The following is a 93,058-nucleotide window of genomic DNA, read 5'->3' as shown; positions in this document are numbered from 1 at the left end:
CCTATTGTATCACAAACGGGTGGGATGTCAAAGCAATTTCTGTGCAGCGGCTCCTTCTGCTTTATACATCGTAAAAAGGCAGACCGGGAAGATCTGCGGATTTTCCCGGTCTGCAAATAAAATAATAATTCTGCTGAAAATAGCCAGAGCGTAAGCGGAGACCATATCCAATCGTTGGCCTGCACTCGGCAGCTGGTCACAGCTTTTTGAACCCCTCCGGTTCATCTGCGGCGGCGCGGCGCTCCATCAGATAGGTGTCCAGCCAGCGGCCATGGCAGTCCCGCGCAATGCGCTCCCGGCGTCCTACCAGCCGGAAGCCGCACTTGGCGTGCAGGGCACGGCTGGCGGCGTTATCCTGTAAAACGGTGGATTGCAGCGTCCAGTACCCGGCCTTTTCGGCGGCGGCGCACAGGGCGCTCAACAGCCGGAAGCCCAGCCCGTGCCCCCGAAACTGCTCACCTACATAAATGCTCACCTCGGCCACGCCCCGGTAGCACCAGCGGGGGTCTATCCGGTGCAGGGCGCACCACCCTGCCAGAACTCCGCCGGAAAGAATGACCAGACGGCACGCCTTTGTGTGGGAAGCGTCCCACGCGGTATAGGGCGGGCATTCGGTCTGGAAGGTGGCGTATTCCGTAGCGATGCCCTCAACATAGATTCTGGAGACCGCGCCCCAGTCCTCCGGCGTCATAGGCCGGATGATGATCTTATCCATACTTTCATCCTCGGCGGGCCGAAAAAATGCCCACATTCTCTTTCCACTCCCGGATAGGTTTCAGTATAGCAGAATTTGTCGGGCGGTACAAGAAGCGGACTGCACAGAAATTGCTTTGACATCCCACCCGTTTGTGATACAATAGGGGAACAAGAATACGGAGCGGGGCAGTGCAGGGGCGTGCTGTCTCCCATGGAGGATGTATGAAGAAAACTGTACAGGTGCTGCTGTGTATGGTATGGCTTGTGCTTTGCGCGGCGCTGCCTGCCTTTGGCGCAGAGAGCGCACCCCATGTCACCGCAGAAACTACGATGGCACAGCTGCGCGCGAACCCGGCGATCCAAGGAACCGGCTATTATACATATTGCCGCGAGATGACGCCGCTGATGGTGGCACGCTGGAAAAACAAGACCCTGCACGATTATTTTGGCGACACCGACCGGGAATCCGGCATTGCTGCGCTAAACCTTATCATTGATAACTATAATAAGGGCGTCAAGGTCACCTATCAGGTCTACACCCCGGAGGAGATCGAACAAAATTCCAGTCTGGGTTGTGTGCAGCTGTTTTATTACCCGGCAGAGACGCCCAACGCCAAAACGGCTATCGTGATCCCCGGCAACGCCCTGACCATAACCTCAGAGATGGGCGAGGGCGGCTCCACCGCCTACGAGCTGCATAAACTGGGCTATGCTGTGTTTGTGCTGCGCTACCGCACCTTCTTGGATCTGGGCAACAACGCCCCGCTTCAGGATCTGGCACGGGCGGTGCAGCTGGTGACGAGCCTTGACGAGGAGCTTTCCATCCAGACGCAGAACTATGCGCTGGTAGGCTACTCCTCCGGTGGTCAGCTTGCGGGTGTGTTTGCGAACAAGGAGCGCGGCTACGGTCATTACGGCGTTGCAAGACCCGGCGCATTGCTGCTGGGTTATTCAGTTGTGAACTTTTCAGAGGTAAAGATCGCGTATCAGGCGTTTATGGATACCGGCAACTATGGGTGGCACTATTACTGCTCCAGTGTGGCAGATCTTATCACGGATGATTATCCGCCGGTATTTTTCTGGTACGGGAAGGATGACAAGGTGCTGCCTTGGATGATCAATCAGGTGCAGGGCCCAGCGCTGCAAGCAGCGCTGGAAGCTCATAAGGTGCCTTATGTTGTAAAGGTGTTTGAGTCTGCACCCCATTGCATCGGGGTAGGCGATAACACTGATGCCGAGGGCTGGCTGACGGAAGCTGTAGCTTTCTGGGAGCAGCAGACCGCTGCTTGACTATAAATAAAAAGGAGTAGAGCATGATGGATCAGAATACTTGTTTTGCATACCTGAACATGGAGCTGCCGGACGACATCCGCCGCCTGAAGGAGGCGGGCTACTACGATGCCGCCATTGCGCGCATCGATGCCTGTCTGGCTGAGGACTGGACTGCCAGCCAGAACCAGCCCCTGCACCCGCAGGGTGCGCTGCCGGTAAACCCCACTCCTCACGGCGTGGATGCGTGGCGGCAGGGTCTGCTGGCGCACCGGGAGATTTTGCGCCGTCTGCCGCGAGACTACACTCTCACCGCCGAGCAGCTGCTGAACCAGCTGCAAGCCACCCTGCGGGACTTTACCGCCGAGGAGTTCGCCGCGCTGGATGCTGCCGGTCAGATGGACTGGCGCTTTGTGGAGGGGAAGAAGCGCTATATCTACCGCGCCGCCGAAACGCTGGTGGCTACCCATCCCGACCTTGCCGCCCGTCAGCTGGACCCGCCCGTCCCGGAGCGCAGCTGGGATCGTTTTGAGCCCCAGCACGACCAGATGGTGCGCACCGGTGCAGTCAGCGCAGACATTACCCTGCGCACCAGCATCGGCATGACGGACGAGACCTTTGCCCATGCCCTTGCTGCCGCAAAGGCTGAGGGCAGAAACACCGTGCACGTCAAGGTGTGGCTGCCGCTGCCTGCTGCCTGCCCGGCACAGAGCAATATCACGCTGGACAGCTTTACCGCCCAGCCCACTTATATTGCGCCGGAAACCGCACCCCAGCGCACCGCGTACTGGGAGGCAGACCTTGCCGAGAACTGCCGCTTTGGGGCACAGTACAGCTACCGCAGCACTGCACACTACGCTGCCCCGCTGGAAATGCAGGCCGACCCGGTGCAGCCGGATTTTGACACCGCCGAGCAGCTGCCCCACATCGCCTTTACCCCCTATATGAAGGCACTGGCTGCGCAGCTGACCGAGGGCATCACCGACCCCGTGCAGAAGGCAAAGCGCATTTATGATTTTGTCACCCTGAACGTGCACTACCACTTCCAGCCCATGTATTTTGTGCACGAGAACATCACCGATAACTGCGCCCGCAGCCGCCGGGGCGATTGCGGCGTGATGGCCGCTACCTTTATCACCCTTTGCCGCATTGCAGGCATCCCGGCAAAGTGGCAGAGCGGCATGGTGGCACGGCCGGAGACAGCCGGCTGCCACGACTGGGCAATGTTCTACATCGCGCCCAAGGGCTGGATGTACGCCGATTGCTCTGCCGGTGCGTCTATGGCGCGTGCGGGCAACGAGAAGATGCGCCTGCACTACTTCGGCAATCTGGACACCGACCGCATGGTAGCTAACAGCGATATCTGCGCGCCCTTCGACCCGCCCATGTGTTCCTTCCGCGCCGACCCCTGTGATAATCAGGTAGGCGAGATAGAGGTAGACGGCGTGGGTCTGTACGGCCAGCAGGTGGAGACTACACACGAAATCGTAAAGCATCAGGAAGTATAAGCACATCCGGGTCTGCCATTACCGCAAGACCCGGATTTTTGAGTTAAAGGAGAATGTCTATGGGATTTTTGGCAGGACTGTATACGCTTTTGCTGGTGGCCATCTGCCTGTTGCAGGCGCTTTTGCTGTACCGCACCGGCAAGCCCGCCGCCCGGCAGGATGACGAAGCTCTGAAAGAGTGGCTGCGCCAGCAGTTGGAAGCACAGGCGCGGGTGTTGGAAGAAAAGCAGGCGCAGCAGGCACAGCAGAATCTGGCCGCGATGGCGCACATCAGCGACACCCTGCAAACCGCAGTGCAGGGCATGAGCAGTACCCTGACGGCAGGGCAGAACACCCAGCAGCAGACCATGGAGCAGCGCTTGCAGGGACTGGAAGCCTCCAATGTCCGCAAGCTGGAGGAGATGCGCAAAGCGCTGGCAGACGGCCTTGCCGCCATGCAGGCACAGAATGCCCAGAAACTGGATGAGATCCGCCATACTGTGGACGAGCAATTACAGGACGCGCTGCAAAAGCGGGTAACCGAAAGCTTTAAGGCGGTCAACGACCAGCTGGAGCAGGTGTACAAGGGCTTGGGCGAGATGCAGAGCCTTGCCGCCGATGTGGGCGGGCTGAAGCAGGTGCTTTCCGGCGTTAAGACCCGCGGCATTCTGGGCGAGATCCAGCTGGGCGCGATTCTGGAAGAGATCCTTGCACCGGAGCAGTACGACACCAACGTGGCCACCATCCCCGGCAGCACCCAGCGGGTGGAGTACGCCATCCGTATGCCCGGTGTGGACGGCAACAGTGTCTGGCTACCCATCGACTCCAAATTCCCCGGCGATACCTATGCCCACCTGCAGGATGCGCAGGCTTCCGGCGATGCACAGGCAGTGGAAAACGCCCGCCACGCGCTGGAACTGGTGCTGCGCAGCGAGGCAAAGGACATCCGGGAAAAATATGTGGAGCCGCCCTATACCACAGCCTTCGGCATCCTGTTTCTGCCCTTTGAGGGGCTGTACGCCGAGGTGGTGAACGCCGGGCTGTTGGAAGTTTTGCAGCGGGATTATCAGGTGAACGTGGCCGGCCCCAGCACCATGGCAGCATTGCTCAACAGCCTGCAAATGGGCTTCAAGACCCTTGCCATCCAGAAGCGCTCCGGCGAGGTGTGGCAGCTGCTGGGTGCGGTCAAGACCGAGTTTGATAAGTTCGGGCAGGGACTTTCCAAGATGCAGCAGCGCCTGCGCCAGACCGATGAAGAGCTGGATAACCTCATCGGGGTGCGCAGCCGTGCCATCAGCCGCAAGCTGCGTGCGGTGCAGACGCTGGACGAGAACACCGCCGCCACCCTGCTGGAGCTGGACACCGAGCCGGGCAGACCAGTAACGGCACGTCTGCCGGAGAGCGGGGAAGAGCTTTGATGCGCAGAAGCTCCCCGCATTATCCCTTGCGAAATTTCTGACGATGTGCTACAATAGGAATTGTTCTCAGAAATATTTGCCAATTTACGGCACAAGATAAACCCAAAAGGAGTCTGAACGGTATGAGCATGAAAAAAATCAGTGAAGCCATCCTTGGTGTGGGCGTGGACGATACCACCATCGACCTGTTCGAGAGCCAGTATCCGGTGCCCACCGGGGTCAGCTATAATTCCTATGTCATTCTGGACGAAAAGACCACCATTCTGGACACGGTGGACGCCCGCGCTACCGAGCCTTGGCTGGAAAACCTTGCCGAGGCACTGGGCGGCTGCAAGCCCGCCTATCTGGTGGTTTCCCACATGGAGCCGGACCACGGTGCTAACGTGGCAAAGCTGGCAGCACTTTACCCGGAAATGCAGGTGGTTGGCAACGCCAAGACCTTCCAGTATATGGAGCAGTTCTTTGGCGCAGATGCCATTGCCCCGGAGCGCCGCGTGGTGGTGAAAGATGGCGAGAGCCTGAGCCTTGGCACCCACACCCTCACCTTTGTGTTTGCTCCCATGGTGCACTGGCCGGAGGTCATGGTCAGCTATGAGAGCAGCGAAAAGGTACTGTTCTCCGCCGATGGCTTTGGCCGCTTTGGCGCGGTGGCAAAGTTTGACGAAAATGCCGACTGGGCCAGCGAGGCCCGCCGCTACTACCTGAACATTGTGGGCAAGTACGGCCCGCAGGTGCAGGCGCTGCTTAAAAAGGCCGCTGCACTGGATATCAAGACTATCTGCCCGCTGCACGGCCCGGTGCTCACCGGCGATCTGGGCAAGTACCTGAACTACTACGATCTCTGGTCCAGCTATAAGGCAGAGGAGCCGGAAAAGATTCTGGTGGCCAGCGCTTCCATCCACGGCCACACCCGCGCCGCCGCCCACACCATGGCTGAAAAGCTGCGCGCACAGGGCGCAAAGGTGGTGGAGATGGATCTGACCCGTACCGATGTGTCCTACGCTGTCACCGAGGCTTTCCGCTGCGGTAAGATCGTGCTGGCCTGTGCCACCTATGATGGTTTCCTCTTCCCGCCGATGGAAAACCTGCTGACCCACCTCAAAACCAAGAACTTCCAGAACCGCACCGTTGGCCTGATGGAAAACGGCACTTGGGCACCCATGGCTGCAAAGCTTATGCGTGCAGAGTTGGAGAGCATGAAAAATATCACCCTCTGCGAGAACGTGGTCACCATCCGCTCTGCCGCCAACGCCGCTGCCGAGGCACAGATGGACGCCCTTGCCGCAGAACTCGTGGCAAAGTAACACGATATAAAATCAGTTAAACGCAAACACTCCCGGACTTTCCATAAAAAGCCCGGGAGTGTTTTTTGTTCCATTATCTGCTAGATTATGAGCGGAAAACACAAAATTTTACGTCATTTTTTGAAATGGACACAAACAAAAAAGCGGCAAAACGAACAGATTTTGAACGTTTCACCGCCATATTCTGGAGCAGGATACGGGACTCGAACCCGCCGCCTACTGCTTGGGAAGCAGTCGCTCTACCGGATGAGCTAACCCTGCAAGTGCTCCATTATTGTAACAAAGCAGGGCAGGAATGTCAAGGCTTTTCCGCACGAAATTTGCGGTCAACTCATTTTGGCCCATGTCAGGTCCAGCACCGGGAAAAACGGGTCGAATACCAAGTCGCGCACGCCGTTTGCCAGCAGCAGACGCTTCTGCTGTGCCATCAGGGGCACCACGGTGCAGCTTTCCAGCAGCTGCTGCTCGCACTGCGCCAGCAGGGCACAGCGGGCTTTGCCGGTCTGTTGGGCGCTCAGTGCCAGCCGGTCAGCGTATACAGGATCAGCGTAGCCGGTCAGGCTGCCGCCCTCAGCGGTGAATTGCTGCAACATCTGGTACACGCTGCCGCCCTCTGCACGGATGGGCGCAAGGGCAATGGTGTATTTCCCGGCGGCAATGCGGGCGTCAAACTCGTCCTGTTCTACCTCTTCCACCGAGAAGAACAGGGAGCACTCCTTTTGCCATGCGCTGTTGATCTGGTCGGCCAGTTCGCCCAGCCCGGCGTTCTTGGGCAGCAGCAGGGTCACACCGGAAAAATCTGAGGTGGCCATGCCCTGCCGCGCAGCCAGATACAAAGCCTTAGGTTCAGAGATGGTGGGCAGGGGGTCACCGGCAGCATCGCGGTAGTCCAGCCCGTCTACGGTCAGCCCCTCCGGTACAAGTCCCTTTGCGGCGGCATACAGGCCGCCGGAGGGCACGGTGGCGTTTTCCCGGGCAATACCGGCCAACGCCTGCCGCAGCTGCTGGTTCTGGAACACTGAGCCCTCCGCCGTGTTGAAGAGCAGCGCCCATGTGGTGTCGGAATAGCTTACCGTCTGTAAGCTGGTGGCTTCGCCGCTCTCGTCCAGCGCTGCCGAGCATTTGTCGTCGGCAATAAGCTGGGCTGCACTTTTGCCGCTGCCGCTGGTGTCCTGCACCAGACGCAGACTGCCGACCAGCGGGCTTTCCACGGTGCGGCGTAAAAACAGACCGTTTGTTGTCCAGTTATACAGGTAAAAGCTGCCGCTTGCAAGCGTAGTCTTGGCGGTCAGCCCGTAGGTGCCCCGGGTGCTCTCAAAAAAAGCCTCGTCGCAGGGGGCTGCACCGGGCAATGCCAGCTTTGCTAAGAAGTTATCGTCCCGCTCGCTCAGCCGGAACACCAACGTCAGTGCCCCATTGGCCGAAACGCCCAGACTGCTTTCGTCCGCCAGTCCCGCTTGCACGGCGGCGCTGTTCTGGATGGCTGAAAACTCCACTGCGTAGGGCGAGGCGGTATCGGCACGGAAAATGCGCCGGAACGCAAACACAAAATCCTCGGCGGTAATGTCGTACTCTGTGGCGGCACCCTTGGCGGCTGCGTAGGTCAGGCCGTCCTTCAGGGTAAAGGTGTAGGTCAGCCCGTCTGAGGAGACTGTCCACTTCTCACAGAGCCCCGGCACAAGCTCGCCGTTCGGATCCTTGCGCACCAGTGTGCCGTACAGGTTTTCGCAGGCGATGACGTCCGATGCACCGGAAGCCACCTGCGGGTCCAGATTTGCGGGGATGCTGTCCACGAACCATGTAAAGCTGGCAGAGTTTGTGGAGCTGCCGCAGCCGGTCAGGGCAAAAAGAAACGCAGCAGCCAGCACCGCTGCGGTAAAACGTAACCATCGTTTCAAAAAGAATAACCTCATTCCGTTCATCTTCGCGCAGAAACGGCAAAAAACGCTCTGCAACGACAAGTGTAGCAGAAAGTAGCAGAAAAAACAATTGCCTTTTTGTGAATTTACCGGGCTTTTTGAAGCAGAGTGTGCGGTTTTCCGTTGCCAATTGGGCGCAAATGGACTATAATGGTACAGCAAAGTGATCCCCGCGCTGCCCGTGCGGCGCGGTGTTATACCATGATCCTATTAGAGGAGGAACTGTTTTTATGCAGAAAGATCAGCAGAAGCTTGCCCAGCTTATTCAGGGCAAAAAGGTCGCCTTTATCGGCGCGGGCGTCAGCCACAAGACCCTTATTAAGGAGTTTGTGGAGCTGGGCGCTCATGTGACCCTGTGCGACCAGAAAAAGAGCGTGGAGGACTTTGGCGATTACGCCGCCACAATCCGGGAGCTGGGCATCGACCTGAGCCTTGGCGAAAACTATCTGGACGGCTTCAAGGGACAGGATATCATCATGCGCACACCGGGCTTTGTGGGTTATTTTGAAAAGCCCCTGCAGGATGCCATGGCCGCCGGCACTATGGTCACCAGTGAGGTGGAACTGTTCTTCGATTTCTGCCCCTGCGAGATCGTGGCCGTGACTGGCTCGGACGGCAAGACCACCACCACAACCCTTATCTCCAAGTTCTACGAGGCCGCAGGCCGCAAGGTGCATCTGGGTGGCAACATCGGCGCAGCGCTGCTGCCCATGCTGCCGGAGGTATCCCCGGAGGATGTGGCTGTGGTGGAGCTTTCCAGCTTCCAGCTGATCAGCATGCACGCCAGCCCCAACATTGCGGTGGTCACCAACGTGACCCCGAACCATCTGGATCACCACAAGGATATGCAGGAATACATTGATGCCAAGCGCAATATCCTGCTGTACCAGAAGCAGCCCTGCCGCGCCGTGCTGGGCTATGAAAACGAGATCAGCCGCTCCATGCAGGCAGACTGCAAGGGCAAGCAGGTGTGGTTCACCCGCCTGCACGATACCGACAACGGTGCCTTCCTGCGCAAGGATGGCATGCTCTGCATGGCCGAGGATGGCGTTGTGACCCCCTTCCTTGCCCAGAAGGATGTCAAGCTGCGCGGTCTGCACAACATCGAGAACCTGCTGGCTGCTGCCGCTGCCGTGTGGGGCGAGGTGCCCGTAGAGGCTATCCGTCAGGTGGGCAGCACCTTCACCGGCGTGGAGCACCGCATCGAGCCGGTGCGTACTCTGGACGGCGTGCTGTACTATAACGATTCCATCGGCACCAGCCCCACCCGCACCATTGCCGGTCTGCGCAGCTTTGACCGGAAGGTCATCCTCATCGCGGGCGGCTACGATAAGCACATCCCCTACGAGCCGCTGGCACCGGAGATCATCGCCCATGTCAAGGATCTGGTGCTGATGGGTGCTACCGGCCCCCGCATCGAGCAGGCTGTACGGGAGTGCTCCGGCTTTGACGAGGCCGCTCTGCCTATTCAGCACGCAGACAATATGCAGCACGCCGTAGAGCTGGCGCGCGCCGCCGCAAAGCCCGGGGATATCATCATCCTGTCTCCGGCAAGTGCATCTTTTGACCTGTACCCCAACTTTGAGGTGCGCGGCCGCGAGTTCAAAAAGATCGTCAACGCGCTCAAGTGATCGCACAGGTAAAGGATGCAAAGCGCCGTACCCGGTTCGCGAATGCCTGCCGGGGTCTGCCGGTGCTGGACGCTCTGCTGCCGCTGGACTGCGCGCTCTTTCGCAAAAGTCAGCCGTGGCGGTTCTACGCGGGCCCCACGCTGGCACTGGAACTTTCCGGCAGCACGGCATGGCTGGCCGGGCACGCAAACCCCGCAGAACTGGCAGGCTTTTTGTCCTTCTGCGGGTGCGAGAGCGCCATTCTGGACGAGACTGTCTGCCCGCCGCCGGACGGCTGGCACAAGGCGGAAACGCTGACCGTGTTCGGGTTGCCGCAGGGTAAGCCGCTGCCCCTGCCCGCCGTGGACGAGGCTTTGTGGGCGCAGCTGTCCCTCTGCCGGGAAGCTTCTGCCGCCCGGGTGGCAGCGGCGCTTTATCCCGCAGACCTCACCCGGCAGGCTGACTTTTATTCAGAGCTGTGTACAAAGCGCACCCGGGGCAGGGCAGTGGCATGGACGCTGGAGCAGGGGAGTACAGTCGTTTGCACCGTGGGCGCTTATGCCCTGTGCAATGGGCAAGCCTACATGGCCTGCGGGCAGACCGCAGAGCCGCTGCGGGGCAAGGGCATCGGCGGGCGGCTCATTGTGGAAATGGCAAACAGCCTTGCCGCCGAAGGTCTGCGCCTGGTGTTCCTCTGCGCGCCGGAGCGGGTGCGGTTTTATACCCGCCTCGGCTTTGCAAAGCTGGCCGAGTACGCCCGCTATGTGTCCGAGAAATGACAAAGCTTTTGCACAAAGAACCAAAAAATAACAGGAAGGAACTATCACGTTATAATGTCGATTCTGAACCACTTTTTTGATTATAAGCCCGAGGTGCTGGCGCTGGACGAAAAGGCCATGGAGCTGTGCCAGCCCTATTTCCACCAGATGGAGGAGATCCGGGATTTCAACCAGCTGAAAATGCTCAAGGCCTTTGCCGATACCCAGATGTCCTCCACCGATATGCTGGGCACCACCGGCTACGGCCTGTGGGATACCGGCCGCGCTAAGTTGGAGCAGATCTTTGCACAGGTCATGGGCGCAGAGGATGCACTGGTGCGCAGCCAGTTCCAGAGCGGCACCCACACGCTGGCGGTGGCGCTGTTCGGCTTGCTGCGGGCAGGGGACACCCTGCTGGCTGCAACCGGCCGCCCCTACGATACGCTGGAGGGCGTCATCGGCCTGGACGGCAAGGGCAAGGGTACCGGCACTCTGATGGACTACGGCGTAAACTACGACGAAGCCCCCCTCAAGGCCGACTTCACCCCGGACTACGACCTGATCGCCCAGAAAGCCCCCGGTGCAAAGGTGTGCCATATCCAGCGCAGCCGCGGCTATTTACAGCGCAACGCCTTTGATCTGGACACCATCCGCAAAATTGCGGATACCGCCCGCGCCGCAAACCCGGAGATCATCATCTTTGTGGATAACTGCTACGGCGAGTTCACCCAGACGCAGGAGCCCTGTCAGGTGGGCGCGGATATTGCAGTAGGCAGCCTGATCAAAAACCCCGGCGGCGGCATTGCTCCCACCGGCGGCTACATCGTGGGCCGCAAGGATCTGGTGGAACTGTGCGCTTACCGCCTGAACGCCCCCGGCCTTGGCAAGGAGCTGGGCTGCACGCTGGAGACCCCCCGGGATATGTATCTGGGCTTCTACTACGCTCCCGGCGTGGTGTGCGAGGCCATCAAGACCGCTATCTACGCCCAGTGTATGCTGGAGCTGCTTGGCAAAAAGCCCATTCCGCGCTACTGCGAGGATCACAACGATATCGTTACTTGCTTTGATGCCGGTACGGCAGAAGCGCTCATTGGCTTCTGTCAGGGCATTCAGGCTGCCAGCCCCGTGGACAGCTACGCCGCCCCGGAACCCAGCCCGGAGCCGGGTTATACCGATGAGGTGGTCATGGCCAGCGGCAGCTTTACGCAGGGCAGTACCATCGAGCTTTCCTGCGACGGCCCTCTGCGCGCCCCCTACACCTGTTATCTGCAGGGCGGCTTGAACTTTGCCGCCAGCCGCGCCGGTGTGCTGCTGGCTGTCCAGAAAGCATACTTTCAGGAATAATGATCGCCCTGCGGGCAAATAACACGCAAACAAAAAGGAGCTATCGCACAACACGCTACGATAGCTCCTTTTTTCCCTCTATACACAAAGTAACACACAAATAAACGCTTATACGGCACGGGCCTGCACCACGGGGATCGGCTCGATCAAGGCCGGGTGCATCCCCTCACGGTAGTCCAGATCTCCCTGATCCAGACCGCGCAGCAGCACCTCTGCGGTAGCAATGTTGGTAGCAATGGGTACGCTGTGCATATCGCACAGGCGCAGCAGATTCTGCTCGGTCAGGCTGGCGGCATCGGCCTTCAGCGGGTCGCGGAAGAACAGCACCAAATCCACCTCATCGCAGGCAACGCGGGAGGTGATCTGCTGTACACCGCCCAGCTTACCGGAGAGATAGCAGTGCACCGGCAGGCCAGTGGTCTGCGCAAGCATCCGTCCGGTGGTACCGGTGGCGATAACATTATTGCGGGAAAGGATGGCACTGTAAGCGGTACAGAATTGCAGAGCCAGTTCTTTGCGGGAATCATGGGCAAGAATTGCGATCGTCATAAGATGCTCTCTCCTTTACTTATTTTTACATAGTACCAGTTATGATGTACGAATTTTGAAATCCTGTGAAACGGAAGTGAAATCGATATCAAATCTTACACTATAGTTTTACCGCACAGAAAACGCTCTGTCAAGAGAAAATTTTGCTTTTTTTACCTATAAAAACATAAAAGTACTACTTTTACATTGTGAGAAACGGCGAATTCTTGGATACATACCACCATCCAAGAGAATTCATTTTCTGAGAAAAGTGAAATATTTTTCACTTTTCTCACTTGAATCGAAATACAGTCCATCCCGATAAAACAAAAATACAGGCCAAAGCAGCTTACATCGGCCTGTACAGGAAATTTTTTTCAGCTATCAAAAGCTTGCGGTGCAGCATAAGAGCGGCAGTTCTTCTGCATAAAAATATTTGCTTATAAAACGCAAAATTGCAGATTTCGCCTATCTCTAGGCTCTTCCTATGAAAAAAGGCCTCAGGAATGCCCGCAGACATTTCTGAAGCCTTTTGTTATCTGAGAAACGATTTAAACGCGATGGTTGGAGGGCAGGGGAAATCAGCGGATCTGCCCGTCACCGTGGATGACGTATTTGTAGCTGCAAAGCTCCTCCAGTCCCATGGGACCCCGGGCATGCAGCTTCTGGGTAGAAATGCCCATCTCGCAGCCCAGACCAAACTCGCCGCCATCCGTAAAGCGGGTGGAGCAGTTCACATACACGGCGGCGCTGTCCACCGCAGCGGTGAACCGGTCGGCGTCTGCCAGCGTCTGGGTCAGGATAGCCTCGCTGTGGCCGGTGGAGTGCTGCGCAATGTGGGCAATGGCCTCATCTACACTGTCCACCACCTTGACGGCAAGGATGTAGTCCAGAAACTCGGTGTCAAAGTCCGCAGGGCCGGCAGGCGTGCCGGGAATGATGGCGGCGGCGCGTGCGTCCAGCCGCAGTTCTACCGGCAGCTTGCCCGCAGCCACGCGGTCGGGGCCAAGACGCTGTGCGAGCTTGGGCAGAAACTCCTGCGCAATAGCAGAATGCACCAGACACACCTCCTCGGCGTTGCACACGCTGGGGCGGCTGGCCTTGGCGTTTTCAATAATGTCCAGCGCCTTGGCCTGATCGGCGGTATCGTCCACAAAAATGTGGCAGATGCCGGTACCGGTCTGGATGCAGGGTACCTTGGCGTTCTCCACACAGGCGCGGATCAGCCCTGCGCCGCCCCGGGGAATCAGCAGATCCACATAGCCTACGGCGGTCATCAGGGCGTTGGCAGAGGCGTGGGTGGTGTCCTCGATCAGGCAGACCGCGTTTTCCGGCAGGCTGTTCTCCCGCAGTCCCTGCCGCAGCGCCTGTACAATGGCGTTGGCGCTGCGCCATGCCTCCTTGCCGCAGCGCAGGATGCAGGCGTTGCCGCTCTTGATGGCAAGGGCGGCGGCATCGCTGGTCACGTTGGGACGGCTCTCATAGATGATAGCAATCACACCCATGGGCACGGCGGTCTTTTCAATCACCAGCCCGTTGGGACGCTCCACCCGCTTCAGCACCCGGCCCACCGGGTCGGGCAGGGCGGCAACCTCTTCAATGCCCTTTGCCATGGCGCGGATGCGTTCCTCGGTCAGGGCAAGACGGTCCAGCATCACCTCGCTGATATGTCCCTTTGCGGCGGCCATGTCGTCGGCGTTGGCGGCAAGAATGGCCGTCATGCTTGCGGGGCTGCACAGCTGCGTAGCCATACTGTGCAGTGCCTGTGCGCGGGCTGCGCCGTCAGCCAGTGCCAACGCAGCCTTTGCCCCGCGGGCGGCTTCCAGAATTTCCTGTGTGGTCATAGCTCAAACCTCCTGTGTGGACAGTGCGGGCTGCTTATGCCCGGCAAAGCGGGTGCCGATGGGCTTGCCCGCAGCGATATCATACAGCAGCTCCGGGTGTGCGCCGTTGGCAATCACCATATCTGCGCCGCTGCCAGTCACCATGCGGGCAGCCCGCAGCTTGGTGGCCATGCCGCCGGTGCCCAGTGCCGAGCCGGCACCGTCTGCCAGTGCCATCACCTCCGGGGTGATCTCCTCCACCAGTGGGATGAGCGCCGCATCCGGGTGGGTGTGGGGGTTGGCGGTGTACAGGCCGTCAATGTCGCTCAGCAGCACCAGCAAGTCGGCCTTGCAGCAACAGGCCACAATAGCGGCCAGCGTGTCGTTGTCGCCAATGGAGGTGATCTCATCGGTGGCAACACTGTCGTTTTCATTGATGATGGGCAGTGCACCCAGCTCCAGCAGACGGGTCAGGGTGTTCTGGATGTTCACCCGGCGCTCGGTGTGCTCCACGTCCACGCCGGTAAGCAAGATCTGCGCTACCGTGTGATCGTAGGCACTGAACAGCCGGTCGTAGGTGTACATCAGCTCGCACTGCCCCACGGCAGCGCAGGCCTGCTTGGTGGTGGTATCCTTTGGGCGTGCAGGCAGCGAAAGCTTGCCCACGCCCATGCCGATAGCGCCGGAGGACACCAGAATGACCTCGTGTCCCTCGTTCTTTAAATCGCTCAATACCTTGACCAGTTCCTCTGCATGGCGGATGTTCAGCCGCCCGGTGGGGTATGCCAATGTGGAGGTGCCTACTTTCACAACGATGCGCATGATTCCATTAACCCTTTCCCATTTCCTTTGTTTTGTCGTAAGCGGCCAGCACGGCATCCATCACCGCACCGCGCAGCCCATGTTCTTCCAGTACCCGCACGCCCTGAATGGTGCTGCCGCCGGGGCTGCACACAGCGTCCTTCAGCGCACCGGGGTGCTTGCCGCTTTCCAGCACCAGCTTTGCGCTGCCCAGCACCATCTGTGCGGCGTACTCCTGTGCCTTTGCCCGGGGCAGACCGCAGGCCACGCCGCCGTCGGCCAGCGCTTCAATAAACTGGTACACCCATGCCGGGCCGCAGCCGGAAACACAGCTGGCGGCATCGATCATGCCCTCGGCCACGGCGTCCAGCCGCCCGGCAGGGGCCATCAGCTGACAGAATGCGCTCTCCTCCTCGGCGGTCACGTTGACGGAGCAATACTGGATCATGCCTTCGCCCACCGATGCCGGGGTGTTGGGCATGATACGGATGACAGGGTAGTCGCCGCCCGCCATCTCCTGAATGCGTGCCACCGGCAGGCCGGCAGCCATGGTGCACAGCACGAACCGATTGCTGCGCTCGGCAAGGATGAACCGCAGCGGCTCCAGCATGGCTTCCATCATCTGGGGCTTCACCGCCAGAAAGATCAAATCGCAGTCACCGGCGACCTCGGCGTTGGTAGCCGTTTGGCAGCCCAGTTCTGCGGCCAGCGCCTCGGCCTTGGCAGCCGTGCGGTTAGCCAGAAATACATTCTCAGGCTCGGTAGCCTTGCACACGGCGCGGGCAATAGCCCCGCCCATGTTTCCACAGCCTAAAAACCCAATGGTTTTCATCATAATAATAACCCTCCCTCGGCAGGTATGCACTGCATAAAATTCTGCTTCTTATTCATTCTAAGCAACCGCTGGGAGAAAATCAAGACTTTTGTCTTATTTTGGGCGGATATAATGTAAAAACAGCACTTTCGCGGCGGGCAGTGCACACACAAACTTCATAAAAGGTAAGAATCTTTACTTGAAATAAGGTCACATTTTGCGGTAAAATAAATCATGGGGTATCATTCACGGAAACGGCAGCGGCGACTGCCGGGAAAGGATGGGTTTTTGTGTCACAAACGACAAAACGGGCACTGGAGGCATCTTTGAAGAAGCTGCTGCTGGAAAAGCCCCTGAACAAGATCACGATCAACGATATCACCGAGGACTGCGGGGTGAACCGCATGACCTTTTATTACCATTTCAAGGACATCTATGATCTGGTGGACTGGATCTTAGCGGAGGATGCCGCCAAGGCAATGGAAGGCCGCCGGGGCTTTGGTACATGGAGCGAAGCCTATCTGGACGTCCTGCACCAGCTGCAGGATAACAAGACCCTTGTGCTTAACGTTTACCGCTCGGTGGGCAGGGAACAGGTGGAGCAGTACCTTTATAGATTGCTGGACCCCATCCTGAAGGACTTTGCAGACCGCGAATGCCACGATATCACCGTACAGGATGCAGACAAACAGTTTGTTGTCGATTTTTACAAGTATGCACTGGTGGGCATGACGCTGGAATGGACCCGCCGGGATATGAAGAACGACCCCAAGCAGATGGTGGAGCGCGTAAGCACCATGATCCACGGGGATTTCCGCCGTGCACTGTGCCGCCTGAGCACCGGCAGCCTGAAAATAGAGGAATGAAGCGTTTTTTGTCCGTGCGGCTTCAATAAAATTTTATCAAATAGTACGCCGTGATGGGTTTTCCATCACGGCGTATTTTCTGTTTATGGCACAAAAACACGCAAAGTAGTAAGATGTGGTCAAGCAAAATAAGAATTTCCAAAGGAATCATTTCGGGAGGAAAAGTTATGAATACATCTCTTGAGAATCTGACCCACAAGATGCAGCGTGCTGCACTTGGTAAAATAGTGGACGTGGCGCTTTCCCGCGCCGAGCAAGACCGTGAAAAAACAATGTGCCAGCTGGTAGATGCTGCAAAGCAGTTCTACGGCAGCGGCTTCAGCGACGAGACCTACGAGAACGCCAAAAAGGTGCTGACCGACCCCGACAGCAAGTGGACGAAACTCATCAACTGCGTGCTGGACCAGACCGACCCCCATGTGGCGCGTACTACCGCACTGAATCTGGGCTACGAAGCCTTCTTCCGCGGCACTAAGATGATTCGCGAGAACCGCGTCAAATACCAGTGCAACATCCCCTGGCTGATTTTGTTCGACCCCACCTCTGCCTGCAATATGCACTGCGTGGGCTGCTGGGCAGGCGAGTACGGCAACAAGAACAACCTCAGCTTTGAGGATATGGACAAAATCGTCACGCAGGGCAAGGAACTGGGCGTTTACCTGTATATGCTGACCGGCGGCGAGCCGCTGGTGCGCAAGAAGGACGTGCTCAAACTGGCCGAAAAGCACAACGATGTGCAGTTTGCCATCTACACCAACTCCACCCTCATCGACGAGCCCTTCTGTGAAGAGGTGCGGCGTCTGGGCAATATCGCCTTTATGCTGTCCATCGAGGGCACCCCGGAGACCAACGACGCCCGCCGCGGCGAAGGCCACTATGCCGCTGTGATGCACGCCATGGATCTGCTCAAGAAGTACGGCATTATCTTTGGCACCTCCATCTGCTACACCCGCCAGAACATCGACGCCGTCACCAATGACGAGTTCATGCGTTTCCTGTGCGAGAAGGGTGCACACTTCGGCTTCTACTTCCACTATATGCCTGTTGGCAACGAGGCCGCCCCGGAGTTGATGCCCACCCCGGAGCAGCGCAAGTATATGATCGACCGTATCCGCTATCTGCGCTCTTCTGCGTGCGATATCCCGTTCTACCCCATGGACTTCCAGAACGACGGCGAGTTCGTGGGCGGCTGCATCGCCGGCGGCCGCAACTACTTCCACATCAACTCTGCCGGTGATGCTGAGCCCTGTGTGTTCATCCACTACTCCAACGCTAACATCCACGACCAGTCTATTCTGGAGATTCTGCACAGCCCGCTGTTCATGGCTTACCACAACGGCCAGCCCTTTAACAAGAACCATCTGCGTCCCTGCCCGATGCTGGAAAACCCCGAGCTGCTGGAAAAGATGGTGCATGAGACCGGTGCTCACAGCACCGACCTGCAGTCTCCGGAAAGTGTCGAGCACCTGTGTGAGAAATGCAAGGCTTACGCCGCCGACTGGCAGCCCACCGCCGATGAGATCTGGTCTCACCATAAGATCCGCGAGAGCCGGTACGAGAACTATAAGGACTGGAAACCCTCTCAGCCGCTGGATTGAGCTGAAATCTGAATCAAAGCAATAAACGACCCCCGCCCTGTGTTCCTGACTGGAACATAAGGCGGGGGTCTTGCTGTGCATGTTGGCGGCTATTTATTTCTTATCGCTTTCTTTAATTGCCTTTAGAATACAAATTCCCATAGCTAAAACAGGAAACAGCACTCTGAGAGCTAAAAACCCTTGTGGGTCTCCAAAATCGATGTTTGCGTCTGCAAATAGCCCAACGAACCATGCCGCTAAAGTAGAAATGATCGCGATTGTGTAAGTCATTTGTCAAACCTTCGTGAATTATTTCTCGGTTGTGTTTTTGCCCCGTACAAGCATACCGGCAATTGTGATTAAAAGACCTGCGGCTCCACCAACAAAAGCAAAAATATTACTTATAGATAAGGCAATCCCAGCCAGAATAACGGCGATACCCAATAACATCATTTTAATACCCATTAAATCGTTCTCCTTTATATACGTTCTTATAATACGGCATGGCTAAAAAATGCCCCGCATCGGAAGTGTTCTGATGCGGGGCAGGGAAGGTTTACTGGTTCTCAGCAGGTTGCGATGCAGCGGGCTGTGCGGCTGCATCGTCTGCGGGGTCGCCGAACTGGTCGTGATAGCTGTTCAGCAGGGTCAGCTCCTGATGGCGCTGCAAGCCGTGAATGACCAGCTTTTTGATAACATCGTAGATGACAGCAAACAGCGGCACACCCACAATCATGCCCACAAAGCCCCACAGGCCGCCAAACAGCAGGATGGCGAACAGTACCCAGAAGCTGGAAAGGCCGGTGGTGTTGCCCAGAATTTTGGGTCCGATGATGTTGCCGTCCAGCTGCTGCAAAACCAGCACGAACAACACGAACCACAGCGCCTTGATGGGGCTCTGGATGAGGATGAGCAGGGTGGCGGGGATGGCACCGATGAAGGGGCCGAAGAAAGGGATCACGTTGGTCACACCGATGATCACCGATACCAGCAGCGCACTGGGGAACTTGAAGATCAGACAGCCGATATAGCACAGCACGCCGATGATGGCAGAGTCCATGATCTTGCCGTTGATGAAACCGCCGAACATTTTGTCCGCGTACTTCACTTCCTCGGTGATCAGCTGCGCCCAGCGGGGGCGGACGATGCTGTGCAGCACCAGCTTGCCCTGCTGCACGAACCGCTTGCGGCTGGCCAGCATATACACGGCCACGATGATGCCGATGATCAGGTTTTTGGCCACCGTCACCACGTTCAGCACACCAATGGCTGCGCCGCTCAGGATGTTCTGCATGGAGGGCAGCAGGGTGTTCTTGAGCCATGTGTTCCATGTGTCCAGATTGGTGTTCAGAGCAGCGTAGGCTGAATTGAGCAACTCCGTGATCTGTTCGTTCTTTTCAATAAACTCCAGATGGTTTGCCCAGTTCATGAACTTTGTAATGTTGGCCTGCGCGGTGTAGTACAGGGTAGTCACGCTGGTAATCAGCTGCGGTACGATCATCATGACCAGTGCATACACCAGCAAAAGCCCGAACAGGATGGTAAGCGCCACGGACAGCGCGTTGATCAGACCATTCATCTTTTCCGGGATGAACCGGCGCAGAAAGCTCTCGATGCTGTTGCACACCGGCTTGAGCAGGTAGGCAATGACGGCACCGTAGATAAAGGGCATCAGGATGCCGGTCAGGGTAGAGATAGCTGAGCCGAAGCCGTCAAAGCGGTAAATAAGGAAAAAGAAGATGATGCTCAGTGCAATGGCACCAAACCCTGCGAGCATCCCATAGAGATACGGTTTGATATGCGGCTTTTTGTCCATCATGACAAACTCCATTCCTGCTGCGGGCAGCGGGAATACCCACAGCGCTTATTAAATTTTGTTGCTTCTGCGCCAGATGTGCAGCTTTTCAGCCTCGCGGATCAGCTCCTCACGGAAGTCCGGATGTGCCACGCTGATCAGAGCCTCGGCCTTTTCCCAAGAGGTCAAGCCCTTCAGGTTCACGCAGCCATACTCGGTGCACAGATAGTGCACGTTGGCGCGGGTGTCGGTAACGATGCTGCCATTCTCCAGCGTGGGACGGATACGGCTTTCCAGCTGGCCGGTCTTTTTATTAAAGAAGGTGGAGGACAGGCAGATAAAGCTCTTGCCACCCTTGGAAAGGTATGCGCCCAGCACGAAGTCCAACTGACCGCCTGCGCCGGAAATGTGCTTCACACCGGCGCTCTCGGCGTTCACCTGACCAAACAGGTCGATATCCACGGCATTATTGATGGAAATAAAGTTGTCCAGTGCGGAAATGCTGCGGATGTCGTTAGTGTAGTCCACCGGGGCAGACATGCACTCCGGGTTATCGTTCAGGTAATCGTACATCTTCTGGGTGCCGGCACCAAAGGCGTAGACCTGACGGCCCTTGTCCAGCTGCTTGCGGCTGCCGTTGATCTTGCCGGCCTTGGCAATATCCACAAAGGCATCCACATACATCTCGGTGTGCACGCCCAGATCCTTCAGATCGCTCTGTGCGATCAGCCCGCCGATGGCGTTAGGCATACCGCCGATGCCCAGCTGCAGGCAGGCACCGTTGGGAATCTGCGGCACGATGAGGTTGGCTACCTTCAGGTCAACCTCAGTGGCGGCACCAGCAGCTGCCATCTGGCCGATGGGGGGATTTGCGCCCTCCACGATGCCGCTTACCTGAGAAACGTGTACGCAGTTCTCCATGCCGCCAAGGCAGCGCGATGCCGCCAAGGCAGCGCGGCATATTGGTGTTGACCTCCACGATGATCTTCTTGGCCTTTTCGCACACAGCACCCAGATGCGAAGCGCTGGGACCGAAGTTGAAGTAGCCGTGCTCGTCCATGGGGGTCACCTGAAATACTGCCACATCCACGGGGTCGCTGCTCTCGCGGTAGTAGCGGGGCAGCTCAGAGTAGCGGATGGGGGAGTAGAAGGCGAAACCCTGCGCAATGGCCTTGCGCTCAATGCCGCCCATGTGCCAGCTGTTCCAGGTCATGTGGGCAGCGGGGTCGTCGATCTGGAAGATCTCCGGCACCCACATCAGGATGCCGCCCCGGAAGTTGACCCCTTCCAACTCCGGCAGGCGTTTTGCCAGCTCGGCGTCCACGGCCACAGGGGTGTTCACAGCCCAGCCGTAATCCACCCAGTCGCCGCTTTTGACCAGAGCGGCAGCCTGCGCAGCAGTCATAAGCTTCTGTGCGTACAGTTCCTTGCAATCCATTATAAACCATCCTCTCTTAAAATACATAAAAGAATTGTAAACAATTCTGTGCGGACAAATTATGCGGCTGTTTTACGCCTGTTTTGCGGAATGCACACCGTTTTGCCACATCTGTATGGTAACCTTATAAACAAGGCAGCAGTGCGTGCTCCGCTCTACGCAGAACAGCTCAACTTAGTTATAACATTAACAAAGTGTAGAATCAATAGTTTTGGCTAAAAAACAGCCAGTATAGCATAATGAACAGTTTTTAAGGCTTTCTGTGGGGATTGTTTGGTACGCAAAAAACAAAAAAGTTGAGAAAAAGACTTGATAAAATTTTGACGATGTGCTTTACTAATAGCGTGGGAAGCAACTGCGGAGCAGTGCGGGATGATTCGTTTAAAATTTAACGATAAAACGCACCACAGCAGTTACAGGTTGCACCCAAGGCTGGAAAGTGCTATCATGGCAGAACCACATCGCGCTTAGCAATTACAGCGCACAAGGAGGACACTGACCGATGGCAACAGCAGTTTATCCCGGGTCGTTCGATCCGGTCACCAAGGGACATCTTGATATCATCAAGCGCGCAGCAAAGATCAACGACCACCTCATCGTGGCGGTGCTGATCAACAGCGCCAAGCATCCGCTGTTCACAGTGGAAGAGCGGGTGGCTATGCTGCAGGAATGCTGCAAGAACATCCCCAACGTGACCGTGGAAAGTTTCGACGGCCTGACCGTGGAGTTCGCAAAAAAACGTCACGCATCCGTAATGGTGCGGGGGCTGCGGGCGGTAACGGACTTTGAAAACGAGATCCAGCTTGCGCAGACCAACCACGCACTGATGCCCGGCATCGAGACCATGTTCCTTGCCACCAGCATCAAATGGAGTTATCTTTCCTCCACCATCGTAAAGGAAGCAGCGTACTACGGCAGTGACATCAGCAAGTTCGTCACACCCAATGTGGAAAAAGCCGTCAGCGAAAAATACGCACAGCTCCGGGAGAGGGAAGAAATCTGATACCGCAAAAATGCCGCAGGGCGTTTTGATAAATGGGTAACCGATAAGTAACACACATACACAATTCAGGAGGCTATTCACATGAAAAAGATCGTTATCGCATCTGCATGCCGCACCGCTATCGGCAAGTTCGGTGGCACTCTGGCCAACGTTCCCGCTGTTGAGCTGGGCTCCATCGTCATCAAGGAGGCTCTGAACCGTGCAAACGTCAAGCCCGAGCAGGTCGATCATGTTTACATGGGCTGCGTCATTCAGGCTGGTCTGGGCCAGAACGTCGCTCGTCAGGCTGCCCTGAAGGCTGGCCTGCCCATCGAGACCCCCGCCGTCACCGTCAACGTGGTCTGCGGCTCCGGTCTGAACTGCGTGAACATGGCTGCTCAGATGATCGAGGCAGGCGATGCTGATATCGTTGTTGCAGGCGGCATGGAGAACATGGATATGGCTCCCTTCGCACTGCAGAAGGCTCGCTACGGCTACCGCATGGGCGCTCCCATGGGCAAGAGCGAGATCGTGGATACCATGGTCAACGATGCACTGTGGGATGCCTGCGGCTTCAACAAGCACATGGGCATGACCGCTGAGAACGTCTGCACCAACGAGACCTACCAGAAGAAGTACGGCTACAGCCCCATCACCCGCGAGATGCTGGACGAGTTTTCATACAACAGCCAGCTGAAGGCTGACAAGGCCATCAAGGACGGCGCCTTCAAGGACGAGATCGTTCCTGTTGTCATCAAGGGCAAGAAGGGCGACACCGTGTTCGATACCGATGAGGGCCCCCGTCTGAGCGCTCCCGAGGTTCTGGCAAAGCTGAAGCCCGCCTTCACCAAAGACGGCATCGTCACCGCTGGTAACTCTTTCGCCATCAACGACGGCGCTGCTGCTCTGGTCGTCATGAGCGAGGAGAAGGCTAAGGAGCTGGGCGTGAAGCCTCTGGCAACTTGGGTCGCCGGTGCTCTGGCAGGCGTTGAGCCCGAGGTCATGGGTCTGGGCCCCATCGCTGCTACCAAGAAGGTCATGGCCAAGACCGGCATGACCGTTGCCGATATGGATCTGGTCGAGGCCAACGAGGCATTCGCAGCACAGTCCATCGCTGTCGGCGAGGCTCTGGGCTTCGATAAGGACAAGCTGAACGTCAACGGCGGCGCAATCGCTCTGGGTCACCCGGTCGGCGCTTCCGGCGCTCGTATCCTGGTCACCCTGCTGTACGCTATGAAGCATCGTGGTGCTCACAAGGGTCTGGCTACCCTGTGCATCGGCGGCGGCATGGGCTGCGCTACCATCGTTGAGATGGACTAAGCACTTTTTCTCTGAATCCTGATTGAACCACAGACCCGGAGCGCCGGAGGGAACCGGAGAGCCCTCCCGCGTTCCGGGGGCTGTTTTGAAAAAACTGAACTGTATGAAATGGAGGTTTTCACAATGGCATTTGTAAAAACCGAGGTGCAGGGCGCTGTTGAGATCATTACCATCGACCGTCCCAAGGCACTGAACGCTCTGAACCCCGAGGTTCTGGCTGACCTGAAGGCTGCTTTTGAGGCAGTCGATCAGGAGACTGTCCGCTGCATCGTTCTGACCGGCGAAGGCGACAAGAGCTTTGTTGCCGGTGCCGATATCGGCTCCATGAGCACCATGACCAAGGCAGAAGGCGAGGCCTTCGGCAAGTTGGGCAATGACGTGTTCCTGATGATCGAGCATTTCCCCATCCCCGTCATCGCAGCTGTCAACGGCTTTGCACTGGGCGGCGGCAACGAGCTGGCTATGAGCTGCGATTTCCGCATCTGCTCTGACAACGCTGTGTTCGGTCAGCCGGAAGTCGGTCTGGGCATCACCCCGGGCTTTGGCGGCACCCAGCGTCTGGCTCGTCTGGTCGGCATGGGCATGGCAAAGCAGCTGGTCTACTCTGCGCTGAACATCAAGGCTGACGAGGCTTACCGCATCGGTCTGGTCAACGCCGTGTATCCGCAGGCTGAGCTGATGGAGAATGTCCTGAAGATGGCCGGCAAGATCGCAAAGAATGCTCCCATTGCTGTGCGCAACTGCAAGAAGGCAATGAACGACGGCATCAGCCTGCCCATCGAGAAGGCTGTTGAGGTCGAGGAGAAGCTGTTCGGCGATTGCTTCGAGACCCACGATCAGCAGGAGGGCATGGCTTGCTTCCTGTCCCGTGAGAAACCGAAGCCCAAGGCAGTGTTTACCAACAACTAATCCATTACATAATTTTTGATATTAAAGGAGAGATTTCCTATGAAGATCGGTGTTATCGGCGCTGGCACTATGGGTCAGGGCATCGCAAAGGCATTTGCACAGGTTGAGGGCAACACCGTTGCTCTGTGCGACATCAAGCAGGAGTGGGCCGAGAATGGTCTGGCAAAGATCAAGAAGGGCTACGAGAAGCTGGTCGCTAAGGGAAAGATGACCCAGGAGAAGGCTGACGCGATCGTCGCCGCCATCACCCCGGGCCTGAAGGAAGATCTGTGCGCAGACTGCGATCTGGTCGTTGAGGCTGCTTTCGAGGATATGAAGGTCAAGCAGACCACCTTCGGCGAGCTGGATAAGATCTGCAAGCCCGAGTGCGTCTTTGCTTCCAACACTTCTTCTCTGTCCATCACCGAGATCGGCAAGGGCCTGACCCGTCCCCTGATCGGTATGCACTTCTTCAACCCCGCAGACCGCATGAAGCTGATCGAGGTCATCGCCGGCTGCAACACCCCCGCTGAGACCGTTGAGAAGATCAAGGAGATCGCCGTTGCCATCGGCAAGAGCCCCGTTCAGGTCAACGAGGCTGCCGGCTTTGTGGTCAACCGCATCCTGATCCCCATGATCAACGAGGCTGCCTTCATTAAGATGGAGGGCGTTTCCGATATCGCTGGCATCGACACCGCTATGAAGCTGGGCGCTAACCACCCCATGGGACCCTTGGAACTGGGCGACTTTATCGGTCTGGACATCTGCCTGGCCATCATGGACGTGCTGTACAACGAGACCGGCGACAGCAAGTACCGTGCCTGCCCGCTGATCCGCAAGATGGTGCGCGGCGGCAATCTGGGCTGCAAGACCGGTAAGGGCTTCTACGTTTACAACGCAGACCGCACCAAGACCCCTGTTGACCAGCTGTAAGTTCTGATAAACATTTCTCCCGGCTGCGGGGAAAGCGGTCGGGAGGAATTTGTTTGCACCGGGCTATTCCGGTAAATGAAAAAAGACCTGTTAGGAGGATATAGCGATGGATTTTACTCTGTCCAAGCAGCAGCAGATGGTGCAGAAAATGTACCGCGAGTTTGCTGAGAACGAAGTCAAGCCTCTGGCAAAGAAGGTTGACGCAGAGGAATACTTCCCCAAGGAGACCGTCGAAAAGATGGGCAAGCTGGGCATGATGGGCATCTATTTCCCGACTGAGGTCGGCGGTGCAGGCGGCGATGTGCTGTCCTACGTCATGGCCGTGGAGGAGCTGAGCAAGGTCTGCGGCACCACCGGTGTCATCGTCTCTGCTCACACCAGCCTGTGCGCTGCTCCCATTTACGAGAACGGCACCCCCGAGCAGAAGGCTAAGTACCTGCCGAAGCTGTGCAGCGGCGAGTGGCTGGGTGCTTTCGGCCTGACCGAGCCGGGCGCTGGTACCGATGCGCAGGGTCAGCAGACCATTGCCAAGGAAGATGGCGATTACTGGGTGCTGAACGGCTCCAAGATCTTCATCACCAACGCCGGCTTTGCTGATGTGTTCATCGTCATCGCCGTTACCGATAACGTGCTGGATAAGCGCGGCCGTCCCACCAAGCTCTGCTCCGCCTTCATCGTGGAGCGCACCGACCCGGGCTTCTCTGTTGGTAAGGCAGAGGACAAGATGGGTATCCGCGGTTCTTCTACCTGCGAGCTGATCTTTGAGGATTGCCGTATCCCGAAGGATCGTATGCTGGGCGTGCGCGGCAAGGGCTTCCAGCTGGCTATGGCTACGCTGGACGGCGGCCGTATCGGCATCGCTTCTCAGGCTCTGGGCATTGCCGAGGGTGCTCTGGAGGAGACCATTGCTTACGTCAAGGAGCGTAAGCAGTTCGGCCGTGCTATTGCTGCTTTCCAGAACACCCAGTTCGAGCTGGCTGAGATGAAGGCTCGTGTTGAGGCTGCTAAGTATCTGGTTTATGCTGCCGCTCTAAAGAAGCAGCAGGCTATGGATGGCGCAAAGGTTCGTTACAGCGTTGAGGCTGCACAGGCTAAGCTGATCGCAGCCCGCACTGCAAGCGATGTGACCCGCCGCTGCCTGCAGCTGTTCGGTGGTTACGGCTACACCCGTGACTACCCCATCGAGCGCATGATGCGTGATGCCAAGATCACTGAGATCTACGAGGGCACCAGCGAAGTGCAGATGATGGTCATTTCCGGCGCGCTGCTGAAGTAAGGGAGGCAAGAGTTACAATGAAAGCAATTGTTTGTGTAAAGCAGGTTCCTGATACCTCCGGCAAGGTGTCCGTCAAGCCCGATGGCACTTTGGATCGTGCATCCATGGCAACCATCACCAACCCCGATGACCTGAATGCTCTGGAGGCCGCCCTGAAGCTGAAGGACGCCACCGGCTGCGAGGTCGTTGTTGTCACCATGGGTCCCCCGCCGGCAGAGGGCATGCTGCGTGAGCTGCTGGCCCGCGGCGCTGATAAGGCTGTTCTGGTTTCCGGCCGTGAGTTCGGCGGTTCCGATACCTTTGCAACCAGCCAGATCTTGGCTGCTGCCGTCAACAAGATCGGCGTTGGCCCCGAGGACGTTGTGTTCTGCGGCCGTCAGGCAATCGATGGCGATACCGCACAGGTCGGCCCCCAGATCGCTGAAAAGCTGCATCTGCCGCAGGTCACCTACGTTGCCGACATCCAGAAGGACGGCAACACCCTGACCGTGAAGCGTATGCTGGAGGACGGCTACATGATGGTCAAGGTGCAGACTCCCTGCCTGCTGACCTGCATCAAGGAGCTGAACGACCCCCGCTACATGAGCGTGAACGGCATCTTTACCTGCTACGACAAGCCCATGGAAGTGTTCGACTACAACGCACTGAAGGACGATCCGCTGATCGAGGTGGACACCATTGGCCTGAAGGGTTCTCCGACGAACGTCTTTAAGTCCTTCACTCCTCCGCAGAAGGGCGCAGGCACCATGCTGCAGGGCAACGATGTTGCTGCCCAGCTGGCTGGCATCCTGGCCAAGAAGCACCTGATCTGATGAAAGGAGCATAGGATTACAATGGCTGATTTTAACGAATACAAGGGCGTATGGGTCTTTTGCGAGCAGCGCCAGGGCGCACTGATGTCCACTGACTTCGAGCTGGTTAGCGAGGCCCGTAAGCTGGCCGACGAGCTGGGCTGCGAAGTCACCGGCCTATTGCTGGGCGACAACGTTGAGGGCATTGCCAAGGAACTGGGCGGCTACGGTGCCGACAAGGTTCTGGTCTGCGACAGCCCCCTGCTGAAGGATTACACCACCGATGCATACGCTAAGGTCGTGTGCGATATGGTCAACGAGTACAAGCCTGAGGTGCTGCTGATCGGCGCTACCAACATTGGCCGCGACCTCGGCCCCCGCTGCGCAGCCCGTCTGCACACCGGCCTGACCGCCGATGCTACCCATCTGGATATCGATACTGCAAAGTACATCGACTTCCTGAAGGAGAGCTCCACCATCGACCTGTCCAAGCAGAAGTTCGATATGGAAGACCGCAACCTGAAGATGACCCGTCCCGCATTCGGCGGCCATCTGATGGCTACCATCATCTGCCCCCGCTTCCGTCCCCAGATGTCCACCGTGCGTCCCGGTGTTATGAAGAAGGCTCCCTTCGATCAGGCCAAGGCTGATGCCTGCCAGATCGTCAAGCCCGCCTTCAGCCTGACCGCTGAGGACATCAAGACCGAAGTGCTGAGCGTGGAGAAGGCCGCTGAGAAGCTGGTCGACCTGATCGGCGCAGACGTCATCGTCTCCGTGGGTCGTGGCATCAGCAAGGATGTCAACAAGGGCATCGAGCTGGCAGAGCAGCTGGCAGCCGCTCTGGGCGGCGGCGTTGTGGGTGCTTCCCGTGCCGTCACCGATGCAGGCTGGATGACCGCTGACCATCAGGTCGGTCAGACCGGCAAGACCGTGCACCCCAAGATCTATGTGGCTCTGGGCATTTCCGGTGCCATCCAGCACACCGCCGGTATGCAGGATTCTGAGTGCATCATCGCTGTCAACAAGAACGAGGGCGCTCCCATCTTCGGTGTTGCTGACTACGGCATCGTGGGCGACCTGTTCAAGGTCGTGCCTGAGCTGATCAAGCAGATCGAGGCAGCAAAGGCTGCTCTGTGATCGCCTGTTCCTGAGCATCATTCAATAGCATAGCCTGAATTGTGAGAGGTCGTTGCACATTTTTGTGCAGCGGCCTCTTTTTGTGCTTTTTAATGATGGAGCTGTTGTGCCGGACACTGCACAGCAGCTCCAATTTGCTTTCCATGGGAAAGGAGCGGAAAAGGGAATAGAACGAAGCGGCACAAAAGCGTACACAAAGCTTTGATATACAAATAAATGTATATAAATACTATAATATGCAAACTGGAGCGCACCAGAACGTCCCCAAAAGTGTGCAAGGCCTGTTGCACTCGGCTGATTTTGAGGAGAAGCGCAACACAACTGTAACGTTTTCGGATTATTTGTTACACTTGAGTTGCGATAAAAGGGCGGGATTTTTTAAAAAAATCTGTATTTTTTCTTCAAAACAGCCTCTGAACCTCTTGACGTCTGTATGGTTTTGTGATACTCTTGTGACACAAGAGTTGCAGATGTGATACGACAGAGTTGCAAATGCGTTGCAACATCCAACATCACACTGCATAATGCAACAGACCGGAGGCAATCTTATGAAGCGTGCAATGAGTACCGTAAAGAATATCGCAGCGACAGTGATGACGCTGGCTGTGGTTTTTGGCTTTGCAGACTTCAAGCCCGTCACCGCAAACGCTGCACAGGCTGCCGTTCCTGCTACCGCATCTGTGGAAGAAGAAAACTCTTACTTTGAGGAAGACGCCTACCAGCGCAGCTTCCTGACTCTGGTCAATAACGAGCGCGCACAGGCCGGTCTGGCTCCCGTTGCTCTGGGCGACAGCAGCCACAACGCTGCTGCAATGGAGCGTGCCGAGGAGCTGGCAGTTTCTTACTCCTACGTTCGTCCCAACGGTCAGCGCGATTTCACCGTTCTGGCAGAGAACGGCATCAGCGATGTCTCTATCGGCGAGAACTACATGGCCGGCTGCTCCACCCCCGATGCCGCAATGGATCAGTGGATGGCTACCGATTTTACCCGCGAGCGTATCCTGAACGCCGATGCTACTACTGTGAGCGTTGGCCACTACGAAGGCGGCGTCTACAATAACTACTGGGTGCTGATCTTCTCTTACCCCGAAAATTCCCACACTGAAAATTACCGTCAGGAAGTTTTGGATCTGGTCAATGCTCAGCGTGCAAAGTACGGTCTGACCGCTCTGGAAATGGGCAATGACGACCTGACCGCCGCCGCACAGACCCGCGCCGAGGAGATCGCCGTTGTGAACTCCCACGTCCGTCCCGATGGCTCCAAGTGCTTCACCGTCCTGAAGGACTACGGTGTCACCGATACCCCCACTGGCGAGAATGCCGCATGGGGCAGCGTCTCTCCTGAAGAGGTCGTCAATGCATGGATGAACTCCGAAGGCCATCGCGCTAACATCCTGAACCCTGAGGCTCGCAAGATGAGTGTTGGCTACTACTATAACAGCAACAGCACTTGGGGTCATCAGTGGATCCAGATCTTTACCAAGTGATCAACTGCTTTCTTCTTATAAAAAGACTGGCGGGGCCGCAAGGCTTCGTCAGTCTTTTTATTTGTGCCTGTTTGTGTTATACTTGTTTTGAATTATTATCAGGAGGATCTAACGTGGAGGATTACCGCACCGTCCGGGGCACGGCCACCGGCGAATACGAAGAGAAAAAAAGCCGCTTTATCGCGCAGCTCTCCTTTGCCGACAGCGAGGAAGCCGCCGTTGCCTTTCTGGAGCAGGTGCGGGCAGCCAACCGCACCGCGCGGCACAACGTTTACGCCTACCGCCTGCGGGCGGGCAACCGCGAGCGCTATTCCGATGACGGCGAGCCGGCCAAGACCGCCGGTACGCCCGCGCTGGAAGTGCTGCAGCACAGCGGCCTGACAGACTTGATCGTGGTGGTCACCCGCTACTTTGGCGGGGTGCTGCTGGGCACCGGCGGCTTGGTGCGCGCTTACACTACCGCCACTGCCCGTGCGCTGGAAAACGCCGAGGTGGTCACGGTGCGCAGCGTGGTGGAGCTGCAGGTCACCGTGGACTACGCCCTCTACGAGCGTGCATCTCTGCTCATTGACGCCGCCGGGGCAAAACAGGCACCGCCGGAGTTTGCAGACCGTGTCACCCTGCGCTGGCAGATGCCGGAGCACACCGAAGCGCCGTTGCTGGAGCAGCTGCGAGAACTGACCCGGGGCAGCGCTCAGGTAACGGTGTCTGACCCGTTCTACGCACCATTTTAAAAAACAAAGTCTTTTTTGCAAACCGACACCGAACTTCCCCCTTCGACACTGCCGATGTGCTACAATTGCTGCAGCGCAGCAATTGGGATCGGCTGCGTGCAGAGGGGAGGGGAAAAGCCCGAAAAATAAAAGGAGGATCTGTATGGATGTGCGCCGGAGAACCGAAGAGATCGAGCACCTCACCTTTGCGCCTTGGGCGACCTTCAGCGATGCAAGCCGCGGCAGAGTCGTGCCGGAGCCGCAGGACCCGCTGCGCCCGGTGTTTCAGCGGGACCGCGACCGGGTGCTGCACTGCAAGGCCTTCCGGCGTCTCAAGCAGAAAACGCAGGTGTTCCTCTCGCCGGAGGGCGACCTGTACCGCACCCGGCTGACCCATACGCTGGAGGTCTCGCAGATCGCCCGCACCATCGCCCGGGGCCTGCGCCTGAACGAGGATCTGACCGAGGCCATCAGCCTTGCGCATGATCTGGGACACACCCCCTTTGGCCACGCAGGCGAAAAGGCACTGAACGACCTTTGCCCGGATGGCTTCCACCATTATATGCAGAGCCTGCGTGTAGTGGACCGGCTGGAAAAGGACGGCGAGGGGCTTAACCTGACGTGGGAGGTGCGCAACGGCATTGTCACCCACACCAAGGGCACATGGGCAGCTACCCCGGAAGGGCGCATCGTGCGCTTGGCAGATCAGATCGCCTTTGTCAACCACGATATCGAGGACGCCGTGCGCGCCGGTGTGCTGGACGCTGCCACCCTGCCCAAGGACTGCACAGCGGTGCTGGGGCAGACCAAATCCGCCCGCATCACCACCATGATCAACAGCATCCTCACCCACAGCGAGGGGGATGTCCGCATGGGCACGGAGGAATACGAGGCGTTTCTCGCCCTGCGGGATTTCATGTACGCTACCGTGTATGTGGACAAAAACGCCAAGCGCGAGGAGCAAAAGGTGGACAAGCTTATCGCGGAGCTGTACGAGTACTACCTGACCCATGTGGACCGGATGTCCAACTTTTATGTACAGCTGGCCTATCAGGAGGGGAGGGAGCGTGCCGTCACAGACTACATCAGCGGTATGAGCGATGAGTTTGCCATCCGCACCTTTGAAGAACTGTTCGTGCCCCAAAAATGGCACGTCCTTTAAAACTGGAGAGGTCGTTTAAATCAACATGATCCCACACGAATACATCGAGGAGCTTACCCGCCGCACCGACATCGTGGAGCTGGTGGGCAGCTATGTGCAGCTCAAGCGCAAGGGACGTCTGTACGGCGGTCTGTGCCCCTTTCACAGCGAAAAAACGCCGTCCTTCTATGTGTACCCGGACACCCAAAGCTTTTACTGCTTCGGCTGTCAGGCAGCCGGAGATGCCATCAGCTTTGTCAAAAAGATCAACAACATCAGCAGCGGCGAAGCTATCAAGATGCTGGCTTCCCGCGCCGGTATGCCGGAGCCGCAGGAGGACGACAAGACCGGACGCCTGCGCAGCCGGGTGCTTTCTATGAACAAGGAGGCGGCCCGCTTTTTCCACGCCTGCCTGAACTCTACCGTGGAGGAGGCGCGGCAGGCGCGCGCCTACTGGCGGCGGCGCGGGCTGGACGATAAGACCATCGTCCGGTTCGGGCTGGGCTATGCCCCCAACGACGGGCAGGCACTGTACCAGTACCTGCGGGATAAGGGCTACAACCAGCAGGAGCTGGACGCCAGCGGTCTGTTCAAGCGTAGTCCCTCCGGCCGCATCTACTGCCTGTTCTGGAAGCGCGTCATGACCCCCATCTTTGACCTGCGCGGCAATATCATTGCCTTTGGCGGGCGCGTGATGGACGACTCCAAGCCCAAATACGTCAACAGCCCGGAAACGCTGGTCTACCACAAATCCGAGACGGTGTTTGCCATGCAGATCGCCAAGCGCAGCGCCTCCCGGCGGTTCGTGCTGTGCGAGGGCTACATGGACGTCATCAGTATGCAGCAGGCGGGCATTGATACCGCCGTCTGCGCCTGCGGCACCGCGCTGACCCCCGGGCAGGTGCGCATCATCAGCGAATATGCCGACGAGGTCATTCTGAGCTATGATTCGGATGAGGCCGGTCAGAAGGCGACCCTGCGCTCGCTGGAGCTGTTCCGCAACAGCCCGGTAAAGGTGGGCGTTTTGCAGATCCCCGGTGCAAAGGACCCGGACGAGTATATCAAAAAATATGGCCCGGAGCGCTTTCAGGCGCTTCTGGATGGGGTGGGCAACGCGCTGGACTTCCGGCTCAAGCGCCTGCGGGATCAGTATGATCTCTCGCAGGACGCGCAGCGTCTGCAATATATAAAGGATGCTGTGGAGATGCTGGCCGAGCGCTCCAACCCCACCGAGCAGGAGGTGTACGCCGGACGGCTGGCAGAGGAAACTAATATTTCCAAAACCGCTATTCTGGCGCAGCTGGGCACCGCAGCAAAGCGGGCGGGCGGCAAGTATCGCCGGGAGAAAAACCGCGAGCTGCTGCGCTCCGGCGAGATGAATCAGATCAAGGTACCATACAGCGCAGGCGGCAGTCAGGCGCTGGGCATTGCCAGTGCCCAGCAGCGGCTGCTGGCAGCCATCCTGCGGGAGCCGCGCTATCTGGAACTGGCCAAACAGCAGCTGACGGCGGAGCAATTCATCCAGCCGCAGCAGAAGGAATTATACGAAGCAATGCTCAATTGCAGCCGGGAGGGCGTGGAGCTCAGCCTGACGGCACTGCGGGCATTTGCAAGCGAAGAAGCATTGAATGAACTGAGCCGACTTGCGGCACAATACAGCGATGTGAACTGCACCCCGGAGGATATCCATCTGTATCTGGACAGGATCGCCCGGGGGATGCCGGTCGCAAGCAAAGCTGCTGCAATGTCCGGCGATGAGATCACACAGTATCTTCAGTCGATGCGCGAAAAAAAGCAGGGGACGCTGCCCGAACAAGACTGATCCCTGTTTTCCCTCCGGCTGGAGCTGGAGAGAAAAGGAGCAGGAATCATGCAGAAATTGTCGCAAACGGAAGAACTTGCCCGCAGCCTTGCCGCAAAGGCTCGCCGTCACACCCTGACCCCGGAGCAGATCAGCCGCGCCATGGAGGAAGCGGATTTCGATGTTGCACAGCTGGATGAACTCTACGCTGCGCTGGAACAGCGGGGCGTTCATCTGGCAGAGGAGGAGCCTGCCGAGCTGCCTGTGCTGGATGATGTCCAGATCGGCAGGCTGGAAAATGAGCTTTCCTCGGAGGGTGTGGCGCTGGATGACCCGGTCAAGACCTATTTAAAGGAGATCGGCCGGGTGCCGCTGCTGACCGCTGGGCAGGAGATGGCGCTGGCAAAGGCCGCCCGGGCAGGGGATGCAGATGCCCGCCGCGCTTTGAGCGAGGCAAATCTGCGGCTGGTGGTATCGGTAGCCAAGCGCTACGCCGGGCGGGGACTGCCTTTTTTGGACCTGATTCAAGAGGGCAACCTCGGCCTGATGAAGGCGGCGGAAAAGTTTGAGCCGGAGCGGGGTTTCAAGTTCTCCACCTACGCAACGTGGTGGATCCGCCAGTCCATTACCCGCGCCATTGCGGATCAGGGACGCACCATCCGCATCCCGGTGCATCTGGTGGAGAGCATCAACCGGGTCAAGAAAACAGCAGGCGACCTGTTGCACAAAAACGGGCGGGAACCCACCGTGGAGGAGATCGCCGCCGCACTGGATATGGAACCGGACAAGGTGCGGGAGCTGCTGCAACTGTCGCAGGAGCCCATCAGTCTGGAAACGCCGGTGGGGGAGGAAGAGGACGCTCATCTGGAGGACTTTATTCAGGACGAGGATGCCGGTGTCCCGGTAGACGAAGCCGGGCGTCAGCTGCTGCGGCGGGAGCTGCTGCACGTCCTCAAAAGCCTGACACCCAGGGAGGAGCGGGTCATCACTCTGCGCTTTGGTCTGGAGGATGGCCGTGCCCGCACGCTGGAAGAACTGGGCAAGGAGTTCAATGTGACCCGGGAGCGGGTGCGGCAAATTGAAGCAAAGGCGCTGCGCAAGCTACGCCACCCCAGCCGCGCAAAGCTGCTGCGGGATTATCTGGACGAATGAGCATTCTATATGGATAGGACAAGACTGCCGCACGGCATTTTGTGCGGCGGTCTCTTTTTTTGCAGCAGGAAAGTGCAAAAGTCACACTTCCGGGCACAAGAGTAAAGATAGACAAATTGCACAAGGGGTTTATGAACAGGAACGTGCAAAATAAAAAAATCAAGTACTTGGAAGATAAACGGATACACGCTGCCGGGTGTGCGAAAACAAAACGAAAATTAAATTTATTTCAGCAAAAAACTGAAAAATGGCTTGACAACAGGACTTTTTGGGTGTATACTGCGTTAGTATCACATAATGGACTAGTGCGCCAAAAAAGGAACAGCGATGGCTGCCGCTTGAGGGGGTGCCCCGAAAAGTTTGTGCAAAACGCCGGAACGTTCCGCAGGACGCGGGTCGAATTATGTGTGTCTGCTCAAATTTGACCCGTGTATACGACATCCCGTAGAATATAAAAGTAAGGAGTGGTTGATTTTATGATGAAAGTCAAGCCCGTTAAGCTCGGCAAAACCGAGCGCATGAGCTTCTCCCACATCGACGAAGTCATCAGTATGCCGAACCTGATCGAGGTGCAGAAGAACTCGTATCAGTGGTTTCTGGATGAAGGCCTGAAGGAGGTCTTTCACGATATCGGCACCATTGAGGACTACACCGGCAATCTGGCACTGAGCTTTGTGGACTTCCGGCTGGATAAGGAGCCGAAGTACAGCATCAAGGAGTGCAAGGAGCGCGACGTTACCTATGCAGCCCCCCTGCGCGTCACCGCCCGTCTGCTGAACAAGGAGACCGGCGAGGTGAAGGATCAGGAGATCTTCATGGGCGACTTCCCCCTGATGACCGACGCAGGCACCTTTGTCATCAACGGTGCTGAGCGTGCGATCGTCAGCCAGCTGGTCCGCTCTCCCGGTGTGTTCTACGGCCATGCTAAGGATAAAGTCGGCAACGACCTGTATAGCGCCACCATGAACCCCAACCGCGGTGCATGGCTGGAGTACGAGACCGATGCCGCCAACGTGTTCTATGTCCGTATCGACAAGAACCGTAAGCTGCCCGTCACGGTGCTGTGCCGTGCGCTGGGTCTGTCCACCAACGAGGATATCCTGAACTACTTCGGCGAGGACGAGCGCATTCTGGCTACGCTGGAAAAGGATACCACCAAGAACCGCGAGGAAGGTCTGCTGGAAGTCTACCGCAAGCTGCGCCCCGGCGAGCCTCCCACGGTGGAGTCCGCTACCAGCCAGATCGATATGCTGTTCTTCGATCCGCGCCGGTACGACCTGTCCCGTTTCGGCCGCTATAAGATGAATAAAAAGCTGTCTCTGGCACGCCGCATCATGAACTATGTGGCAGCAGAGAACGTGGTGGATCCCTTCACCGGCGAGATCCTCGTCGAGGCTGACAAGAAGATCGACCGCAAGCTGGCTGAGCAGATCGATGCCGCCGGCGTGGATCTGGTGGTGCTGAAGATCGATGATCCCATGAAGGATAAGCCCCACAAGGTCAAGGTCATCACCAACGGCTGCGTGGACGCACAGGCCATCATCGACAACTACTACCCCGCATTCAAGGGTGTGGATGTCAAGGAGTGCGGCATCAACGAGCGCTGCAACCTCAAGGAACTGCGCAAGATCCTTGATAACGCTTCCAGCGCCGAGGAGGTCATGGAGAGTCTGAAGAAGGATCACGACCTGCTCATCGGCCGTACCGTCACCATCGACGACATCCTGTCTTCCATCAACTATCTGAACGATCTGGGCTACGGCATCGGCACCACCGATGATATCGACCATCTGGGCAACCGCCGTATCCGCAGCGTGGGCGAGCTGCTGCAGAACCAGTTCCGCATCGGCTTCTCCCGTATGGAGCGTGTCATCCGTGAGCGCATGACCCTGCAGAGCCAGGATCAGAGCGTTATCACTCCGCAGGCACTGATCAACATCCGTCCTGTGGTGGCAGCTATCAAGGAGTTCTTCGGCTCCTCTCCGCTGTCTCAGTTCATGGATCAGAACAACCCTCTGGCTGAGCTGACCCACAAGCGCCGTCTGTCTGCTCTGGGCCCTGGCGGTCTGAGCCGTGACCGCGCAGGCTTCGAAGTCCGCGACGTTCATTACAGCCACTATGGCCGTATGTGCCCCATCGAGACCCCTGAAGGCCCCAACATCGGTCTGATCTCCTATCTGGCATCCTACGCCAAGATTAACGAGTACGGCTTCGTGGAGGCTCCCTACCGCAAGGTCAAGAAGATCTACGACGAGAACAACAACCTCATCGAGCAGGTCGTCACCGACGAGGTGGAGTATATGACCGCCGATGTGGAGGACGAGTACGTTGTGGCACAGGCCAACGAGCCGCTGGACGAAGGCAAGCACTTCATCCGTCCCCGTGTGTCTGCCCGCCGCCGCGACGAGATCTTGGAAATCGACGCAGAGAAGGTCGATTACATGGACGTTTCTCCGCGTATGATGGTTTCTGTTGCTACCGCCTGCATTCCCTTCCTGGAGAACGACGACTGTAACCGTGCTCTGATGGGTTCTAACATGCAGCGTCAGGCAGTGCCTCTGATGGTCACCCAGCAGCCCATCGTTGCTACCGGTATGGAGTACAAGGCTGCTACCGACTCCGGCACCGCTGTGCTGGCTAAGAGCAACGGCATTGTGGAGAAGGTCGATGCCGACCACATTGTCGTGCGCAACGAGCAGGGCGCTCTGGAGGATTACTCTCTGATCAAGTTTGCCCGCTCCAACGCAGGCACCTGCATCAACCAGCGCCCCATCGTGGAAGTGGGCGAGAACGTCACCGCCGGTCAGGTGCTGGCCGATGGCCCCGCAATGCGCAACGGTGAGATCTCTCTGGGTAAGAACGCCCTGATCGGCTTCATGACCTGGGAGGGCTACAACTACGAGGACGCCGTTCTGCTGAACGAGAAGATCGTGCGTGAGGACGTGTACACCTCCATCCACATCGAGGAGTACGAGACCGAGAGCCGCGATACCAAGCTGGGACCCGAGGAGATCACCCGCGACATCCCCAACGTTTCTGAAGATGCCCTGAAGGATCTGGACGAGCGCGGCATCATCCGCATCGGTGCCGAGGTCAAGAGCGGCGACATTCTGGTTGGTAAGGTCACCCCGAAGGGCGAGACCGAGCTGACCGCTGAGGAGCGCCTGCTGCGCGCCATCTTCGGCGAGAAGGCCCGCGAGGTGCGCGACACCTCTCTGCGTGTGCCCCACGGCGCATACGGCATCATTGTGGATGTCAAGGTCTTTACCCCGGAGAACAGCGATGAGCTGCAGCCCGGTGTGCGCGAGGTCGTCCGCTGCTATATCGCCCAGAAGCGTAAGATCAGCGTCGGCGATAAGATGGCAGGCCGTCACGGTAACAAGGGTGTCGTTTCCCGCATCCTGCCGCAGGAGGATATGCCCTACCTGCCCGACGGCACTCCGCTGGACATCGTGCTGAACCCGCTGGGCGTGCCTTCCCGTATGAACATCGGTCAGGTGCTGGAAGTCAACCTCGGCTACGCTGCCAAGGCCTGCGGCATCAAGGTCATGACCCCCGTCTTTGACTCTGCTCGTGAGAACGACATCGGCGATACCTTTGATACCGCCCGCGAGATGTGGCACGGCGAGAATGCTCCCGCATATCCCACCAAGCTCCCCAAGATCATGGGCGAGAAGGGTCACATCATTGACTTCTCCAAGATCGAGCTGGATCGTGACGGCAAGACCACCGTTTACGATGGCCGTACCGGTGAAAAGTTCGATAACCGCGTTACCGTTGGTTATATGTACTACCTCAAGCTGCATCACCTGGTCGATGATAAGATCCACGCCCGCTCTACCGGCCCCTACTCTCTGGTTACCCAGCAGCCTCTGGGCGGCAAGGCTCAGTTTGGCGGCCAGCGCTTCGGCGAGATGGAGGTCTGGGCACTGGAGGCTTACGGTGCTGCTTACACCCTGCAGGAGATCCTGACTGTCAAGTCCGATGACGTGGAGGGCCGTGTCAAGACCTACGAAGCCATCGTCAAGGGCGAGCCCATCCCGCAGCCCGGCATCCCCGAGTCCTTCCGCGTTATGCTGAAGGAACTGCAGTCTCTGGGTCTGGACGTGATCGTGCAGGACAAGGACGGCAACGAGATCGACATGCGCCAGAACTTCGATGACGAAGAGACCGGCTTTGATATGCGTGATGTTGCCGGCACCGAGACTGTGGTGCAGGAGAGCGAACTGACCGATTATAACATCAAGGACGCCGATGCAGGTTTCGATGATCCTTCTGTGCTGGAGGATGATAACTCCGGTGCTGAGGCTCCGGCTGCTTCTGACGAAGTAGATTTCTGATCTGGATACTGAACACAGCCTTTGCCCCTTGGCCGCGTGCTGCGGCAGGGGAGAAGTGCTTGTGATCCTGCAACAGAAAAGCCGCCTGTATCATCGAGACAACTAGAGATTAAGAAAGGGTTCGTTTCATGGAAAACAACGTTTTCGATTCCATTAAAATCGGCCTTGCCTCCCCGGAGCAGATCCGCGCTTGGAGCTACGGCGAGGTCAAAAAGCCCGAAACCATCAACTACCGCACCCTGAAGCCGGAGCGTGACGGCCTGTACTGCGAGCGCATTTTTGGACCTACCAAGGACTGGGAGTGCCACTGCGGCAAGTACAAGCGTATCCGTTACAAGGGCAAGGTGTGTGATCGCTGCGGCGTCGAGGTCACCAAGGCCAAGGTTCGCCGTGAGCGTATGGGTCACATCGAGCTGGCCGCTCCTGTGAGCCACATCTGGTACTTCAAGGGCATCCCCAGCCGCATCGGCCTGATGCTGGACATCAGCCCCCGCCTGCTGGAAAAGGTGCTGTACTTTGCAAGCTATATCGTCACCGATCCCGGTCTGACCCCGCTGGACAAGAAGCAGCTGCTGACCGAGAAGGAATACCGCGAAATGCGCGATCGCTACGGCGACGAGTTCGAGGCTGCTATGGGCGCCGAGGCTGTCCAGACCCTGCTGAAGGAGATCGATCTGGATCAGCTGAGCGCTGAGCTGACCGCCGAGGTAGAAAAGTCCTCCGGCCAGAAGCGTGTGCGTATCCTCAAGCGTCTGGAAGTTGTCGAGGCTTTCCGCATCTCCGGCAACCGCCCCGAGTGGATGGTCATGGATGTGCTGCCTGTGCTGCCGCCTGACCTGCGCCCCATGGTCCAGCTGGATGGCGGCCGCTTTGCCACCTCCGATCTGAACGACCTGTACCGCCGCGTCATCAACCGCAACAACCGTCTGCGCCGTCTGCTGGAGCTGGGCGCTCCCGACATCATCGTGCGCAACGAGAAGCGTATGCTGCAGGAGGCTGTGGACAGCCTGATCGACAACGGCCGCCGCGGCCGTCCGGTCACCGGCCCCAACAACCGCGCACTGAAGAGCCTTTCTGATCTGCTGAAGGGCAAGCAGGGCCGTTTCCGTCAGAACTTGCTGGGCAAGCGTGTTGACTACTCCGGCCGTTCCGTTATCGTTGTCGGCCCTGAGCTGAAGATGGATCAGTGCGGTCTGCCTAAGGAAATGGCTCTGGAGCTGTTCAAACCCTTTGTCATGAAGGATCTGGTGGAGAAGGGCATTGCCAACAACATCAAGTCCGCCCGTAAGATGGTCGAACGCGCAAAGCCCGAAGTCTGGGACAGCCTTGAGACCGTCATCAAGGGTCATCCCGTGCTGCTGAACCGTGCACCTACCCTGCACCGTTTGGGCATTCAGGCCTTCAACCCCGTGCTGGTGGAAGGCCGTGCCGTCAAGCTGCACCCGCTGGCCTGTACCGCATTCAACGCCGACTTCGACGGCGACCAGATGGCAGTCCATCTGCCCCTGAGCGAGGATGCCTGCCGTGAGGCCAAGATGCTGATGTTGGCTTCCGGCAACCTGCTGAAGCCCTCTGACGGCGCACCTGTTACCGTGCCTACGCAGGATATGATTCTGGGCAGCTACTACCTGACCACCGTCCGCGAGAACGACGAGGGCGCAGGCAAGGTGTTCCGTGATGAGAACGAGGTTCTGATGGCTTACGCCGAGCACGTCATCACCCTGCACGCACCCATCAAGGTGCGCCGCACCATGACCATTGACGGTGTGGAGCGCACCGGTCTGGTGGATGCCACCGCCGGCCGCATCATCTTTAACAATCCTATTCCCCAGAATCTGGGCTATGTGGATCGTACTGATCCCGAGCACTGGCTGGAGTATGAGGTCAGCTTCCGCGTGACCAAAAAGACCCTGCCTGAGATCATCTCCCGCTGCATGACCCGCAACGGCACCCGCAAGTGTGCTAAGATGCTGGATGCCATCAAGGCACAGGGCTATAAGTACTCCACCCTGTCCGCAATCTCCGTGGCTGTGTGCGATGCTGTGATCCCGCCCCAGAAGCAGGAACTGATCGCTGAGGCTGACAAGGAGATCGCCAAGGTCGGCAAGCTGTTCAACCGTGGTCTGATTTCGGATAACGAGCGTTACAACAAGACCATCGATATCTGGCAGAAGACCACCGATAAGGTCTCTAAGGCTCTGGCAGACAACCTGCCCAAGGACAACGAGATCTATATGATGGCAGACTCCGGTGCTCGTGGTTCTATGAACCAGATCAAGCAGCTGGCTGGTATGCGCGGCCTGCTGGCAAACACCGCCGGTCACACCATCGAGATGCCCATTCGTGCAAACTACCGCGAAGGTCTGAATATTCTGGAATATTTCGTTTCTGCCCGTGGTGCTCGTAAGGGTCTGGCCGATACCGCTCTGCGTACCGCCGACTCCGGTTACCTGACCCGCCGCATGGTCGATGTTTCTCAGGACGTCATCGTCCGCGAGATCGACTGCGGCACTACCGATGGCCTGTGGGTCTCTGAGATCCACGAGGGCAAGGAGAAGATCGAGAGCTTCCGCGAGCGTTTGATCGGCCGTTTTGCCGTGGGCGATGTGGTCAACCCCATCACCGGCAAGGTCATCGTGCCCGAGGGCAAGATGATCGACCTGTACGATGCCAACGAGATCGAGGCAGCCGGCATCACCCGCCTGAAGATCCGCAGCCTGCTGACCTGCCGTGCAAAGACCGGTGTCTGCGCACGCTGCTACGGCTCCGATATGGCCAACGGCGAGCCGGTTCGTCTGGGCGAGTCTGTCGGTGTTATCGCCGCAGAGTCCATCGGCGAGCCCGGTACTCAGCTGACCATGCGTACCTTCCATACCGGCGGTATCGCATCTGCCGAAGATATTACACAGGGTCTGCCCCGTGTTGAGGAGCTGTTCGAGAGCCGCCGTCCCAAGAGCATGGCTATCATGAGTGAGATCTCCGGTGTGGTCTCTCAGGACGACACCAAGAAGAACGTGGTCATCAAGGTCACCGGCAAGGACGAGAACGGTGCAGAGGAAGTCAAGAGCTACTCCATCCCGTTCACCCAGCATGCCCGCGTGATGCCCGGCGACCGTGTGGAGAAGGGCGACATCATCACCCGTGAGGGCGTGCTGTACCCGCAGGATATTCTGGCCATCAAGGGTCTGGAGGACGTGCAGAACTACCTGATCAACGAGGTCCAGAAGGTCTACCGTCTGCAGGGCGTTGAGATCAACGATAAGCATATCGAAGTCATCGTCCGTCAGATGTGCCGCAAGGTGCGCGTGACCGACTCCGGCTCCTCCAACCTGATCGGCGGTGCTCTGGCAAGCCGTCTGGAGGTGGAGAACATCAATGCCGAACTGCAGAAGCGCATTGATGCAGGCGAAGAGGGCCTGAAGCTGGTGGAGTACCAGCAGGTGCTGCTGGGCATCACCAAGGCTGCTCTGGCTAACGACTCCTTCCTGTCCGCTGCATCCTTCCAGGAGACCACCCGCGTGCTGACCGAGGCCGCCATCAAGGGCAAGGTCGACCCGCTGTCCGGTCTGAAGGAGAACGTCATCATCGGTAAGCTGATCCCCGCCGGTACCGGTCTGCCGGAGGTGCGTGAGGATCTGAAGAACCGTGAGGCTGAGCGCGACGCCGAGATCGCAGCCGAGCTGGCTGCCTCCGCACAGTAAGCGCAGCATCCGTCAGGATCTGATCCGTTAAACAAAACCGCTCCGTGGGCGAAAGCCTACGGGGCGGTTTTTGCGTGCAAAAGCGGCACAGCAGGGGAGGGGAAAGGCATATTTTCTGCCGAAAACTGCCCAAAAGAAAAAATCTGGAATAAATACAAAAAAATTTGCAAAAACTGTTGACATCCGGCTGCAAAGCGGGTATTATATAACTGTTGCGCGTCCCTCATGGGGATAGTGCGGCAAAAAAGTCGGAAAATGCTTCCGATGTTCATCATTAAGAAAGGAGAAACAAAATGCCTACTTTTAACCAGCTTGTACGCAAAGGCCGTGAGGTCCTGACTACCAAGAGCACCGCTCCCGCTCTGCAGAAGACTTATAACTCTCAGAAGAAGCAGTACTCTGATCTGAGCAGCCCCCAGAAGCGTGGTGTCTGCACTGCAGTTCGTACCATGACCCCCAAGAAGCCTAACTCTGCTCTGCGTAAGGTTGCTCGTGTCCGCCTCACGAATGGTATCGAGGTCACCTCTTACATTCCCGGTATCGGCCATAACCTGCAGGAGCACTCCGTCGTGCTGATCCGTGGCGGCCGTGTTAAGGACCTGCCCGGTGTGCGTTACCACATCATCCGTGGTACCCTGGATACTCAGGGTGTGGCAGGCCGTAATCAGGCCCGCTCCAAGTACGGCGCAAAGCGTCCTAAGGCCGGTGCTGCAAAGAAGTAATTGAGGACAACCGCCATAAACGGCTTTCCTTTATATAAATAACAAGTCCGCTTAAAAGCGGAGGGTAACGGTTTATGTAAGGTCAGCTCTTTGTGACACAACGGGAGTTTTATTACTTTCGAGTACCGATGATATCATTCTGTGAAGGAGGGAAGAAAGATGCCTAGAAGAGGTAACATTGCTAAGCGCGATGTCTTAGCTGATCCTATTTACAATTCCAAGATGGTCACCCGTCTGGTCAACAGCGTCATGCTGGATGGCAAGAAGGGCGTCGCTCAGAAGATCGTTTACGAAGCTTTCTCCATGATTCAGGAAAAGACCGGCAACGATCCTCTGGAGACTTTCGAGAAGGCGATGGAGAACATCATGCCCAGCCTCGAGTGCAAGACCCGCCGTGTTGGTGGCGCTAACTACCAGGTTCCCCTGGAGGTCAGCCCCGCTCGCCGCGAGACTCTGGGTCTGCGCTGGCTGACTGCCTACAGCCGCACCCGTGGTGAGAAGACCATGGCACAGCGTCTGGCTGCTGAGATCATGGATGCTGCCAACAACACTGGTAACGCCGTGAAGAAGCGTGAGGACACTCACAAGATGGCAGAAGCTAACAAGGCTTTCGCACATTTCCGTTATTGATCTGTTCTGTAGGAGGTTAATTTCATGGCTACACCCAGAGAAGTTTCTCTTCAGATGACGAGAAATATCGGCATTATGGCTCATATCGATGCCGGCAAGACGACCACTACCGAGCGTATCCTGTACTACACCGGTATCAACCATAAGATCGGTGAGGTCCACGATGGCGGTGCCACCATGGACTGGATGGTTCAGGAGCAGGAGCGTGGTATCACCATCACTTCCGCTGCTACCACCTGCTACTGGTCTCACTCCGAGACCCAGAAGGATCCGGTTGCGTTCAAGAAGAATCGTCACCGCATCAACATTATCGACACTCCGGGCCACGTGGACTTCACTGTTGAGGTTCAGCGTTCTCTGCGTGTTCTGGACGGTTCTGTGACCGTTCTGGCCGCAAAGGGTGGTGTCGAGCCTCAGTCTGAGACCGTTTGGCGTCAGGCTGATGAATACAAAGTCCCCCGTATGGTGTACGTCAACAAGATGGATACCATGGGTGCTGACTTCTTCCGCTGCATCAAGATGCTGCATGATCGTCTGCACGCCAACGGCGTGGCCATCCAGCTGCCGATCGGTCAGGAGGATACCTTCCGTGGTATCGTTGACCTGGTCGATATGAACGCTGAGGTCTACTACGATGACATGGGCAACGATATGCGTACCGAGCCCATTCCCGAGGATATGCGTGAGCAGGCTGAGGAGTATCACAACATCCTGATCGAGGCTGTTGCTGAGAACGACGAAGAGCTCATGGAAAAGTACCTTGAGGGCGAGGAAATCACCCGTGCCGAGCTGAAGGCTGCGATCCGCAAGGAGACCATCGCTAACACGCTGGTTCCCGTTGTCTGCGGTTCTTCCTACAAGAACCGCGGTGTGCAGAAGCTGCTGGACGCTATCGTTGACTATATGCCCGCTCCTACCGATGTCCCTGACATCAAGGGCGTGAATCCCGAGACTGAGGAAGAGGAGACCCGTCCGTCTTCTGACGACGCTCCCTTCGCAGCTCTGGCTTTCAAGATCGCTACCGACCCGTTTGTTGGTAAGTTGGCATACTTCCGTGTGTACTCCGGTAAGGTTGAGGCAGGTACTACTGTTTACAACTCCGTGAAGGACAGCAAGGAGCGTATGGGCCGCATCCTGCAGATGCACTCCAATCACCGCAAGGATATCGACTGCTGCTACGCAGGTGATATCGCTGCTGTTGTTGGTCTGAAGAACACCACCACTGGTGATACTCTGTGTGATGAGAATCATCCCATCATTCTGGAGTCCATGAAGTTCCCTGAGCCCGTTATCCGCGTTGCTATTGAGCCTAAGACCAAGGCTGGTAACGAGAAGATGGGCATCGCGCTGGCAAAGCTGGCCGAAGAGGATCCGACCTTCAAGACCTACACCGATGAAGAGACCGGCCAGACCATCATTGCTGGTATGGGCGAGCTGCATCTGGAGATCATCGTTGACCGTCTGCTGCGTGAGTTTAAGGTCGAGGCAAACGTGGGTGCTCCCCAGGTTGCTTACCGTGAGACTATCCGCAAGGAGGCCAACCAGGAGACCAAGTACGCACGTCAGTCCGGTGGTAAGGGCCAGTACGGTCACGTTAAGATCAAGATCGAGCCCAACGAGCCCGGTAAGGGTTACGAGTTCGTCAACGCCATCGTTGGCGGCGCTATCCCGAAGGAATACATCCCTGCTATCGACAACGGTATTCAGGGTGCTATGAAGTCCGGCGTTCTGGCAGGCTATCCTGTTGTTGATGTCAAGGTCACCCTGTGGGATGGTTCTTATCATGAGGTCGACTCCTCTGAAATGGCCTTCTCCATCGCTGGTTCTATGGCATTCAAGGATGCTATGCGCAAGGCTGATCCCATCATCACCGAGCCCATCATGAAGGTTGCTGTTATCGTTCCCGATGAGTATCTGGGCGATGTTATCGGTGACCTGAACGCCCGCCGTGGTCAGATCCAGGGCATGGAGGCTATGGCCGGTACCCAGCGTGTCAACGCATTTGTGCCTCTGGCTCAGATGTTCGGCTACGCTACCGACCTGCGTTCCAAGACTCAGGGTCGTGGCCAGTATGTTATGGAGCCCTCTCACTACGAGCCGGTTCCCAAGAACATTGCTGACCAGATCATTGCTGGCCGTACCAAGGGCTAAGCGCTGTAAAGCATAAGAATTTTGCCGGGGTAGTGTAACTCCGGCAAAATTTCCTGTAAAAGCACTTGATTTTACAGGGCAAATTTAGTAGAATAGCCTTGCAGTGCAATGTCTGCATTTTGCAGGGTTGTTGTAACCAATATCAAAACCTAAATTAAGGGAGGATATTCCAATGGCTGAAAAGGCAAAGTTCGACCGTTCTAAGCCGCATGTTAACATCGGCACCATCGGTCACGTTGACCACGGCAAGACCACTCTGACCGCTGCTATCACCAAGTACCTGGCTCTGAAGGGTGATGCAGAGTTCATGGACTACGCTAACATCGATAAGGCTCCTGAGGAGCGTGCTCGTGGTATCACGATCAACTCCGCTCACGTTGAGTACCAGACCGAGAAGCGCCACTACGCTCACGTTGACTGCCCGGGCCATGCTGACTACGTTAAGAACATGATCACCGGTGCTGCTCAGATGGACGGCGCTATTCTGGTCGTTGCTGCTACCGATGGTCCCATGCCCCAGACCCGTGAGCACATCCTGCTGGCTCGTCAGGTCGGCGTGCCCTATATCGTTGTGTTCATGAACAAGTGCGATATGGTCGACGACGAAGAGCTGCTGGATCTGGTCGAGATGGAGATCCGTGAGCTGCTGACCGAGTATGACTTCCCGGGCGACGACACCCCGATCATTCGTGGTTCCGCTCTGAAGGCTCTGGAGGCTCCCAACGATCCCGAGGATCCTGCTTACGCTTGCATCAAGGAGCTGATGGATGCTGTTGACTCCTACATCCCCAACCCGGATCGTGAGGAGGATAAGCCCTTCCTGATGCCCATCGAGGATGTCATGACCATTTCTGGCCGTGGTACCGTTGCTACCGGTCGTGTTGAGCGTGGTATCGCCAAGGTTGGCGACGCTATGGAGATCGTCGGCATCAAGCCCGATCGTCTGAACACCACCATCACCGGTCTGGAGATGTTCCGTAAGTCTCTGGACTTCGCTGAGGCTGGCGATAACATCGGCGCTCTGCTGCGTGGTGTTGATCGTACCCAGATCGAGCGTGGCCAGGTTCTGGCTAAGCCCGGCACTGTGCACCCCCACAACGTCTTTGAGGCTCAGGTCTACGTCCTGACCAAGGACGAAGGCGGCCGTCACACTCCCTTCTTCTCCAACTATCGTCCTCAGTTCTACTTCCGTACCACTGACGTGACCGGCATCATCACCCTGCCCGAAGGCACCGAGATGTGCATGCCCGGCGATAACGTCATGATGCACGTTGAGCTGCTGACCCCCGTTGCTATGGAAGAGGGCCTGCGTTTCGCTATCCGTGAGGGTGGCCGTACCGTTGGTTCCGGCGTTGTTGGCAAGATCATTGAGTGATTTTGTCCTTGAATGTAAGTTCCAAGGCTAACTAGCAATTTATAAAGACCTTCCCGTTCCGGAGAGCGGGAAGGTCTTTTTGTTTGTTTATGGCAGTTACAAACGGCTTTGTTTCACAGCTCCTTTACCGGGTCAGGGTGTTATAGCAGTCTGCAAAGGCCTGCAGAAAGCCGGTCACTTCCTCCTTTGTGGTAAGGTGGCTCAGGCTGATGCGCCAAGAGGAAAGGGCGTTGCGCCGATCCTGACTGACCGCCAGCACTGCCCGGGAGGGCAGTCCGTCGGACGAACAGGCAGATTTGACCGAGACGCACACCCCGCGTGCGTCCAGCTCCCGCTGGAATACGGTGCCCTTTACGCCCTGCACACTCAGGTTTAAGATATGCGGCACAGCGTTTGCCGGGCTGTTGATGCGCACTTTTGGATAGCGGGAAAGTTCTGCACGCAGTCGATCGTTCAGACTGCGGACGGTTGCGGCGCGGACGGGAAGTTCCGCAGTAGCCTTTTCCAAGGCCAGCGCCAGCGAGCAGGCAAGGGCTACGGTAGGTGTGCCGCTGCGGTAGGGGGTAGTGCTCTCTCCACCATGAATGAGGGGCGGCAGTGCCAGTCCCAGCCGTTTTACCAGTACACCGATGCCGTTGAGCCCGTAAAACTTATGGGCTGTCAGGCTCATGGTGTCCACGCCCTCAAACTGTACGGGAATTTTCCCCACAGCCTGCGTGGCGTCCACATGGAAACGACAGTTGGGATACGCCTTTAAAAGCTCTGCAATTTCCGCAATGGGCTGCACCACGCCCAGTTCGCTGTCCACGGCAGTCACAGCCACCAGCACAGTGTCCGGGCGCAGCCGGTTTTTCAGGTCTGCAAGGTCTACCGTGCCGTCCGAACAGATGTCCAGCAGCTCCACCTCGTACCCCTGCTTTTGCAGGGCTTCCAGACTGCCGCTGACGGACGAATGCTCCAGCGGAGTAGAGAGGATGTGCCTGCCTGCCGCACGCCCCAGCGCCGCCAGCCCCTTTACAGCAAGGTTGTTGGCTTCGCTTGCGCCGGAGGTGTAGATGATGCCCGCAGGCGGTGCGCCCAGACAGCGGGCGATGCTGCGGGTCGCCTCGTTTATAGCGGCTTTCGCGGCAGTACCTGCCTGATGGTGGGCGTTGGCGTTGCCCGGGTAACGCCGCTCCGCTTCGCAGAAGCATTGCAGCACCGCCTCGTCCACGGGGGTGTTGGCAGAGTAATCCAGATAGAGCATAGAGCCTCCTGTAATATCAACATATTATGATAGTAGGAAATAAGAACAGGCTCTATTATAGGCCATTCCGTTCCAAAGCGCAACCCCCGCAGCCCGAAGCGCGGTGCAACGGGCAAGAAAAAGCTGTCAACACCTTGCTGGAAAGCCCAAAATCTGCTATACTTATCAAAAAGGCTGCGGCGCCGCTGCTGCCTTGCCGGAGCGGTTCCGGTTGTTGGAAGGAACACAAAAAGAAGGGGAGGAGCACAATGTTTAAGTGTGAGCGACTGCATAGCGGTTTCTTTCCCATTTTTGTGTGGAGGTCTTGTTCCTGAAATTCAGAGGCACTGCTGTTTCAACGGCAATGCCTCTTTTTTTGGGAATAACAGTACAGGAGGTTTTCTATGAGCGAAAAGATCGATTACTCCAAGGGCGTATATGACGCCAAAAAGCTGGGCACCGGCCGGATGTTCATTCTGGGTGTGCAGCACATGTTTGCCATGTTCGGTGCAACGGTTCTGGTGCCGCTGCTCACCGGCCTGAGCGTTTCCACCACTCTGCTGTGTGCCGGTCTGGGCACCCTGCTGTTCCACCTTATCACCAAAAAGAAGGTGCCTGCATTCCTCGGCTCCTCCTTTGCGTATCTGGGCGGCTTTTCCATCGTGGCTCCCATGCTGGCTGATGCCAATGGCAACTTGACCGTTGCCAACACCAAGATGCTGCCCTATGCCTGCGCTGCCGTTGCATTCTCGGGTCTGGTCTATCTGGTGGCCAGCCTGCTGATCTCCACTTTTGGCATCCGCCGCATCATGAAGTTCTTCCCGCCGGTGGTTACCGGCCCCATCATCATCTCCATCGGCCTGATCCTTGCCCCCTCTGCCATCACCAACTGCCAGTCCAACTGGCTGCTGGCCTTTGTGGCGCTGGGCACTGTCATCGTGTGCAACATTTGGGGCAAGGGTATGGTCAAGATCCTGCCCATTCTCATTGGTGTGCTGGTCTCCTACGCTGTGGCACTGGTCACCGGCGCAGTGGACTTCCAGAAGATCTCCGAGGCCGCTTGGCTGGGCATCCCTCTGCACAAGGAGGCTATGGGCCTGTTTGCCATTGACGGCAGCCCGGAGTTCATCAGCGCGCTGTTCACCATCATCCCCATCGCACTGGCTACCATGATGGAGCACGTCGGCGATATCGCCGCCATCAGCGCCACCGTCGGCCACAACTATATCAACGACCCCGGCCTGAACCGCACCCTGATGGGCGATGGTCTGGCCACCACCATGGCTGGTCTGCTGGGCGGCCCCGCCAACACCACCTACGGCGAGAACACCGGCGTGCTGGCGCTGAGCAAGATCTACGACCCGCTGGTCATCCGCATTGCAGCTGTGCTGGCCATCATCCTGAGCTTCAGCCCCAAGTTTGAGGCCGTCATCAACACCATTCCCACCGGCATCATCGGCGGTATCAGCTTTGTGCTGTACGGCATGATCTCTGCCATCGGCGTGCGCAACGTGGTGGAGAACCGCGTGGACTTCACCAACAGCCGCAACCTGATTGTTGCCGCCGTCATTCTGGTGTGTGCACTGGGTTTCAACTCTGTGGGCGGCGTTGGCTTTACCGTTGGCAGCGTCACCATCAACCTGTCCGGTCTGGCTGTGGCTGCTATCGCAGGCATTCTGCTCAACGCCATCCTGCCCGGCAACGACTACGAATTTGACGCCACTGCCGGTACCGATGCTGCTACCAGCGGCAACCTGCAGGTCTGATTCCGGTAATGCGCCCAGTTTTCTGCAGTGGAATTTGGGCATTCTGCCAGATTTTAATAAATAGGAATAATTCTTAAAAATACACTTGACTAACTAGGAATTATTCGCTATAATAGAGCCATGGAAAGGGAAGTGCACAAAGCACAAAACTTCTTTCCATGGCTCTTTCTATACCCGGCAGCGCGGCTGCCCCGCATAGAAACAACAGGCGGGTGGTTCCGTCCTGTATCATTTTTAACAGATCGAATGGAGGTAAATTCTTATGAAGAAATACGTTTGCACCGTTTGTGGTTATATCGCTGAGGGTGAGATCCCCGCTCAGTGCCCCGTTTGCAAGGCTCCCGCTTCCGCTTTTGTGGAAAAGACCGGTAACACCTACGTCACCGAGCATGTTGTTGGCATCGGCAAGGCAGAGGGCGTGCCGCAGGAGATCGTGGATGGTCTGCGCGCTAACTTTGAGGGCGAGTGCAGCGAGGTCGGCATGTACCTGGCTATGGCTCGCGTGGCAGAGCGTGAGGGCTACCCCGAAATCGCCGAGGCCTACAAGCGTTATGCTTACGAAGAAGCTGACCACGCATCCCGCTTTGCAGAGCTGCTGGGCGAGGTCGTGACCGACAGCACCAAGAAGAACCTGATGATGCGTGCCGAGGCCGAGTGCGGTGCTTGTGCCGGTAAGATGGATCTGGCCAAGAAGGCTAAGGCTCTGAATCTGGACGCCATCCACGACACTGTCCATGAGATGGCAAAGGACGAAGCTCGTCACGGCCGTGGCTTCGAGGGCCTGCTGAAGCGCTACTTCAACACCGAAGTCTGATAAGGGTTCCCCGGTTATCTATGCTGCCCGCTGCAAGGACATTCTGCCCTGCAGCGGGCTTTTTGTGTTTCAATCGTGGTGACGACTTCTTTCGTAAAAATGAGATCTTAAAGATGCGCAAAGCGAACGCGGCGCGCATTCAAAATCGTACTGCTACAAAAAAGGCAGCTGCGCAGAATACGCGCAGCTGCCTTTTTTGCATTTGTGGTGCTGATACCCTTACTGGATGCCGGTAACAGGATAATCCTGTGCTTCCACGGCCTTCTTCAGCACCTCATCGTCCACTTCAGCGTTCAGGGTAACGATGGCGGTACCGGCTTCATGGCTGACAACAGCCTCGTCCACCTGCGGCAGAGCCTCCAAAGCCTTCTTGACGCGGGCTTCACAGTGAGGGCACATCATACCTTCTACGGTCAGGGTCTTTTTCATAACGATCTTCTCCTTGTAAGTTGTATCTTCCTCCGCTGCGGGCTGCACAAGGGCAGCAGGCAGGGCAGGGACGTGTTTGGGCGGGTGGTCACGCTTTGCGCTGTGCAGGTCAAACAGGTTCAGCCGCAAGGCGTTGCTCACCACGCAGAAGCTGGAAAGGCTCATGGCAGCTGCGCCGAACATGGGGTTCAGCGTCAGCCCCAAGGGAATGAACACACCGGCTGCCAGCGGGATGCCGATGATGTTGTAGATAAATGCCCAGAACAGGTTTTCGTGGATGTTGCGCAGGGCAGCACGGCTCAGCCGGATGGCGGCGGGCACGTCCGACAGCTTGGAGTTCATCAGTACCACGTCCGCAGCGTCAATGGCTACATCCGTGCCTGCACCGATGGCAATGCCGGTGTCAGCGCGGGTCAGGGCAGGGGCATCGTTGATGCCGTCGCCCACCATAGCCACCTTGCCGTACTTCTGCAGCTGCCGGATAACAGCCTCCTTGCCCTCCGGCAGCACCCCGGCGATCACCTTGTCCACCCCGGCCTGTCGGCCAATGGCCTCGGCGGTGCGCTGATTATCGCCGGTCAGCATCACAACCCGGATACCCATATTCCGCAGCTCCCGGATGGCCTGCGGGCTGTCCTCCTTGATGGTATCTGCCACTGCGATAACGCCCAGCAAACGACCTGCGCCGCCAAAGAAGAGGGGCGTTTTACCCTGAGCGGCCAGTGCGGCAGCCTCAGTTTGCAGCACAGCGGGGATAGAGACCTTTGTGCCAATAAAAGCAGCGTTGCCGCCAAAGATCTCCTTGCCTTCCAGCGTGGCGGCAAGGCCGTTGCCTGGCAGGGCAGTAAAATCGGTAACAGAGGGCAGCTCCAGCTGCTTTTCCTCCGCATAGGCCAGCACTGCCCGCGCCAGCGGGTGCTCGCTGCGACCCTCCAGCGCGGCGGCCAGCGTGAGCAGCTCGGTCTCGGTCACGTCCGCAGCGGGCAGAAGGTCGGTGACAGTGGGCTCGCCGCAGGTGATGGTGCCGGTCTTGTCCAGCGCTACGATGCGGGTGCGCCCGGCTTCTTCCAGCGCCGCAGCGGTCTTGAACAGGATGCCGTTCTTCGCGCCTAAACCGTTGCCAACCATAATAGCCACCGGCGTTGCCAGACCCAGCGCACAGGGGCAGCTGATGACCAGCACCGAGATGCCCCGTGCCAGCGCGTAGCCCACATCCCGCCCCAGCAGCAGCCAGACAAGGGTAGTGACCACTGCAATGCTGATGACCGCAGGCACGAAAAAGCCGGATACGGTATCTGCGATCTTTGCAATGGGGGCTTTGGTGGCAGCGGCATCGCTGACCATGCGGATGATCTGCGCCAGTGTGGTGTCCTCGCCCACGCGGGTGGCGCGGCACTGCAAATAACCGGACTGGTTGGTGGTGGCGGCGCTTACCTTATCGCCCGTGGCCTTGTCCACCGGGATGCTTTCGCCGGTCAGGGCGCTCTCGTTCACGGCACTGCTGCCTTCCAGCACAATGCCGTCCACCGGGATGTTCTCGCCCGGACGCACCACAAAGATGTCCTCTTTCTGCACCTGTTCAATGGGCACGGTCACCTCAGCACCGTCCCGCAGCAGGGTGGCGGTTTTGGGGGCAAGCTTCATCAGGCTCTTGAGTGCATCGGTGGTCTTGCCCTTGGAGCGTGCCTCCAGCATTTTGCCCACCGTGATGAGGGTCAAAATCATGGCGGCAGACTCAAAATAGAACTCCATCATGTAGTGCATGACTAGTTCTTCGTTGCCGTGCAGCTGCGCATCAGTCATGGCAAACAGGGCGTAGGTGCTCCACACAAAGCTTGCCATCGAGCCCATAGCCACCAGCGTATCCATGTTAGGGGAGCGGTGCACCAGCCCTTTGAAGCCGTTGATGAAAAACTTCTGGTTGATCACCATCACGATGCCCGCCAGCAGCAGCTGTACCAGCCCCATGGCGATGTGGTTGCCGTCAAACCAGCGGGGCAGCGGCCAGCCCCACATCATGTGCCCCATGGAAAAGTACATCAGTACCAGCAAAAAGCCCAGCGAGGCGATAAGCCGCCGTTTCAGCTTGGGTGTTTCGTGGTCGGCAAGCGCGTCCAGCTCTGCGCTGGTACTGGCCGCTGCGGCAGCCTTTTTGGGGCTTGCACCGTAACCGGCCTGCTCTACGGCACGGATAATGGCGGAATCTTCTGCTGTGCCTTCTACGCCCATAGAGTTTGTCAGCAGGCTTACCGAACAACCGGTGACGCCCGGCACACTCTTTACGGCCTTTTCTACCCGAGCAGAGCAGGCCGCGCAGCTCATGCCGGTAACATTGAATTGTTCCATTGCTTTTTCTCCTTGTGGTCAGTCTGCCCGGCGGGCGGTCATTTCATCAGCTTGGGCAGCAGCCGGAGCAGTTCTTCCAGCTTTTCGTTGCTGCCGGCACGCAGGTCGTCCGCCACACAGCTGCCGATATGCTGCGCCAGCAATTCCCGGGAAAAGCTGTTCAGCGCCGCATTGGCTGCAGCCACCTGTACCAGAATATCCACGCAGTAGGCGTCCTTTTCCAGCATTCCGCGGATGCCCCGCACCTGCCCTTCAATGCGGTTCAGCCGGTTGAGCAGGGCTTTGTATTCCTCTTGGCTGCGCTCTTTGTGACGGCAGCAGCAGGGGACAGTGGTATCTGACGCAGTGTCTGCTTCCGGCGTATCAACGCAGCAGCAACAGTGCTTTTTGGTCTCTTCCATACGGGAAACACTCCTTTCATAAACCCCCGTGGGGTATATTTTCTTGCAACAGCAGTATAGCACATAATATCCGACAATTCAAGTAGGAAATCAAGAATAAATGGTGCTGCAAACAAAAAATGGTTCAGAAACGCCGCAGGTGTTTCTGAACCATAAATTTAAAAGTAAAATACCGCTGAACATGGCCAGAGCGCACGCGGAGGCCATTCAAAACCGTTGCACATAAGAAAACGAGGGAAGCCCTGCAGGCTTTCCCTCGTTAAAAATACTTACTTTACTTCCAGAATGCGCGGTGCAAACAGGCTCCACATCTTGCCCCACCAGTACCAGTCGTGGGAGACGTCACCGCCCCAGATCTCCAGATGTGCGGGCATACCCTGATCCTTCAGCAGATCAGCCAATGCCTGTGTGTCATCCAGTGCATCGCCCTCGTAGGCACCCTGACCGGCACAGAGGATCAGGCAGTTCTCTTCTGCCTTGGTCAATGCCAGCTTGTTGGCAATGCCGTTCTCCTGCAGATAGGCAAGGGGAGAGCAGCGCAGCACCATGTCATCACTGTCGGTGCCCCAGAAGCGGGTCAGGTCGTAGATGCCGCCCATGCCCACAGCACCGGCAAACAGGGTGGGACGACGCAGGCGGCAGTGGACGGCGTGGTAAGCGCCCAAGTCCACTCCGGCAGTCCAGATCCGGGTGCCCTTTTTGGCGTTGTTCAGGGTCAGAATGCGGGGAGCCAGCTCAGCGGTCAGGTAGACGAAATACTTCTCCTGCAGCTCGGCACGGCGGCGCTGGGGCAGATCACCGTTCAAAAGGCCCTCGCCGTCCACGGCATCCGCGCAGAACAGCTGCACCTTGCCCTCGTTCAGCAGCTGGGCAATGGCATCGGGCATCCCATTATTCTCCCAGTCGTAAAAACGGCCGCCGCGGGCGGGCAGTGCCAGCACCGGCACACCGGCATGGCCGTACACCTTAAACTCCATCTCACGGCCAAGAACCGTGCTCCACTCTTTGTAATAGGTACCCTGGATCATAAATCAAGCACTCCTTATTTTATCATTCACCGGCCCGGGCACAGTCGCTGCGCACCGGTACCGGATTTGGAAGCTATAATCAGATAAACTGGTTGCGCTGCGGGTCGTAATCGTAGCCCACAGCGTGCAGCTTTGTGCACAGACCGGCCTTGTCGGCCTCCAGATCTTCGCACAGCGCATCGAGATCCTTATACTGATCCCGCAGTTTCAGGTTCACCACGCTCAGCAGCATGATGGGATCAACAGGCAAAGACATTTTATTCCTCTCCTTGCGGCAAATAAAAAAGCCGGCCACTCGACAAAGTGACCGGCCACATACACCAAATTAGACAGCGCGGGTAACTTTGCCAGCGCGCAGGCAACGGGAGCATGCGTAGACATACTTGGGAGAGCCCTCCACGACCGCCTTGACACGACGGACATTCGGCTTCCAGGTACGGTTGGAACGGCGATGAGAGTGAGAGACCTTGATACCAAAGGTAACACCCTTGCCGCAGCATTCACACTTAGCCATGGTAATTGCACCTCCTACAGTGAAGTATGGAATCAAAATAATCAGCTTGACTATTTTACCAGAGATACAAAGAAAAAGCAAGTCTTTTTTTAAATTTCTTGCAGCTTTTTGCATTCCCGGTTCTGTGGGGCTTGTGCAGGGCACAAAAAAATAGTATTATAAAGGAAGAAATTCGTTTTGACAGGAGATTTACATGACCGCACAGGCAATTATCATCCGCGCACTGGTGGCGCTGGTGGCCATTCCGTTCCATGAGGCTGGCCATGCGCTGGCAGCATGGCTGCTGGGCGATGCCACCGCCAAACGTGAAGGGCGTCTTTCGCTGAACCCCTTTGCCCACTTTGACCTGCTGGGCACGCTGTGCATGGTGTTTGCGGGCGTGGGCTGGGCAAAGCCTGTGTCCACCAACCCCCGCAACTTCAAAAACCCTAAGTGGGGTATGGCGCTCACTGCACTGGCCGGCCCTGTGGCAAACCTTGTGCTGGCCTACCTTGGCATGGTGGCGTGGAAGGTGATGTACTACTGGGCACCGGTCAATAACGCTACCATTTACATTGCCATGTTTTTGCGGTATCTGGTGCTGATGAACGTGAGCCTTGCGGTGTTCAACCTCATTCCCGTGCCGCCGCTGGACGGCAGCCGCATTCTGCTGGTGGTACTGCCGCAGCGCATCTACTTTGGCCTGATGCGGTACGAAAAATATATTATGATCGTCATGCTGGCAGCGGTGTGGGGCGGCTTTCTGGATGTGCCGTTGTATTACCTGAACAACGTGGTGTGGTCGCTTTTGGGTATGGGCACCGGGTATATTGATAAGATCGCCTACACCGTTTATGCAAGCAGCCTTGGGGCGGTGATCTGAGTGGCAGAGGAATTGACCTTCCATCTGGAAGATTTTGACGGCCCGCTGGAATTATTGCTGGCGCTGGTGGCCAAACATAAAATGGACTTGCATAATATCCCTATTTTGCAACTCATCGACCAGTACACCCGCACCGTGGAGCAAGCCGACCCCGACCCCGAGACTGCCAGCGCCTTCATTGAGATGGCGGCGCATCTGGTGGAGATGAAAAGCTTTCTGTTGCTGCCCCGCAGCGAAGAGGGCGAGCGCATGAAGCAGGAACTCACCGGTCAGCTGATCGAGTACGACCAGTGCCGCCGCATGGCGGCTTTGCTGCGCGCAAAAGGAGAAGCCGCCCCGGTGTTCGTGCGCCGTCCTATGGAGATGGAGCTGGACAACACCTACGCGCTGCACCATGCCCCGCAGATGCTTGCGGACTACTGGCAGGCGCTGGCGGGACGCACCAAGACCCGCCGTGTGCCCACCCAGCAGCAGTTTGAGCCGCTGGTCACCGCGCCTATGGTGTCGGTCACCAGCCGGGTGGTGTATATCCTGCGCCGGATGCTGGGCGGTACCGTGGCAAAGATGGAACAGCTGTTTTCCCGCAGCCAGAGCCGCAGCACCAACGTAGCTACCTTTCTGGCGCTGCTGGAGCTGGTGCGCGGCGGACGCATCGCGCTGGACGACAGGGGAGAGTTGACCATGCGCCGTACCCGCCCGGAACGCAATAAGGAGAACCCATGAACCAGAAACAAACCCTTGCCGCCGTGGAGGCTATGCTTTTTGCCTGCGGCGACCCCATAGCTGCCGATAAGCTGGCACAGGCGGTGCAGCTGCCGCAGTCTACCGTAGAGACCGCGCTGGAAGCCCTGCACACCCGCTACCAGCGGGAGGACAGCGGTCTGTGCCTACTGCATCTCAATACCCGGTGGCAACTTGCCACCAAGACCCAGTGGGCGGACTGTGTACGCCGCGTGCTGGACAGCCGCCGCGCTGTGCCGCTTGGCCCTGCGGCTATGGAGACCTTGACCGTCATCGCCTACAACCAGCCGGTGTCCCGCGCCTTTATCGAGCAGGTGCGCGGCGTGGACTCCTCCTCCAGCGTGTCCGGCCTGCTGGAAAAAGGTCTGATCGAGGAAGCCGGTCGTCTGGACCTGCCGGGTCGTCCGGTCAGCTTCCGCACCACCGATACCTTTTTGCGCGTGTTTGGCCTGTCCAGTCTGGCAGACCTGCCGCCGGTGCACAGCGATGCACCGGCAGATGATCCGACCGAAAGTGAGGGCTGATCCATGGTCATGGTTCTTTCCGCAGTGGGCGCTTGTCTGCTGTTCGTCCTCAAGGTGGTGGGCATCCTGCTGCTGATCATTCTGGTGCTGGCGGCGCTGTTGCTGCTGTGCCCCTTCTGCGCGGATGTCTGCTGGCAAAACGATACGCTCACCGTAAAAGCCGGGGCACTGGGCATCACTTTTCCGGTGTTCCAATACCCAAAGCCGGAACCGCCCGCCCAGCCGGAGGAGTCCAAGGGCTTTACCGGCAGACTGAAAGCAAAATTCCGTGCATGGCGTGCAGAGCGCAAGCGCAAAAAAGCTGAAAAAAAGGCTGCGCAGCCCGCAAAGCCCAAAGCGGAAAAGCCGCCCCGCCAAAAGGCAAAGCTCACGCTGGATGTGATCTGCACCATGCTGCGGGGCGTGGGTACGCTGCTACGGGCAGTGTTTGGCGCCATCCGCTTTACAAAGATCTCGGTCTGTTTTGGCGTGCGCGGGGACGACCCCGCTGCAGCTGCCCGCAATTACGGCAAGCTGCAGGCGTGGCTTTACCCGACCCTTGGCATGCTGGACCACTTTTTCTTTCTGGAATTTGACCAGCTGCGCGTTCTGCCGGACTTCGGCAGCGCCCAGCCTACTGTGCAGGACAAGGTGTCCTTCCGGGTCAGCGCACAGGCGCTGTTCATCGTCATTGCCGCCGTGCGGGTGCTGTACGAGTTCTGGCGCAAAAAAGTATTGGACATCTTTATATAAAGTGTGGTACACTAAATCTATATCAGAATGCTTTCCGGCGGGCGAACGTCTGTACGGATGAATAAAGGAGAGTTGTTTTATGGCAGAGCATCCTATTCAGGGTCTGATGAACGTTACAATGGAAAAGATTCACCAGATGGTGGACTCCAACACCATTATCGGCAAACCCATCACCACCGAGGACGGCATCACCATTCTGCCGGTGTCCAAGGTGAGCTTTGGTTTCGCCTCCGGCGGTACCGATTTTAACGGCAAGAATGCTGCCAACAAGGATCTGTTCGGCGGCGGCTCCGGTGCCGGTGTCAACATCCAGCCGGTGGCATTTCTGGTCATCAAGGATGGCTGTGTGCGCACCATCCAGCTGTCGGATAGCTCCAACAGCATCGATCGAGCCCTGACCATGCTGCCCGAGCTGGTGGAAAAACTCACCGCTCTGGTCAAAAAGGACGGCAAGACCCCCGCAGAGGAGCCCAAGGCAGAGTAACCCTTTATAGCAACCTAACCGCAGCCGCAGACCTTTTGGCCTGCGGTTTATATAGCCGCGCACCGTGCCCCGCAAAGCAGGGAAGCGGTGCGCGTTTTGAGCGCCGTGAGGCGCACAAGGAGTAATATTATGGCAGAAGAACGTATTCAGAAGATCATGGCCGAGCAGGGTCTGTGCTCCCGCCGCGCCGCCGAGCAGATCATTGCCGAGGGCCGCGTCAAGGTGAACGGCCACCCGGTCAAGGTGGGCGACAAGATGGACCCCAACCGTGACGTGCTCCATGTGGATGACGAGCGCATCTACATCCAGAAGAACCAGCAGCTGTATTATCTGGCGCTGTACAAGCCCCGTGGCTATGTAACCACCGCTAGCGACGAGTTAGGCCGCAAGACCGTGATGGACTTGGTCAGCGACATCCCCGCCCGCCTGTACCCGGTGGGGCGTCTGGATAAGGACAGCGAGGGTCTGCTGCTGATGACCAACGACGGTGCCTTTGCACAGGCCGTTACCCATCCATCCGGCGGCATCTCCAAGCTGTACCGCGTTACCGTGCAGCCCCGCGCCGATGAAGCCACCATCCTCAAGCTGAGCAGCGGCGTCGTGCTGGACGACGGCACCAAGACCATGCCCTGTGCTATCAACGTGGTCACTGATGAGCCCGGCCGCACCGTGATGGAAATGACCCTGAAAGAGGGTAAGAACCGCGAGATTCGCCGGATGTGCGAGAGCGTGGGTCTTGAGGTGGTGCGCCTGAAGCGCAACGCAGAAGGCGTGGTAAAGCTGGGCATGCTCAAGCCCGGCACCTACCGCGAACTGACTAAGGCCGAGGTGAACGGTCTGCGCGCCGCAGCGGTCAAGGGCCGTGCACAGACCCGCTCTGCTGTCCAGCAGTCCAAGGCTGCCGAGCGCCGTCCCCGCGGCCCTGTGGGCAAAAACGCACCCCGGAAGCAGAAGTAAGGAGTTATCGAATCATGGAACGAGAAACTCTGAAATCCCGTCTGGGCTTTATTCTGCTTTCCGCAGGCTGTGCCATCGGCATCGGCAACGTATGGAAGTTCCCGTATATTGCCGGTCAGGGCGGCGGCGGTGCTTTTGTGCTGTTCTACCTGATCTTTCTGGTCATTCTGGGTCTGCCCATCATGACCATGGAGTTTGCCGTGGGGCGCGCCTCCCGCAAAAGCCCGGTGCGGGCGTATCAGGCGCTGGAAAAGCCGGGACAGAAGTGGCACATCCACGGCTACTTTACCCTCATCGGCTGCTACCTGCTGATGATGTTCTACACCACCGTAGCAGGCTGGATGCTGCACTATTTCTACATGACCGCCACCGGTAAGCTGGCAGGGCTGAACGCCGAGCAGGTGGCCGGTAAGTTTACCGAAATGCTGGCCAGCCCCGCCACCATGACCTTCTGGATGGTATTTGTGGTGGTAGTGAGCATTCTGGTGTGCGCCAAGGGTCTGCAAAGTGGTCTGGAGCGCGTGACTAAGGGCATGATGATCGCCCTGCTTCTCATTATGGTGGTGCTGGCTGTCAACAGCCTGTTCATGCCCGGGGCAAAAGAGGGTCTTTCCTTCTTCCTTGTGCCGGATTTTGCCCGGATGCAGGAGGTGGGCGTGGTCAACACACTGGTCTCCGCCATGAATCAGGCCTTCTTCACCCTGAGCCTTGGCATCGGAGCCATGTCCATTTTTGGTAGCTATATCGGCAAGGAACACTCTCTACTGGGCGAGTCTGTCCGCATCGTGGTGCTGGATACCTTCGTAGCTATTACCGCCGGTCTGATCATCTTCCCGGCTTGTTTTACCTACCATGTGGACCAGACCAGCGGCCCCAGCCTGATCTTTATCACCCTGCCCAATATTTTTGCCAATATGTCCATGGGGCGGCTGTGGGGCAGCCTGTTCTTTTTGTTCATGGCCTTTGCAGCCACGTCCACCGTGCTGGCAGTGTTTGAAAATATCATCTGCTGCGGCATGGAGCTGACCGGATGCAGCCGCAAAAAGTCCAGTCTGGTGAACCTCGTGCTCATCATCCTGCTGTCCATGCCCTGCGTGCTGGGCTATAACCTGTGGGCATGGGATGGCTTTGCGGTATTCGGCGGTGCTGTGCTGGATGTAGAGGATTTTCTGGTCAGCAACCTCTTTCTGCCGTTGGGCAGCTTGGTGTATCTGCTGTTCTGTGTTACCCGCTACGGCTGGGGCTGGCAGAACTACAAAAAAGAGGTCAATACCGGCAAGGGCCTTAAGGTGCAGGACTGGATGCGCGGCTACCTGACCTATGTGTTGCCGCTCATCGTGGTGTTCATCTTTGCATTTGGCCTTTACGACAAATTTCTTGCGTGATTTTTTAACAAGTGCGTTCCGCCTTTGATTGACGAACGGGCGGTACAAGTGTAATATAAAAGCATATACAGTGCTTCTCCCGGCGGGGAACACTGCTATATGCTTTTTTGTGTTCAAAAGGAGGAAACAGCCCATGCACATTCTTATCTGTGACGACGATGCGGCGTTCGCTGCACAGATGGACGAATACATCTCGGAATGGTTCCGCGCCCGGGAAATTCAGGTGCAGAGCACTGTCTGCACCAGCGGTGAGCAGCTACTGGCCACCCCAGAGCTGGGGCACTACCAGCTGGCGTTTCTGGATGTAGACCTGAAAACAACCGACGGCATTGCGCTGGGGCGCAGGCTGCGGCAGGTCGCGCCGGATATCGTGCTGGTGTACATTTCGGCTTATCTGGAATTTGCCCCACAGGGCTATACGGTCAATGCCTACCGCTACCTACTCAAGCGCGATATTGCCGCCCAGCTGCCCAGCTGTCTGGAGGATATTTTTTCCGGCATGACCGACCCTAAAAAGACGCTGGAGGTGCGTCACAACCGTACCACCAGCGAGATCCCGCTGGATCAGATCTATTATCTGGAAAGCGATCTGCGGCAGATCAACGTCTACGGCGATATCCCGCACCAGCCCATCTGCACCTTTTACGGCAAAATCGCTGATCTGCCCGCCATGCTGTACGAAAACGGCTTTTTGCAGGTGGGGCGCAGTGATGTGGTCAACCTGCAATATGTGCGTTCTATCCGCAACTATAAGGTAGAACTGCGCAGCGGGGTAGAACTGAACGCAAGCCGACAGGATTTTCCGGCTATCCGCAACGCATGGCTGGAATGGAAGGGGCAGTTCGGCGATGAATGAAGAATTCTGGCGCTGGTATATGTACGGCCACTGGGTCTGCCTGACCCAATGGCTCGGCTTTATCATGGTTGAATATGCTTACCTTGGCAAGGGCAGGGTAAAGCACCCGCTGGTGTGGTCCTGCATTATAACCGTGCTCACAATGACCCTCTCGGTCGTGCGCAACCATGGCTTTTTTACGCCGATGGCAGTGGTTTACACGCTTCTTTTTCTGTTCATCACAGTTATGCTGTTTGGTGGCACGCCGGGGCAGAAATTTACCGCCTGTCTGATCAACGGCACCATGTGCCTGTTGGTTGAAAACAGTGTGCGGTATGTCATATCGTGGGTGCTGAAATGTGAGCTACAGCAGGTCATCCAGCGCGCAGATTGTCTGATCATAATGTCATTCGCAAATCTGGTAGTCAGCACCGGGGTATCGTTCTTTGTGGGCAAGTGGCGCAGATACAATGCGCTGGAGCCTTTGCAGGCGCTGACCATGAGCTTTTTTCCGGGTGTGGTCGTGGTGCTGAACATCCTGCTCATGCTCACAGATAACAACAAAAGGGCCACCATGGCCACAATGGGGATGACAGTGGGGCTTACGGTGGCTGTCATGGTGCATCTGTGTATCGTGGCGATGTTCAATGATCAGGTCATGCAGCGGCGCAGCCTGCATTTTCAGGCCGAGCTGGAGCAGCAGCGAGCCTCGGCTCTGCTGGATTCCTATACCGCCCAGCGCCGTCTGACCCATGAGTTCACCAACCACATCAGTGCGCTGCGTGCCTTGCTAGAACAGGGAGATGTGGCTGGTGCACAGAACTATATTGCCGGTGTAGATAAGGCTGTGGCAGCCAGCACAACCATTATGGATACCCACAACCCGCTGCTGGATTCCATCCTGACCCGCAAATACGAGGAAGCCGCCCGGCAGGGCGTAAGCGTGTATTTTGACCTTTGTGATTTGCGGAATTTTCCCTTAAGCGGGGTGGATATGGTCACCGTGCTGGCAAATCTGCTGGATAACGCCATCTGGGCCGCAGCGCAGGCGTACCCGCCGGAGGTCTATGTGCGGGTGCGCAAAACGGGGGAGGAATACCTTCTCTCGGTGCGCAACCGGGTGCAGCGGGATGTGGAGCTGCCGCCGGATGGGCAGTTGCCCCGCACCACCCGCAAGGAGCCCGGCCACGGCATGGGGCTTTCCAACGTGCGGGATGTTCTGCTGCGCCATGGTGCGGAGTATACCCTGAGCTGCCGGGACAATTGGTTCCGCTTTACCTGTGCGGTGCCCACCGACAATTCATGACATCTGCACCGTCAGAATATGACAGTTTTTGTGCAACACAAGCGTAACTCTGCTATACTAAAGCAGGTAAAGGAAGCCTTCCGTGCGGACATTGTCACGTTGCGGTGGGAGGGTTACACCCCTCTTTTTAAGAGCTTTGTTGCTGGATGGAAAAACAGTCTGCGGTGCGTGTAAGCGGGCTGTCTACCTTTGCTTTTTGGGCTGTGCAGGAATGCGCAGTACCTTGCTGACGGGACTTTCTGCGGCGGGCCTTTTGGGGGTTGCAGTCGATAAAGTTACTCGATGCGTCGCAATTCCGGCTCTGCTTGCTGTATGGGAATGGCGTAGGCAGGCCGGAGTGTCGTGCGCTGCAAAGAGTTCCGTCAGTTTTCTTTTGTTCAAAAAAGGACTGCTCTACATGGGTTTTGCCCAGTATAGCAGTCCTTTTTATATTTGAGTTGTGAAAATGGAATATCGGAACGCCCATGGGCGTTCCGATATTCAAAATTTAAAAACTTATTCCGGTTTTACCTGCAATTCCTGCTCGCAGTAGACGCAGCGGTACTTGCCGTTGGAGCTCAGCTCAAAAATCTGGTCGCACTCCTCTTCAATGCTGGAGATGCAGCGGGGATTCTTGCACCGCACAATGTTCACCAGACGCTTGGGGGGCTTGGGCTGCTCCTTGCGGACAGCCTTGCCGTTTTCAATAATGGTCACGCTGATGTTCGGGTCCAGATAAGCCAGCACATCCAAGTTCAGCCAGGAGGCGTCGCCCTCTACCTTGATGATGTCCTTGCGGCCGCTGGCCGTCTTTTTGCTGCGTGCGTTCTGGATCAGCGCCACGCTGGCAGTACGGTTGCCCGCAATGCCCAGTAGATCCATCAGACCAATGGCAGTGCCTGCTTTGATGTGGTCGATAACAATACCGTTCTGAATCTCGTCAATATTCAACATATCAGTTCTCCTCCTTCGGTGCTTTGGGGTCTGCAAGCCCCAGTAGAGTCATAATCAGTGCCATGCGGACGTAAACGCCGTTCTGCACCTGTTCAAAATAAGCGGCGCGCGGGTCGTCGTCTACATCCAGTGCGATCTCGTTCACGCGGGGCAGGGGATGCAGCACTGCCATGGTGGGCTTGGCCTGTGCCATCTTTTCGCGGGTCAGCACATAGCTGTTCTTCAGGCGGATGTAGTCCTCCTCGTTAAAGAAGCGCTCCTTCTGCACGCGGGTCATATACAGGATGTCCAGTTCCGGCATGGATTCCTCCAGACTGCGGGTCTCCTTGTAGGGGATGCCGTTGGCTTCCAGCACATCGTTGATGATATAATCCGGCACCCGCAGTTCCTCCGGGCTGATCAGCACAAAGCGCACATTCTTGCAGCGCGCCATGGTCTTGAGCAGGGAGTGGACGGTGCGGCCAAACTTCAGATCACCGCACAGACCGATGGTCAGATCATCCAGCCTGCCCATGCGGCGGCGGATGGTCATCAGGTCGGTCAGTGTCTGGGTGGGGTGCTGATGGCCACCGTCACCGGCGTTGATCACCGGAATGCGGGAGTAGCGGGAGGCACGCAGCGGTGCGCCCTCCTTGGGGTGGCGCATGGCAACGATATCGGCATAGCAGGACACCACCCGGATGGTGTCGGCTACGCTCTCACCCTTGGTGGCGCTGGACACGTTCTCGCTGGGAAAGCCCAGCACATGGCCGCCCAAGTTCAGCATAGCCGCCTCAAAAGACAGGCGGGTGCGGGTGGAGGGCTCGTAGAACAAGGTGGCCAGTTTTTTGTGGTTGGCAACCTCCTGATAGGCAGCAGGGTCGGCGCAGATACGGTCGGCAAGATCAAGCAGCTGCGTGATCTCCTGCTGGGTGAGATCCAAAGGGTCGATCAGATGACGCATGGACAGTATACCTCCGTTTAAAGCAGTTTGCGTAAGATGGAAAAATCAAAAAAGTTCGTGTAGTAGCTCAGCGAGCGCATCACCGGCCTGCACAAACGATTGAAACATACCTCGTCCAGCAGCAGCATGGCCTCGCCCGGGGCAAGCCGCATGGCTGCACGGATGGCTTCGTCGCCGCAGCTGGCCTTCAGGTGCGCCACGTTGGAAGAGATCTGCTGGTGGCACTCCTGCTCCAAAATTTCAAAGATGTCGCCGGTCAGGTCGATACGGGTGTAGTCCCGGTTGCCGAACAGGCTGCGGGGCAGGTAGTCGATGGAGTAGATCACCGGGGTGGTGTCGGCAAGGATGCGCTTTTTGATGCAGATCACCTCTTCACCAACTTCCAGCGCCAGCGCATGCGCCATCTCCTCGCCTGCACGAAGAAGCATCACCTGAATGCCGTCTGCATGGGGGTAGCTGCCAAAGCTGCGGATCAGCGGGTAGTACTCCAGCTTCTGGTCTAGGCGGCTGCGCAGCCCCAGCACAGCGCGGTTCACCACCGTGCCAATGCCGCGCACCCGTTCCACATAACCGGCGCGCTCCATCTCGCTCAGCGCGTCACGGATTACGGTGCGGCTTACCCCCAGCTCGGTGGCAAGGTCTACCTCGGCGGGCAGACGGTCGGCTTGGGCATAGCGCCCGTTGGACAGCTCCTCCAGCAGGCTTGCAACAACACGGTCGCTGATCACAGCGCCGCCCAGACGGCTGGACGATGCCAGTGCGGGATCTTTCATGGATGGTTCCTCCGTTTCCGGGCGGCAAGCCGCCCCGAACTTCATACAAACGGGCAGGGAGGATCCCTCCACAGCCCCTTCTCTCCTATTATAGCATAATTTGACATTTAGAAAAGCGTCATTTATACTGGAATCTGCTGAAAAGTACGATTTTATTTTGGAGGGCATAGTACAGATGGACTATTTTCTGCAAAAAGTATGCGGCAAGCCCGCCCGGCAGGCTGTCACCCTGCGGCGCTGCACCCCTGCCGAAGCACCGGCGGTGTTCGCGCTGCAAAACGAAGTGCGCACCGCCATGCCGCACCCGGAGCAGTTTGTGCCGGACACGCTGGAAAACATTACCGGCTATCTGCGCACCGGGATATGTATCGGTGCGTGGCAGCAGGGGCGGCTGGGGGCGTACCTCATCCTGCGCCTGTGCGGGCAGAGCGATGAAAACTATGCCGCCTTTCTGGGCGTGCCGAAAAGTCAGTGGCAACACTGGGCCAACGCAGACAGCGCAGTAGTGCACCCAGACTGGCGGGGCAACGGTTTGCAGCGCGCTATGCTGCAGGCGGCTCTGCCGCTGCTGCCGCCTCAGATCACCCATCTGGGGGCTACCGTCAGCCCAGATAACAGCTACAGCCTGCACAACGCACAGGCTTCCGGCTTCGTCATCCGCTGCCGCCGGGAGATGTACGGCGGCTACGACCGCTATCTGCTGGAAAAGCAGCTGTAACTCCATGCAGTTTTGGTGTACAACCTTTTCGAAATGTGTTATACTATACGGTATGAATAACAGCGAAGGAAACGGGTGAAACCATGGCAGCATCTCTCGGGCAGGAATTCTGCACCCTGCGTGATACTTACATTGAAAAGCAATTCGGCCGCCTGAACGATATGCAGCGGCAGGCTGTGTTTACCACAGATGGCCCGCTGCTCATCCTTGCCGGTGCCGGCAGCGGCAAGACCACCGTGCTGGTCAACCGTATCGCCAACCTCATCCGGTTCGGCTCGGCACACGGCTCTAAGGAAACGCCCCGCCCGGTGACCGAGGAGGACGTCAAAGCCCTGCGTACCGCCATCATGACCGGTACGGATGCCCCCAGTTGGCTGGACGGGATGCTGCGCCGCAACGCGGTGCGCAGCTGGAACGTGATGGCCATTACCTTTACCAACAAGGCAGCAGGGGAGCTGAAGGAACGCCTGCGCCGGATGCTGGGCGGCGAGGAAGGGGACGAAGTGTTTGCCTCCACCTTCCACTCGGCCTGTGTGCGCATTCTGCGCCGCTGGGCGGAGGAGATCGGCTACCCCCGCAGCTTTACCATCTACGACACCGATGATGCCCAGCGAGTAATGAAAACCGTATATAAAGAGCTGAGCATCGATGATAAATTTCTGCCCATCAAAGCTGCCATCAACCAGATGAGCCGTTGGAAGGATCAGCTGGTCAGCCCGGAGCAGGCCCTTGCAGACCACGCCAGAGACGTGAAGAGCACTCAGACCGCCCGCATCTATGCAGCCTACGAGAAAAAGCTGAAAGAGGCCGGTGCGTTCGATTTTGACGACCTCATCTACCAGACCGTGCAGCTGCTGGCTGAACACCCGGACGTGCGGGAATTCTACCAGAACAAGTACCGCTACCTGCTGGTGGACGAGTATCAGGACACCAGCGTGGCGCAGTTCCGTCTGGTCAGCCTGCTCACCGGGCCGGAGCGCAACATCTGCGTGGTGGGCGATGACGACCAGAGCATCTACCGTTTCCGCGGCGCTACCATTGAGAACATTCTCAATTTTGAAAAGCTCTATCCCGGTACCAAGACCATCCGACTGGAACAGAACTACCGCTCCACCTCCAATATCCTTAACGCAGCCAACTGCGTCATCCAGCACAACACCGAGCGCAAGGGCAAGACCCTTTGGACGGACAACGGCGAGGGCGATAAGGTGCAGGTGTATACCGCCGAGAATGAGCAGGACGAAGCCAGCCATATCGCGGATGTCATCGGCCAGCACCTGAAAGCGGGCGGGCATCTGGCAGACCACGCCATTCTCTACCGCATGAACGCCCAGTCGGCTCCTATCGAAAGCTACTTCACCCGCGCGGGCATCCCGCATAAGATCGTGGGCGGGCAGCGCTTCAACGACCGCAAGGAGGTCAAGGACATCCACTCCTATATGTCCATCGTGGCCAATCCCCGGGACGATGTGCGGCTGCGCCGCATCATCAATGAGCCCGCCCGCAAGATCGGTGCCACCACCGTGGACGTTATTGCAGACCTTGCCGGGCAGCAGGGCGTCAGTATGCTGGATGTCATCAGTCATGCCGACCAGTACGCCAAGCTTTCCCGCGCGGTGATGCCGCTGCTCAAGTTCTGGCAGATCTACCAGCGCCTGCAGGATTCTCTTGCAACCCGCACGCTGGACGAGTTTGCCTCCGACGTCATTGAACTGACCGGTTACAAGGCCATGCTGGAAACAGACGCCGCCAAAGGGCACGAGGATGCCGCCGACCGTCTGCAGAACTTGGGCCAGCTGGTGAACAACGTCAAAAACTACTGTGACCAGCACGGCGAGGAAGCCACACTGGAGGGCTATCTGGAGGATATCGCCCTCATCAGCGATATCGACAGCTATAACGAAAGCAACGATCAGGTGGTACTGATGACCATCCACTCTGCCAAGGGTCTGGAGTTCCCTTATGTGTTCCTCATCGGCATGGAGGAGGGCGTTTTCCCCAGCGAGATGAGCAAGTACTCCGAGGCAGATCTGGAAGAGGAGCGCCGTCTAGCTTACGTTGGCATCACCCGCGCCAAAAAGGAACTGTACATCTCCAACAGCGTCACCCGGATGCTGTATGGCCGCACCCAGCGCAACGAGCCCAGCCGCTTTCTGCGGGAGATCGAGCCGGAATATATAGAGGAGACCCGCAGTCCGGTGTTGGAACAGCGTTCCCGTATGGGCGGCTGGGGCAGCAGTTATAGTGATACTGTGCCCGGCGGGGCATCCGGTTACTCCGGCCCCTCCGGTTATAGCCGCAGCAGCTACGGCGGCGGTTATGGCGCGGGCTACGGTTCGAATAACCGCAGCGGCTACCTGAACCGGGAATATAACGCCGGTGAAAGCCGTGGTTTTGGCTCGTCCTACGGCGGAAGAAGCCCCGCTTCTTCCGGTTTCGGCAGTCACTATGGCAACAGTTCTGCCCAGCCGACTGCCAGAAACAGCGGATTTGGCTCTGCATATTCCAACGGAAATTCGGCAAAAAATGCTGTAAAGCAAACAACCTTTACAGCAAATTCTGCCGTAAAATCGGCAGCTTCTGGTGCAAAGCACTATGAACCGGGTGACATCGTGGAGCACAAAGTATTTGGCCGCGGCACAGTGCTGAAGGTAAAACCCGCTGCCGGGGATCAGATCGTAGAGATCAACTTTGAAAAAGTGGGCATCAAGAAAACGATGGCCAATTATGCACCCCTGACCAAAATTACGGAGGAAAAATGACCCTATGATGACTGTTCGCTTGATCGCCCACACCCCGGAACCGGAAAAGGTGGTGGCTGCTGCTGCAAAGCTCTGCTATTCCGACGCCCACATCACCGACCTTCTGGATGGGCTGGACGAGGAAAAAACTGCAAAATTTCTGACCATGCTCAGTGACCTTGGCCATGCCAGCCCCATCGAGCACGCCAGCTTTACCTTTGGCATCGAGGGAGTCAGCCGCACCCTGCTTGCCCAGATCACCCGGCACCGCATCGCGTCCTTCAGCGTGCAGAGCCAGCGCTATGTGCGTCTGGATGATTTCCGCTATGTGACGCCCCCGGAGATCGAAGCCATCCCGGAAGCAAAGGCGGCTTTCCTTGCCAGTATGGAGGAGGGCGCCCAGCGTTATCTCGACCTTGCCCATAAGCTGGAGGAGGGGCACACCGCCCGCCTGATGGCTGAGGGAATGCCGGAAAAGCAGGCGCGCGCCAAGGCTTCTAAACAGGCCAACGAGGATGCCCGCTTTGTGCTGCCCAACGCCTGCGAGACTAAAATGGTGGTCACCATGAACGCCCGCAGCCTGATGAACTTCTTCCAGCTGCGCTGCTGCAACCGTGCCCAGTGGGAGATCCGGGAACTGGCCGAAAAAATGTTCGCGCTGGTGTACCCGGTGGCACCCCATATCTTTGCCAAGGCCGGCCCTGCCTGCCTGTGCGGCGCCTGCCCGGAGGGCAAGATGTGCTGCGGCAAGACCGCTGAGGTGCGCGCAAAATATGCCGCCATTAAAGAAGGTGCCGCCGTATGAGCAAGGGAAAACTGATCGTGCTGGAAGGGCTGGACGGCAGCGGCAAGGCCACACAGGCAAAGCTGCTGGCAGAGCATCTCGCCGCGCAGGGTGTGCCGGTGCAAAAGATCACCTTCCCGGATTATGCCAGTGATTCCAGCGCACTGGTCAAGATGTATCTGGCGGGGCAGTTCGGCCAGCATCCGGACGATGTAAACGCCTATGCGGCTTCTAGCTTTTACGCGGTGGACCGCTATGCCAGCTATAAAACCAGCTGGGGCAGCTTTTACGAGCAGGGCGGTGTGATCATCGCCGATCGATACACCACCTCCAACGCGGTGCACCAGTGCTCGAAGCTTCCGCAGGAGCAGTGGGAGGAATATCTGCACTGGCTGTTTGATTACGAGTTCCGTCTGCTGGGTCTGCCCGCACCGGACAGGGTCATCTATTTACAGGTAGACCCGGCGGTCAGCCAGCGGCTGATGACCCAGCGCTACCACGGCGACGAAAGCAAAAAGGACGTGCACGAGAAGGATACCGCCTATCTGGCGCGCAGCCGTGCTGCTGCTGAGTTCTGCGCCCGGCATCTTGGCTGGGATACCGTGCACTGCACCAGCGGGGACGCTATGCGCAGCATTGAAGAGATCCAGCAAGAGGTACAGCAGCTTGCCCGGAAAACACTGGGCTGAACAATAAAATACGATAAGAGGGGGCATCCTGAACGATGTATCGTCTGATGCAGCCGTCCGACGAGGCGGCAGTGCTGGCTTTGTGGCAGAGCCAGCATCATGATACCGAAGATTTTGCAAAAATGGTACTGGAACGTTTTGCCGGTGTGCAGAACATTTATGTAGCCGATGAAAACGACGCCATCGTGGCGGCTGCGCTGGCTGTGCCGGTCACCCTGCAGGGGCGCACGGGCAATTACCTGTGCCTGTGCGGCGAGGGCAGTCTGCTGCTGGCGGGTCTGCTGGATACCCTGTGCGCCCAGCAAAAGCTGCGGGGCGCAGGCTTCACGGTTGCAGTCCCGGCAGATGCAGCACAGGCCGCTCTGCTGCAGGATAAAGGCTTTGCACAGGCTTTTGCCCTGCGCTGCCTGCCTCGTGAGGTGAGTCGCAACCTGTGGAGCCAGGCGGAATTTGACACGGTGACAGCCAAAAAGCTGTGCGAGCTGCGAGAACAGTTCTGGAAGGATACCGTGCAGCTGAGCCCGGAACGCATGGCGGTGGTGTTGCAGGAGCTGTACGCCCGGGGCGCTACCATCGTGTCCAACGAACATGGTTACGGCATCTACTTCCGCAAGGAGGATACCCTGTATTTTGTGGAGATGATGGCCGACAGCGACCGCGCCGCCGAGATCCTGATGGAAGCCGCCCGCGAGAAGGAAGTCATCGTGGAGAAGGCAGTCATCACGGTAGGCGCTGCCCAGCCGCTGTTTCTGGGCGAGGGCACCCGGCAGGAATACGGCATGATCCGCTTTGACGCAGAGCCCTTTGACATAAGCGAAAGCTATCTGCGTTTGATGCTGGAAAACTGAAAAAAGGAAGGTGCGTATGGCACACAACGATACACGTGCCGCCCGCAAAAAGGGCGGCGCAGGCAAAATTCTGCTGGTAGTGCTTCTGCTGCTTCTTCTGGCAGCAGGCGCAGCGGTGCGATTTGCCTACAATGAGATTCACGGCAATGGTGCACCCGGCAGCACAGAGGTGACTGTAAGCATCCCGCAGGGCAGCGGTGTAGCCACGATCGCCAACAAGCTGAAGGAGGCGGGCGTCATCCGCTCTGCCTACCTGTTTCGCTGGTATGTGGGGGAAAAGGGCGCTGCCGCAAAGCTGCAGTATGGCGATTTTGTCTTGCAGACCAGTGCGATTTCCTACGATGCGATCATTGCCACCCTTTCCCAGTACGCCAAGGCAGAAACGGTGCGGGTGACCATCCCGGAGGGCACAACGGCCATTGCCATTGCCCAGAAGATGGAAGCCGCCGGTCTGTGCACCGCTGAGGAGTTTTTGAAGGAAGCCAACGAGGGCGATTTCAGCGCATATACTTTCTGGCAGTATGTCCCGGAGGATAAGGATGCTCCGAACCGCTTTATGAAGTGCGAGGGCTATCTTTTCCCGGAGACCTACGATTTTTTGAAGGGCGATACGGTGCATAACTATGTGGCCACTTTCTATGCCCAGTTCGATGCACAATTTACCAAGGAAATGTACGCGGCGCTCAAAAAGCAGGGCATGACCCTGCCGGAGCTGGTCACCCTTGCCTCCTTTGTGCAGGAGGAAGCGGGCAACAGTCAGGACTCCAATGTGGCGCAGGTGTTCCGCAACCGTCTGGCGGAGGGCTCGCCCTACCCCCGGCTGCAAAGCAACACCTCCAGCCATATCCAGAGCGACGCCGACAACAACTATCTCTGGAACTGGGTCGCACCCTACTACGGCGGCTGGGATGATATCCCGGAAAATATCCTTGCAGCCTACGACACTTACAGCTGCACCGGCCTGCCCGCTGGCCCCATCTCGAACCCCGGCCTTGCCGCCATCAAAGCGACGCTGGAGCCGCAGCCCGATGAGGAAGCCAAGGACGCTTACTTCTTTGTGACCGACCTCAAGGGCAATTACTACTACGCCCACACGCTGGCAGAGCATAACGCAAACTGCAAAACTGTCGCAGCTGTGAACAAAAGCCTGAAAAACTGAGGAAAGGCCGCTACACAAAAAAACACGGTGCAGCGGCCCCTTTCCCGTTAAAAACTGTGATACATAAGAGAGGAACCTACAAATGTTACAGATCCCGGAACTGCTTGCCCCGGCGGGCGATGCGGAACGTCTGCGTTATGCCATCAACTACGGTGCCGATGCCGTTTACTGCGGCCTGCCGGAGTTTGGTATGCGCTCTGCCCCGGCTAATTTCACCCCGGAGCAGCTGACGGAAAGCGTCATCTACGCCCACGCCCGTGGTCGCAAGGTCTACTTGACCATGAACACCTTGCCCACCAACGAGGAGGCCGACCGTCTGCCGGAGGCCATCAAGGAGGCTGCCAAGGCCGGTGTGGATGCCTTTATCGTGGCAGACCTTGGTGTGTTGGATGCCTGCAAGACCTTTGCCCCAGACATTGATGTGCATCTTTCCACCCAGACCGGCATCACCAACTGGGCAGCTGCCCGCGCCGCCTACAAAATGGGTGCAAAGCGGGTGGTGCTGGCCCGGGAGATGACCTTGCAGGATATTGCCATCCTGCGCGATAAGACCCCGCCGGAACTTGAAATTGAAGCCTTTGTGCACGGTGCAATGTGCATGAGCGTGTCCGGCCGGTGCCTGCTGTCCAACTATATGGCCGGGCGTGACGCCAACCGCGGACAGTGCGCCCAGCCCTGCCGCTGGAAGTACTACCTGAGCGAGGAGACCCGCCCCGGCCAACTGTACGAGATCGGCGAAAACGAGAACGGCAGCTACATCCTTAACGCCAACGATCTGTGCACCGCGCCCTTCATTGACCTGATCTGCAAGGCGGGTGTGGACAGCCTGAAAATCGAAGGCCGTGCCAAGACCTTCTACTATGTGGCCAGCGTTACCGCTGCCTACCGCAAGGCACTGGACGCCTATCTGGCCGACCCGGCAAACGATAACTTTGAACTGCCGCCGGAGGTGTACGCAGAGCTTACCCGTACCAGCCACCGGCACTACTCCCCCGGCTTCTATTTTGGCCGCGAACAGGCCAAACAGGCCACCGACAGCGCCACCTACATCCGCGAGTGGGAGTTCGTTGGCACGGTGGACAGCTGGGAAAATGGCATTGCCCACTGCCAGCAGCGCGGCAAATGGAGCCTTGGGGATACGCTGGAGGCACTGTGCCCAGACGGCCGCAGCATTGCACTTACCCCGGAATGGATCGAAAATGAAGCAGGGGAGCGGGTGGAAAGCACCCCTCACGCCATGGAAAAATACACCATGCCCACCCCGGAACTGCCGCCCATGAGCCTGCTGCGCCGCAAAACGGTGTAACAGCGTGACAAAAAGGAAGGAAAACGCCGTGAAGAACAATAACACTTCTGGCCGCTACGCCCTTCTGGACGAGCTGCGCGGGCTGGATTTAGTTAGCATGATGCTCTATCACGGCTGCTGGGATCTGGTCAATCTGTTCGGCATTCAGGCCGACTGGTATTATGGCCTGCCCGGGCATCTGTGGCAGCAGAGCATCTGCTGGGTGTTTATTCTGTTGTCCGGCTTCTGTGTGCAACTGGGGCATCAAACCCTGCGCCGGGGCGCACAGGTGTTCGGGGCAGGGGCGCTTGTCACGGCGGTCACGCTGCTTTTTATGCCGGAGGACAGGGTCATTTTTGGTGTGCTGACCCTGCTGGGCAGCGCTATGCTGCTGACCGGCCTTTTGGAAAAGCCGCTGCTGCGCATTCCACCCGCAGCAGGGTTTGCTATCTCCGCAGTGCTGTTCGCCCTTACCCGCAATGTTTCGGCAGGCTATCTGGGTTTTGGCAGCCTGCGCCTCTGGCTGCCGCAGACACTGTATGCAAACTATGTCACAGCGTACTTTGGCTTTTATCCGTGGTGGTTCTATTCTACGGATTATTTCGCCCTTCTGCCGTGGCTGTTTCTGTTCTGGGCGGGGTACTTTCTCTACGGCGTTGTAGGGCGGCAGCGCATGGAGCCCTTGCACCGCTCGGTCTACCCGCCGCTGGGCTGGCTTGGACGGCACTCGCTGCTGCTGTATCTGTTGCACCAGCCGGTCATCTACGGGGTGCTGCTGGTGGCGTTCCGCGTATTGGGCAGCTGAAACGCACGCTCTGTGTGCTTCAGAAAAGGCGGCATTGTTGTGCCGTGCAAACATTGCGCCAATGCCTTGACAAGAGGGGCAGGGCTGTGGTATCCTGTTGATGGTTAGAAAACACTAACTACAAAAATGCGTCATGAAACATGGACGCATTTTTTCAGAACTTGAAGTTATTCCAAACTAACTACACAGAGAAAGAGGTAGAGTTTTATGAGCAAAGTAGCAATCGTATTTTGGAGCGCAACCGGCAACACTGAGACCATGGCAAACTGCATCGCCGAGGGCGCAGGTGCCAACGGCACCATCGTGCCCTGCACTGAGATGACCCCCGCAAAGCTGGCAGAGTTTGATGTGGTGGCCTTTGGCTGCCCGGCTATGGGTGCAGAGCAGCTGGAAGAGAGCGAGTTCGAGCCCATGTTTGCTGCACTGGAAGGCTCGCTGAACGGCAAAAAGATCGCACTGTTCGGCTCCTACGGCTGGGGCGATGGCCAGTGGATGCGCGACTGGGCACAGCGCGCACAGGACGACGGCGCACAGCTGTTCAGTGAGGAAGGGCTCATCTGCAATGAAACGCCCGATGACGATGTGCAGGCTGCCTGCCGTAAGCTGGGCGCAGATCTGGCTGCTTGGTAAAACCCATGTATAAACCCTTTGTCCACAGGGTAACCTATGGACAAAGAGGTGATAAGCATGGAAAACATCGGCGTGACCTGTGATGTCTGCGCGTGCTGCCACAATGTGGACGGCTGCAAATGTGATCTGCCGCAGATCAAGGTGACGGAGCAGTGCAACTGCACCACCCAGCAGGTGGAGACCCCGCACTACTGCCAGAGCTACGAGGAAAAGTAAGTTCCCACCAACGCAAAGCAGCCCCTGCCGGAGAAAGCTTCTCCGGCAGGGGCTGCTGCGTTTTACAGCATCAATGCTCAGCGCAGCGTCACGTTACAGGTGGCAAGGCTGCGGATCAGTGTGCCTACGCTGTCCTTCATCTGGATACCGGCAAAGCCCAGCGCAAAGGCGGCCTGCACGTTTTCCAGCCTGTCATCGATAAATACGCACTCACTGGCCTTCAGCTGATATTTCTTCAGCAGAGCCTTGTAGATCTGCGGGTCGGGCTTGTTGACCTGTACCTCGCAGGAGGCTACGCCGCCGTCAAACTGGGTCAGTACGCCGCGCTCGGTCAGCAATTCCAGCACATCCTGCGGAATGTTGCTCAGGTAATACACGCAATAGCCGTGGTTCTTCAGCCGCCGCACCAGTTCCAGCATCCGCAGACGCGGGCGCAGAATGTGCATCCAGTCGTCCAGCACGCCCTGCACCTCAAAGGCGCAGCCCTCGGCGCGGGCACGCTCCAGCATCCGCTGGTTGCCGTCATAACGGGAAAGCTTGCCAGCGTCCAGCAGCTGCCATTCTTCGCTGCCAAAGGTCAGGTCGTAAACTTTCTCTTCCATTTCGGCGTTGCACAGCCGGTCTACAAGGTATGCCTTGGGGTCAAAATCCACCAGCACACCGCCGATATCAAAAATAATGCTTTTATACATAACTGCGTCCTCGCTTGTTCTGGATATATTTCTCAAGTTTTTCCATAGTATACCACAACCGGGCAGGTGCTTTCCACCCCTTTGGCATAGAAAGTGCTGCCTTGGCGTATGCTGTGGCAGAAAGGGGAGAGCGCCGTGACGATCCGGGAATTGTGCGAGAAGGAGGTCGTCCAGCTGGAACAGGGAGTATGCCTTGGCCGCGCGGATGATCTGGAGTTTGACCCCGCAACGGCGCAGCTGCAAGGCCTGATCTTGCTGGGCAGACCGCGGCTGCTGGGCCTGCTGGGCCGGGACGAGAGCCTGACCATCCCATGGCGGGAGATCGAAACCATCGGCACGGATGCCATTCTGGTGCATACCGCCGTGCCGGCAGCACCGGCAGCACCTCACGGCTTCTGGCAGCAGCTGCGGGCAAAGCTGGGTCTGTGAAAAATAGGGGAATATTTTGAAAAATCAAACACTAATTTTTGTAAAATTATGAATGGACATTTTCAGCAAAGTGACTATAATAGGCAAGAAAGGCTTGTGCAAATAGCACAGCCACTTTGAAAATAGGGTTCGGGACGTGGAAAGGGATATCGACTATGAAAACATCCAAACCGCTGTTGACCCTGCGGATGCTCTTCCCGGCGGCAGCTTCCTTTATCGTGCTGCTGCTGGGCGAGTGGATCGCGCGCGGGTCACTGACTGCTGATACCTTTATCAGCTTTATTTTCCCCCATTTCGGGGCGTATCTGCTGGCATGGCTGTTGCTATTTCTGGTGTGGGAACTGCTGGACTGGGTGCTGCGTATCCCGCCGCTTGCCACGCTGGGCATGGCTGTTCTGGGCTGTGCGCCCTGCGCGGTAAACTTCTATACCATGCAGCTGCGGGGCGAGCCCTTTCTGCCGTGGGATCTGATGCAGGTGTCCGAGGCCGCCGGTGTGGCCTCTGCTGCCGGGCTCAAGCTGCAGACCAGCATGGTGGTCTCCATTGTGTTGGTGTTGGTACTGACGGTGGCAAGCTTCTTTATTTACCGTGGACGGCTGCGTCAGCGCTGGCTGCCAAGGCTTGCGGGTACCGGTGCTTCGGCAGCAGCGCTGTGCCTGCTGGTGTTTGGCGTTTACTTACAGCCTGCTGTCACACAGGTTTTGGGCATCACGCCAGACGCGTGGATGCAGGACCGCTACTACCGCTACTACGGTGTACTTACCGGTTTTATGACTAACCTCACCAATCTGGAGATCGACAAGCCTGAGGGCTACTCGGAGCAGGCAGTGGACGATATTCTGGATAATGCAGCCGAGAGCGAAAAATTCTCTACCGGCCCCATGTATGCGGGCAGTTATGCCGCCACCACCCCCAAGGAGGAGCAGGCAAAGCAGCCCACCATTATTTATGTGATGGACGAGTCCTACTGGGATGTTTCCGAGCTGGAACAGTACGGCATCACCTTTGATACCGATGTATCGCAGAACCTCCACGCTTTGCAGCAGACAAGCGCCTACGGCAGGGCATACAGCCCCAGCTTTGGCGGCGGCACCTGTGATGTGGAGTTTGAAGCCCTGACCGGCTACTCGGTGTCCTTCCTGCCCAGCGGCAGCAAGCCCTACCAGCAGCACGTCACAAAGCCCATGTTCGCCCTGCCCAATTACCTCAAACTCAAGGGCTACCAGACCGCTGCGGTGCACTGCTTCTGGGCAAAATACTGGAGCCGCGATAAGGCTTATCCCAACCTCGGCTTCAGCGATTTTATCAGTCTGGAAGATATGCACGGCGTTACCAAGGTGCGCAAGCACTACTGGACCAGCGGCCTTGTGACCGATGACTCCATGGCCGACCAGATCATTCAGCAGTACGAGAAGATGAGCACTTCCTCTGATAAGCCCATCTTCCTGCACGCGGTCACCATGCAGAACCATACCAATTATAATAGAGACAACTACCCGGACGACGAGCGGGTGCACGTTGTATCCCATCCGGTGGGGCTCAAGAGCAGCACTGTGGGCGCGCTGGAAGATTTCGCCACCGGCATCCGGGATGCGGACGCCATGCTGGGCAAGCTGACGGCGTACTTCTCTCAGGTGGACGAGCCGGTCATTCTGGTGTTCTGGGGCGACCACTATAACCCCATTGACTCCAACTACGATGTCTACACCACCACCGGCTATGCAAGCGGCTCCAGCACCGACCCCCGTCTGCACCAGACCACGCTGCTGATGTGGTCGAATTACAGCCAGCAGCAGGTAGACTTTGGCACCATTGCCGCTTACGATATCTCCCCGGTGATGATGGAACTGTTCGGGCTGGAGCAGCCGCTGTACTTCCAGTTCCTCAACCGGCAGCTGCGGGTCGCCAGCCGCAGCTGCACTCGCGGCACCACCATGAATCTGGACGGCACTACCACCCAGCAGCCCACGGAGTTCCAGCAGCGCTGGACGAACGAGCACTGGATGCTGCAATACGACCTGATGTTCGGCAAGGGATACGCCCTCAACCGCATGGGTGTTGCGGGCCTGAGCGGGATGAATACGGGCAAATAAGAGAAAAAACAAGGAATTCTTTATACAAAACAGAGAAAACTACTTGCAACCGCATTCTTTTTGTGCTATTATAACAAAGCATTACACACGCATCACTATGCCCTTTTGTGCCCTTTTGGGTTGAGGGCAGTCCGCCGGTACCCGATGTACCGTGCAGATCATGGTGTGCGGAGGCAAAACAATATCTGGAGGTATTTTATTATGGCAGTCGTTTCTATGAAGCAGCTTCTCGAGGCAGGTGTGCACTTCGGTCACCAGACCCGCCGCTGGAACCCCAAGATGGCTAAGTACATCTTCACCGAGCGCAATGGTATCTATATCATTGACCTGCAGAAGACCGTGAAGAAGCTGGACGAGGCTTACAACTACGTGAAGGAAGTTGCAGCTGAGGGCGGCGACATCCTGTTCGTCGGCACCAAGAAGCAGGCTCAGGAGTCCATCCGTGACGAGGCTCTGCGCTGCGGCATGCACTACGTCAACGCTCGTTGGCTGGGTGGTATGATGACCAACTTCCGCACCATCCGTAAGCGTATCGACCGTATGGATCAGCTGGCTAAGATGAAGGAGAACGGCACCTTCGAGCTGCTGCCCAAGAAGGAAGTGGCTAAGCTGGAGCTGGAGATGGAGAAGCTGGACAAGTACCTGGGCGGTGTCAAGAACATGAAGACCCTGCCGAAGGCTATGTTCATCGTCGATCCTCACAAGGAGCGCATCGCTGTTGCTGAGGCTCGCAAGCTGAACATCCCCATCGTTGCTATCGTTGATACCAACTGCAACCCCGATGAGATCGACTACGTGATCCCCGGCAACGACGACGCTATCCGCGCTGTCAAGCTGATCGCCGGCGCTATGGCTGACGCTGTGCTGGAAGGCAAGCAGGGCAACCAGGAGGCCGCTCCCGCCGAGGACGCAGCAAACGCCTGATTTCCCATTCCGCAACCAATCAAATAACGTGTAAGGGAGAAAACAAAAATGGCTATTTCTGCAAAGGACGTTATGGAACTGCGCAAGCAGACCGACTGCGGCATGATGGAGTGCAAGAAGGCTCTGACCGAGGCTGATGGCAACTTCGAGAAGGCAATCGAGATCCTGCGCGAGCGTGGTCTGGCTACTGCCGCCAAGAAGGCAAGCCGCGTTGCTGCCGAGGGTATGGTCTACGCTGACTACTGCCCCGCCTGCAAGGTCGGTGTTGTCATCGAGGTCAACGCTGAGACCGACTTCGTTGCCAAGAACGACAAGTTCGTTGACTTCGTCAAGGAGGCCACCAAGGTCATCATGAAGCAGAACCCCGCTGATGTCGAGGCTCTGATGGCATGCAAGACCGAGGCTGGCGAGACTGTTGACGAGGCTCTGAAGAACCTGATCCTGGTCATCAAGGAGAACATCAAGGTTCGCCGCTTCACCCGTTACGAGGGCGTTTGCTCTGCATACGTCCACGGCGGCGGCACCCACGGCATTCTGGTCAACTTCGAGACCACCAACGACATCGATGCAAAGGACGAGTTCGTTGCTTATGGCAAGGACATCGCCATGCAGGTCGCTGCTGCTAACCCCGGCTACGTCGACGAGGCTTCTGTCCCCGCTGAGGTCGTGGCTAAGGAGAAGGAGATCATGCTGGCTCAGATGGCTCAGGATCCCAAGACCGCTAACAAGCCTGAGGCTGTGAAGGAAAAGATGATCCAGGGCAAGATCAAGAAGTTCTTCAAGGAGAACTGCCTAGTCGATCAGGAGTTCGTCAAGGACGGCGACCTGACTGTTGCTCAGTACACCGCTAAGGTCGCTAAGGACCTGGGCGGCGAGATCAAGATCGTCAAGTTCGCCCGCTTTGTCAAGGGCGAGGGTCTGGAGAAGCGTGCTGACGACTTCGCATCTGAAGTTGCAAGCATGGTGAAGTAATTTAAACTTCCAAAGACAAAAGGGGAGCCGCAGTACCTGTAACAGGGTGCTGCGGCTCCTTTTTGCGTATTTGTGAAAATACAAATACCGGACAGCCAACAGACTGTCCGGTATTGCTGTGAAAAGTTTTTTGTTTATGCTTCGTCCAAAACTTCTTCGGGATCCTCAATGGCGTCCTCGATCGTCTCCTCTACATCTATCGCTTCTTCAGCGTCCGGCGCGTTGAATAGCTCCTGAAGCTGATCCCGCAGCCAGAGCAGACGGTTATCCAGCGCCTTGTCCCGTGCCAGCAGCGGAGCAATGATCTCAGGCTTGTCGGTGATCAGGTCGTCCACGCCAAGCTGCAACAGCTTTTCGGCATCCTGCTGACGGTTGACAGTCCATGCGGAGATGGTCTTGCCGCGCAGATGGATCTGCTGCACCATACCGGCGGTGATAAAAGTGGACTCTACGCTGAAAAAGTCTGCGGCAGGCAGGTCGTAGTAAGTGCCCACGCCCAGCGCCAGAATGTACCCGGTGGTAAGTTCCGGGTCCAGTTCCTTCACCTTGCACAGGGTCTCGTAGCTTTGGGAGGTGACCACGCAGTCTGCACCGTAATCGTATGCGTGGATCAGACGCACCGTTTCAGACTCCAATGTTGGCGTAAAGGTGCTGGGCTTGATCTCAATGTTCAGCTCTGCCTTACCCTTGCACAGCGCCAGAACCTCTTCCAGCGTTGGAATATAAGTGCCTGTAAACTGCCGATGGAACCAGCGTCCGGCATCCAGCTGCTGCACCTGTGCATAGGTCAGGTCGTAGATGTTGGCGTTGTAGCCGGTGCACCGGCGCAGGCTGGTGTCGTGGGTCACCACAGCCACGCCGTCAGCGGTCATCTGCACGTCCAGCTCAATGCGGGGACTGCCATCTTCCAGCGCGGCCTCGAAGGCAGCCATGGTATTCTCCGGCGCACAGGAGGAATAACCCCGGTGGTAGGTAATCACCGGGTCGGCAAGACCCAGAACGCTTTGCAGCGGCTGCGTTTGCGGGAACAGCAGATACACCGCCGCCACGCCGCAGGTGACCAGCGCGGCACAGGCCATCATCCCGGCCAGTACCGTCTGTTCGCGGTGCGGGGCAGGGGATGTACTACAAACGGTCGGCTGCGTTGCATCGGGCTGGCGGGTCGTTTCGTACAGTACCTCTGTAAGGGTGCTCTGCGCCGCCGTCATGGCACAGTCCATGAGCAGGCAAAGGAACGGCAGCTCAATCAGCAGTGCCGCGCGGGAAAGTGCCAGCAGGGCAGCAGTGCTGGCGAAGCCGACACCAAGGATAACGCAATAGAACAGCGCTGCGCCACCCAGCAGCATCAGCCCGGTACGAACGGCAGCGGTAAGCATCCAGCGCAGTGCCAGTGCAAGCAGCTGCCCGGCACGGCTGCGCAAAATCCGCAGGCTCTCTGCAAATGCACAGCCAAAGCTTTTGCGTTCCAGCAGAAATTTTGGTAGCACTACCAGTCCGTCCAGCAGCAGTGCCAGCACAAAAAGCACCGCCAGAGCAAATAGAAAACGATTGGCAGCGCGCGCTTTTAGCAGCCCCCAAAGATATTCCGGTACGGCAAACTGGGTCAGATGGTTTGCAGCCAGAAAAAAGTTCGTCAGCGGGATCAGGGCAGCACCATACAGCAGCAGTGGGAGGTTCTGCGGCAGAAACACCCGCACAAGGCTGCAAAAGGCATCCCGGAACACCGCCCACGCCCGCAGCGGCTCGCTGTGCCGTACCCGCGTCAATAGTTGCAGCATCGTGGCAACCTCGTACAGGTTCCAGAAGGCTGCCAGCACCGCCAGCACGGCGATGCACCCGATAATGGCAGGGGAGGCAAAGATGCGGGAAGAGGTCTTATTGTTGAGGTAGCGGATGGGCGCGAACCGCAGCGTCAGCGCCCAGATCAGCTGCAACGCCGGTACGAGCAGGAGGTTTGTCAGTACCTTATAAAACAACAGAAAAAGCAGAAATACCCGCCCCTTTGGCGAAAGCAGGGAACGGGCAGCATCGTGCAGGGAACGGTAGATCTGCTCCTGCTGCCGGAGCTTGGCAGAGAATCGCTTCAAGATAGCTTCAACCTCTTTTTCATTTTTACCGGGCAGTTCTCATGCGCTGTATAAGTACAGTTTGGCAGATTGCCCGGTAATCTATGTTTTGTAACCATAGTGTAACATAAACAGACGGGAAAGAAAACGCAGCAGACGGGTGCAGTTTCGCCAAAAAAAACGGAAAAATTTCTACATCCGCAAAATGATGATTTACCCAGACAAAACGTGCAAAACGATGAATCGTTAAAAATTTGGCTTTCCATAAGCGATGGATGTTGAATCGCATGGATTTTTATAGAATCCCTTGCATTTTTTTGCCAGCTTCTGTATAATAAATATAATTTTGAAAGCTCACACAGACAACCAGGAGGTCTAATTATGGCTTCAAAGATCAATAAGGGAGAAATCCTCGCCAAGTTCTTCGATGACGGGGAATACACTGCACTGTTTGCTGATGGTGCAGTGAGCGCTGCCTGCGGCTATGCTGCAGGTCAGCAGGCTTACGCTGTTTATCAGAACGGCGAGGCTGTCACCGTAAAGGATGTTGAAAAGAACATCAAGGTTCTGGAAATGGCTGCACAGACCGGCTGCCCGGTGGTCACTTTCTATAACTCGGTTGGTGCAAAGCTGGCCGAGGGTCTGGACGTGCTGACCGCCAGCGCAAAGCTGAATGCACAGATCGCAAAGGTCTCCGGCGTTGTTCCGCAGGTGGCCGTTGTTCTGGGTGTCTGCGGCGGCACCAGCGCTCTGAGCGCTGCCAACGCAGACGTTTGCATCATGGCCGAGGGCGCAGAGCTGTTCTTCACCGCTCCGTTCACCTCCGCTGCCAAGGGTGATAAGGTCGCCGATGCAGGCAGCGCCGCCGCTGCCGCCAAGGCAGGTGTGGCTTCCATCGTGGCTGCCGATGCCGCAGAGGCTGCCGAAAAGGCCGCTCACATCGTGGGTCTGCTGCCCGCTAATAACCTGACCGGCCCGGCGATCTTCGAGTTCGAGCAGCCCACCGCTGTTCTGGCTGCCGGTGCCGAGCCCGCAAAGGCTGCTGCCGCTGTGATCGATAAAGACAGCGCTGTGGAGCTGTACGCAGGCTTTGGCAAGTCTGTCTACACTGCATTTGCAACCATCGGCGGCAACGCCGTGGGTGTTGTGGCAACCGGCAAGCAGCTGTGCCACAACTGCGTAGCCAAGGCTTCCCGCTTTGTGCGCCTGTGTGATGCCTTCAGCGTGCCTGTGGTCACCATCGTGGACACCGAGGGCTTTGTGCCCAGCGTTACCGATGACGTGGCTGGCGGCATCCGCGAGGCTGCCCGCCTGGCCGCTACCTACGCCGATGCTACCACCGCAAAGGTGGCTGTGCTGGCCGGTAAGGCTGTGGGTCCTGTGTACACCACTCTGGCTGCTGCTGACCTGCGCATCGCTGTGACCGGCTGCACCGTCAGCGCACTGGAGCCCAGCGCCGCTGTCAGCGTGCTGTACAAGGACGAGATCGATGCTTCCGACAACATCATTGCCGCCACCAAGGCCAAGGCTGCTGCCTACACTGCAGAGGTGTGCAGCGCTGCCAGCGCAGTGGCTGCCGGTGCTGCCGATATGAGCTGCGATGCCGCCAATGTGCGCGCCAGCGTTGTGGCTGCACTGGAGCTGCTGAGCACCAAGCGCGCCGCCCGCCTGCCCAAGAAGCACGGCAATATGGCCCTGTAAGCGTCCGAAACTACATAAATTGAGCTCGATTTTGAATTGGAGGATCCTTCCATGAAGTACTACAATATTACTGTCAATGGTGTTGCTTACAGCGTTTCCGTTGAGGAAACCGCCGCAGGCGCTGCTCCTGTTGCTGCTGCTCCCGTTGCTGCACCCGTCGCACCCAAGGCCGCTCCCGCAGCTGCTCCCAAGGCAGCCGCCGGTGCCGCCGGTGCTGTTACTGTCAAGGCTCCCATGCCCGGCAACATTCTGGATGTCAAGGTCGCTGCCGGTGCTTCTGTCAAGGCCGGTGACGTGCTGGTCATCCTCGAGGCCATGAAGATGGAGAACGAGATCGTTGCTCCGCAGGATGGCACTGTGGCGTCCATCAACGTGAACAAGGGCGATACCGTCAACTCCGGTGACGTTCTGGTTTCCATGAACTAAGGAAGAGGTGACAACCATGGCAAAAAAGCCGATCAAGGTGACCGAGGTCGTCCTGCGTGATGCGCACCAGTCTTTGCTGGCTACCCGTATGACCATGGACGAGATGCGCCCCATCCTGCCCGAAATGGACAAGATCAACTACTTCTCCGTGGAGTGCTGGGGCGGCGCTACGTTCGACAGCTGCATCCGCTTCCTGGACGAGGACCCGTGGGAGCGTCTGCGCATCCTGCGCAAGGAGCTGCCCCACCAGAAGTTGCAGATGCTGTTCCGCGGCCAGAATATGCTGGGCTACCGCCCCTATGCAGATGACGCTGTGGAGTACTTTGTGCAGAAGTCCGTTGCCAACGGCATCGACGTCATCCGCATCTTCGACGCTCTGAACGACCCCCGCAACCTGCAGACCGCCATCAAGTCTGCCAACAAGGAGGGTGCTCATGTGCAGGGCTGCATCAGCTACACCCTGAGCCCTGTACACAACAACGAGTACTTTGCAGCCTACGCCAAGACTTTGGAGGAGATGGGCGCAAACTCCATCTGCATCAAGGATATGGCAGGTCTGCTCACTCCCTATACCTGCTATGATCTGGTCAAGAAGCTGAAGGAGACCGTCAGCATCCCTGTGGATATCCACAGCCACTACACTGCTGGTCTGGCTTCCATGTCCATCCTCAAGGGCATCGAGGCAGGTGCCGACATCGTCGATACCGCTATGAGCCCCCTGAGCCTTGGCACCAGCCACATGCCTACCGAGAGCTTGGTGGCTGCCCTGCAGGGCACCGATTACGACACCGGTCTGGATCTGAAGCAGCTGAATGTCGTGCGCGCTTACTTTGCAAAGCTGCGCGAAAAGTACATCGCCAACGGCCAGATCAGCCCCAAGAGCTTGGGCGTGGACGCCAACACTCTGTTGTATCAGGTGCCGGGCGGCATGTTCTCCAACATGCTCAAGCAGCTGAAGGATGCCGGTAAGGAAGATAAGCTGGACGAAGTGCTGGCCGAGATCCCCCGCGTCCGTGAGGATGCAGGCTATCCGCCGCTGGTCACCCCCACCAGCCAGATCGTTGGCACGCAGGCTGTGTTCAACGTCATCATGGGCGAGCGCTACAAGATGGTTACCAAGGAGTTCAAGGGTCTGGTCCACGGCGACTACGGCAAGACTCCCGCTCCCATCAAGCCCGAGTTCACCAAGAAGATCCTTGGCGACGAGCAGCCCATTACCTGCCGCTTTGCCGACACGCTTGCTCCCGAGATGGACAAGCTGAAGGCCGAAGCTGCCAAGTGGGCAACGCAGGAAGAGGACGTTCTGACCTACGCAATGTTCCCGCAGGTCGCACCCAAGTTCTTCGATAAGCGCAATGCTAAAAAGCAGGGCGTGGACGGTGATCATGTGGACTACACCAACCAGTCCCATCCTGTCTGATAAATAAGTCCCTTTCAGGGCTGCTGCACAAAATGCTGTGCGGCAGCCCTTTTTTGTGCAGTCGGCAAAGGTGCAGGGCGCACTCTGTTGCGTAATACCGGAAAAACTTCTGCTTACACATTGACTTGCCGCCCAATACCTTTTATAATGGTTGGTATAGCCGTACAATACAACAAATGATGTGGAGGAAAATGCTATGCGAAGCATCCCGGAGCAGCGCATTGCTGAGTTTCAGGAGCAGGATTATCAACTGTATTTTGGCATTTCAAAGCTGGAATTTGACCGGATGCTCCAGGCCCTGCATGAGGCTTACCGTCAGGAGCACAAGCGCAAGACCCGTTTTACCAAGATCTCTATGATGGACAAGCTCATTCTGACCTTGATTTATCGCTACGAGTACCGTACGATGGAAAGCATTGCCAAGGAATACGAGGTCTCTCTGGATACCATTGCGGACAACATCCATTGGGTGGAGCGCACGCTGCTTAACGCGGATATTCTGCAAACCAGCGTGACCTGCGTTTATAAGACGAACTGATGTTATAACCCTGCGTGAAAACGCGGGGTTATAATTTTTACAGCGAAAAGCTGCTAAAAGGCAGTAACTGCCGCAGTCATGTTATTTTGACTGCGCAGCAGTAAAAAATGGGAATTGTGTTTTTTGCGCGGATGCAGTCTGCACCTTGAATTTTTTAGAAAAGAATAGTAAAATGATGCTATATGTATCGTAACATGGGCTTGTGTGCCCAAAGCGGATACCTATACAGAAAAACCGAAGTTAAACCGCAAAAGAATAGGAGCTAGTATGATCTTAAGCATGACCGGTTTCGGCAGGGGGACTGCCGTACTCAATGGCCGTGAGATCACTGTGGAGCTGCGCAGCGTGAACTCCCGCTATTTCGAGTATTCCTCCCGCATCCCGCGCACCTGCAGTTCTCTGGACAGCCGCCTGAAAAAACAGCTCAACCAGCGGATCTCCCGCGGCAAGGTAGAGCTTAGCATGACCGTGCAGAATGTGGACGCGGCAGATACCGTGGTCGCCGTCAACATGGAGCTTGCCCGCAGCTATCAGCAGGCCATGCGGGACTTATCCGAGCAGCTGGGGGTCAAAAATGATGTGTCCACCGCTGTTCTGACCCGCTTCCCGGATGTGCTGACCACCCGCCACGCCGATGTGGACGAGGAACAGCTGTGGCAGGATGTGTCTGCCGTTACCGCGCAGGCACTGGATCGCTTTGTAGAGATGCGCGCTGCCGAGGGCGCCAAGATGAAGGCAGACGTGGAAAGCCGTCTTGTGTTTCTGGAACAGTGCGTCGGCAAGGTGGAGAGCCTGAGTGCAGGCCGGGTAGAAAACTACACCAACCGCCTGTACGAGAAACTCAAGGTCATCCTGCAGGAACGCGACATTGATGACGCCCGTGTGCTGACCGAAGCCGCCATCTTTGGCGATAAGACTGCCGTGGATGAGGAGACTGTCCGTCTGCGCAGCCACATTGCACAGTACCGCGATATCCTGCAGCTGGACGAGCCCGTGGGCCGCAAGCTGGATTTCCTGACGCAGGAGCTGAACCGCGAGACCAATACCATCGGCTCCAAGTGTCAGGATCTGGATATCACCCGCATTGTGGTGGATATGAAGGCGGAGATCGAAAAGATCCGCGAGCAGATCCAGAATCTGGAATAATATGTTGTGGAGGAGCCTATGAAACTCATCAACATCGGCTTTGGCAATATGGTCAGTGCGGGGCGCGTGGTGGCAGTCGTCAGCCCGGACTCTGCACCGGTCAAGCGTCTGGTGAAGGAAGCGCGCGAGCGGGGGATGCTGATCGATGCCTCTTATGGCCGCAGCACCCGTGCGGTGCTCATCATGGACTCCGATCACGTCGTGCTGTCCGCTCTTCAGCCTGAAACGGTGGCAAGCCGCGCCGCAGGGCAGGAGGGCAGAACATCAATGGAGGAAGAAGCATCCCATGGCGAATGATAAATTTCTGTTTGTAGTTTCCGGTGCAGCCGGTACTGGTAAGGACAGCGTGGTCAAGGCACTGCGCGAGGCACACCCCGAGATCGAAAAGACCGTCTCTGCCACCACCCGCACCCCGCGCCCCGGCGAGCAGGAGGGTGTGGACTACTACTACCGCACCCGCGAGCAGTTCCAGCAGTTGCTGGAAAACGATCAGGTGGTGGAGCACAACTTCTATAACGGCAACTACTACGGCACCCTGAAATCTGAGGTGGAAAAGCGGCTGGAAGCCGGTAAGGTGGTCGTGCTGGTCATCGATGTGCACGGCGCTGCCAATATCCGCCGGATGTTCCCGGGCGCTACCACCGTGTTCCTGCTGCCGCCCTCTGTGGAGGAGCTGGAGCATCGCCTGCGCGGCCGCGGCACCGAGACTGAGGAAAGCATTCAGGAGCGTCTTGCCACTGCCCGGCAGGAGCTGGCCGAGCAGGATAAGTTTACCGTAAAGCTGGTCAATAATCAGATCGAGCCCTGCGCCGCAGAGCTGTATCAGGTCATCTGCCAGCGCGCCGGGCTGCAAGGCTAAAAATCAAGCGTTGAAGGAGTTGGACGAATGCCCAAGACGGTAGGCGTTGCCGTCAGCAATGCGACCTTCCATTTTGATAAGCTGTACACCTACGCTGTTCTGCCGGAGCACCAGAATGCGGTGCGTCTGGGCAGTATGGTGCTGGTGCCCTTTGGCAAGGGCAGCCGCGCCCGCATGGGCGTGGTACTGGCCTGCGATGCTGAGCCGGAGCACTCCAAGCTCAAATATCTGTTCGATGTAGCCCCGGCCTCGGCCTGTCTGACACCGGAGTTGCTGCGGCTGGTGCATTTTTTAAAGGAGCGCACCTTCTGCACCTACTACGAGGCCGTCAAGGCGGTCATTCCGTATGGTGCGCAGTATAAGCCCGCCGTGGCGGCAGACGGTGTGACCCCGGTGCTGCAAAAGCAGCTTACCCGTCACACCGAAAACGCCTATAAGCTGGTGGGCACACTGCCGCAAAAGCCAAAGCCTACGGCAAAGCAGCTGGCAGCAGTGGCATTGCTGAGCGGTGGTCCCCGCACCCTGAACGAACTAGAGGATAAGGGCATCAGCCGCGCGGTGCTGGATAATCTGTGTACCAAGGGCGTGCTGGAATGCAGCAAGGTGAATAAGTCCATCGACCTGTACGCCTCCATTCCGCTGCGCAACGACCCCATCACCCTTACCGAACAGCAGCAAGTTGCTTACGACACGCTGCTGCCCAAGCTAGAAGATGCCGCACCCCATTCGGCTCTGCTGTACGGCGTTACCGGCAGCGGCAAGACGCTGGTATTTTTAAAATTGATTGCCCGCTGTCTGGAACTTGGCCGCAAGGCGCTGGTGCTGGTACCGGAGATCAGCCTGACCCCGCAGATGATCCTGCGGCTAAAAGGGCAGTTCGGCCGCCGGGTGGCGGTGCAGCACTCCGCGCTCAACCATACCGAGCGTCTGCTGCAATGGCAGATGATTCAGGACGGCGGTGCAGATATCGTGGTGGGCACCCGCAGCGCAGTGTTTTCGCCGCTGGAAAATATCGGCCTTATCATCATTGACGAAGAGCAGGAGCACACCTACCGGTCGGAATCCGCACCGCGCTACTCTGCCCACGAGGTCGCCCGGCAGCGTGCCGCCGAAAACGGCGCACTGCTGCTTCTGGCCAGCGCCACCCCCAGCACCGAGAGCTTTTATGCTACGCAGAATGGACGCACCCAGCTGGTGCGCCTGACCAAGCGCTACGGCGGCAACCCGCTGCCCAGTGTGCAGATCGTGGATATGCGGGCAGAGCTGGCTGCGGGCAACCCCCGGGAGATCAGCCTTGCGCTGGAGGACGCCATCCGCCGCAATCTGGAAGCGGAAAAGCAGACCATCCTTTTGCTCAACCGCCGGGGCTACCAGACCATTGCCCAGTGCGAGGACTGCCGCGAGGTGCTCAAGTGCCCCAAGTGCAGCGTGCCCATGGTGTACCACAAATCAGCGCATAAGGTGCTGTGCCACTACTGCGGCTCCCAGCAGGAGCCGCCGCCCACCCTTTGCCCGGCCTGCGGCGGCAAGCTGCAGTACCGGGGCTTTGGCACCCAGAAGGCCGAGGAGGAACTGGCAAAGCTCTTCCCGGAGGCGCGGGTGCTGCGCATGGATCAGGACTCTACCGCCGCCAAGGACGCCCACGAAAAGCTGCTTGCCAAATTTGCAGCGCATGAATACGACATCATGGTGGGCACCCAGATGGTGGCGAAAGGGCTGGACTTCGAGGACGTGACCCTTGCGGGTGTTCTGGGCATTGATTCGCTGCTGTTTGCGCAGGGCTTTCGTGCATACGAGAACGTGTTCAGCCTGATCACGCAGGTGGTGGGACGCAGCGGTCGTGCAAAAGAGCCCGGCTTTGCCATCATCCAGACCACCGACCCGGACAACCCAGTGCTCACCCTTGCCGCTGCACAGGATTACGACGCCTTCTACGAGCAGGAGATCGCTTACCGCAAGCTCGGCTTGTACCCGCCCTTCTGCGGGCTGTGCGTCATCGGCTTTGCCGGTGCAAAGGAGAACGAGGTGGCGTGTGCCGCTGCCCGTTTCTCAGCGCTTTTAGGGCAGCAGGCGGCCAAGCAGCCGGATCTGCCCCTGCGCATTCTGGGTCCTACGCCCGGCAGCATTGAAAAGATCAACGACACCTACCGCTATAAGCTTACCGTTAAGTGCCGCAACGACCGCCGCTTCCGCGACCTCGTGCGCAGCACGCTGGCACTGTATGAAAAAGAAAAACTGCCGTCTAAGGCATCGGTCGTGGTAGACCTGCACTCGGACGGTGACATCTGATAAAACTGGAGGTACCATTATGGCTATCCGTAATATTGTTAAAGAAGGCGACCCCATCCTGAACAAAGTCTGCCGCCCCGTGACCAATTTTGACGACCGTTTGGCTACTCTGCTGGACGATATGCGTGAGACCATGATCGCCGCCGACGGCGTGGGTCTGGCTGGCCCGCAGGTGGGTATGATGCGCCGCCTGTTCGTGGTGTGGGACACCACCGACGCCCCGGAGGAGATCCCCGAGGATTACGAGTACAAGTTCATTGATTTTGTCAATCCCGAGATCCTTGCTGTTTCCGAGGAGGAAGAGACGGCCTACGAGGGCTGCCTGTCCTTCCCGGGTCACAACGGCGCTGTGACCCGCCCGGTTGCCGTCAAGGTGCGTGCACAGGACCGCAACGGCGAATGGTTTGAGCTGGAAGCTGACGGCCTGCTGGGCCGCTGCATCCAGCACGAGAACGACCATCTGGACGGCATCACCATCATGGAATCCAGCGAGTACTTCTATGAGGATACCGAGGAAGGCAAAAAGGCCGCCCGCGAAGCGAAAGGAAATAACTGATGCGCATTTTGTTCATGGGCACGCCGGATATTGCCGCCGAGTGCCTGAAAGCCCTGTATGCTGCTGGGCACGATATCTGTGCTGTGT

The 93,058-nt window shown here is 57.5% G+C and carries 82 protein-coding genes, 1 tRNA gene and 1 pseudogene (1 of these 84 cut by a window edge); 62 read left to right on the top strand and 22 right to left on the bottom strand.

Translation table 11 applies throughout. The features are described 5' to 3' along the window. Window positions 1-196: 196 nt before the first annotated feature. Window positions 197-715, bottom strand: a complete 519-nt coding sequence (locus WMO44_RS03480; RefSeq protein ID WP_349151753.1) for a GNAT family N-acetyltransferase — start codon at window positions 713-715, stop codon at window positions 197-199. Between the two features lie 203 nt (window positions 716-918). Between WMO44_RS03480 and WMO44_RS03475 the strand changes: the two genes are divergently transcribed. The 4 genes from WMO44_RS03475 (at window position 919) to WMO44_RS03460 (ending at window position 6,174) form a co-directional block, all read left to right on the top strand. After that, entirely contained in the window at window positions 919-1,986 is a 1,068-nt protein-coding gene (locus WMO44_RS03475; protein ID WP_349151752.1) for an alpha/beta hydrolase, read from the top strand. Window positions 1,987-2,009: 23 nt separating this feature from the next. Beyond that, the gene (locus WMO44_RS03470; RefSeq protein ID WP_349151751.1) at window positions 2,010-3,473 is read left to right on the top strand and encodes a transglutaminase-like domain-containing protein; all 1,464 of its coding nucleotides are present in this window, start codon (window positions 2,010-2,012) and stop codon (window positions 3,471-3,473) included. A gap of 59 nt (window positions 3,474-3,532) precedes the next feature. Continuing rightward, window positions 3,533-4,870, top strand: coding sequence for a DNA recombination protein RmuC (locus tag WMO44_RS03465; RefSeq protein ID WP_349151750.1), 1,338 nt, complete (start codon window positions 3,533-3,535; stop codon window positions 4,868-4,870). Window positions 4,871-4,992: 122 nt separating this feature from the next. Further along, the gene (locus tag WMO44_RS03460; protein ID WP_349151749.1) at window positions 4,993-6,174 is read left to right on the top strand and encodes an FprA family A-type flavoprotein; all 1,182 of its coding nucleotides are present in this window, start codon (window positions 4,993-4,995) and stop codon (window positions 6,172-6,174) included. A 185-nt stretch (window positions 6,175-6,359) separates the two neighbouring features. Here the strand turns inward: WMO44_RS03460 and WMO44_RS03455 are convergent. Both WMO44_RS03455 and WMO44_RS03450 read right to left on the bottom strand, forming a co-directional pair. Then, a tRNA-Gly gene (locus WMO44_RS03455) sits at window positions 6,360-6,435 on the bottom strand. Between the two features lie 65 nt (window positions 6,436-6,500). After that, window positions 6,501-8,072, bottom strand: coding sequence for a peptide ABC transporter substrate-binding protein (locus WMO44_RS03450; protein WP_349151748.1), 1,572 nt, complete (start codon window positions 8,070-8,072; stop codon window positions 6,501-6,503). Between the two features lie 251 nt (window positions 8,073-8,323). Between WMO44_RS03450 and murD the strand changes: the two genes are divergently transcribed. Genes murD through WMO44_RS03435 form a run of 3 tightly spaced genes read left to right on the top strand, consistent with a single transcriptional unit; the run spans window position 8,324 to window position 11,805 of the window. Beyond that, window positions 8,324-9,724 carry a UDP-N-acetylmuramoyl-L-alanine--D-glutamate ligase gene (murD, locus tag WMO44_RS03445; RefSeq protein ID WP_349151747.1) on the top strand — a complete coding sequence of 467 codons (1,401 nt, stop codon included), beginning with the start codon at window positions 8,324-8,326 and terminating at the stop codon, window positions 9,722-9,724. Continuing rightward, window positions 9,721-10,482 carry a GNAT family N-acetyltransferase gene (locus tag WMO44_RS03440; RefSeq protein ID WP_349151746.1) on the top strand — a complete coding sequence of 254 codons (762 nt, stop codon included), beginning with the start codon at window positions 9,721-9,723 and terminating at the stop codon, window positions 10,480-10,482. Before murD ends, WMO44_RS03440 begins: the two co-directional genes overlap by 4 nt. A gap of 54 nt (window positions 10,483-10,536) precedes the next feature. Then, window positions 10,537-11,805: a methionine gamma-lyase family protein gene (locus WMO44_RS03435; protein ID WP_349151745.1), complete on the top strand. Its 1,269-nt coding sequence runs from the start codon at window positions 10,537-10,539 to the stop codon at window positions 11,803-11,805. A 108-nt stretch (window positions 11,806-11,913) separates the two neighbouring features. On the opposite strand, the gene WMO44_RS03430 is transcribed toward WMO44_RS03435, so the two are convergent. The 4 genes from WMO44_RS03430 to proC all read right to left on the bottom strand — a co-directional run bounded on the left by WMO44_RS03430 (window position 11,914) and on the right by proC (window position 15,792). Next, window positions 11,914-12,354 carry a methylglyoxal synthase gene (locus WMO44_RS03430; protein ID WP_055184558.1) on the bottom strand — a complete coding sequence of 147 codons (441 nt, stop codon included), beginning with the start codon at window positions 12,352-12,354 and terminating at the stop codon, window positions 11,914-11,916. A gap of 560 nt (window positions 12,355-12,914) precedes the next feature. Further along, on the bottom strand, window positions 12,915-14,177 hold the full coding sequence (locus tag WMO44_RS03425) for a glutamate-5-semialdehyde dehydrogenase (RefSeq protein ID WP_349151744.1): 1,263 nt from the start codon (window positions 14,175-14,177) through the stop codon (window positions 12,915-12,917). Between the two features lie 3 nt (window positions 14,178-14,180). Continuing rightward, on the bottom strand, window positions 14,181-14,978 hold the full coding sequence (gene proB / locus WMO44_RS03420; RefSeq protein ID WP_015538439.1) for a glutamate 5-kinase: 798 nt from the start codon (window positions 14,976-14,978) through the stop codon (window positions 14,181-14,183). A gap of 7 nt (window positions 14,979-14,985) precedes the next feature. Next, entirely contained in the window at window positions 14,986-15,792 is an 807-nt protein-coding gene (gene proC / locus WMO44_RS03415; RefSeq protein ID WP_349151743.1) for a pyrroline-5-carboxylate reductase, read from the bottom strand. Between the two features lie 269 nt (window positions 15,793-16,061). Here proC and WMO44_RS03410 point away from each other — a divergent pair, with 269 nt between their 5' ends. Together WMO44_RS03410 and WMO44_RS03405 are read left to right on the top strand one after the other, a co-directional pair. Beyond that, window positions 16,062-16,637, top strand: a complete 576-nt coding sequence (locus WMO44_RS03410; RefSeq protein ID WP_112090026.1) for a TetR-like C-terminal domain-containing protein — start codon at window positions 16,062-16,064, stop codon at window positions 16,635-16,637. 167 nt (window positions 16,638-16,804) lie between these two features. Next, the gene (locus tag WMO44_RS03405) at window positions 16,805-18,235 is read left to right on the top strand and encodes a radical SAM protein (RefSeq protein ID WP_349151742.1); all 1,431 of its coding nucleotides are present in this window, start codon (window positions 16,805-16,807) and stop codon (window positions 18,233-18,235) included. Window positions 18,236-18,328: 93 nt separating this feature from the next. On the opposite strand, the gene WMO44_RS03400 is transcribed toward WMO44_RS03405, so the two are convergent. From WMO44_RS03400 to WMO44_RS03385, 4 genes and pseudogenes are all read right to left on the bottom strand, one after another. Further along, window positions 18,329-18,505, bottom strand: coding sequence for a hypothetical protein (locus WMO44_RS03400; protein ID WP_181573030.1), 177 nt, complete (start codon window positions 18,503-18,505; stop codon window positions 18,329-18,331). An 18-nt stretch (window positions 18,506-18,523) separates the two neighbouring features. Then, window positions 18,524-18,679 (bottom strand): hypothetical protein, encoded by a 156-nt coding sequence (locus WMO44_RS03395; RefSeq protein WP_154251456.1) that lies wholly within the window; start codon window positions 18,677-18,679, stop codon window positions 18,524-18,526. Window positions 18,680-18,770: 91 nt separating this feature from the next. Next, window positions 18,771-20,033 (bottom strand): AI-2E family transporter, encoded by a 1,263-nt coding sequence (locus WMO44_RS03390; protein WP_349151741.1) that lies wholly within the window; start codon window positions 20,031-20,033, stop codon window positions 18,771-18,773. A 48-nt stretch (window positions 20,034-20,081) separates the two neighbouring features. Next, window positions 20,082-21,447 (bottom strand): annotated as a pseudogene (locus tag WMO44_RS03385) (butyryl-CoA:acetate CoA-transferase). A gap of 502 nt (window positions 21,448-21,949) precedes the next feature. Here WMO44_RS03385 and coaD point away from each other — a divergent pair. The 18 genes from coaD to tuf all read left to right on the top strand — a co-directional run bounded on the left by coaD (window position 21,950) and on the right by tuf (window position 47,987). Next, window positions 21,950-22,450 (top strand): pantetheine-phosphate adenylyltransferase, encoded by a 501-nt coding sequence (gene coaD / locus WMO44_RS03380; protein ID WP_316544181.1) that lies wholly within the window; start codon window positions 21,950-21,952, stop codon window positions 22,448-22,450. 81 nt (window positions 22,451-22,531) lie between these two features. After that, window positions 22,532-23,749 carry an acetyl-CoA C-acetyltransferase gene (locus WMO44_RS03375; RefSeq protein WP_349151740.1) on the top strand — a complete coding sequence of 406 codons (1,218 nt, stop codon included), beginning with the start codon at window positions 22,532-22,534 and terminating at the stop codon, window positions 23,747-23,749. Window positions 23,750-23,872: 123 nt separating this feature from the next. Next, on the top strand, window positions 23,873-24,658 hold the full coding sequence (locus WMO44_RS03370) for an enoyl-CoA hydratase-related protein (RefSeq protein WP_349151739.1): 786 nt from the start codon (window positions 23,873-23,875) through the stop codon (window positions 24,656-24,658). A gap of 39 nt (window positions 24,659-24,697) precedes the next feature. After that, window positions 24,698-25,570, top strand: a complete 873-nt coding sequence (locus WMO44_RS03365; RefSeq protein ID WP_097780174.1) for a 3-hydroxyacyl-CoA dehydrogenase family protein — start codon at window positions 24,698-24,700, stop codon at window positions 25,568-25,570. A gap of 106 nt (window positions 25,571-25,676) precedes the next feature. Then, the gene (locus WMO44_RS03360; protein ID WP_005926213.1) at window positions 25,677-26,846 is read left to right on the top strand and encodes an acyl-CoA dehydrogenase; all 1,170 of its coding nucleotides are present in this window, start codon (window positions 25,677-25,679) and stop codon (window positions 26,844-26,846) included. Between the two features lie 17 nt (window positions 26,847-26,863). Beyond that, the gene (gene acrB, locus WMO44_RS03355) at window positions 26,864-27,658 is read left to right on the top strand and encodes an acryloyl-CoA reductase electron transfer subunit gamma (protein WP_055184538.1); all 795 of its coding nucleotides are present in this window, start codon (window positions 26,864-26,866) and stop codon (window positions 27,656-27,658) included. Window positions 27,659-27,679: 21 nt separating this feature from the next. After that, a complete protein-coding gene (gene acrA / locus WMO44_RS03350; protein ID WP_005926207.1) occupies window positions 27,680-28,774 on the top strand; it encodes an acryloyl-CoA reductase electron transfer subunit beta in 1,095 nt (364 codons plus the stop codon). Between the two features lie 548 nt (window positions 28,775-29,322). Then, window positions 29,323-30,261 (top strand): CAP domain-containing protein, encoded by a 939-nt coding sequence (locus tag WMO44_RS03345; protein ID WP_349151738.1) that lies wholly within the window; start codon window positions 29,323-29,325, stop codon window positions 30,259-30,261. 113 nt (window positions 30,262-30,374) lie between these two features. Next, a complete protein-coding gene (locus WMO44_RS03340) occupies window positions 30,375-30,995 on the top strand; it encodes an IMPACT family protein (protein WP_055184534.1) in 621 nt (206 codons plus the stop codon). A 142-nt stretch (window positions 30,996-31,137) separates the two neighbouring features. After that, on the top strand, window positions 31,138-32,136 hold the full coding sequence (locus tag WMO44_RS03335) for a deoxyguanosinetriphosphate triphosphohydrolase (protein WP_349151737.1): 999 nt from the start codon (window positions 31,138-31,140) through the stop codon (window positions 32,134-32,136). Window positions 32,137-32,161: 25 nt separating this feature from the next. After that, window positions 32,162-33,937 (top strand): DNA primase, encoded by a 1,776-nt coding sequence (gene dnaG / locus WMO44_RS03330; protein ID WP_349151736.1) that lies wholly within the window; start codon window positions 32,162-32,164, stop codon window positions 33,935-33,937. 48 nt (window positions 33,938-33,985) lie between these two features. Beyond that, the gene (rpoD, locus tag WMO44_RS03325; RefSeq protein ID WP_349151735.1) at window positions 33,986-35,068 is read left to right on the top strand and encodes an RNA polymerase sigma factor RpoD; all 1,083 of its coding nucleotides are present in this window, start codon (window positions 33,986-33,988) and stop codon (window positions 35,066-35,068) included. Between the two features lie 476 nt (window positions 35,069-35,544). Further along, window positions 35,545-39,408 carry a DNA-directed RNA polymerase subunit beta gene (rpoB, locus tag WMO44_RS03320; RefSeq protein WP_349151734.1) on the top strand — a complete coding sequence of 1,288 codons (3,864 nt, stop codon included), beginning with the start codon at window positions 35,545-35,547 and terminating at the stop codon, window positions 39,406-39,408. 128 nt (window positions 39,409-39,536) lie between these two features. Next, window positions 39,537-43,109, top strand: a complete 3,573-nt coding sequence (gene rpoC, locus WMO44_RS03315; RefSeq protein ID WP_349151733.1) for a DNA-directed RNA polymerase subunit beta' — start codon at window positions 39,537-39,539, stop codon at window positions 43,107-43,109. Between the two features lie 293 nt (window positions 43,110-43,402). After that, window positions 43,403-43,831, top strand: coding sequence for a 30S ribosomal protein S12 (gene rpsL, locus WMO44_RS03310; RefSeq protein ID WP_005926182.1), 429 nt, complete (start codon window positions 43,403-43,405; stop codon window positions 43,829-43,831). A 159-nt stretch (window positions 43,832-43,990) separates the two neighbouring features. Beyond that, window positions 43,991-44,461 (top strand): 30S ribosomal protein S7, encoded by a 471-nt coding sequence (gene rpsG, locus WMO44_RS03305; protein WP_005926179.1) that lies wholly within the window; start codon window positions 43,991-43,993, stop codon window positions 44,459-44,461. Between the two features lie 24 nt (window positions 44,462-44,485). After that, on the top strand, window positions 44,486-46,612 hold the full coding sequence (gene fusA, locus WMO44_RS03300; protein WP_097774838.1) for an elongation factor G: 2,127 nt from the start codon (window positions 44,486-44,488) through the stop codon (window positions 46,610-46,612). 172 nt (window positions 46,613-46,784) lie between these two features. Beyond that, window positions 46,785-47,987: an elongation factor Tu gene (gene tuf, locus WMO44_RS03295; RefSeq protein WP_055184522.1), complete on the top strand. Its 1,203-nt coding sequence runs from the start codon at window positions 46,785-46,787 to the stop codon at window positions 47,985-47,987. Between the two features lie 124 nt (window positions 47,988-48,111). Here tuf and WMO44_RS03290 read toward each other — a convergent pair whose 3' ends face one another. After that, window positions 48,112-49,233 carry a cysteine desulfurase family protein gene (locus WMO44_RS03290; protein WP_349151732.1) on the bottom strand — a complete coding sequence of 374 codons (1,122 nt, stop codon included), beginning with the start codon at window positions 49,231-49,233 and terminating at the stop codon, window positions 48,112-48,114. Between the two features lie 383 nt (window positions 49,234-49,616). On the opposite strand from WMO44_RS03290, the gene WMO44_RS03285 reads away from it, so the two are divergent. Further along, window positions 49,617-50,978, top strand: coding sequence for a uracil-xanthine permease family protein (locus WMO44_RS03285; protein ID WP_055184518.1), 1,362 nt, complete (start codon window positions 49,617-49,619; stop codon window positions 50,976-50,978). A gap of 262 nt (window positions 50,979-51,240) precedes the next feature. Further along, complete coding sequence (locus tag WMO44_RS03280; RefSeq protein ID WP_005926148.1) at window positions 51,241-51,792, top strand: NADH peroxidase; 552 nt, start codon at window positions 51,241-51,243, stop codon at window positions 51,790-51,792. A gap of 219 nt (window positions 51,793-52,011) precedes the next feature. Here WMO44_RS03280 and WMO44_RS03275 read toward each other — a convergent pair whose 3' ends face one another. The 5 genes from WMO44_RS03275 to rpmB all read right to left on the bottom strand — a co-directional run bounded on the left by WMO44_RS03275 (window position 52,012) and on the right by rpmB (window position 56,510). Continuing rightward, window positions 52,012-54,567: a heavy metal translocating P-type ATPase gene (locus tag WMO44_RS03275; protein WP_349151731.1), complete on the bottom strand. Its 2,556-nt coding sequence runs from the start codon at window positions 54,565-54,567 to the stop codon at window positions 52,012-52,014. A 38-nt stretch (window positions 54,568-54,605) separates the two neighbouring features. Beyond that, the gene (locus WMO44_RS03270) at window positions 54,606-54,968 is read right to left on the bottom strand and encodes a metal-sensing transcriptional repressor (protein WP_349151730.1); all 363 of its coding nucleotides are present in this window, start codon (window positions 54,966-54,968) and stop codon (window positions 54,606-54,608) included. A gap of 269 nt (window positions 54,969-55,237) precedes the next feature. Further along, window positions 55,238-55,996 carry an esterase family protein gene (locus WMO44_RS03265; RefSeq protein WP_349151729.1) on the bottom strand — a complete coding sequence of 253 codons (759 nt, stop codon included), beginning with the start codon at window positions 55,994-55,996 and terminating at the stop codon, window positions 55,238-55,240. Window positions 55,997-56,075: 79 nt separating this feature from the next. Continuing rightward, window positions 56,076-56,252: a DUF4250 domain-containing protein gene (locus tag WMO44_RS03260; protein WP_349151728.1), complete on the bottom strand. Its 177-nt coding sequence runs from the start codon at window positions 56,250-56,252 to the stop codon at window positions 56,076-56,078. Between the two features lie 69 nt (window positions 56,253-56,321). Beyond that, window positions 56,322-56,510, bottom strand: coding sequence for a 50S ribosomal protein L28 (rpmB, locus tag WMO44_RS03255; protein WP_080545321.1), 189 nt, complete (start codon window positions 56,508-56,510; stop codon window positions 56,322-56,324). Between the two features lie 193 nt (window positions 56,511-56,703). Here rpmB and WMO44_RS03250 point away from each other — a divergent pair, with 193 nt between their 5' ends. The 9 genes from WMO44_RS03250 (at window position 56,704) to WMO44_RS03210 (ending at window position 64,336) form a co-directional block, all read left to right on the top strand. Beyond that, window positions 56,704-57,372: a site-2 protease family protein gene (locus WMO44_RS03250; RefSeq protein WP_349151727.1), complete on the top strand. Its 669-nt coding sequence runs from the start codon at window positions 56,704-56,706 to the stop codon at window positions 57,370-57,372. Further along, complete coding sequence (locus WMO44_RS03245; protein WP_349151726.1) at window positions 57,373-58,095, top strand: segregation and condensation protein A; 723 nt, start codon at window positions 57,373-57,375, stop codon at window positions 58,093-58,095. Further along, window positions 58,092-58,637 (top strand): SMC-Scp complex subunit ScpB, encoded by a 546-nt coding sequence (gene scpB, locus WMO44_RS03240; protein ID WP_349151725.1) that lies wholly within the window; start codon window positions 58,092-58,094, stop codon window positions 58,635-58,637. The genes WMO44_RS03245 and scpB overlap by 4 nt, the downstream gene beginning before the upstream one ends. Window positions 58,638-58,640: 3 nt before the next feature. After that, complete coding sequence (locus WMO44_RS03235; protein ID WP_349151724.1) at window positions 58,641-59,369, top strand: DUF2953 domain-containing protein; 729 nt, start codon at window positions 58,641-58,643, stop codon at window positions 59,367-59,369. 79 nt (window positions 59,370-59,448) lie between these two features. Continuing rightward, window positions 59,449-59,853 (top strand): GerW family sporulation protein, encoded by a 405-nt coding sequence (ytfJ, locus tag WMO44_RS03230; RefSeq protein WP_055184500.1) that lies wholly within the window; start codon window positions 59,449-59,451, stop codon window positions 59,851-59,853. A 129-nt stretch (window positions 59,854-59,982) separates the two neighbouring features. Then, a complete protein-coding gene (locus WMO44_RS03225) occupies window positions 59,983-60,810 on the top strand; it encodes a pseudouridine synthase (RefSeq protein WP_097780193.1) in 828 nt (275 codons plus the stop codon). Between the two features lie 14 nt (window positions 60,811-60,824). Continuing rightward, window positions 60,825-62,195, top strand: a complete 1,371-nt coding sequence (locus WMO44_RS03220; RefSeq protein ID WP_249247951.1) for a sodium-dependent transporter — start codon at window positions 60,825-60,827, stop codon at window positions 62,193-62,195. A gap of 133 nt (window positions 62,196-62,328) precedes the next feature. Further along, the gene (locus WMO44_RS03215; protein ID WP_349151723.1) at window positions 62,329-63,051 is read left to right on the top strand and encodes a LytR/AlgR family response regulator transcription factor; all 723 of its coding nucleotides are present in this window, start codon (window positions 62,329-62,331) and stop codon (window positions 63,049-63,051) included. Beyond that, the gene (locus WMO44_RS03210) at window positions 63,044-64,336 is read left to right on the top strand and encodes a sensor histidine kinase (RefSeq protein ID WP_349151722.1); all 1,293 of its coding nucleotides are present in this window, start codon (window positions 63,044-63,046) and stop codon (window positions 64,334-64,336) included. The genes WMO44_RS03215 and WMO44_RS03210 overlap by 8 nt, the downstream gene beginning before the upstream one ends. Before the next feature lie 495 nt (window positions 64,337-64,831). Here the strand turns inward: WMO44_RS03210 and WMO44_RS03205 are convergent, their stop codons facing one another. From WMO44_RS03205 to WMO44_RS03195, 3 genes are read right to left on the bottom strand one after another with little or no spacing between them, the layout of a single operon-like run. Continuing rightward, window positions 64,832-65,269 (bottom strand): aspartate carbamoyltransferase regulatory subunit, encoded by a 438-nt coding sequence (locus WMO44_RS03205; protein WP_349151721.1) that lies wholly within the window; start codon window positions 65,267-65,269, stop codon window positions 64,832-64,834. Between the two features lies 1 nt (window position 65,270). After that, window positions 65,271-66,212, bottom strand: coding sequence for an aspartate carbamoyltransferase (gene pyrB / locus WMO44_RS03200; RefSeq protein WP_055184493.1), 942 nt, complete (start codon window positions 66,210-66,212; stop codon window positions 65,271-65,273). A 17-nt stretch (window positions 66,213-66,229) separates the two neighbouring features. Beyond that, a complete protein-coding gene (locus WMO44_RS03195) occupies window positions 66,230-66,985 on the bottom strand; it encodes a GntR family transcriptional regulator (RefSeq protein ID WP_118657648.1) in 756 nt (251 codons plus the stop codon). Window positions 66,986-67,160: 175 nt separating this feature from the next. On the opposite strand from WMO44_RS03195, the gene WMO44_RS03190 reads away from it, so the two are divergent. The 10 genes from WMO44_RS03190 to WMO44_RS03145 all read left to right on the top strand — a co-directional run bounded on the left by WMO44_RS03190 (window position 67,161) and on the right by WMO44_RS03145 (window position 76,860). Further along, window positions 67,161-67,703 (top strand): GNAT family N-acetyltransferase, encoded by a 543-nt coding sequence (locus WMO44_RS03190; protein WP_349151720.1) that lies wholly within the window; start codon window positions 67,161-67,163, stop codon window positions 67,701-67,703. Window positions 67,704-67,786: 83 nt separating this feature from the next. After that, window positions 67,787-70,465 carry an ATP-dependent helicase gene (locus WMO44_RS03185; protein ID WP_349151719.1) on the top strand — a complete coding sequence of 893 codons (2,679 nt, stop codon included), beginning with the start codon at window positions 67,787-67,789 and terminating at the stop codon, window positions 70,463-70,465. A 4-nt stretch (window positions 70,466-70,469) separates the two neighbouring features. Beyond that, a complete protein-coding gene (gene thyX / locus WMO44_RS03180) occupies window positions 70,470-71,249 on the top strand; it encodes an FAD-dependent thymidylate synthase (protein ID WP_349151718.1) in 780 nt (259 codons plus the stop codon). Beyond that, window positions 71,246-71,917, top strand: a complete 672-nt coding sequence (locus WMO44_RS03175; RefSeq protein ID WP_005926082.1) for a dTMP kinase — start codon at window positions 71,246-71,248, stop codon at window positions 71,915-71,917. The genes thyX and WMO44_RS03175 overlap by 4 nt, the downstream gene beginning before the upstream one ends. Before the next feature lie 35 nt (window positions 71,918-71,952). Further along, on the top strand, window positions 71,953-72,765 hold the full coding sequence (locus tag WMO44_RS03170) for a hypothetical protein (protein WP_349151717.1): 813 nt from the start codon (window positions 71,953-71,955) through the stop codon (window positions 72,763-72,765). A 16-nt stretch (window positions 72,766-72,781) separates the two neighbouring features. Further along, window positions 72,782-73,924 carry an endolytic transglycosylase MltG gene (gene mltG, locus WMO44_RS03165; RefSeq protein WP_349151716.1) on the top strand — a complete coding sequence of 381 codons (1,143 nt, stop codon included), beginning with the start codon at window positions 72,782-72,784 and terminating at the stop codon, window positions 73,922-73,924. Window positions 73,925-74,006: 82 nt separating this feature from the next. Beyond that, window positions 74,007-75,230: a peptidase U32 family protein gene (locus WMO44_RS03160; RefSeq protein ID WP_236131056.1), complete on the top strand. Its 1,224-nt coding sequence runs from the start codon at window positions 74,007-74,009 to the stop codon at window positions 75,228-75,230. Window positions 75,231-75,258: 28 nt separating this feature from the next. Beyond that, entirely contained in the window at window positions 75,259-76,014 is a 756-nt protein-coding gene (locus WMO44_RS03155) for a heparan-alpha-glucosaminide N-acetyltransferase (RefSeq protein WP_349151715.1), read from the top strand. Between the two features lie 207 nt (window positions 76,015-76,221). Next, a complete protein-coding gene (locus WMO44_RS03150) occupies window positions 76,222-76,644 on the top strand; it encodes a flavodoxin (protein ID WP_117929408.1) in 423 nt (140 codons plus the stop codon). Window positions 76,645-76,701: 57 nt separating this feature from the next. Next, a complete protein-coding gene (locus WMO44_RS03145; RefSeq protein WP_097780206.1) occupies window positions 76,702-76,860 on the top strand; it encodes a DUF1540 domain-containing protein in 159 nt (52 codons plus the stop codon). Window positions 76,861-76,937: 77 nt separating this feature from the next. Here WMO44_RS03145 and WMO44_RS03140 read toward each other — a convergent pair whose 3' ends face one another. After that, window positions 76,938-77,552 carry an HAD family hydrolase gene (locus WMO44_RS03140; RefSeq protein WP_349151714.1) on the bottom strand — a complete coding sequence of 205 codons (615 nt, stop codon included), beginning with the start codon at window positions 77,550-77,552 and terminating at the stop codon, window positions 76,938-76,940. Between the two features lie 135 nt (window positions 77,553-77,687). On the opposite strand from WMO44_RS03140, the gene WMO44_RS03135 reads away from it, so the two are divergent. The 4 genes from WMO44_RS03135 (at window position 77,688) to tsf (ending at window position 81,970) form a co-directional block, all read left to right on the top strand. Next, window positions 77,688-77,981: a PRC-barrel domain-containing protein gene (locus WMO44_RS03135; protein WP_118657769.1), complete on the top strand. Its 294-nt coding sequence runs from the start codon at window positions 77,688-77,690 to the stop codon at window positions 77,979-77,981. 155 nt (window positions 77,982-78,136) lie between these two features. Continuing rightward, window positions 78,137-80,074: an LTA synthase family protein gene (locus WMO44_RS03130; RefSeq protein WP_349151713.1), complete on the top strand. Its 1,938-nt coding sequence runs from the start codon at window positions 78,137-78,139 to the stop codon at window positions 80,072-80,074. A gap of 201 nt (window positions 80,075-80,275) precedes the next feature. Next, the gene (gene rpsB / locus WMO44_RS03125; protein WP_015538473.1) at window positions 80,276-80,998 is read left to right on the top strand and encodes a 30S ribosomal protein S2; all 723 of its coding nucleotides are present in this window, start codon (window positions 80,276-80,278) and stop codon (window positions 80,996-80,998) included. A gap of 48 nt (window positions 80,999-81,046) precedes the next feature. Continuing rightward, entirely contained in the window at window positions 81,047-81,970 is a 924-nt protein-coding gene (gene tsf, locus WMO44_RS03120; protein WP_015538474.1) for a translation elongation factor Ts, read from the top strand. Window positions 81,971-82,104: 134 nt separating this feature from the next. Here tsf and WMO44_RS03115 read toward each other — a convergent pair whose 3' ends face one another. After that, window positions 82,105-84,057: a glycerophosphodiester phosphodiesterase family protein gene (locus tag WMO44_RS03115; RefSeq protein WP_349151712.1), complete on the bottom strand. Its 1,953-nt coding sequence runs from the start codon at window positions 84,055-84,057 to the stop codon at window positions 82,105-82,107. A 360-nt stretch (window positions 84,058-84,417) separates the two neighbouring features. On the opposite strand from WMO44_RS03115, the gene WMO44_RS03110 reads away from it, so the two are divergent. The 10 genes from WMO44_RS03110 to fmt form a co-directional block, all read left to right on the top strand. Further along, a complete protein-coding gene (locus WMO44_RS03110) occupies window positions 84,418-85,737 on the top strand; it encodes a carboxyl transferase domain-containing protein (protein WP_055184468.1) in 1,320 nt (439 codons plus the stop codon). Between the two features lie 51 nt (window positions 85,738-85,788). Further along, complete coding sequence (locus WMO44_RS03105; RefSeq protein WP_097780211.1) at window positions 85,789-86,163, top strand: biotin/lipoyl-containing protein; 375 nt, start codon at window positions 85,789-85,791, stop codon at window positions 86,161-86,163. Between the two features lie 16 nt (window positions 86,164-86,179). Further along, window positions 86,180-87,583 (top strand): oxaloacetate decarboxylase subunit alpha, encoded by a 1,404-nt coding sequence (locus WMO44_RS03100; RefSeq protein ID WP_055184465.1) that lies wholly within the window; start codon window positions 86,180-86,182, stop codon window positions 87,581-87,583. Between the two features lie 196 nt (window positions 87,584-87,779). Beyond that, window positions 87,780-88,121 carry a helix-turn-helix domain-containing protein gene (locus WMO44_RS03095; RefSeq protein ID WP_055184463.1) on the top strand — a complete coding sequence of 114 codons (342 nt, stop codon included), beginning with the start codon at window positions 87,780-87,782 and terminating at the stop codon, window positions 88,119-88,121. A gap of 267 nt (window positions 88,122-88,388) precedes the next feature. After that, on the top strand, window positions 88,389-89,267 hold the full coding sequence (locus WMO44_RS03090; protein ID WP_349151711.1) for a YicC/YloC family endoribonuclease: 879 nt from the start codon (window positions 88,389-88,391) through the stop codon (window positions 89,265-89,267). A gap of 18 nt (window positions 89,268-89,285) precedes the next feature. Continuing rightward, on the top strand, window positions 89,286-89,564 hold the full coding sequence (locus WMO44_RS03085) for a DUF370 domain-containing protein (RefSeq protein ID WP_055184460.1): 279 nt from the start codon (window positions 89,286-89,288) through the stop codon (window positions 89,562-89,564). Beyond that, window positions 89,554-90,126 carry a guanylate kinase gene (gmk, locus tag WMO44_RS03080; protein WP_055184458.1) on the top strand — a complete coding sequence of 191 codons (573 nt, stop codon included), beginning with the start codon at window positions 89,554-89,556 and terminating at the stop codon, window positions 90,124-90,126. The genes WMO44_RS03085 and gmk overlap by 11 nt, the downstream gene beginning before the upstream one ends. A gap of 27 nt (window positions 90,127-90,153) precedes the next feature. Further along, on the top strand, window positions 90,154-92,415 hold the full coding sequence (gene priA / locus WMO44_RS03075; protein ID WP_349151710.1) for a replication restart helicase PriA: 2,262 nt from the start codon (window positions 90,154-90,156) through the stop codon (window positions 92,413-92,415). A 19-nt stretch (window positions 92,416-92,434) separates the two neighbouring features. Continuing rightward, window positions 92,435-92,971 carry a peptide deformylase gene (gene def / locus WMO44_RS03070; protein ID WP_005926004.1) on the top strand — a complete coding sequence of 179 codons (537 nt, stop codon included), beginning with the start codon at window positions 92,435-92,437 and terminating at the stop codon, window positions 92,969-92,971. Then, window positions 92,971-93,058, top strand: the 5' portion of a protein-coding gene (fmt, locus tag WMO44_RS03065; protein ID WP_349151709.1) for a methionyl-tRNA formyltransferase. The gene runs 833 nt beyond the window's last position; 88 of the gene's 921 nt are visible here — the first part of the coding sequence; the start codon lies at window positions 92,971-92,973; the stop codon falls past the right edge of the window. Before def ends, fmt begins: the two co-directional genes overlap by 1 nt.

This window comes from Faecalibacterium tardum (assembly GCF_040096515.1).
GTDB classification, from domain to species: Bacteria; Bacillota; Clostridia; order Oscillospirales; family Ruminococcaceae; genus Faecalibacterium; species Faecalibacterium tardum.
Note: the sequence above shows the minus strand (reverse complement) of the source record. Positions and strands in the feature narration are given on the sequence as shown.

What these genes read in the sequence shown, in the direction of transcription:
- WMO44_RS03480 (WP_349151753.1), bottom strand. Translation starts at nt 715, where the DNA reads ATGGATAAGATCATCATCCGGCCTATGACGCCGGAGGACTGGGGCGCG.
- WMO44_RS03475 (WP_349151752.1), top strand. Translation starts at nt 919, where the DNA reads ATGAAGAAAACTGTACAGGTGCTGCTGTGTATGGTATGGCTTGTGCTT.
- WMO44_RS03470 (WP_349151751.1), top strand. Translation starts at nt 2,010, where the DNA reads ATGATGGATCAGAATACTTGTTTTGCATACCTGAACATGGAGCTGCCG.
- WMO44_RS03465 (WP_349151750.1), top strand. Translation starts at nt 3,533, where the DNA reads ATGGGATTTTTGGCAGGACTGTATACGCTTTTGCTGGTGGCCATCTGC.
- WMO44_RS03460 (WP_349151749.1), top strand. Translation starts at nt 4,993, where the DNA reads ATGAGCATGAAAAAAATCAGTGAAGCCATCCTTGGTGTGGGCGTGGAC.
- murD (WP_349151747.1), top strand. Translation starts at nt 8,324, where the DNA reads ATGCAGAAAGATCAGCAGAAGCTTGCCCAGCTTATTCAGGGCAAAAAG.
- WMO44_RS03435 (WP_349151745.1), top strand. Translation starts at nt 10,537, where the DNA reads ATGTCGATTCTGAACCACTTTTTTGATTATAAGCCCGAGGTGCTGGCG.
- WMO44_RS03430 (WP_055184558.1), bottom strand. Translation starts at nt 12,354, where the DNA reads ATGACGATCGCAATTCTTGCCCATGATTCCCGCAAAGAACTGGCTCTG.
- WMO44_RS03425 (WP_349151744.1), bottom strand. Translation starts at nt 14,177, where the DNA reads ATGACCACACAGGAAATTCTGGAAGCCGCCCGCGGGGCAAAGGCTGCG.
- proB (WP_015538439.1), bottom strand. Translation starts at nt 14,978, where the DNA reads ATGCGCATCGTTGTGAAAGTAGGCACCTCCACATTGGCATACCCCACC.
- proC (WP_349151743.1), bottom strand. Translation starts at nt 15,792, where the DNA reads ATGATGAAAACCATTGGGTTTTTAGGCTGTGGAAACATGGGCGGGGCT.
- WMO44_RS03405 (WP_349151742.1), top strand. Translation starts at nt 16,805, where the DNA reads ATGAATACATCTCTTGAGAATCTGACCCACAAGATGCAGCGTGCTGCA.
- WMO44_RS03400 (WP_181573030.1), bottom strand. Translation starts at nt 18,505, where the DNA reads ATGACTTACACAATCGCGATCATTTCTACTTTAGCGGCATGGTTCGTT.
- WMO44_RS03395 (WP_154251456.1), bottom strand. Translation starts at nt 18,679, where the DNA reads ATGGGTATTAAAATGATGTTATTGGGTATCGCCGTTATTCTGGCTGGG.
- WMO44_RS03390 (WP_349151741.1), bottom strand. Translation starts at nt 20,033, where the DNA reads ATGATGGACAAAAAGCCGCATATCAAACCGTATCTCTATGGGATGCTC.
- coaD (WP_316544181.1), top strand. Translation starts at nt 21,950, where the DNA reads ATGGCAACAGCAGTTTATCCCGGGTCGTTCGATCCGGTCACCAAGGGA.
- WMO44_RS03375 (WP_349151740.1), top strand. Translation starts at nt 22,532, where the DNA reads ATGAAAAAGATCGTTATCGCATCTGCATGCCGCACCGCTATCGGCAAG.
- WMO44_RS03370 (WP_349151739.1), top strand. Translation starts at nt 23,873, where the DNA reads ATGGCATTTGTAAAAACCGAGGTGCAGGGCGCTGTTGAGATCATTACC.
- WMO44_RS03365 (WP_097780174.1), top strand. Translation starts at nt 24,698, where the DNA reads ATGAAGATCGGTGTTATCGGCGCTGGCACTATGGGTCAGGGCATCGCA.
- WMO44_RS03360 (WP_005926213.1), top strand. Translation starts at nt 25,677, where the DNA reads ATGGATTTTACTCTGTCCAAGCAGCAGCAGATGGTGCAGAAAATGTAC.
- acrB (WP_055184538.1), top strand. Translation starts at nt 26,864, where the DNA reads ATGAAAGCAATTGTTTGTGTAAAGCAGGTTCCTGATACCTCCGGCAAG.
- acrA (WP_005926207.1), top strand. Translation starts at nt 27,680, where the DNA reads ATGGCTGATTTTAACGAATACAAGGGCGTATGGGTCTTTTGCGAGCAG.
- WMO44_RS03345 (WP_349151738.1), top strand. Translation starts at nt 29,323, where the DNA reads ATGAAGCGTGCAATGAGTACCGTAAAGAATATCGCAGCGACAGTGATG.
- WMO44_RS03335 (WP_349151737.1), top strand. Translation starts at nt 31,138, where the DNA reads ATGGATGTGCGCCGGAGAACCGAAGAGATCGAGCACCTCACCTTTGCG.
- dnaG (WP_349151736.1), top strand. Translation starts at nt 32,162, where the DNA reads ATGATCCCACACGAATACATCGAGGAGCTTACCCGCCGCACCGACATC.
- rpoD (WP_349151735.1), top strand. Translation starts at nt 33,986, where the DNA reads ATGCAGAAATTGTCGCAAACGGAAGAACTTGCCCGCAGCCTTGCCGCA.
- rpoB (WP_349151734.1), top strand. Translation starts at nt 35,545, where the DNA reads ATGATGAAAGTCAAGCCCGTTAAGCTCGGCAAAACCGAGCGCATGAGC.
- rpoC (WP_349151733.1), top strand. Translation starts at nt 39,537, where the DNA reads ATGGAAAACAACGTTTTCGATTCCATTAAAATCGGCCTTGCCTCCCCG.
- rpsL (WP_005926182.1), top strand. Translation starts at nt 43,403, where the DNA reads ATGCCTACTTTTAACCAGCTTGTACGCAAAGGCCGTGAGGTCCTGACT.
- rpsG (WP_005926179.1), top strand. Translation starts at nt 43,991, where the DNA reads ATGCCTAGAAGAGGTAACATTGCTAAGCGCGATGTCTTAGCTGATCCT.
- fusA (WP_097774838.1), top strand. Translation starts at nt 44,486, where the DNA reads ATGGCTACACCCAGAGAAGTTTCTCTTCAGATGACGAGAAATATCGGC.
- tuf (WP_055184522.1), top strand. Translation starts at nt 46,785, where the DNA reads ATGGCTGAAAAGGCAAAGTTCGACCGTTCTAAGCCGCATGTTAACATC.
- WMO44_RS03290 (WP_349151732.1), bottom strand. Translation starts at nt 49,233, where the DNA reads ATGCTCTATCTGGATTACTCTGCCAACACCCCCGTGGACGAGGCGGTG.
- WMO44_RS03285 (WP_055184518.1), top strand. Translation starts at nt 49,617, where the DNA reads ATGAGCGAAAAGATCGATTACTCCAAGGGCGTATATGACGCCAAAAAG.
- WMO44_RS03280 (WP_005926148.1), top strand. Translation starts at nt 51,241, where the DNA reads ATGAAGAAATACGTTTGCACCGTTTGTGGTTATATCGCTGAGGGTGAG.
- WMO44_RS03275 (WP_349151731.1), bottom strand. Translation starts at nt 54,567, where the DNA reads ATGGAACAATTCAATGTTACCGGCATGAGCTGCGCGGCCTGCTCTGCT.
- WMO44_RS03270 (WP_349151730.1), bottom strand. Translation starts at nt 54,968, where the DNA reads ATGGAAGAGACCAAAAAGCACTGTTGCTGCTGCGTTGATACGCCGGAA.
- WMO44_RS03265 (WP_349151729.1), bottom strand. Translation starts at nt 55,996, where the DNA reads ATGATCCAGGGTACCTATTACAAAGAGTGGAGCACGGTTCTTGGCCGT.
- WMO44_RS03260 (WP_349151728.1), bottom strand. Translation starts at nt 56,252, where the DNA reads ATGTCTTTGCCTGTTGATCCCATCATGCTGCTGAGCGTGGTGAACCTG.
- rpmB (WP_080545321.1), bottom strand. Translation starts at nt 56,510, where the DNA reads ATGGCTAAGTGTGAATGCTGCGGCAAGGGTGTTACCTTTGGTATCAAG.
- WMO44_RS03250 (WP_349151727.1), top strand. Translation starts at nt 56,704, where the DNA reads ATGACCGCACAGGCAATTATCATCCGCGCACTGGTGGCGCTGGTGGCC.
- scpB (WP_349151725.1), top strand. Translation starts at nt 58,092, where the DNA reads ATGAACCAGAAACAAACCCTTGCCGCCGTGGAGGCTATGCTTTTTGCC.
- WMO44_RS03235 (WP_349151724.1), top strand. Translation starts at nt 58,641, where the DNA reads ATGGTCATGGTTCTTTCCGCAGTGGGCGCTTGTCTGCTGTTCGTCCTC.
- ytfJ (WP_055184500.1), top strand. Translation starts at nt 59,449, where the DNA reads ATGGCAGAGCATCCTATTCAGGGTCTGATGAACGTTACAATGGAAAAG.
- WMO44_RS03225 (WP_097780193.1), top strand. Translation starts at nt 59,983, where the DNA reads ATGGCAGAAGAACGTATTCAGAAGATCATGGCCGAGCAGGGTCTGTGC.
- WMO44_RS03220 (WP_249247951.1), top strand. Translation starts at nt 60,825, where the DNA reads ATGGAACGAGAAACTCTGAAATCCCGTCTGGGCTTTATTCTGCTTTCC.
- WMO44_RS03215 (WP_349151723.1), top strand. Translation starts at nt 62,329, where the DNA reads ATGCACATTCTTATCTGTGACGACGATGCGGCGTTCGCTGCACAGATG.
- WMO44_RS03210 (WP_349151722.1), top strand. Translation starts at nt 63,044, where the DNA reads ATGAATGAAGAATTCTGGCGCTGGTATATGTACGGCCACTGGGTCTGC.
- WMO44_RS03205 (WP_349151721.1), bottom strand. Translation starts at nt 65,269, where the DNA reads ATGTTGAATATTGACGAGATTCAGAACGGTATTGTTATCGACCACATC.
- pyrB (WP_055184493.1), bottom strand. Translation starts at nt 66,212, where the DNA reads ATGCGTCATCTGATCGACCCTTTGGATCTCACCCAGCAGGAGATCACG.
- WMO44_RS03195 (WP_118657648.1), bottom strand. Translation starts at nt 66,985, where the DNA reads ATGAAAGATCCCGCACTGGCATCGTCCAGCCGTCTGGGCGGCGCTGTG.
- WMO44_RS03190 (WP_349151720.1), top strand. Translation starts at nt 67,161, where the DNA reads ATGGACTATTTTCTGCAAAAAGTATGCGGCAAGCCCGCCCGGCAGGCT.
- WMO44_RS03185 (WP_349151719.1), top strand. Translation starts at nt 67,787, where the DNA reads ATGGCAGCATCTCTCGGGCAGGAATTCTGCACCCTGCGTGATACTTAC.
- thyX (WP_349151718.1), top strand. Translation starts at nt 70,470, where the DNA reads ATGATGACTGTTCGCTTGATCGCCCACACCCCGGAACCGGAAAAGGTG.
- WMO44_RS03175 (WP_005926082.1), top strand. Translation starts at nt 71,246, where the DNA reads ATGAGCAAGGGAAAACTGATCGTGCTGGAAGGGCTGGACGGCAGCGGC.
- WMO44_RS03170 (WP_349151717.1), top strand. Translation starts at nt 71,953, where the DNA reads ATGTATCGTCTGATGCAGCCGTCCGACGAGGCGGCAGTGCTGGCTTTG.
- mltG (WP_349151716.1), top strand. Translation starts at nt 72,782, where the DNA reads ATGGCACACAACGATACACGTGCCGCCCGCAAAAAGGGCGGCGCAGGC.
- WMO44_RS03160 (WP_236131056.1), top strand. Translation starts at nt 74,007, where the DNA reads ATGTTACAGATCCCGGAACTGCTTGCCCCGGCGGGCGATGCGGAACGT.
- WMO44_RS03150 (WP_117929408.1), top strand. Translation starts at nt 76,222, where the DNA reads ATGAGCAAAGTAGCAATCGTATTTTGGAGCGCAACCGGCAACACTGAG.
- WMO44_RS03145 (WP_097780206.1), top strand. Translation starts at nt 76,702, where the DNA reads ATGGAAAACATCGGCGTGACCTGTGATGTCTGCGCGTGCTGCCACAAT.
- WMO44_RS03140 (WP_349151714.1), bottom strand. Translation starts at nt 77,552, where the DNA reads ATGTATAAAAGCATTATTTTTGATATCGGCGGTGTGCTGGTGGATTTT.
- WMO44_RS03130 (WP_349151713.1), top strand. Translation starts at nt 78,137, where the DNA reads ATGAAAACATCCAAACCGCTGTTGACCCTGCGGATGCTCTTCCCGGCG.
- rpsB (WP_015538473.1), top strand. Translation starts at nt 80,276, where the DNA reads ATGGCAGTCGTTTCTATGAAGCAGCTTCTCGAGGCAGGTGTGCACTTC.
- tsf (WP_015538474.1), top strand. Translation starts at nt 81,047, where the DNA reads ATGGCTATTTCTGCAAAGGACGTTATGGAACTGCGCAAGCAGACCGAC.
- WMO44_RS03110 (WP_055184468.1), top strand. Translation starts at nt 84,418, where the DNA reads ATGGCTTCAAAGATCAATAAGGGAGAAATCCTCGCCAAGTTCTTCGAT.
- WMO44_RS03105 (WP_097780211.1), top strand. Translation starts at nt 85,789, where the DNA reads ATGAAGTACTACAATATTACTGTCAATGGTGTTGCTTACAGCGTTTCC.
- WMO44_RS03100 (WP_055184465.1), top strand. Translation starts at nt 86,180, where the DNA reads ATGGCAAAAAAGCCGATCAAGGTGACCGAGGTCGTCCTGCGTGATGCG.
- WMO44_RS03095 (WP_055184463.1), top strand. Translation starts at nt 87,780, where the DNA reads ATGCGAAGCATCCCGGAGCAGCGCATTGCTGAGTTTCAGGAGCAGGAT.
- WMO44_RS03090 (WP_349151711.1), top strand. Translation starts at nt 88,389, where the DNA reads ATGATCTTAAGCATGACCGGTTTCGGCAGGGGGACTGCCGTACTCAAT.
- WMO44_RS03085 (WP_055184460.1), top strand. Translation starts at nt 89,286, where the DNA reads ATGAAACTCATCAACATCGGCTTTGGCAATATGGTCAGTGCGGGGCGC.
- gmk (WP_055184458.1), top strand. Translation starts at nt 89,554, where the DNA reads ATGGCGAATGATAAATTTCTGTTTGTAGTTTCCGGTGCAGCCGGTACT.
- priA (WP_349151710.1), top strand. Translation starts at nt 90,154, where the DNA reads ATGCCCAAGACGGTAGGCGTTGCCGTCAGCAATGCGACCTTCCATTTT.
- def (WP_005926004.1), top strand. Translation starts at nt 92,435, where the DNA reads ATGGCTATCCGTAATATTGTTAAAGAAGGCGACCCCATCCTGAACAAA.